The organism is Saccharothrix deserti (assembly GCF_009769385.1).
GTDB lineage: Bacteria > Actinomycetota > Actinomycetes > Mycobacteriales > Pseudonocardiaceae > Actinosynnema > Actinosynnema deserti.
Map to the genome: position 1 here is coordinate 1 of NZ_VKAB01000031.1, position 115,343 is coordinate 115,343.

General features: G+C 71.6%; 105 protein-coding genes and 3 pseudogenes (1 of these 108 running past the window's edge). 46 read left to right on the plus strand and 62 right to left on the minus strand.

Annotation, left to right across the window (positions count from 1 at the left end):
- The 5 genes from FM051_RS36640 to pyrR form a co-directional block, all read right to left on the minus strand.
- Window positions 1-148 (minus strand): carbamoyl-phosphate synthase domain-containing protein (locus FM051_RS36640; RefSeq protein ID WP_274383849.1); only part of this gene is annotated, 148 nt, incomplete at its 3' end.
- Window positions 145-630, minus strand: coding sequence for a PH-like domain-containing protein (locus FM051_RS36645; protein ID WP_158851474.1), 486 nt, complete (start codon window positions 628-630; stop codon window positions 145-147). The genes FM051_RS36645 and FM051_RS36640, both read right to left, overlap by 4 nt.
- A complete protein-coding gene (locus tag FM051_RS36650) occupies window positions 627-1,910 on the minus strand; it encodes a dihydroorotase (protein ID WP_158851476.1) in 1,284 nt (427 codons plus the stop codon). The genes FM051_RS36645 and FM051_RS36650 overlap by 4 nt, the downstream gene beginning before the upstream one ends.
- The gene (locus tag FM051_RS36655) at window positions 1,907-2,839 is read right to left on the minus strand and encodes an aspartate carbamoyltransferase catalytic subunit (protein WP_158851478.1); all 933 of its coding nucleotides are present in this window, start codon (window positions 2,837-2,839) and stop codon (window positions 1,907-1,909) included. The genes FM051_RS36650 and FM051_RS36655 overlap by 4 nt, the downstream gene beginning before the upstream one ends.
- The gene (gene pyrR, locus FM051_RS36660; protein ID WP_158851480.1) at window positions 2,836-3,408 is read right to left on the minus strand and encodes a bifunctional pyr operon transcriptional regulator/uracil phosphoribosyltransferase PyrR; all 573 of its coding nucleotides are present in this window, start codon (window positions 3,406-3,408) and stop codon (window positions 2,836-2,838) included. The genes FM051_RS36655 and pyrR overlap by 4 nt, the downstream gene beginning before the upstream one ends.
- A 258-nt stretch (window positions 3,409-3,666) precedes the next feature.
- Between pyrR and bldD the strand changes: the two genes are divergently transcribed.
- Window positions 3,667-4,155 (plus strand): transcriptional regulator BldD, encoded by a 489-nt coding sequence (gene bldD / locus FM051_RS36665; RefSeq protein ID WP_015103676.1) that lies wholly within the window; start codon window positions 3,667-3,669, stop codon window positions 4,153-4,155.
- A gap of 92 nt (window positions 4,156-4,247) precedes the next feature.
- On the opposite strand, the gene nusB is transcribed toward bldD, so the two are convergent.
- The 3 genes from nusB to FM051_RS36680 form a co-directional block, all read right to left on the minus strand.
- Window positions 4,248-4,667, minus strand: a complete 420-nt coding sequence (gene nusB, locus FM051_RS36670) for a transcription antitermination factor NusB (RefSeq protein WP_158851482.1) — start codon at window positions 4,665-4,667, stop codon at window positions 4,248-4,250.
- A gap of 1 nt (window position 4,668) precedes the next feature.
- On the minus strand, window positions 4,669-5,232 hold the full coding sequence (efp, locus tag FM051_RS36675) for an elongation factor P (protein WP_158851484.1): 564 nt from the start codon (window positions 5,230-5,232) through the stop codon (window positions 4,669-4,671).
- Window positions 5,233-5,308: 76 nt separating this feature from the next.
- Complete coding sequence (locus FM051_RS36680; protein ID WP_158851486.1) at window positions 5,309-6,394, minus strand: M24 family metallopeptidase; 1,086 nt, start codon at window positions 6,392-6,394, stop codon at window positions 5,309-5,311.
- Window positions 6,395-6,494: 100 nt separating this feature from the next.
- Between FM051_RS36680 and FM051_RS36685 the strand changes: the two genes are divergently transcribed.
- Window positions 6,495-6,929 (plus strand): B-4DMT family transporter, encoded by a 435-nt coding sequence (locus FM051_RS36685; RefSeq protein ID WP_158851488.1) that lies wholly within the window; start codon window positions 6,495-6,497, stop codon window positions 6,927-6,929.
- Here the strand turns inward: FM051_RS36685 and FM051_RS36690 are convergent.
- The 9 genes from FM051_RS36690 to FM051_RS36730 form a co-directional block, all read right to left on the minus strand.
- Entirely contained in the window at window positions 6,926-8,482 is a 1,557-nt protein-coding gene (locus FM051_RS36690; RefSeq protein WP_158851490.1) for a glycoside hydrolase family protein, read from the minus strand. The genes FM051_RS36685 and FM051_RS36690 overlap by 4 nt on opposite strands.
- A gap of 99 nt (window positions 8,483-8,581) precedes the next feature.
- A complete protein-coding gene (locus FM051_RS36695) occupies window positions 8,582-8,974 on the minus strand; it encodes a VOC family protein (RefSeq protein ID WP_158851492.1) in 393 nt (130 codons plus the stop codon).
- Window positions 8,975-8,987: 13 nt separating this feature from the next.
- The gene (gene aroB / locus FM051_RS36700; RefSeq protein WP_158851494.1) at window positions 8,988-10,094 is read right to left on the minus strand and encodes a 3-dehydroquinate synthase; all 1,107 of its coding nucleotides are present in this window, start codon (window positions 10,092-10,094) and stop codon (window positions 8,988-8,990) included.
- Between the two features lie 19 nt (window positions 10,095-10,113).
- Window positions 10,114-11,178: a DNA glycosylase AlkZ-like family protein gene (locus tag FM051_RS36705; RefSeq protein ID WP_158851496.1), complete on the minus strand. Its 1,065-nt coding sequence runs from the start codon at window positions 11,176-11,178 to the stop codon at window positions 10,114-10,116.
- An 18-nt stretch (window positions 11,179-11,196) separates the two neighbouring features.
- Window positions 11,197-11,709 carry a shikimate kinase gene (locus FM051_RS36710; protein WP_158851498.1) on the minus strand — a complete coding sequence of 171 codons (513 nt, stop codon included), beginning with the start codon at window positions 11,707-11,709 and terminating at the stop codon, window positions 11,197-11,199.
- Window positions 11,706-12,905, minus strand: a complete 1,200-nt coding sequence (aroC, locus tag FM051_RS36715) for a chorismate synthase (RefSeq protein ID WP_158851500.1) — start codon at window positions 12,903-12,905, stop codon at window positions 11,706-11,708. Before aroC ends, FM051_RS36710 begins: the two co-directional genes overlap by 4 nt.
- A gap of 165 nt (window positions 12,906-13,070) precedes the next feature.
- On the minus strand, window positions 13,071-13,628 hold the full coding sequence (locus tag FM051_RS36720; RefSeq protein ID WP_158851502.1) for a prepilin peptidase: 558 nt from the start codon (window positions 13,626-13,628) through the stop codon (window positions 13,071-13,073).
- Between the two features lie 89 nt (window positions 13,629-13,717).
- Entirely contained in the window at window positions 13,718-14,170 is a 453-nt protein-coding gene (locus tag FM051_RS36725) for a PTS sugar transporter subunit IIA (protein WP_158851504.1), read from the minus strand.
- A complete protein-coding gene (locus FM051_RS36730; RefSeq protein ID WP_053721653.1) occupies window positions 14,167-14,403 on the minus strand; it encodes a PTS sugar transporter subunit IIB in 237 nt (78 codons plus the stop codon). Before FM051_RS36730 ends, FM051_RS36725 begins: the two co-directional genes overlap by 4 nt.
- A 164-nt stretch (window positions 14,404-14,567) precedes the next feature.
- On the opposite strand from FM051_RS36730, the gene FM051_RS36735 reads away from it, so the two are divergent.
- From FM051_RS36735 to FM051_RS36745, 3 genes are read left to right on the plus strand one after another with little or no spacing between them, the layout of a single operon-like run.
- Complete coding sequence (locus FM051_RS36735) at window positions 14,568-15,338, plus strand: GntR family transcriptional regulator (protein ID WP_158851506.1); 771 nt, start codon at window positions 14,568-14,570, stop codon at window positions 15,336-15,338.
- The gene (locus FM051_RS36740) at window positions 15,335-16,636 is read left to right on the plus strand and encodes a PTS transporter subunit EIIC (protein ID WP_158851508.1); all 1,302 of its coding nucleotides are present in this window, start codon (window positions 15,335-15,337) and stop codon (window positions 16,634-16,636) included. Before FM051_RS36735 ends, FM051_RS36740 begins: the two co-directional genes overlap by 4 nt.
- 29 nt (window positions 16,637-16,665) lie before the next feature.
- Window positions 16,666-16,935, plus strand: coding sequence for an HPr family phosphocarrier protein (locus tag FM051_RS36745; RefSeq protein WP_158851510.1), 270 nt, complete (start codon window positions 16,666-16,668; stop codon window positions 16,933-16,935).
- A 232-nt stretch (window positions 16,936-17,167) separates the two neighbouring features.
- On the opposite strand, the gene FM051_RS36750 is transcribed toward FM051_RS36745, so the two are convergent.
- From FM051_RS36750 to FM051_RS36775, 6 genes are read right to left on the minus strand one after another with little or no spacing between them, the layout of a single operon-like run.
- Window positions 17,168-18,019 carry a shikimate dehydrogenase gene (locus FM051_RS36750; RefSeq protein ID WP_158851512.1) on the minus strand — a complete coding sequence of 284 codons (852 nt, stop codon included), beginning with the start codon at window positions 18,017-18,019 and terminating at the stop codon, window positions 17,168-17,170.
- Between the two features lie 2 nt (window positions 18,020-18,021).
- Window positions 18,022-19,251: an endolytic transglycosylase MltG gene (gene mltG / locus FM051_RS36755; RefSeq protein WP_158851514.1), complete on the minus strand. Its 1,230-nt coding sequence runs from the start codon at window positions 19,249-19,251 to the stop codon at window positions 18,022-18,024.
- Entirely contained in the window at window positions 19,248-19,778 is a 531-nt protein-coding gene (gene ruvX, locus FM051_RS36760; RefSeq protein WP_158851516.1) for a Holliday junction resolvase RuvX, read from the minus strand. The genes mltG and ruvX overlap by 4 nt, the downstream gene beginning before the upstream one ends.
- Window positions 19,747-22,419 carry an alanine--tRNA ligase gene (alaS, locus tag FM051_RS36765; protein ID WP_158851518.1) on the minus strand — a complete coding sequence of 891 codons (2,673 nt, stop codon included), beginning with the start codon at window positions 22,417-22,419 and terminating at the stop codon, window positions 19,747-19,749. Before alaS ends, ruvX begins: the two co-directional genes overlap by 32 nt.
- Window positions 22,420-22,475: 56 nt before the next feature.
- Window positions 22,476-22,745, minus strand: a complete 270-nt coding sequence (locus tag FM051_RS36770) for a hypothetical protein (protein ID WP_158851520.1) — start codon at window positions 22,743-22,745, stop codon at window positions 22,476-22,478.
- The gene (locus FM051_RS36775) at window positions 22,742-23,137 is read right to left on the minus strand and encodes a DUF948 domain-containing protein (protein WP_158851522.1); all 396 of its coding nucleotides are present in this window, start codon (window positions 23,135-23,137) and stop codon (window positions 22,742-22,744) included. The genes FM051_RS36770 and FM051_RS36775 overlap by 4 nt, the downstream gene beginning before the upstream one ends.
- A 280-nt stretch (window positions 23,138-23,417) precedes the next feature.
- On the opposite strand from FM051_RS36775, the gene FM051_RS36780 reads away from it, so the two are divergent.
- The 5 genes from FM051_RS36780 to FM051_RS36800 are packed head-to-tail and all read left to right on the plus strand — an operon-like array spanning window position 23,418 to window position 30,087.
- On the plus strand, window positions 23,418-24,800 hold the full coding sequence (locus tag FM051_RS36780) for a pyridoxal phosphate-dependent decarboxylase family protein (RefSeq protein ID WP_238412913.1): 1,383 nt from the start codon (window positions 23,418-23,420) through the stop codon (window positions 24,798-24,800).
- Entirely contained in the window at window positions 24,797-26,452 is a 1,656-nt protein-coding gene (locus FM051_RS36785) for an IucA/IucC family protein (RefSeq protein WP_238412914.1), read from the plus strand. The genes FM051_RS36780 and FM051_RS36785 overlap by 4 nt, the downstream gene beginning before the upstream one ends.
- On the plus strand, window positions 26,440-27,027 hold the full coding sequence (locus FM051_RS36790; protein WP_238412915.1) for a GNAT family N-acetyltransferase: 588 nt from the start codon (window positions 26,440-26,442) through the stop codon (window positions 27,025-27,027). The genes FM051_RS36785 and FM051_RS36790 overlap by 13 nt, the downstream gene beginning before the upstream one ends.
- Window positions 27,024-28,322 carry a lysine N(6)-hydroxylase/L-ornithine N(5)-oxygenase family protein gene (locus FM051_RS36795; RefSeq protein ID WP_158851524.1) on the plus strand — a complete coding sequence of 433 codons (1,299 nt, stop codon included), beginning with the start codon at window positions 27,024-27,026 and terminating at the stop codon, window positions 28,320-28,322. Before FM051_RS36790 ends, FM051_RS36795 begins: the two co-directional genes overlap by 4 nt.
- Complete coding sequence (locus tag FM051_RS36800) at window positions 28,315-30,087, plus strand: IucA/IucC family protein (protein ID WP_202919202.1); 1,773 nt, start codon at window positions 28,315-28,317, stop codon at window positions 30,085-30,087. The genes FM051_RS36795 and FM051_RS36800 overlap by 8 nt, the downstream gene beginning before the upstream one ends.
- Before the next feature lie 52 nt (window positions 30,088-30,139).
- Here FM051_RS36800 and FM051_RS36805 read toward each other — a convergent pair whose 3' ends face one another.
- On the minus strand, window positions 30,140-30,865 hold the full coding sequence (locus FM051_RS36805) for an SAM-dependent methyltransferase (RefSeq protein ID WP_238412916.1): 726 nt from the start codon (window positions 30,863-30,865) through the stop codon (window positions 30,140-30,142).
- Window positions 30,866-30,909: 44 nt separating this feature from the next.
- Window positions 30,910-32,256 carry a replication-associated recombination protein A gene (locus FM051_RS36810; protein WP_158851526.1) on the minus strand — a complete coding sequence of 449 codons (1,347 nt, stop codon included), beginning with the start codon at window positions 32,254-32,256 and terminating at the stop codon, window positions 30,910-30,912.
- A gap of 73 nt (window positions 32,257-32,329) precedes the next feature.
- Here FM051_RS36810 and FM051_RS36815 point away from each other — a divergent pair, with 73 nt between their 5' ends.
- The 4 genes from FM051_RS36815 to FM051_RS36830 all read left to right on the plus strand — a co-directional run bounded on the left by FM051_RS36815 (window position 32,330) and on the right by FM051_RS36830 (window position 36,074).
- The gene (locus FM051_RS36815; RefSeq protein WP_238412917.1) at window positions 32,330-32,935 is read left to right on the plus strand and encodes a uridine kinase family protein; all 606 of its coding nucleotides are present in this window, start codon (window positions 32,330-32,332) and stop codon (window positions 32,933-32,935) included.
- 30 nt (window positions 32,936-32,965) lie between these two features.
- The gene (locus FM051_RS36820) at window positions 32,966-33,385 is read left to right on the plus strand and encodes an SRPBCC family protein (protein ID WP_158851530.1); all 420 of its coding nucleotides are present in this window, start codon (window positions 32,966-32,968) and stop codon (window positions 33,383-33,385) included.
- A 113-nt stretch (window positions 33,386-33,498) separates the two neighbouring features.
- Window positions 33,499-34,809, plus strand: a complete 1,311-nt coding sequence (locus FM051_RS36825) for an MFS transporter (RefSeq protein ID WP_158851532.1) — start codon at window positions 33,499-33,501, stop codon at window positions 34,807-34,809.
- A gap of 137 nt (window positions 34,810-34,946) precedes the next feature.
- Complete coding sequence (locus tag FM051_RS36830; protein WP_238412918.1) at window positions 34,947-36,074, plus strand: lytic polysaccharide monooxygenase; 1,128 nt, start codon at window positions 34,947-34,949, stop codon at window positions 36,072-36,074.
- Window positions 36,075-36,101: 27 nt separating this feature from the next.
- On the opposite strand, the gene FM051_RS50880 is transcribed toward FM051_RS36830, so the two are convergent.
- From FM051_RS50880 to FM051_RS36845, 4 genes and pseudogenes are all read right to left on the minus strand, one after another.
- The gene (locus FM051_RS50880) at window positions 36,102-36,893 is read right to left on the minus strand and encodes an energy-coupling factor ABC transporter ATP-binding protein (RefSeq protein ID WP_202919211.1); all 792 of its coding nucleotides are present in this window, start codon (window positions 36,891-36,893) and stop codon (window positions 36,102-36,104) included.
- Window positions 36,894-36,956: 63 nt separating this feature from the next.
- A pseudogene (locus FM051_RS50885) lies at window positions 36,957-37,550 on the minus strand (energy-coupling factor transporter transmembrane component T family protein); the annotation flags it as partial.
- Window positions 37,547-37,855, minus strand: a complete 309-nt coding sequence (locus FM051_RS36840; RefSeq protein WP_158851536.1) for a PDGLE domain-containing protein — start codon at window positions 37,853-37,855, stop codon at window positions 37,547-37,549. The pseudogene FM051_RS50885 and the gene FM051_RS36840, both read right to left, overlap by 4 nt.
- A complete protein-coding gene (locus tag FM051_RS36845; RefSeq protein WP_158851538.1) occupies window positions 37,852-38,541 on the minus strand; it encodes an energy-coupling factor ABC transporter permease in 690 nt (229 codons plus the stop codon). Before FM051_RS36845 ends, FM051_RS36840 begins: the two co-directional genes overlap by 4 nt.
- A 311-nt stretch (window positions 38,542-38,852) precedes the next feature.
- Between FM051_RS36845 and FM051_RS36850 the strand changes: the two genes are divergently transcribed.
- The 7 genes from FM051_RS36850 to FM051_RS36880 all read left to right on the plus strand — a co-directional run bounded on the left by FM051_RS36850 (window position 38,853) and on the right by FM051_RS36880 (window position 49,010).
- Window positions 38,853-41,336 carry a DEAD/DEAH box helicase gene (locus FM051_RS36850; protein ID WP_158851540.1) on the plus strand — a complete coding sequence of 828 codons (2,484 nt, stop codon included), beginning with the start codon at window positions 38,853-38,855 and terminating at the stop codon, window positions 41,334-41,336.
- A gap of 94 nt (window positions 41,337-41,430) precedes the next feature.
- A complete protein-coding gene (locus FM051_RS53385; RefSeq protein ID WP_158851541.1) occupies window positions 41,431-44,379 on the plus strand; it encodes an AfsR/SARP family transcriptional regulator in 2,949 nt (982 codons plus the stop codon).
- A gap of 176 nt (window positions 44,380-44,555) precedes the next feature.
- Window positions 44,556-44,864 carry a hypothetical protein gene (locus tag FM051_RS36860; protein WP_158851543.1) on the plus strand — a complete coding sequence of 103 codons (309 nt, stop codon included), beginning with the start codon at window positions 44,556-44,558 and terminating at the stop codon, window positions 44,862-44,864.
- Window positions 44,865-44,900: 36 nt separating this feature from the next.
- Window positions 44,901-45,740, plus strand: a complete 840-nt coding sequence (locus FM051_RS36865; RefSeq protein WP_202919203.1) for a LytR/AlgR family response regulator transcription factor — start codon at window positions 44,901-44,903, stop codon at window positions 45,738-45,740.
- Entirely contained in the window at window positions 45,737-46,123 is a 387-nt protein-coding gene (locus tag FM051_RS36870) for a DUF485 domain-containing protein (protein ID WP_158851545.1), read from the plus strand. The genes FM051_RS36865 and FM051_RS36870 overlap by 4 nt, the downstream gene beginning before the upstream one ends.
- Window positions 46,120-47,841 (plus strand): sodium/solute symporter, encoded by a 1,722-nt coding sequence (locus tag FM051_RS36875; RefSeq protein ID WP_158851547.1) that lies wholly within the window; start codon window positions 46,120-46,122, stop codon window positions 47,839-47,841. Before FM051_RS36870 ends, FM051_RS36875 begins: the two co-directional genes overlap by 4 nt.
- Window positions 47,842-47,846: 5 nt before the next feature.
- Window positions 47,847-49,010: a GAF domain-containing sensor histidine kinase gene (locus FM051_RS36880; RefSeq protein ID WP_158851735.1), complete on the plus strand. Its 1,164-nt coding sequence runs from the start codon at window positions 47,847-47,849 to the stop codon at window positions 49,008-49,010.
- Between the two features lie 49 nt (window positions 49,011-49,059).
- On the opposite strand, the gene FM051_RS36885 is transcribed toward FM051_RS36880, so the two are convergent.
- The 3 genes and pseudogenes from FM051_RS36885 to FM051_RS52325 all read right to left on the minus strand — a co-directional run.
- Entirely contained in the window at window positions 49,060-50,097 is a 1,038-nt protein-coding gene (locus FM051_RS36885) for a DUF2332 domain-containing protein (protein WP_202919204.1), read from the minus strand.
- A gap of 114 nt (window positions 50,098-50,211) precedes the next feature.
- Window positions 50,212-50,472: a hypothetical protein gene (locus tag FM051_RS36890; RefSeq protein ID WP_158851551.1), complete on the minus strand. Its 261-nt coding sequence runs from the start codon at window positions 50,470-50,472 to the stop codon at window positions 50,212-50,214.
- A gap of 104 nt (window positions 50,473-50,576) precedes the next feature.
- Window positions 50,577-50,918 (minus strand): annotated as a pseudogene (locus FM051_RS52325) (transposase); the annotation flags it as partial.
- Window positions 50,919-51,345: 427 nt separating this feature from the next.
- Here FM051_RS52325 and FM051_RS36900 point away from each other — a divergent pair.
- From FM051_RS36900 to FM051_RS36910, 3 genes are read left to right on the plus strand one after another with little or no spacing between them, the layout of a single operon-like run.
- Entirely contained in the window at window positions 51,346-52,191 is an 846-nt protein-coding gene (locus tag FM051_RS36900) for a metallophosphoesterase family protein (protein ID WP_158851555.1), read from the plus strand.
- Window positions 52,188-52,847, plus strand: a complete 660-nt coding sequence (locus FM051_RS36905; protein ID WP_158851557.1) for a 4'-phosphopantetheinyl transferase family protein — start codon at window positions 52,188-52,190, stop codon at window positions 52,845-52,847. Before FM051_RS36900 ends, FM051_RS36905 begins: the two co-directional genes overlap by 4 nt.
- 28 nt (window positions 52,848-52,875) lie before the next feature.
- Complete coding sequence (locus FM051_RS36910) at window positions 52,876-54,354, plus strand: glutamate-cysteine ligase family protein (protein ID WP_158851559.1); 1,479 nt, start codon at window positions 52,876-52,878, stop codon at window positions 54,352-54,354.
- A gap of 7 nt (window positions 54,355-54,361) precedes the next feature.
- Here FM051_RS36910 and FM051_RS36915 read toward each other — a convergent pair whose 3' ends face one another.
- The 4 genes from FM051_RS36915 to FM051_RS36930 form a co-directional block, all read right to left on the minus strand.
- A complete protein-coding gene (locus tag FM051_RS36915) occupies window positions 54,362-54,766 on the minus strand; it encodes a hypothetical protein (protein WP_158851561.1) in 405 nt (134 codons plus the stop codon).
- A 35-nt stretch (window positions 54,767-54,801) separates the two neighbouring features.
- Window positions 54,802-55,245 carry a hypothetical protein gene (locus FM051_RS36920; protein WP_158851563.1) on the minus strand — a complete coding sequence of 148 codons (444 nt, stop codon included), beginning with the start codon at window positions 55,243-55,245 and terminating at the stop codon, window positions 54,802-54,804.
- Window positions 55,246-55,510: 265 nt separating this feature from the next.
- Window positions 55,511-55,918 carry a hypothetical protein gene (locus FM051_RS36925; protein WP_158851565.1) on the minus strand — a complete coding sequence of 136 codons (408 nt, stop codon included), beginning with the start codon at window positions 55,916-55,918 and terminating at the stop codon, window positions 55,511-55,513.
- Between the two features lie 4 nt (window positions 55,919-55,922).
- Complete coding sequence (locus FM051_RS36930) at window positions 55,923-56,471, minus strand: TetR/AcrR family transcriptional regulator (protein WP_158851567.1); 549 nt, start codon at window positions 56,469-56,471, stop codon at window positions 55,923-55,925.
- Window positions 56,472-56,518: 47 nt separating this feature from the next.
- Between FM051_RS36930 and FM051_RS36935 the strand changes: the two genes are divergently transcribed.
- Window positions 56,519-58,144, plus strand: coding sequence for an AMP-dependent synthetase/ligase (locus FM051_RS36935; protein WP_158851569.1), 1,626 nt, complete (start codon window positions 56,519-56,521; stop codon window positions 58,142-58,144).
- Here the strand turns inward: FM051_RS36935 and FM051_RS36940 are convergent.
- The 4 genes from FM051_RS36940 to FM051_RS36955 all read right to left on the minus strand — a co-directional run bounded on the left by FM051_RS36940 (window position 58,108) and on the right by FM051_RS36955 (window position 61,520).
- Window positions 58,108-58,875 carry a DUF998 domain-containing protein gene (locus FM051_RS36940; protein ID WP_158851571.1) on the minus strand — a complete coding sequence of 256 codons (768 nt, stop codon included), beginning with the start codon at window positions 58,873-58,875 and terminating at the stop codon, window positions 58,108-58,110. The two genes, FM051_RS36935 and FM051_RS36940, sit on opposite strands and share 37 nt — an antisense overlap.
- 95 nt (window positions 58,876-58,970) lie before the next feature.
- A complete protein-coding gene (gene idi / locus FM051_RS36945) occupies window positions 58,971-59,549 on the minus strand; it encodes an isopentenyl-diphosphate Delta-isomerase (protein WP_158851573.1) in 579 nt (192 codons plus the stop codon).
- 64 nt (window positions 59,550-59,613) lie between these two features.
- The gene (locus tag FM051_RS36950; RefSeq protein WP_158851575.1) at window positions 59,614-60,687 is read right to left on the minus strand and encodes a 3-dehydroquinate synthase II family protein; all 1,074 of its coding nucleotides are present in this window, start codon (window positions 60,685-60,687) and stop codon (window positions 59,614-59,616) included.
- A gap of 35 nt (window positions 60,688-60,722) precedes the next feature.
- On the minus strand, window positions 60,723-61,520 hold the full coding sequence (locus FM051_RS36955; RefSeq protein WP_158851577.1) for a 2-amino-3,7-dideoxy-D-threo-hept-6-ulosonate synthase: 798 nt from the start codon (window positions 61,518-61,520) through the stop codon (window positions 60,723-60,725).
- A 323-nt stretch (window positions 61,521-61,843) separates the two neighbouring features.
- Between FM051_RS36955 and FM051_RS36960 the strand changes: the two genes are divergently transcribed.
- Complete coding sequence (locus tag FM051_RS36960; RefSeq protein ID WP_238412924.1) at window positions 61,844-62,800, plus strand: LysR family transcriptional regulator; 957 nt, start codon at window positions 61,844-61,846, stop codon at window positions 62,798-62,800.
- 122 nt (window positions 62,801-62,922) lie between these two features.
- Here FM051_RS36960 and FM051_RS36965 read toward each other — a convergent pair whose 3' ends face one another.
- The gene (locus FM051_RS36965) at window positions 62,923-63,363 is read right to left on the minus strand and encodes a hypothetical protein (protein ID WP_158851581.1); all 441 of its coding nucleotides are present in this window, start codon (window positions 63,361-63,363) and stop codon (window positions 62,923-62,925) included.
- Window positions 63,360-64,607, minus strand: coding sequence for a hypothetical protein (locus FM051_RS36970; protein WP_158851583.1), 1,248 nt, complete (start codon window positions 64,605-64,607; stop codon window positions 63,360-63,362). Before FM051_RS36970 ends, FM051_RS36965 begins: the two co-directional genes overlap by 4 nt.
- A gap of 76 nt (window positions 64,608-64,683) precedes the next feature.
- Here FM051_RS36970 and FM051_RS36975 point away from each other — a divergent pair, with 76 nt between their 5' ends.
- The 3 genes from FM051_RS36975 to FM051_RS36985 all read left to right on the plus strand — a co-directional run bounded on the left by FM051_RS36975 (window position 64,684) and on the right by FM051_RS36985 (window position 69,479).
- The gene (locus tag FM051_RS36975; RefSeq protein WP_238412919.1) at window positions 64,684-66,084 is read left to right on the plus strand and encodes an SDR family oxidoreductase; all 1,401 of its coding nucleotides are present in this window, start codon (window positions 64,684-64,686) and stop codon (window positions 66,082-66,084) included.
- 157 nt (window positions 66,085-66,241) lie between these two features.
- Window positions 66,242-67,198 carry a P-loop NTPase family protein gene (locus FM051_RS36980; RefSeq protein ID WP_158851588.1) on the plus strand — a complete coding sequence of 319 codons (957 nt, stop codon included), beginning with the start codon at window positions 66,242-66,244 and terminating at the stop codon, window positions 67,196-67,198.
- Window positions 67,188-69,479, plus strand: a complete 2,292-nt coding sequence (locus FM051_RS36985; RefSeq protein WP_158851590.1) for an ATP-binding protein — start codon at window positions 67,188-67,190, stop codon at window positions 69,477-69,479. Before FM051_RS36980 ends, FM051_RS36985 begins: the two co-directional genes overlap by 11 nt.
- Window positions 69,480-69,491: 12 nt before the next feature.
- Here FM051_RS36985 and FM051_RS36990 read toward each other — a convergent pair whose 3' ends face one another.
- Genes FM051_RS36990 through fxsA form a run of 4 tightly spaced genes read right to left on the minus strand, consistent with a single transcriptional unit; the run spans window position 69,492 to window position 75,581 of the window.
- Window positions 69,492-70,652 carry a cation:proton antiporter gene (locus FM051_RS36990; RefSeq protein ID WP_158851592.1) on the minus strand — a complete coding sequence of 387 codons (1,161 nt, stop codon included), beginning with the start codon at window positions 70,650-70,652 and terminating at the stop codon, window positions 69,492-69,494.
- A 31-nt stretch (window positions 70,653-70,683) separates the two neighbouring features.
- The gene (locus tag FM051_RS36995) at window positions 70,684-71,646 is read right to left on the minus strand and encodes a hypothetical protein (protein ID WP_158851594.1); all 963 of its coding nucleotides are present in this window, start codon (window positions 71,644-71,646) and stop codon (window positions 70,684-70,686) included.
- A 19-nt stretch (window positions 71,647-71,665) separates the two neighbouring features.
- Window positions 71,666-75,400: an FxSxx-COOH system tetratricopeptide repeat protein gene (fxsT, locus tag FM051_RS37000; RefSeq protein ID WP_158851596.1), complete on the minus strand. Its 3,735-nt coding sequence runs from the start codon at window positions 75,398-75,400 to the stop codon at window positions 71,666-71,668.
- A gap of 13 nt (window positions 75,401-75,413) precedes the next feature.
- On the minus strand, window positions 75,414-75,581 hold the full coding sequence (gene fxsA, locus FM051_RS37005; protein ID WP_158851598.1) for an FxSxx-COOH cyclophane-containing RiPP peptide: 168 nt from the start codon (window positions 75,579-75,581) through the stop codon (window positions 75,414-75,416).
- 206 nt (window positions 75,582-75,787) lie between these two features.
- Between fxsA and FM051_RS37010 the strand changes: the two genes are divergently transcribed.
- From FM051_RS37010 to FM051_RS37020, 3 genes are all read left to right on the plus strand, one after another.
- Window positions 75,788-76,909, plus strand: coding sequence for an FxsB family cyclophane-forming radical SAM/SPASM peptide maturase (locus FM051_RS37010; RefSeq protein WP_158851600.1), 1,122 nt, complete (start codon window positions 75,788-75,790; stop codon window positions 76,907-76,909).
- A complete protein-coding gene (locus FM051_RS37015) occupies window positions 76,906-78,084 on the plus strand; it encodes an aKG-HExxH-type peptide beta-hydroxylase (protein WP_158851602.1) in 1,179 nt (392 codons plus the stop codon). Before FM051_RS37010 ends, FM051_RS37015 begins: the two co-directional genes overlap by 4 nt.
- An 84-nt stretch (window positions 78,085-78,168) precedes the next feature.
- On the plus strand, window positions 78,169-81,621 hold the full coding sequence (locus FM051_RS37020; protein ID WP_158851604.1) for a TM0106 family RecB-like putative nuclease: 3,453 nt from the start codon (window positions 78,169-78,171) through the stop codon (window positions 81,619-81,621).
- Here FM051_RS37020 and FM051_RS37025 read toward each other — a convergent pair.
- Entirely contained in the window at window positions 81,616-81,819 is a 204-nt protein-coding gene (locus FM051_RS37025) for a hypothetical protein (protein WP_158851606.1), read from the minus strand. The two genes, FM051_RS37020 and FM051_RS37025, sit on opposite strands and share 6 nt — an antisense overlap.
- Window positions 81,816-83,647, minus strand: a pseudogene (locus tag FM051_RS37030) (HD domain-containing protein). The gene FM051_RS37025 and the pseudogene FM051_RS37030 overlap by 4 nt, the downstream one beginning before the upstream one ends.
- A gap of 170 nt (window positions 83,648-83,817) precedes the next feature.
- On the opposite strand from FM051_RS37030, the gene FM051_RS37040 reads away from it, so the two are divergent.
- Both FM051_RS37040 and FM051_RS37045 read left to right on the plus strand, forming a co-directional pair.
- The gene (locus FM051_RS37040; protein ID WP_158851611.1) at window positions 83,818-84,597 is read left to right on the plus strand and encodes an LPXTG cell wall anchor domain-containing protein; all 780 of its coding nucleotides are present in this window, start codon (window positions 83,818-83,820) and stop codon (window positions 84,595-84,597) included.
- A 120-nt stretch (window positions 84,598-84,717) separates the two neighbouring features.
- Window positions 84,718-85,380: a hypothetical protein gene (locus tag FM051_RS37045; RefSeq protein ID WP_158851613.1), complete on the plus strand. Its 663-nt coding sequence runs from the start codon at window positions 84,718-84,720 to the stop codon at window positions 85,378-85,380.
- Between the two features lie 116 nt (window positions 85,381-85,496).
- On the opposite strand, the gene FM051_RS37050 is transcribed toward FM051_RS37045, so the two are convergent.
- From FM051_RS37050 to FM051_RS37075, 6 genes are all read right to left on the minus strand, one after another.
- The gene (locus FM051_RS37050; RefSeq protein ID WP_158851615.1) at window positions 85,497-86,501 is read right to left on the minus strand and encodes a zinc-dependent alcohol dehydrogenase family protein; all 1,005 of its coding nucleotides are present in this window, start codon (window positions 86,499-86,501) and stop codon (window positions 85,497-85,499) included.
- Window positions 86,498-87,298 carry a carbohydrate ABC transporter permease gene (locus tag FM051_RS37055; protein WP_158851617.1) on the minus strand — a complete coding sequence of 267 codons (801 nt, stop codon included), beginning with the start codon at window positions 87,296-87,298 and terminating at the stop codon, window positions 86,498-86,500. Before FM051_RS37055 ends, FM051_RS37050 begins: the two co-directional genes overlap by 4 nt.
- On the minus strand, window positions 87,295-88,242 hold the full coding sequence (locus FM051_RS37060; protein ID WP_158851619.1) for a carbohydrate ABC transporter permease: 948 nt from the start codon (window positions 88,240-88,242) through the stop codon (window positions 87,295-87,297). Before FM051_RS37060 ends, FM051_RS37055 begins: the two co-directional genes overlap by 4 nt.
- Before the next feature lie 31 nt (window positions 88,243-88,273).
- The gene (locus FM051_RS37065; RefSeq protein WP_158851621.1) at window positions 88,274-89,617 is read right to left on the minus strand and encodes an ABC transporter substrate-binding protein; all 1,344 of its coding nucleotides are present in this window, start codon (window positions 89,615-89,617) and stop codon (window positions 88,274-88,276) included.
- Between the two features lie 92 nt (window positions 89,618-89,709).
- Complete coding sequence (locus FM051_RS37070) at window positions 89,710-90,471, minus strand: DeoR/GlpR family DNA-binding transcription regulator (RefSeq protein ID WP_158851623.1); 762 nt, start codon at window positions 90,469-90,471, stop codon at window positions 89,710-89,712.
- A gap of 278 nt (window positions 90,472-90,749) precedes the next feature.
- Complete coding sequence (locus tag FM051_RS37075) at window positions 90,750-91,823, minus strand: alkene reductase (protein WP_158851625.1); 1,074 nt, start codon at window positions 91,821-91,823, stop codon at window positions 90,750-90,752.
- Window positions 91,824-91,936: 113 nt separating this feature from the next.
- Between FM051_RS37075 and FM051_RS37080 the strand changes: the two genes are divergently transcribed.
- Window positions 91,937-92,452: a MarR family winged helix-turn-helix transcriptional regulator gene (locus FM051_RS37080; RefSeq protein ID WP_158851628.1), complete on the plus strand. Its 516-nt coding sequence runs from the start codon at window positions 91,937-91,939 to the stop codon at window positions 92,450-92,452.
- Here FM051_RS37080 and FM051_RS37085 read toward each other — a convergent pair.
- Entirely contained in the window at window positions 92,373-92,945 is a 573-nt protein-coding gene (locus FM051_RS37085) for an enoyl-CoA hydratase/isomerase family protein (protein WP_158851630.1), read from the minus strand. The two genes, FM051_RS37080 and FM051_RS37085, sit on opposite strands and share 80 nt — an antisense overlap.
- Before the next feature lie 81 nt (window positions 92,946-93,026).
- Here FM051_RS37085 and FM051_RS37090 point away from each other — a divergent pair, with 81 nt between their 5' ends.
- Window positions 93,027-93,587, plus strand: coding sequence for a hypothetical protein (locus FM051_RS37090; RefSeq protein ID WP_158851632.1), 561 nt, complete (start codon window positions 93,027-93,029; stop codon window positions 93,585-93,587).
- A gap of 26 nt (window positions 93,588-93,613) precedes the next feature.
- Here the strand turns inward: FM051_RS37090 and FM051_RS37095 are convergent, their stop codons facing one another.
- Window positions 93,614-94,531 carry a DNA-binding response regulator gene (locus FM051_RS37095; RefSeq protein ID WP_158851634.1) on the minus strand — a complete coding sequence of 306 codons (918 nt, stop codon included), beginning with the start codon at window positions 94,529-94,531 and terminating at the stop codon, window positions 93,614-93,616.
- A gap of 219 nt (window positions 94,532-94,750) precedes the next feature.
- Here FM051_RS37095 and FM051_RS37100 point away from each other — a divergent pair, with 219 nt between their 5' ends.
- From FM051_RS37100 to FM051_RS37115, 4 genes are all read left to right on the plus strand, one after another.
- Window positions 94,751-96,604 carry a S8 family serine peptidase gene (locus FM051_RS37100; RefSeq protein ID WP_202919205.1) on the plus strand — a complete coding sequence of 618 codons (1,854 nt, stop codon included), beginning with the start codon at window positions 94,751-94,753 and terminating at the stop codon, window positions 96,602-96,604.
- A gap of 197 nt (window positions 96,605-96,801) precedes the next feature.
- Window positions 96,802-99,708 (plus strand): type 2 lanthipeptide synthetase LanM family protein, encoded by a 2,907-nt coding sequence (locus tag FM051_RS37105; RefSeq protein ID WP_158851636.1) that lies wholly within the window; start codon window positions 96,802-96,804, stop codon window positions 99,706-99,708.
- A complete protein-coding gene (locus FM051_RS37110) occupies window positions 99,705-99,920 on the plus strand; it encodes a hypothetical protein (protein WP_158851638.1) in 216 nt (71 codons plus the stop codon). The genes FM051_RS37105 and FM051_RS37110 overlap by 4 nt, the downstream gene beginning before the upstream one ends.
- A gap of 108 nt (window positions 99,921-100,028) precedes the next feature.
- A complete protein-coding gene (locus FM051_RS37115; RefSeq protein WP_158851640.1) occupies window positions 100,029-102,968 on the plus strand; it encodes a helix-turn-helix transcriptional regulator in 2,940 nt (979 codons plus the stop codon).
- Window positions 102,969-103,010: 42 nt separating this feature from the next.
- On the opposite strand, the gene FM051_RS37120 is transcribed toward FM051_RS37115, so the two are convergent.
- Complete coding sequence (locus FM051_RS37120) at window positions 103,011-103,736, minus strand: SCO4651 family lipoprotein (RefSeq protein ID WP_158851642.1); 726 nt, start codon at window positions 103,734-103,736, stop codon at window positions 103,011-103,013.
- 94 nt (window positions 103,737-103,830) lie between these two features.
- Here FM051_RS37120 and FM051_RS37125 point away from each other — a divergent pair, with 94 nt between their 5' ends.
- The gene (locus FM051_RS37125; protein ID WP_158851644.1) at window positions 103,831-104,481 is read left to right on the plus strand and encodes an MOSC domain-containing protein; all 651 of its coding nucleotides are present in this window, start codon (window positions 103,831-103,833) and stop codon (window positions 104,479-104,481) included.
- Window positions 104,482-104,493: 12 nt separating this feature from the next.
- Here FM051_RS37125 and paaZ read toward each other — a convergent pair whose 3' ends face one another.
- Entirely contained in the window at window positions 104,494-106,518 is a 2,025-nt protein-coding gene (paaZ, locus tag FM051_RS37130; RefSeq protein WP_158851646.1) for a phenylacetic acid degradation bifunctional protein PaaZ, read from the minus strand.
- Between the two features lie 169 nt (window positions 106,519-106,687).
- On the opposite strand from paaZ, the gene FM051_RS37135 reads away from it, so the two are divergent.
- Entirely contained in the window at window positions 106,688-107,656 is a 969-nt protein-coding gene (locus FM051_RS37135) for an LLM class flavin-dependent oxidoreductase (RefSeq protein WP_158851648.1), read from the plus strand.
- Window positions 107,657-107,677: 21 nt separating this feature from the next.
- On the opposite strand, the gene FM051_RS37140 is transcribed toward FM051_RS37135, so the two are convergent.
- Together FM051_RS37140 and FM051_RS37145 are read right to left on the minus strand one after the other, a co-directional pair.
- Window positions 107,678-108,577, minus strand: a complete 900-nt coding sequence (locus tag FM051_RS37140) for a proteasome assembly chaperone family protein (RefSeq protein WP_158851650.1) — start codon at window positions 108,575-108,577, stop codon at window positions 107,678-107,680.
- A 19-nt stretch (window positions 108,578-108,596) separates the two neighbouring features.
- Window positions 108,597-109,541 (minus strand): TetR/AcrR family transcriptional regulator C-terminal domain-containing protein, encoded by a 945-nt coding sequence (locus tag FM051_RS37145; protein ID WP_158851652.1) that lies wholly within the window; start codon window positions 109,539-109,541, stop codon window positions 108,597-108,599.
- Window positions 109,542-109,633: 92 nt separating this feature from the next.
- On the opposite strand from FM051_RS37145, the gene FM051_RS37150 reads away from it, so the two are divergent.
- Genes FM051_RS37150 through FM051_RS37160 form a run of 3 tightly spaced genes read left to right on the plus strand, consistent with a single transcriptional unit; the run spans window position 109,634 to window position 113,436 of the window.
- On the plus strand, window positions 109,634-110,905 hold the full coding sequence (locus FM051_RS37150; protein ID WP_158851654.1) for an FAD-dependent monooxygenase: 1,272 nt from the start codon (window positions 109,634-109,636) through the stop codon (window positions 110,903-110,905).
- Window positions 110,863-112,737, plus strand: a complete 1,875-nt coding sequence (locus FM051_RS37155; RefSeq protein ID WP_158851656.1) for an ABC transporter ATP-binding protein — start codon at window positions 110,863-110,865, stop codon at window positions 112,735-112,737. The genes FM051_RS37150 and FM051_RS37155 overlap by 43 nt, the downstream gene beginning before the upstream one ends.
- A gap of 15 nt (window positions 112,738-112,752) precedes the next feature.
- A complete protein-coding gene (locus FM051_RS37160) occupies window positions 112,753-113,436 on the plus strand; it encodes an aspartate/glutamate racemase family protein (RefSeq protein WP_158851658.1) in 684 nt (227 codons plus the stop codon).
- Window positions 113,437-113,516: 80 nt separating this feature from the next.
- On the opposite strand, the gene FM051_RS37165 is transcribed toward FM051_RS37160, so the two are convergent.
- Together FM051_RS37165 and FM051_RS37170 are read right to left on the minus strand one after the other, a co-directional pair.
- Window positions 113,517-114,185, minus strand: a complete 669-nt coding sequence (locus tag FM051_RS37165; protein ID WP_202919206.1) for a fibronectin type III domain-containing protein — start codon at window positions 114,183-114,185, stop codon at window positions 113,517-113,519.
- Window positions 114,182-114,730: a hypothetical protein gene (locus FM051_RS37170; RefSeq protein ID WP_420803649.1), complete on the minus strand. Its 549-nt coding sequence runs from the start codon at window positions 114,728-114,730 to the stop codon at window positions 114,182-114,184. The genes FM051_RS37165 and FM051_RS37170 overlap by 4 nt, the downstream gene beginning before the upstream one ends.
- Window positions 114,731-114,931: 201 nt before the next feature.
- Between FM051_RS37170 and FM051_RS37175 the strand changes: the two genes are divergently transcribed.
- Window positions 114,932-115,343, plus strand: the 5' portion of a protein-coding gene (locus FM051_RS37175; protein WP_158851662.1) for a hypothetical protein. The gene runs 131 nt beyond the window's last position; only the first 412 of its 543 coding nucleotides appear in the window; its start codon is at window positions 114,932-114,934; its stop codon lies off the right edge, out of view.

The following is a 115,343-nucleotide window of genomic DNA, read 5'->3' on the forward strand; positions in this document are numbered from 1 at the left end:
GGCGGTGGTAGGACGGGTCGGTCAGGGTCTCCTGGTAGCCGGTCATACCGGTGGAGAACACCGCCTCGCCCAGGCTCGCGCCGACCGCGCCGTAGGCCTCACCGCGGAACACGCGGCCGTCCTCCAGCACCAGTGCCGCATTCGTCATGAGTCGCCTCCCAGCGCTTGCACCCACTGCTCGTACACGTCCTTGTCGTCGCCCCGGAACCCGGTGTCGAACACCTGGTCCCCGAGCTGCCAGCGCACGACCAGCAGGCCGTCCGCGGTCATCACCTTGCCCGCGAGGCCGCGCGCCGTGCGGGCGCCGCGGACCTGCTCCGCCGGGATCCACATGGCGCTCGCGCCGCTGCGCTCCACCAGCACGCCGCCCTCGGTGAGCTTGAGGGTGGCCTCGGCGCGGTGGCCGATGTCACCGACCGCGACCCGGTCCTGCCAGTCGTCGCCGATCGTGGTGCCGACGTACACACCGGTCGTCTCCAGCATCGTCGCGCCGGTCTCGGCGGGCGGCTCGGGGAACTCCGGCAGCACCTCGGCCTGTCTGCGGGCGCGCCGCTGCCAGCCGCGCCACATGCCGTACAGGCACAGCAGCAGGATGGCCAGCACGGCCAGGGACAACAACACGCGCGTCATGCCGGAATCCTTCCGCCGACCGCCGTCACGCGCCCGCGCAGCAGGGTGGCGACCACCGCGCCGGGCAGCTCCATGCCTTCGAAGGGGGTGTTGACCGCGATGCTCGCGAACTCCGCGCCGCGCACCGTCCAGGTGGCGTCCGGGTCGACCAGGGTGAGGTTCGCGGGCTCGCCGACCTCGATCGGACGCCCCTGGTCGGGCAGGCCCGCGATCTCGGCGGGCCGCTCGCTCATCACCCGCGCCACGCCGCGCCAGTCCAGCAGGCCGGTCCTCACCATCGTCTCGACCACGATCGACAGCGCGGTCTGCAGGCCGAGCATGCCGGGCCGGGCCGCGGACCACTCGCAGTCCTTGTCCTGCACGGCGTGCGGCGCGTGGTCGGTGGCCACGCAGTCGATGACGCCCTCGGCCAGCGCCTCGCGCAGCTTGTGCACGTCCGCCGCCGTGCGCAGCGGCGGGTTGACCTTGTTGACCGGGTCGTAGGTCTCCAGCCGCTCGTCGGTCAGCAGCAGGTGGTGCGGCGTGACCTCGGCGGACACGTCCGTGCCGCGGGCCTTGGCCCACCTGAGCACGTCGGCGGTGCCGGTGGTGGACACGTGGCAGACGTGCAGCCGGGCGCCCGCGTGCAGCGCCAGCAGGCAGTCCCGCGCCACGATCGACTCCTCGGCGGCGGCCGGCCAGCCCTGCAGACCGAGCCGGGACGCCTGCTCACCCTCGTGCGCCTGCGCGCCGACCGTGAGCCGGGGCTCCTCCGCGTGCTGCGCGACGACCACGTCCAACGCCTTGCTGTACTCCAACGCGCGCCGCATGATCAGCGGGTCGTGCACGCAGTGGCCGTCGTCGGAGAACACCCGCACGCCCGCCCTGGCCATGGTGCCCAGCTCGGCGAGCTTCACACCCTCCAGGCCCACGGTGACCGCGCCGACCGGGTGCACGTCGACCAGGCCGACCTCGCGGCCGCGGCGGGCGACGTGCTGGACGACGACCTCGTTGTCCGCGACCGGGTTCGTGTTGGCCATGGCGAACACCGCCGTGTAGCCGCCCAGCGCGGCGGCGGCCGAGCCGGTGGCGATGGTCTCGGTGTCCTCGCGGCCGGGTTCGCGCAGGTGGGTGTGCAGGTCGACGAAACCGGGCAGCAGCACCGCGCCGTTGCCCTCGACGACTTCCGCGTCCTCTGCCTCTACGGACCCGATCGCGGCGATCACGCCGTCACGGATCAGCACATCGGTCGGGTCACCTTCGCCGTACGGTCGCACTCCCTTGAGGATCAAGGGGTTCACGCGGTTTCCTCCTCGTGGGCAAGCAGGTGGTAGAGCACGGCCATGCGCACGTGCACGCCGTTGCGCACCTGGTCGGTGATGGCGGCGCGGGGCGAGTCGGCGACCGCCGAGGCGATCTCCATGCCTCGCAGCATCGGACCGGGGTGCAGCACGACCGCGTGCTCGGGCAGCAGCTTCAGCCGGTTCTCGCTCAGGCCGTAGGCGATGGAGTACTCGCGGGCCGACGGGAAGAAACCGCCGTGCATCCGCTCGGCCTGCACCCTCAGCAGCATCACGGCGTCGAGGCTGGGCAGCTCGGCGTCCAGCTCGTGCGAGACGGTGACCGGCCAGTTCTCGACGCCGACCGGCAGCAGCGTCGGGGGCGCGACCAGGGTGACGTCCGCGCCCAGCGCGGTGAGCAGGTGCACGTTGGACCGCGCGACCCGGCTGTGCAGCACGTCGCCGACGATCGCGATCCGCCGGTCGCGCAGGTCACCGAGGCGTTCCCGCAGGGTGGCCGCGTCCAGCAGGGCCTGGGTGGGGTGCTCGTGCATGCCGTCGCCCGCGTTGACGACCGACGTGCCCGCTTCGCGCAGCCAGCCCGCGAGCCGGTGCGCCGCGCCGGACGCCGGGTGCCGCACGATGACGCAGTCCGCGCCCGCCGCGGCCAGGGTCAGCGCGGTGTCCCGCAGCGACTCGCCCTTGCTCACGCTGGAGCCGGAGGCCGAGACGTTCACCACGTCCGCGCTCATCCACTTGCCCGCGATCTCGAAGCTCACCCGGGTCCGGGTGGAGTTCTCGAAGAACATCGTGATGACCGTGCGACCGCGCAACGTGGGCAGTTTGCGCACTTCACGGCCTTCGAGGGCCTGCTTGAGGCTCGCCGCCGTGTCCAGGATGGCGGTCGCCTGCGCCGGGTCGATGCCCTCGGTGCTGAGCAGGTGCTTCACCGCAGCACCACCCCGTCCCGCTGGTCGAACTCCTCCAGCAGCACGTGGACCTCCTCGGTGCGGGCCGTGGGCACGTTCTTGCCCACGTAGTCCGCGCGGATCGGCAGCTCCCGGTGACCGCGGTCGACCAGGACGGCCAGCTGCACGGCACGCGGGCGGCCGTGGTCGCGCAGGGCGTCGAGCGCGGCTCGGATCGTGCGGCCGGAGAACAGCACGTCGTCCACCAGGATGACGAGCTTGTCGTCGACGCCGCCCTCGGGCAGCTTCGTCGCCTCCAGCGGGCGGGTGGGGCCGCGGCGCAGGTCGTCCCGGTAGAGGGTCACGTCCAGCGTGCCGGTCGGCACCTCGACACCGGCGAATTCGGCGATCCTGACGGCCAGCCGGCGGGCGAGCGGGGCTCCCCGACTCGGAATCCCCATCAGGACTACTGCGGGTGCGCTCGGTGCACCAAGAGCGGTCTTCTCGATGATCTGATGAGCCATTCGGGCGACAGTGCGCGCGACGTCGCCGGCCGACAGGAGCTCGCGCTCCCCGGCCGGGTCCGTCGCACCACGTTGACGTGGCGCCACGGTTGGACCTCCTTCCCCGCCTCGCTGGACGGGTCCTTAAAGGACGTCGGACACCCGGCTGCGACCGGGCTGACCAGCACCGTATCAGGCTCCGGCGGTCAATCTTCCGGGTGGTGTGCGTGGCCTCGCCCACCTGTCCTATCGAGATCAGCTTGACCTGGTGACCACGGAGAGCAATCATTACTCTGCGTATTGATCTAAGCCTCCCCGCGCCAGTCCCCTACCGGCTGACGGGGCGAATGAACGGAGAACCGCCACATGGGCGACTACGCCAAGGCGCTGGGGGCAAAGCTCCGCGCGATCCGCCAGCAGCAGGGCTTGTCTTTGCACGGCGTCGAGCAGAAGTCCGGCGGTCGCTGGAAGGCCGTGGTCGTCGGCTCGTACGAGCGCGGCGACCGTGCCGTGACCGTGCAGAAGCTCGCCGAGCTGGCCGACTTCTACGGTGTCCCGGTGGCCGAGCTGCTGCCGGAGGGCCGGGTGCCGTCCGGTGCGGAGCCCGCCACCAAGATCGTCATCAACCTGGAGCGGCTGCAACAGCTGCCCGCGGAGAAAGTGGGGCCGCTGGCCCGGTACGCGGCCACCATCCAGAGCCAGCGCGGCGACTACAACGGCAAGGTGCTGTCCATCCGGACCGAGGACCTGCGGTCGCTGGCCATCATCTACGACATGACGCCCGGCGAGCTGACCGAGCAGCTCATCGACTGGGGCGTGCTGCCTCCCGAGGCCCGTCCGGCCAAGGAGGACTGAAGCGCGCGGAAGGGCCACCCGCCAGGTTCGGGACGGGTGGCCCTCCACACCGTGTGCTTTAGCGGACTGTGCGCGTTAGAGGACTGTGCGCGTTAGAGGACGGCCCTGAGCTGGTCCGCGATGACCGCGATCCGGCCGAGCACACCGTTGACGAACCGGGGCGAGTCGTCCGTGGACAGTCCCTTGGCCAGCTCCACCGCCTCGTCGATGGCGACCGCGTCGGGCACGTCCGCCGCCCACAGCAGCTCGTAGAGCCCGATCCGCAGCACCGCCCGGTCCACCGCGGGCATGCGCTGGAGCGTCCAGCCCTCCGCGTGCTCGGAGATCAGGTCGTCGATGCGCGTGCGGTGCGCCGTGACGCCTTCCACGAGGGCGATCGTGTAGTCGTTCACCGGCGGCACGTCCGTCGACCCGACCCGGTCCGCGAGCAGCGTCACCGGGTCGATGCCCCGCTGGTCCGCTTCGTAGAGGACGTCCACCGCGCGTTTGCGGGCCTTGCTCCGTGCGCCCATCTCAGCCGTTCACTCGGCCGAGGTAACGGCCGTCGCGGGTGTCGACCTTGATCTTCTCGCCGGTGGTGACGAACAGCGGGACCTGGATCTCCGCGCCGGTCTCCAGCGTGGCGGGCTTGGTGCCGCCGGTGGAGCGGTCGCCCTGCAGGCCCGGGTCGGTGTGCTGGATGACGAGCTCGACCGAGGTCGGGAGCTCGATGTAGAGCGCGACGCCCTCGTGCATGGCGACGATCGCTTCCTGGTTCTCCAGCATGTAGTTCGCCGCGTCGCCGACGGTCTCGGCCGGGATGCTGATCTGGTCGTAGGTGTCGCCGTCCATGAAGACGAAGTCGGCGCCGTCCTTGTACAGGTAGGTCATGCCGCGCTTGTCGACGGTGGCCGTGTCGACCTTGGTGCCCGCGTTGAAGGTCCGGTCCACGACCTTGCCGGACAGGACGTGCTTCAACGTGGTGCGCACGAAGGCGCCACCCTTGCCCGGCTTGACGTGCTGGAACGCGGTGACGGTCCACAGCTGGCCGTCGAGGTTCAGCACCAGGCCGTTCTTCAGGTCGTTGGTGGTGGCCACGGTGGTGGGCTCTCCTGTTGCGTGAGTGAGGGCGATGTCGGCCAAGCCGACGAATCCGACTTCAGCCGATCCGACTTCAGACGACCACGAGTTCCTTCGTGGTCAGGGTGAGGAGCTCCGGGGCGCCTTCGCGCACCACGAGCGTGTCCTCGATGCGGACACCACCCTTCCCGGCCAGGTACACACCGGGTTCGACGGTGACCGCCATACCGGGGAGAAGTGTACCGTCACCCGCCTTCGACAACGCTGGAGCCTCGTGGATCTGCAGGCCGACGCCGTGCCCGAGACCGTGCAGGAACTGGTCGCCGTACCCGGCCTGCTCGATCACGCCGCGTGCCGCCGCGTCCACGTCCGAGACCCGCGCGCCGACCTCCAGCGCGGTCCGGCCGGCCTTCTGCGACGCCGCGACCAGTTGGTACAGGTCGCGCTGCCAGTCCGCGGCCCGGCCGACGACCAGGGTGCGGGTCATGTCCGAGTGGTAGCCGTCGACCAGCGCGCCGAAGTCGAGCTTCACGAAGTCGCCGTCCCTGACCACCGCGTCCGTCGGCCGGTGGTGCGGCACGGCCGAGTTCGCGCCCGCCGCCACGATCGACTCGAACGACGGGCCCGCCGCGCCGTGGTCGAGCATGCGGTTCTCCAGCTCGCGGGCGATCTCCTTCTCGGTGCGGCCCGGCCGCAGGCCGCCGTGCTCGATGAGGCCCGCCAGCGCCCGGTCGGCCGCCGCGCACGCCATCCGCAGCGCCTCGACCTCGGCGTCGTCCTTGACCAGCCGCAACAGCTCGACCAGGTCGGACGCCCGGATCAGCTCGACGCCGTCGGCCGCCTCGGTCAGCGCGTCGAGGCCGTCCACGGTCACGTGGTGGCTCTCGAAGCCGACCCGGTCCGCGCCCGCCTTGGCAGCCCGGCCAACCAGCGCCACGTCGCACGGCCGGTCGATGACCCGTTCCAGGTCGGGCACCTGCGCCGCGGCCTGGGTGAGGTACCGGCCGTCGGTGCAGAACACCGTGGCGTCGTCCGAGTCGGCGTGCACCAGCAGCGCCGCGTTCGACCCGGTGAACCCGGTCAGGTAACGGACGTTCAGCAGGTTCGTGACCAGCAGGGCGTCCAGTTCCAGGTCCCTGAGCGTGGCGCGCAGGGCGGCTCGGCGAGTGGAGTGCGGCATATCAGCAGCCTAGAGCCCGATGGGCCGCACCACAGTGCCACTCGATGGGGTGAACCGTGCTCAATAGGGCGACACCGTCAGTCACCCTTAGGGTGACGATATGCGCACGTGGCTGGTCCGAGGGTTCTGGATGGGGTTGTTCCACGGCGGGGTGCAGACCGGCACCTCGGCGGTGAGCGTGCACAGCCCCGAGGCCGCTTCGTCGATCCGGTACATCGCGCTCGGGCTGGTCGTCGTCATCGGCGTGCTGTGGGGCGCGTTGGACGCGTGGCGGCAGCTCGACGGGCGCGGCATGGTGTGGTTCTCCGCCGCGCTGTTCGCCGGGCCGCTGGCCGGGATCGCGGGCGTGGTCGGCCGGTCGCTGGTGGACCAGACCGGGGTGGAGTCGCTCGGGCCCGCGCTGACCGGCGGTGCGGCGTTCACCGCGTTGCTGGTCATGGCGACGGCGGCGGTCGGGATCGGCATCGGCAACGCGCTGCCCCAACCCGACGAGTCACAGCCCGATGGGTCACGGCAGCCCGACGGGTCGCGTTAGCGGCGCAGGTCCCCGGCCTTCTCGTACGAGTCCCAGGCCGTCTTCGAGACCTGGGTGAGCTGCGAGGAGTTCAGCGTGACGATCTCGACGGCGGCTTCCGACGTGCCGAGGACCCACAGCTTGTCCTCGCCCAGCAGCAGCCCGATCTGACCGTCGGGTGCGCGCAGCGCCTTCGTGCCCGCCGGGATCTCGGCGACGACGGGCAACTCGTCCACGATCGGCGGACGGCGGTCCAGCACCCTGGCGGCCAGCCGGTCGGTCACCGAGCGGCGCTCGATCCGGACCACCTCGCCGTCCAGCACGAGGTCCGTGGTGTTCGCCGGTGACGGCACGGCGTACCCGTGCAGCACGGCCGCCGACTCCTCGGTCGTGCAGCCGGGCACGCCCGCGAGGTCCAGGCCGAACTGCTGGAGGTCGGTCGGCGCCGCCGCCGCGCCGTCCACGGTCGCGCGGACCACGTCCACCGCGATCCGGCCGCACGGGTCCTCGGCCGACACCGGCGCGTGCCCGAGGGGCGTGCGGACCAGGCCGGGGCCCTCCCGCCACTGGCCGGGGATGTGCACCTGTGGGTGCGGGTTCGCGGTGAACTCCTTGTTCCAGAAGGTCAGGGTCGTGCCGGCCTCGGTCTCGTGCGCGATGACGAACGCGTGCAGCACGTCGGAGTACATCCAGTCGGCGCTGAACGCGTCCACCACCGAGCGGGTGCGCTTCGTGCGCGTGTCCGGCACCTGCTGGAAGCCCTGCGGGCCCAGCGCCTGCACGCCGGAGGCGAACGTCGGGTCCTTGGAGCGCAGCACGAACTGGCCCGCGCCGTTCCACCCGGCGGCCTCGCCGGTGGTGTCGGTGAACATCAGGTGGAACCAGCCGTCCACGACCAGCACCGACGGCTGGCCGGCGCCGTAGGTGTTCTCCCTGGTCTTGTCGTAGGACGGGCTCACGATGGGTTTGCCGCCCGCGGCACGGGTCCACACCACGCCGTCCGGGCTGGTGGCGACGCCGATCGCGTTGCCGTGCGCGTGGTCGCCCGCCGCGCCGGTGTAGTAGAGGTAGTAGGTGGCGCCGAGCTTGATCACCGACGGGTCGCAGGTGTGCACGCCGTCGAAGCCGTTGACGCTGCCGGACAGCACCGGCGTGGCCGGGGTGCCGTTCGGCGCGACGAACGGGCCGGACACCGCGGCGCTCTCCGAGTAGAGCAGGTCGTCGCCGGCGGGCGGTGCGGCGCTGAGCTGGCTGCACCACCACATGCGGTGCCTGCCGCCCTCGAACATGAGCGTGGGGCCGTAGTTGTACGGCGAGTCCCCGCCGCCGTAGGCCACCACGGCGGCGCTCCACCGGCCGCGGTCGGTGGCCAGCGGCACCGGCGTCGGCGGCGGCTTGGGCGTGCTGCTGCTCGGTGCGCTGCTGTCCGACGTGGACGCGCTGGACGTGGGCGGTGCGCTGCTCTCGGCGGGTTCCGACGCCGGGTCGGCGGTGCTCGGGGCACAGGCCGTCAGCAACACGACGGCCAAAGCGGATCCGAGGAGCCTCGCCGCTCCCACATCGGGACTTGCCATGGCGGGGCAGATCTCCACTTCTCCAGACGTCCGGACACCGGGAGCACGGCAGGGCACCCGGTGCGGTTCAGTGTAGAGATCCACTCCGCCGTTCGGGCGTCAACCGGGGGAGGCCACCAACTCCACTTCGATACCGTCGGTGTTCTCCAGATACCCCGCGTAATGATCCGGGCCACCCGCATGGGGGTATCTGTCCGCGAACAACGACGACCAGCCGTGCCCGGTCGCGGCGGTGACCAGCCGGTCCACCTCGGTCCGGCCCGCGACGTGGAACGCCAGGTGGTTGAGACCGGTGCCGAGGCGGTGGTGGGCGTCCATCGCGGGCGAGTGCTCGACCACCAGGTAGGTGGGGCCGAGCCGCCAGCTCACCCCCGCCGACCAGCGCTGGTACTCGACCCAGCCCAGCTCGCCGAGCAGCCAGCCGATGCTGTGCTCGGCGCGGGCCAGGTCGGGCACCCACAGTTCGACGTGGTGCAGGTGCCCCGCCGTCACGTGTCCACCGCCGTCACAGCAGGATGCTCCCGCCCGACTTCGGCTCGGCCGCCACGGCGGAGTAGGCCGCCGCGATCAGCGTCGGGTCCGGGCCCTCCAGCCGGCCGGGCTTGGCCAGGCCGTCGAGCACCACGAACCGCAGCACGCCCGACCTGGTCTTCTTGTCCGTGCGCATCCCCTCCATGAGCTGGCCGAGCGCGTCCGGGTCGTAGCCGGTCGGCAGGCCGAGCGAGGTGAGGATCGAGCGGTGGCGGTCGGCGGTCTCGTCGTCCAGCCTGCCCGCGAGGCGGGCGAGTTCGGCGGCGAACACCAGGCCGACGCTGACCGCCGCGCCGTGCCGCCAGCGGTAGCGCTCGCGGCGCTCGATGGCGTGCGCGAGGGTGTGGCCGTAGTTCAGGATCTCCCGCAGGTCCGATTCGCGCAGGTCGGTCGACACCACGTCGGCCTTGACCTGGATCTTGCGCCGGACCAGCTCCTCGATCACGTCGCCGGACGGGTCCAGCGCGGCCTCCGGGTCGGCCTCGATCAGGTCGAGGATCACCGGGTCGGCGATGAAACCGCCCTTGACCACCTCGGCCATGCCCGCGACCAGTTCGTTGCGCGGCAACGTCTCCAGCGTGGCCAGGTCGACCAGGACGGCGGTCGGCTCGTAGAACGTGCCGACCAGGTTCTTGCCCGCGTCGGTGTTGATGCCGGTCTTGCCGCCGACCGCGGCGTCCACCATGCCCAGCAGGGTGGTGGGCACGTGGACCAGCTTCACCCCGCGCATCCAGGTGGAGGCGACGAACCCGGCCAGGTCGGTCACCGCGCCGCCGCCGAGGCCGATCACCACGTCGGAGCGGCCCAGGCCGATGCGGCCGAACACGTCCCAGCAGTACCCGGCGACCCGCAGGTCCTTGCCGTCCTCGGCGTCGGGCACCTCGACGCGGTGCGCGTCGATCCCGGCCTCGGCCAGCGCCTCGCGGACCGCGTCGGCGGTCTCGGTCAGGGTCGGCGTGTGGACGATCGCCGCCTTGTCCGTGCCCTTCAGGGTCTCGACCAGGTCGCCGAGCAGGCCGCGGCCCACCACCACGTCGTACGGTCGTTCCGCGGCCACGCGGATCCGCACCGGCTCGCCCATCACCACTCCCCTCGTCGGGTCACCATTCGACCACGTCCGCTTCGAGCACGTCGGCGCCCCACACGCCGGCCAGCACGGCGGCCTGGTCCTTGATCGCCTTCCGCGCCGCGCCCCTGACCTTCGACCAGCCCGTGACCTGGAACGTCACCGTGCGACCGCTGAACTCGTGCCGCCACGCGCCGGCCACCCGGCCGTGCAGGACGAGCGCGCCGGGGCTGCCGACCGGCCGCCACACCTGCCTGGCCACGTCCGGGTCGGCGACCAGGTGGCGCGGGCCGAGCAGGTACGGGTCGCGCGGGAACAGCAGCAGCCCGGCGGGCGGGTCCGGCGCTTCACCGCCGGCGGAGCCGGCGATCAGACCGAGGTCGTCCTCGTGCACGAGCAACCGCTTGCCGTCGACCCGGACCGGGCGCAGGTCGGGCCAGTTGTCCTGGGGGCCGGCGCCCAGCCACTTCTCCGCGTCGGCCTTGGCGAACGGTCCGACGAGCCGCGCGTAGTCGCGCAACAGGGTCGGCTCGCCGGGCTCTTCGCGTTCTGGTTTCGCCTTCGGGCGGCGGAAGGTGAGCTTCGCGCCCAACTGCTCCAGCTCGATGCCCGCGAGGAGCGTGCCGAGCCGGAACAGGTTCTCGATGACGTGGTCGGTCTCGCACCCCGGGCAGTAGGGGGTGGCGATCGCGGGCAGCAGCGGGCTGATCGCCGCGGACAGCTCGCCCTTGGTGGCCGTGTCGCCGGGGAACTCGCGGTGCATCAGGTCCACGACCAGGTCGACGTGCTCCAGGTCGGGCGGCGGGTACGTGCCGCACCACGCCGCCAACTGCTTCTCCGTGCGCGGTCGGAGCTGCCGTCGCAACGCGGGCAGGTCCTCACGGCGGTGCAGGTGCGGTGCGCCGCGCAGGCTCAGCACCCGGGCCAGGTCCTCGGTGCCCTCGCGGCGGCCCCGGACACCCAACGCCGCCGCGCCTGTCTTCGGCGGGCTGTCCACCACGCCGAGCGCGAGCACCGCCTGGTCCCGGCCCACCTGGTCGCCGTGCAGGCCCTGCACCGCGGCGCGGTGCGCGAGGACCCGGGCCCCGGTCAGTTCCACGGAGTCATTCTCGCGCCGTCACGCCTGCCGGGTGAGGTGGGCGAGGATGGCGTCGACCACCTGGTCCGGCTTGAGGTCGTCGGTGACCACCTCGATGGTGGCGACCTCCCGGTACAGCGGCAGGCGGGCGTCCAGCAGGGCCTTGAACGTGGCGCGCGGGTTCACGCCGGCCAGCAGCGGTCGGGCGGTGGACAGGCCGGTGCGCTTCACGCCCTCGGCCATGCCGACGTTGAGGAAGACCACGGTGTGGCCGGCCAGGCGGCCTCGGGTGGTCGCGGACAGCACCGCGCCGCCACCCAGTGCGAGCACGCCTTCGTGCGTCTTCAGGGCCTCGGCGACGGCCTGCTCCTCCAGCGCGCGGAACGCGGCCTCGCCGTCGCCGGTGAAGATGTCCGCGATCGAGCGGCCCTCGGCGGCGACGATGTCGTCGTCGGTGTCGCGGAACGGGGCGTCCAGGCGTTCGGCGAGCAGGTGGCCGACCGTCGTCTTGCCCGCGCCGGGCGGTCCGAGGACGACGAGCTTGGGGGTCACAGCCCCTCCCAGCGGGCTTCCAGCGCCTCCAGGTAGGACGCGACGTTGCGCTTGGTCTCGGTGATCGAGTCGCCGCCGAACTTCTCCAGCGCCGTCTCGGCCAGCACCAGCGCCACCACGGACTCCAGCACCACGCCCGCGCGCGGCACCGCGCACACGTCCGAGCGCTGGTGGATCGCCACCGCGGGCTCTCCCGTTCGGACATCCACAGTGGACAGAGCACGGGGAACGGTCGAGATCGGCTTCATGGCCACGCGCACGCGCAGCGGCTCGCCGTTGGTGATGCCGCCCTCCAGGCCGCCGGCCCGGTTGGAGCGCCGCGTGACGCCCTTCGGCCCGGTGCCCCGGTCGATCTCGTCGTGCGCCTGGCTGCCCCACCGCTCGGCGGTGGTGAAGCCGTCGCCGATCTCCACGCCCTTCATCGCCTGCACGCCCATCAGCGCGCCGGCCAGCCGCGCGTCGAGGCGGCGGTCCCAGTGCACGTGCGAGCCGAGGCCCGGCGGCAGGCCGTAGACGATGACCTCGATGACGCCGCCGACCGTGTCGCCCGCCTCCTTGACCGCCTCGACCTCGGCCACCATCGCCTCGGTGCCGCGCGCGTCGAAGGCCCGGACCGGGCTGGCGTCGACGGCGGCCAGGTCACCGGGGCCGGGCACCGGCGCGTCGGCGGGTGTCTTCGCCTTGCCGATGGACACCACGTGGCTGATCACGTCCACGTCGAAGACCTGCTTGAGGAAGTGCCGGGCGACCGTGCCGAGCGCGGTGCGGGACGCCGTCTCCCGGGCGCTGGCGCGTTCCAGCACGGGGCGCGCCTCGGCGAAGCCGAACTTCTGCATGCCGGGCAGGTCGGCGTGGCCGGGGCGGGGCCTGGTCAGCGCCTCGTTGCGGCCGGTCGGCTTGAGCAGGCTCGGGTCGACCGGGTCGGCCGACATCACCGTCTGCCACTTGGGCCACTCGGTGTTGCCGATCCGGACCGCGATCGGGCCGCCCTGGGTGAGCCCGTGGCGGACACCGCCCAGGATCTCGACCTCGTCGGCCTCGAACCCCATGCGGGGGCTGCGACCGAAGCCCAGCCTGCGGCGCTCCAGTTGAGCGGTCAGGTCGGCAGTGGTGACCTCGACCCCGGCGACCATGCCTTCCAGCACGGCGACGAGGGCAGGTCCGTGGGACTCCCCAGCGGTGATCCAGCGCAGCACACGGCAAATCCTTTCACAGTGTTGGATTGCGCCGCCTCCGGCGTCGCGAGGGCTCGGTCGCCTGGAAGTCGACCGCTCGCGCCTGATTTTCCGACGATCGAAAAGCGTGATCGCCGGAAAATGAGTCGCGAACGATCGACGCGACCTCGCGGAGTGGTCGGGCTCTCACCCTGCGGACACGGCCACCAGCCACGTGGCCGCCAGCAGGCCCGGTCCGTGGGGCACGCCGTCCAGCCGCCACCACAGGCCGACAAACAGCGTGATGGTGCTCGCCAGCAGCGCGCCCACCGGTAAGGCGAGCCACGAGACCGTGGCCAGCACCGCGCCCAGTGAGCCGGCCAGCTTGACGTCGCCCCCTCCCATCGCGGACGGCACCAGCAGGCGTACGAGCAGGTGGAAGCCGCCGAAGAGGACGCAACCCGCCAGCGCACGCCACAGGTCTGCGCCGCACAGCCACAGCGTCAGGCCGATCACCGGGTACGCGGGCAGCGTCAGGGCGTCCGGTAGCCGTCGGTGCCGGAGGTCGGTCGCGACCAGCAGCACACCCAGCCACGCCAGCAGCAGCGGCACCGGGAGCCAGTGCGGTGGCGCGAGTGCCCAGGCCACGAACCACAACACGGCTGTCGGCACTGCGCACCACAGCCAGCAAACGTTCGCGCCGCGCGGCAGGTGGCGGAGGAGGCCGGCGCCCAGAGCGCCGGCGAGGAAACCCGAGATGACCATGAACCCAGCGTCGTCGCGGGAACACGGGCAGCGCAACGAGAAGTGCGGGTGAACGGTCCATTCACCCGCACTCGCCCGTCACTGGAAGATCAACGCTGCCAGGAGAACAGCGCGTCACCCGCCGACACCGGACCACCGGCCTGGTCCAGCAACACCTCCGGCGCCGCGTCCAACGCGATCACCGGGCAGATCGGCGCGAAACCCGCCGCCTCCACCTCGGCCGGGTCCCACGTCACCACGGGCTGCCCCGCGCGCACCGCCTCGCCCTTGACCACGTGCAGCGTGAAGCCCTCGCCCTTGCGCTTCACCGTGTCGATCCCGAGGTGCACCAACACCGCCGCACCCTCCGAAGTGGCCACGACGAACGCGTGCGGGTGCAGCGTCACCACCGTCCCGTCCACCGGGGACACCACCTCGGCGCTCACCCGATCAGGTTCGACCGCCACCCCCGGACCCACCATGGCCTGCGCGAACACCGGGTCCGGCACCTCGGTCAACGGCACCACCCGACCACTGACCGGGCTGGCCACGCGCAGCGTCACAGCAGGTCCTCGATGTCGCTGGCGATGGTGTCGGCCTCGGGGCCGACGACCACCTGCACGACGTTGCCCGAGCGCATCACGCCGTGCGCGCCCAGGCCCTTCAAAGCCTTCTCGTCCACCAGGGAACCGTCTTCCAGCTCACAGCGCAGGCGCGTGATGCACGGCTCGATCTCCACGATGTTGTCCGCACCGCCGAGCGCGGCGAGGATCCGCTCCGCCTTGTCGTCCGCCACTTCAAGTCCTCTCTCGACACCTGGCCTGAGGGTGCCACCGCTCGGGCACGGTCCCGTAACGGCGGTTGACACCCGGTCGGCGCGCGGAGCATCCTCCCCGCACCAACTGGTCTAGACCGGAAAGTACCAATCCCGCTTTACTGACGCGAGCACGGGGAGGTGTCATGAACCGCACCGAGATCGTCGACGGGCCCAAGCCCAAGCACGCGCAGCTCCGCGACATCCTGCGGCGCATGGCCGAGCAGGAGCTCCCGCCGGGCTCCCCGATCCCGTCCGAGCGCGACCTCGCCCAGCAGTACGGGGTGTCGCGCATCACAGTCCGCGCCGCGGTCGGGCAACTCGTCGCCGAAGGGCTCCTGACCAGGGCGAAAGGCCGGGGCACGTTCACCGCCCGGCGTCGGATGGACGTCCAGCTCTACCTGGAGTCGTTCACCGAGGACATGCGTCGGCGCGGGCTCACCCCCGCGACCGAGGTGCTGGCCTGCGCCGAGGAGGTGCCGCCACCGGAGGCGGCCGCCGCGCTCGGCCTGCCGCCGCACGAACCGGCGTGCAAGCTCGTCCGCCTGCGCCGCGCGGACGGCGTGCCGCTGGCCGTCGAGCGGGGCTGGTACAACCCCCGGGTCGTGCCCCACCTCGACCGGCACGACCTCACCACCTCGCTCTACACCCTCATCGCCGACACCTACGGGGTGCAGCTCGACCGCGCCGTCCAGACGGTGTGGGCCGAGGGCGCCGATCCCGAAACGGCGAAGTTGCTGGGTGTCCGCACCGGCAGCTCGCTGCTCGTCTTCCACCGGGTCGCCGGCTCGCAGGGCAGACCCGTGGAGGACATGACGTCCTGGTACCGGGGCGATCTCTACCAGGTGACCATGCAATTGGACCGGACCGTCCCGGAATCCGGCCCGCACCACTCCGCCAAGGGAGGTACCCCATGAGCGCCAGCGCCCCTCAGGCGACCGGCGGTCGTGAGATCAAGGGACTGGCCGGTCTCCAGCGCTTCGGTCGCAGCCTGATGCTGCCGATCGCCGCGCTGCCCGTCGCCGCTCTGCTGCTGCGACTCGGCCAGGACGATCTGCTCGGCAAGGACGGCCTCGGCTGGAACGAGGTCGCCGGCGTCATCGGCGGCGCGGGCAACGCGCTGTTCGCGAACCTGCCGCTGCTGTTCGCCGTCGGCGTGGCCATCGGTTTCGCGAGGCGCGGTGACGGTTCCACCGCGTTGGCCGCCGTGGTCGGCTTCGTGGTGACCGAGGCGGTGTTCAAGGCCATGTCGCCGCTCGTGCTGCCGCTGCCGGACGACGCGGCCGCGGACGCCAAGCAGGAGCTGATCAACTACTCGGTGCTGACCGGCATCGTGGTCGGTCTGATCACGGCCGTGCTGTGGCAGAAGTACCACCGCATCAAGCTGCCCGCCTACCTGGCCTTCTTCGGCGGCCGGCGGTTCGTGCCGATCATGGTCGCGGGCGTGATGATCGTGGTCGGCGTGCTCATGGGCCTGGTGTACCCGTGGTTCGACGCGGGTCTGACCTGGGTCGGCGAGACGATCTCCGGCAGCACGATCATCGGCGCGGGCCTCTACGGCACCATCAACCGGCTGCTCATCCCACTGGGCCTGCACCACATCCCGAACACGTTCATGTGGCAGGTCTTCGGCGAGTACGAGGGCAAGACCGGCGACATCCAGCGGTTCTTCGCCGGTGACCCGACCGCGGGCACGTTCATGACCGGCTTCTTCCCGATCTTCATGTTCGCCCTGCCCGCGGCGGCGCTGGCCATCGTGCACACCGCCCGCCCGTCGCAGAAGAAGATCATCGCCGGCATCATGGGCTCGGCGGCGCTGACCTCGTTCATCACGGGTGTGACCGAGCCGCTGGAGTTCGCGTTCATGTTCGTGGCGTGGCCCCTCTACCTGATCCACGCGGTGCTCACCGGCACCTCGCTGGCCATCAGCAACGCGTTGGGCATCCACGACGGGTTCGGGTTCTCCGCCGGCGCCATCGACTACCTGCTCAACTTCAACATCGCGACCAAGCCACTGCTGATCCTGGTGCTGGGCGTGATCTACGCGCTCATCTACTACTTCCTGTTCCGCTTCGTCATCACCAAGTGGAACCTGAAGACGCCGGGCCGCGACGCGGACGAGGACCCGGAGGACGACCCGAGCGTGGTCGAGGGCAGCGGCGACAAGGCAGGCAAGGCCGACGAGGAAGGCCGGCGGGACGCGACGGCGTCCTGACCGCGAACCGAAGGACGAGAGGACGGATCATGCCTGAGCGACGGGTCACCGTGGCGAGCAAGGTCGGACTGCACGCACGCCCTGCCGCACTCCTGGCGAAGGCGGCGGCCGGGCAGTCGGTGAAGGTCACCATCCGCAAGGACGACGGCCAACCGGTCGAGGCGGCGAGCGTGCTGGGTCTGATGACGCTCGGCGCGATGCACGGCGACGAGGTCGTCCTGGCCGCCGACGGCGACGGCGCGGACGCCGCGCTGGAGGCGATCGCGCAGATCATCGCCACCGACCTGGACGCGGGCTGATCTCCCTCAGCACGACGACCGGGCCCTGCTCGCACTCTCGCGCGCGAGCAGGGCCCGGTGACGTGCGAGGAGGTTGCCCGAATCCGCAGGTCGCGTGTTCTGAGTGTTGAACTCACCCACCCTGAACGTTCGACTCTCGCGTTCTGAACGTAGGACTCTCGCGTGAGTCCTACGTTCGCGTGCCGAGAGTCGAACGTTCGGGGTGGGTGAGTTCGACTCTCGGGGGTGGGGGCTAGACCGGTAGGGGGAGCAGGTTGTCCGTGGCGGTGCGGAGGGCTTGGCGCATCGCTTCGCGCGGGGCCGGGTGGCCGGTGAACTGCTCCGCCTGGCCGAACGCCTGGTGCAGCAGCATGTCCAGGCCGGTGGCCAGGGTGCGGCCCTGCTTCTCCACCGCGTACGCCAACGGCGTCGGCCACGGGTGGTAGATGACGTCCAGGACGTTCGGGGCCTCGGCCAGGGCCGCGGCGATCGGCTCGGTGGCGGCCGGCGGCACGGTGCTGACCAGGACGTCCGAAGCAGAAGCGAGAGCGGCGAAGTCCGCGGTGTCCCAGGTGACGACGTCCAGCGCCAGGCCCAGGCGGGACGCGCACGAGTCGGCCTCGGCCGCACGGGACACCGAGCGCACCACCAGCGACACCGAGCGAACGCCGACCGAGGCCAGGGCCACCAGAGCCGCCGTGGCGGTGCCGCCCGCACCCAACAACACGGCGTGGGTGCCCGAGGTGAAGCCGCAGGAAGCGCGGAGCGCGCCCAGCACGCCGTCCACGTCGGTGTTGTCGGCGCGCCAGCCGTCGGGAGTGGGGATGAGGGTGTTCGCGGCGCCCACCTGGACGGCCCGCGAGGTCGCGGTGGCGGCCACGGCCAGGGCCGCGCGCTTGTTCGGCATGGTGACCGACAAGCCCGCCCACGACGGGTCCAGGCCGGCGACCAGGGCCGGGACACCGGACGCCTCGCACTCGATCCGCGTGTACGCCCAGTCGGACAGGCCCAGAGCCGCGAACGCGGCGTTGTGCAGCACAGGGGACAGGGAGTGGGCCACCGGCGAGCCGATGACCGCGGCACGGCGCGGCGCGGTGGGCGTCACGGTCAGAAGACGCCTTCCGCCCGAGCCTTGTCCACCGCGGCACGGTGCTCCGGGAACGTGTTGTTGAAGCACGTCGTGCCGTCCTTCTGGCACTTCACGAAGTACAGCCACGCCCCGGGTTCCGGGTTGATCGCGGCGGTGATCGCTTCACGGCCGGGCGAGCCGATCGGCGTCGGCGGCAGACCCTTCACGCCCGCGCTGTAGGTGTTGTACGGCCCTGACTTCGCCCGGTCCGCGTCGCTGGTGGTGATGTGCGGCCGGTCCAGCTTGTAGTTGACCGTGGAGTCCAGCTCCAGGATCTGCCCCTTCGCCAGCCGGTTGTAGATGACCTGGGAGATCTTGCCGAAGTCCTTGGTCAGGCCTTCCTTCTCGATCAGGGAGGCGATGACCAGCACCTCGTACGGCCGGAAACCGGTCTTGCCCGAACCGTTCGGGATGCTGTAGCCCTGCAGCCTGTTCAAGGACGTGGCGATCACGCTCTTCAGCAGCTCGGCGGCGTTCGCGCCCGGCTTGAGGTGGTACAGGCCCGGCACGATGAGGCCTTCGAGCCGGTTCTCCTTCGGCGCGGCGTTGACGTCCGCCAGCGCCCAGTCCGGGACGCCGAGCGCGGCCGGGTCGGCGTTGTCCGCCGCCTCGCGCAGCTCCTGCGGCGTCACGCACTTCTTGTTGCCGTCCAGCTCGACGCACGAGGCGTCGGACAGCATCGACAGGATGCCCTTGGTGACCTTGCCGTCCAGCCCGGTGATGTCGTGCAGCACGTTGCCGCCCTTGACCTCCAGCGGCACGACCTTCGACGCCGGGTCGATCATCCGCGTCACCGCGGCCTTGCCGGACATCTTGGTCTTCATCAGGTAGAAGCCGGGCTGGATGGCGTTGACCCGCGCGTCCTCCGCGCCCGCCGTGGTGAACGCCCTCGCGCTGGCCACCACGCCCTGGTCGTACAGGGTGTTGGCGATTGCGGAGACCAGGTCGCCGTCCTTGACCTCGACCACCACGTCGGTCTCACCGGAGCCCGCGAAGTCGGGGTACGAGCCGATGCCGCTCAACGTCTTGTACCCGTAGTACGCGCCGACGCCACCGCCTGCCAGCACCAGCGCCACGACGACCCACAGGATCGTCCGCTTGCGTCTGCGCTTGGCCCGACGGGCGGCGACCGCGGCGTCGCGCTTGCCGCGGGCCCGTTCGTCGTGGCGCGCGTCGGGATCGGCGAACAACCCGAGGTCGTCGTTCACGAGCCGTCCTTAGCTCCGGGGGCCCGTTCCTCGGCGGATCGGGCCACGTGTCGCGCCCGTGCGTCCAGCCAGGACTGCAGGATCTCGACCGCGGCAGCCTGGTCAACGACAGCACGTTGCTTCTTGCCTCGCACACCCCGCTCGGCGAGCACCCGGCTCGCCGTGACGGTGGTCAACCGCTCGTCGGTGAGCCGAACCGGCACCGGGGCGACGCGCTCGGCCAACGACGCAGCGTACGCCGCCGCAGACTCCGCCGCCGGCCCGTGTTTCCCGGCCAGTGTCCTGGGCAGGCCGACCACGACCTCCACCACGTCGTGCTCGGTGACGAGACCGGCCAGGTCAGCCAGGTCCCGACCGGTCTTCACGTCACGCGCCAGGGTGACCAGAGGGGTCGCCAGGAACGCTCCCGGATCGCTCAAGGCGACCCCCACCCGCACCGCGCCGACGTCGACGCCCAGTCTCCGACCGAGGCCGGGATCGTCGACGCCGGGGCGATCAGCGCTGCTCAACGGCGCGGTCCACCTCATTGCGCAGGGCGGTGACGGCGTCACCGACACCGCTCGGGTTCGTGCCGCCACCCTGGGCGAGGTCCGGCTTGCCGCCGCCACGACCGCCCACGGCGGGGGCGAAGGCGGGCACCAGCTTGCCGGCGGCCAGGCCGAGGTCGCGGGCGGCGGCGGTGGTGGCCACCACGAAGCTGACCTTGTCGCCGTCCGGGGCGAACAGGCCGACCACGCCCGGCTTGGCGCCGAGCCGGTTGCGCACCTCGCCGGCGATGGTCCGCACGTCGGCGCCCGACGTGCCCTCCGGCAGCACCAGGGCCACCAGGGACACACCGCGCACGTCCAAGGCCTGGTCGGCGAGCGAGCCGGCGTTGGCGACCAGCTGGGCGGCCTTGACCTTCTCCAGCTCCTTCTCGGCCACCCGCAGCCGCTCCACCAGGGCCTCGACCCGGGCGGGCACCTCGGCGTCGGGCACCTTCAGCATGGCGGCGACGTTCTGCACCAGGGCCCGTTCCTGGGCCAGGTACTTGAAGGCCTCGATGCCGACGTAGGCCTCCAGCCGGCGCACGCCGGAGCCGACGGACGACTCGCCGATCACCGTGATCGGGCCGATCTGGGACGAGTGCTCGACGTGCGTGCCACCGCACAGCTCGCGCGACCACGGTCCGCCGATCTCGACCACGCGCACGGTCTCGTCGTAGGTCTCGCCGAACAGGGCGACGGCGCCCATCTCCTGGGCACCGCCCATGTCGGTGTAGACCACGCGCACCGGCAGGTCCTTGCGCACGGCCAGGTTGGAGACCTCTTCGATCTCGCTGCGGGCCTCCTCGGACAGGCCGCCGGTCCAGGCGAAGTCCAGCCGCAGGTAGCCCGGCTTGTTGTACGAACCGCTCTGCAGGGCGGACGGGCCGAGCACCTGGCGCAGGGCGGCGTGCACGACGTGCGTGCCCGAGTGGCCCTGGCGGGCGCCGACGCGCCACTCCGGGTCGACCCTGGCCTCGACGTGCTCGCCCTCGGCGATCTCGCCGCTGACCACGCGCACCTGGTGCACCCACAGCTTGCGGGCCACCTTCTGGACGTCCACGACCTCCAGCTCGGCGCTGCCGGAGACGATCACGCCGGCGTCGCTCTCCTGGCCGCCGGACTCGGCGTACAGCGGCGTGCGGTCGAGCACGACCTCGACGATGTCGCCCTCGCGAGCCGACCTGACCCGCTTGCCGCCGTTGATGATGCCGCGCAGGGTGGCCTCGCTGGCCAGCTCCTGGTAGCCGGTGAACTCGGTGGCGCCGAGTTCCAGCAGCTCCCGGTACACGGTCTGGTCGCCGTGGCCGGTCTTCTTGCCGGCGGCGTCGGCCTTGGCGCGGGCGCGCTGCTCGGCCATCAGCTTGCGGAAGCCGTCCTCGTCCACGGTCAGGCCGGCCTCGGCGGCCATCTCCAGGGTGAGGTCGAGCGGGAAGCCGTACGTGTCGTGCAGCTGGAAGGCCTTGTCACCGGGCAGGGTGGCCCGGCCGTCGGCCTTGACCTGGGAGGCGGCGCTCTCGAAGATCCGCGACCCGGCGTCCAGGGTGCGCAGGAACGTGTCCTCCTCGGCCTTGAGCACCTGGGCGATCCGGTCGAAGCCCTTGACCAGGTCCGGGTAGGCCGGGCCCATGGCGTCCCGGACGACCTCGGCGAACTGCACCAGCACCGGCTCGGTCACGCCGAGCAGGCGGGCCGAGCGGACGATGCGGCGCAGCAGGCGGCGCAGCACGTAGCCGCGGGCCTCGTTGCCCGGCGTGACGCCGTCGCCGACGATCAGCACGCCGCTGCGGGCGTGGTCGGCGATCACGCGGAAGCGGACGTCGTCGGTCTCGTCGGCGCCGTACTTGCGGCCCGACAGCTCCTCGGCCTTCTGGATCACCGGGCGGACCAGGTCGGTCTCGTAGACGTTGTCCACGTCCTGGAGCAGCACGGCCACCCGCTCGACGCCCATGCCGGTGTCGATGTTCTTGGCGGGCAGGTCCCCGACGATCGGGAACTCCTCCTTGCCGCCGCCCTCGCCGCGGACGTTCTGCATGAAGACGAGGTTCCAGATCTCCAGGTACCGGTTCTCGTCGGCGACGGGGCCGCCCTCGGCGCCGTACTGCGGGCCCCGGTCGTAGTAGATCTCCGAGCACGGGCCGCACGGGCCGGGCACGCCCATCGACCAGAAGTTGTCGGCCATGCCGCGCCGCTGGATGCGCTCCAGCGGGAGGCCGGCGACCTTCTGCCACAGCTCGATGGCCTCGTCGTCGTCCAGGTAGACGGTCACCCACAGGCGCTCGGGGTCGAAGCCGTAGCCGCCCTCGTCCTGGGACCTGGTGATCAGCTCCCAGGCGAAGCGGATGGCGTCTTCCTTGAAGTAGTCGCCGAACGAGAAGTTGCCGGCCATCTGGAAGAACGTGTTGTGCCGGGCGGTCTTGCCGACCTCGTCGATGTCGCCGGTGCGCACGACCTTCTGGATGCTCGTGGCGCGCTTGTACGGCGGCGGGGCCTCGCCGAGGAAGTACGGCTTGAACGGCACCATGCCGGCGTTGACGAACAGCAGGTTCGGGTCGTCCAGGATGAGCGAGGCGCTGGGCACGTACTTGTGGCCGGCGTTCTCGAAGTGCTCGCGGAATCGCTTGATGATCTCGTGGGTCTGCACGGGTCTTGTCCTTCTGGGGTGTGGAAGATCAGGGCGCGGTGAGGCGAACGAACGACCTACCTGGCGTCGTTCGCCCTGCGCGCTCGCCGACCCGGCGTGAAGCCCGTCTGACGTTCCACGGTCTCTTGCAACTCCTGTTCGCGCTCCGACATTCCGGCGCGCACCTCGGCGCCGAAGGAGCCGATGGCGCCGGCCAGCTCGCGCAGGCCCTGGCCGACGTTCTCGCCGATGCCCGCGGGCGTGGCGGCGTGCGCGGCCTGGCCCGCCTTGCGGGTGGCGAACACGCCCGCGGCGATGCCGAGTCCGAACCAGAACAGCCGCCTCATCGCCTGCCCCTGCGTCGAGTGTGCTTGCTGGGAGCTTCCTTCGCCGCGCGCCGGGCGCGGATGGCCTTGCTCACGCCGTAGGACAGCGCGGCGGCCTTGACCAGCGGCCCGCCCAGGGTGGCGGTGAACAGCGAGGTGAGCGCGGAGACGTTGCCGGTGACCGCGCGGGCGTTGGCGGTGATCCCGTCCACCCGCTCCAGCTGCGCGTTCACGTGCGTGATCGTCGTGTTCGCGCCGGTGAAGATCGGGTCGCTGTTCTGGTGCGCCTTGCGGATGGCGATCGTGGCCTCGTCGAGCGTTCGGCCCAGCTTGATCAACGGGATCGCCAGCAGGAGCACAAGCAGCACGAACGCGCCGGCGGCGACCAGCGCGGCGATCTGCCCTGGCGACACGGATCCTCCTGGTGGATTTGCGGGCTCGAATGGTGGCCAAGGTTACCGCGAGCCTCTTGGCGGCTCCGAACGAGATCAGGCGTGGACGCGCGCGCACTCGTGCCAAGGGGTGGGACGTCTCGCCCAAGACCCCCCATTTGGCCTCAATGAGATCGCGGTTTCGGCGGCTAGCGTTGGTCTCGCGGTGATCGTCACACCCCGCGGTGATCATCCTGGGCTTGACACACACGACACCGAATAGATGAGGTAAGCCTAACCTTGGTCGATCGTCGGAGGTGCCGTGTTCGCCGTCAGTTCCTCCGGACGACCGATCCCGCCGGGCAGGCCTACGGACGTGCTGGCCGAGGCGCACCGGGTGCTCGGCGACCTGCCGGAGCGGGGCATCGGCGCCGACGCCGCGCTGGCCCGCGTCACGACCGTGCTCGCCGACTGGGGCGTCGACCTGGCGAGCCCGTTCGCCGCCGCCCACCTGCAACCGCCGCCGCTGGCCGTGGCCGTCGCGGCGGACGCGCTGGCCAGCGCGGGCAACGCCTCGCTGGACACCTACGACTCCGGTCCGGCCGCCATCGCGGTGGAACGGTGGGTGGTCGCGGCGCTCGCCCGGCTGGCCGGGTTCGACGCGGACGCCGACGGCGTGTTCACGCCCGGCGGCACGCTGTCCAACCTGACCGCGCTGCTGCTGGCCCGGGACGCGGCGGCGGCCCGGCTGGGCCTGGACGTGCGGTCCGAGGGCGTGGCGGCGCTGCCCGACCCGGTGGTGTTCTGCTCGGAGCTGGCCCACTTCTCGGTGGCGCGGGCGTGCGCGGCGCTGGGCATCGGCGAGCACGCGGTGCGGCCGGTGTCGGTGGACTCGCACCGCCGGATGCGGCCGGACACGCTGGCGTCGATGCTGCGCGCGGGCGGCACGCCGGTGGCCGTGGTGGCGACCGCGGGGACCACGGACTTCGGCTCGGTGGACCCGTTGCCCGAGCTGGCCGCGCTCGCCCGCGAGCACGGCGCGTGGCTGCACGTGGACGCCGCCTACGGTTTCGGCGCGGTGTTCTCGGCGAAGCTCGCCGGCCTGGTGGACGGGCTGGCGCTGGCCGACTCGGTGACCGCGGACCTGCACAAGATCGGCTGGCAGCCGGCGGCGGCGAGCGTGCTGCTGGTGCGCTCGGCGTCGTTGTTCGCGCCGCTGGAGCGGTCGGTGGCGTACCTGAACCCGGAGGACGACCGGGTCGAGGGCTACGACGGCACGCTGGGCCGGTCGTTGCAGACCACGCGCCGGCCGGACGCGGTGAAGGTGGCCGCGACGCTGCTCGCGCTGGGCCGCGAGGGTCTGGGCGCACTGGTGGACCGGTGCCACGAGCTGGCTGGGCACGCCGCCGCGCTGATCGCCGCGGACCCGGCGTTCGAGCTGGTCGGCGGGGTGACGTTGACCACGGTGGTGTTCCGGTACCGGCCCGCCGACGAGTCGCTGGCCGACGAGGTGAACGCGCGGCTGCGCCGGGCGTTGCTGCGCGCGGGCGAGGCGCTGATCGGCCGCACCGAGGTGGACAAGGTGACGTGCCTGAAGCTGACCCTGCTCAACCCGAACGCCCGGGAGGCGGACCTGGTCGCGCTGCTGGCGCTGGTCCGCGAGGCTGGATCGACCGCCGAACGATTGGTGGAGGGAGCGGCGTGAAACCAGATCCGTTGGAGGGCGACCCGCGGTCGACCGCGGAGCACGCGCACCTGGAGGCGTTGTTGCGCTGCTGGGTGCGGGAGCGGAACGTGCCGGTGCCTTCGGGTGGCCGGGTGCGGATCGACGTGCTCGGGCTGCCGCTGGAGGCGGAGGTGCGGTACGCGTCGCCGACCGGGCGGCACCGGTTCGGGCCGGTGACGCTGGCGGGCAGGCCGGCCGACCCGGTGCTGGCGGTGGCGCTGGTGGGCGCGGAGTTGGGCGGTGACACAGCAGACCTGGTGGAGCGCACGGCCGAGTCGGTGCGGCGGGTGACCGGGTTCGTGGCCTACCGCCGTCGTGAGCCGGTGGGTCCGGCGGACCGGTTCCTGGACAGCGAGCAGCGGTTGCTGCTCGGCCACCTGCACCACCCCGCGCCCAAGAGCCGGGACGGCCTGTCGGACGCGGACGACGCCCGGTACGCGCCGGAGCTGCGCGGGTCGTTCCCGCTGTTCTGGTTCTCGGCGGCCGAGGAGGTCGTGTCGCACGGCTCGGTGGCCGGTCCGGACGCGGTGACGCTGATGTCCACGCTGGCCGGGCGCAGCCCGGAGCCGGGTCGGGTGCTGGTGCCCGCGCACCCGTGGCAGGCGCACGACCTGCTGCACCGGCCGCGGATCGCGTCGTTGATCTCGCGCGGGCTGCTGGAGCCGCTGGGCGAGTTCGGACCGGCGTGGTCGCCGACGTCGAGCCTGCGCACGGTGTACCGGACGGACGCGCCGGTGATGCTGAAGCTGTCGCTCGGCCTGCGGATCACCAACTCGCGGCGCGAGTCCACGTCGACCGAGCTGCGCCGGGGTTCGGAGATCCACCTGCTGCTGGAGTCCGGCTACGCGGCGGGCACGGAGAAGGCGCACCCGGAGTTCAGCATCGTGCGCGACCCGTCGTGGATCGCGGTGGACGAGGGCGGCGACGTCACCGGGCTGGACGTGGCCGTGCGCGAGGTGCCCGCGGACATCGGTGACTCGCGGTGCCTGGCCGGGCTGGTCGCGCCGCGTCCCGGCATCGGGCGCACCCTGCTCGGTGAGCTGGTGCTGCGGCTCAACGCCGCCGAGTGGGTCGCGGACTACACCGACCGCGTGCTGGTGCCGATGCTGCGGCTGTACGCGGAGACCGGCATCGGGCTGGAGGCGCACCAGCAGAACACGCTGGTGCGGCTGGACCCGGCGGGCCGGGTGGTCGGCGGGCGGTACCGGGACAACCAGGGCTACTACCTGGCGTCCTCGCACCTGCCGAGGGTGCTGGAGCGGCTGGGCGTCGAGGCGTCGACGCTGGCCGTGGTGGACGACGCGATCGTGGACGACCGGCTCACCTACTACCTGCTGCGCAACCAGGCGTTGGCGGTGATCGGCTGCATCGGCGTGGAAGGGCTGGCCGACGAACGGGACCTGCTGGGCGTGATGGCGTCACGGCTGGAGGCGGCGTTGCCCGCGCTGGCCGAGGCCGGTCCGGACGGCGACCGGTTGGCCCGGCGCTGGCTGGAGGCGGACGTGCTGCCGTGCAAGGCGAACCTGCTGACCAGGCTGGAGGGCATCGACGAGGTGCTGGCGCCGCTGGACGCGCAGTCGGTGTACTTCGACGCGCCGAACCCGTTGCGGGAGGGCCGGTGCGCCCGGTGAGCCACCTCGACGCCTACCGGCCGGCCGACGACCTGTCCGCCGTGCCCGGCCCGCCGCTGCCGGTGCTCGCGGACGGCTGGCACGCCCGCGCGGTCGACCCCGACACCCGCGACCTCGACCTCGTGCACCGCTGGATGCAGGCGCCGCACGTGGCCGCGTTCTGGCACCAGGCGTGGCCGCGCGACCGGTGGGAGGAGGAGCTGCGGCGGCAGCTGTCCGGGGTGCACTCGCTTCCGGTGCTGGTCGACCAGGGCCACGACCCGGTGATCTACCTGGAGGTGTACCGGGCGGCGCGGGACGTCGTGGCGGAGGTCTACCAGGCCCGGCCGCACGACCTCGGGCTGCACGTCGCCGTCGGTGACCTGGGCATGACCGACCGCGGGTTGGTGCGCGGGCTGCTGCCGGTGCTGACCGCGGCCCTGTTCGACGCCGATCCGCGGTGCACGCGGGTGCTGCTGGAGCCGGACGTGCGGAATCGGCGGGCGATCGCCTCGTTCACGGCGGGCGGGTTCGAGCCGGTCGGCGAGGTGCTGCTGCCGGACAAGGTGGCTTTGCTGATGGTGCGCACGCGATGAGCGCCCGGGGGCCGGTCGCGGATGTGGTGGCGATCGGGTGCGGTCCGTTCAACCTGGGCCTGGCCGCGCTGGCGTCCACCGTGGACGACCTGGACGTGGTGGTGCTGGAGGCGCGGCCGGAGCTGCGCTGGCACAGCGGGATGATGTTCCCGGACGCGGTGTTGCAGGTCAGCTTCCTGGCCGACCTGGTGACGCTGGTCGACCCGACGCACCCGCTGTCGTTCCTGGCCTACCTGCGCGACGCGGACCGGCTGTACCCGTTCTACGTGCGGGAGAAGTTCCACCCGACCCGGCGCGAGTACGAGGACTACCTGCGGTGGGCGGCGTCCCGGCTGCCGGTGCGGTTCTCGCACCCGGTGACGTCGGTGCGGTGGGTAGACGACCGGTTCGTGGTGTCGGGGGCGCGGTTCTCGGTGGAGGCGCGGAACCTGGTGCTGGGGGTCGGGACCACGCCGTCCGTGCCGCCGGCGTTGGCGGGGCTGGGCGACCGGCTCGTGCACAGCTCCGACTACCTGCACCGGTCTCCGTCCGCCGATCGGGTGACCGTGGTGGGTTCCGGTCAGTCGGGTGCGGAGATCGTGCTCGACCTGTTGCGGCGCAACACGGCCGGCGGGCCCGCGGTGACGTGGCTGACCCGCACGCCGGTGTTCGCGCCGCTCGACTACACCAAGCTGGTGCTGGAGATGACCACGCCGTCGTACGTGCGGCACTTCCACTCGTTGCCGCAGGAGCAGCGGGACGCGTTGCGGGCCGAGCACTGGCGGCACTACCGGGCGATCTCGTCGGAGACGTTGGAGGAGCTGCACGACCTGCTGTACCGGCGGGAGTGGGAGCACGGGCCGGCGCCGGTCGAGCTGCGGCCGGGCGTGGCCGTGGTGTCCGCCGACGTGGTCGCGGACGAGGTGGTGCTGACGTGCGCGCACCGGGACACCGGTCGGACGTTCCGGCACCACACCGACCTGGTCGTCGCGGCCACCGGGTACGGGCAGGCGCCGACGCCGTTCCTCTCGCCGCTGGAACCGCTGGTGCACCGGGATCCGCAGGGCCGGTACGTCGTCGCGCTGGACCACTCGATCTCGCTGGACCCGTCCGTCACCGGCCGGGTGTTCGTGGCCAACGCCGACCTGCACAGCCACGGCGTGGCCGCGCCCGACCTCGGCATCGGGGCGGTGCGCAACGCGACCATCGTCAACGCGGTGACCGGCCGCGAGGTCTACCCGCTGCCCAAGCACACCGCGTACACCAGCTTCAGCGCCCCTAGGGACGACGGGCAACCGGGAGACGACGTTGACTGACCTGTGGCGCGAGTGCTCGGCGGCGTTGCTGGCGAAGGCGATCGGCGAGTTGTGCTTCGAAGGGCTGCTGACCCCGCTGCCGACCCCGCTGTCGCCCACGTCCGGTCGTGGCTACGAGCTGCGGTTCGACGACGCGGTGTACACGTTCTCGGCGGCGCGCACGGCGTTCGACGGGTGGGCGGTGGAGCCGGGGTCGGTGCGGCGGGCCGCGGCGGGCATCCTCGGTGACGACGTGGTCGAGCCGTGCGACGACGTGCAGCGGTTCGTGGTGGACGCGTTCCGGTTCCTGCGGGTCGACCCCGCCACCACCGCCGGTTTCCTGGCCGAGGTGACCGCGACCCTGGCCGCCGACGTGGCCCTGGCCGCGACCGCGTGGCCCGCGGCGGAGTTGGCGTCGTTGCCGCAGGCCGAGCTGGACGGTCACCTGACCGGGCACCCGTGGCTGATCGCGAACAAGGGCCGGATGGGGTTCTCGGCGGACGACCTGACCCGGCACAGCCCGGAGTCGCGGACGCCCGTGCGGCTGCCGTGGCTGGCCGTGCACCGGGGGTTGGCGGAGTTCCGCGGCACGTCCGAGCTGTCGGAGGAGGGCGTGCGGGCGCGGGAGCTGGACCCGATGACGGTCGAGCGGTTCACCGAGGCGTTGCAGGAGGCCGGGGTCGATCCGGCGGCGTACGTGTGGCTGCCCGTGCACCCGTGGCAGCTGGACCACGTCGTGCGCACGCTGTGGGCGCCGGAGCTCGCCACCGGCCGGATCCTGGAACTCGGTGAGGCCCCGGACTGGTACCTGCCGACCCAGGCGATCCGCACGATGTCCAATGTGGACTCACCGGCGCGGTACCAGGTCAAGCTGCCGCTGCGGGTCCTGAACACGTCGGTGTACCGGGGCATACCGCCGCACTGCACGCTCGCCGCGCCGGTCGTCACGCAGTGGCTCTCGGGGTTGTGGCAGGCGGACAAGACGATCGGCGAGTGGGGCACGCAACTGCTGGGCGAGGTCGCTTCGGTGACCGTCCGGCACCCGCAGCTGTCGCGGGCGGGCGACGTGCCGTACCAGTGGTTGGAGACGATGGGGTGCATCTGGCGCTCGCCGGTGGCGCTGCGCCCCGGTGAACGCTCCTGGTCCCTGGCGGCCCTGCTGCACGTCGACCGCTCCGGCCGGCCCCTGGTCTTGGAGTACATCGGTGACACGGACCCGGCGGTGTGGTTCGCCGCCCTGCTCCGAGCCCTGTTCCGGCCGCTGCTGCACGTGCTCTACACGTACGGGATCACGTTCAACCCGCACGGCGAGAACGTCGTGGTGATCACCGACCCGGACAACGTGCCGGTGCGCGTCGCACTGCTGGACCTGGTGGACGACGTGAACGTGTCCGTGGACCGCGTCCCGGCGCGCGGCCTGGAACCGGACACCCACGACCCCGTGCTGCCGCGCAAACCGTGGCCGGTCCTGCGCCAGTACATCGTGGACGCCCTCCTGGTCGGCGTCTTCCGCCCGCTGTCCACCCTGCTCCCCCTCGACCACGACCGCTTCTGGGGCATGGTGCGGGGCGAGGTCGACGCCTACCGCGACCACCACCCCACCCTGGCCACCCGCATGGAGGAAGGCTCCCTGACCGCCCCGGAATTCCTCCGCTACCCGCTCAACAGCTACCGCATCACCCTGGGGTACCAGGACCTGACCGCCCGTCCCCCGGTCCCGAAAACCGGCACCCTCGCCAACCCGCTGCACGACGTCCACCCCATCGCACCGCTCGACGGCTGGTGAGGGGTCGGCCGCCTCGTCCGGTATCCCCGGCCGGACGAGGCAGCCGGTGTTCCTAGCGGCGGGCCAGGGTCAGGTAGGCGAAGCCCAATCGGCCGCGGTAGCCCTTGAGCCAGCCCTCGCGGTGGTCGTCGACGATCGCGCGGACTTCACCTGCCCGCGGGTGGTCCGGGTGCTCCAGCAGCCACCGTTCCCGGCCCGCGCACCAGCGGGACTCGAAGCTGTCCCACTCGTCCAGGGTAGCGGTGGTGAGGGACAACAGGCGGTAACCGCAGCTCATGGCCAGGTCGACCAGCTCGGCCAGGGTGCCGAACCCCTCACCGACGACCTCGACCGACCGGGGGCTCGGCGGCTGCTCCCAGAACGCGTCGCCCAGCAGGAGCGTGCCGCCGGGCCGGAGGCGGGCGCGCATGGCCTCCAGGGCGTCCTTAGTGCCGCCCCACGCGTGCGACGCGCCGATCGAGATCGCCACGTCCGCCGGCTCGGTTTCCCAGGTGGTGACGTCCGCCAGGTCCAGCCGGACGTGTGACGCCAGGCCGCGGGCCTCGATGTTCCGCCGGCCGCGGGTGATGGCGTGGTCGTCGCTGTCGACGCCCAGCCCCCGCGCGGTCGGCTCGTGCTCCACCGCCCTGAGCAGCAGTTCCGCCCAACCGCAGCCGTAGTCGACCACCGTTGCCCCGGCCAACGGCTGCAAGGTGGTGATCAGGTCGTACGCCTTGCTGTCCGAGAGCGGCGAGTTGAAGTCGAGATAGGTGTGGCCGTTCTGTGGGACGTCTGTCACGGGCGCCACCGTGTCAGACGGGGCCTGGATCGGAAACGGAATTTCTACTCCTCGCCGCGGACCACCCGGCGCAGCTTCGGCAGGCGTTCGGCGATCACGCGTTCGGCGCCGCGGCCGGTCGGCTCGTAGTAGTCGCGGCCGACCAGGTCGTCCGGCGGGTACTGCTGGGTCAGCACGCCCTCCGGCACGTCGTGCGGGTACCGGTAGCCCCGGGCGTTGCCGAGCTTCGCCGCGCCCGCGTAGTGGCCGTCGCGCAGGTGCGCGGGCACGGACCCGATCGCGCCCTTGCGCACGTCCGACATGGCCTCGCTGATCGCGGTCGTCACGGCGTTCGACTTGGGCGCGGTGGCCAGGTGGATGGTGGCCTGGGCCAGGTTCAGCGCGCACTCGGGCAGCCCGATCAGCTGCACGGCCTGTGCGGCGGCCACGCACGTCTGCAACGCGGTCGGATCGGCCATGCCGACGTCCTCGCTGGCGTGGATCACCAGCCGCCGCGCGATGAACCTCGGGTCCTCCCCCGCCTCGATCATCCGGGCCAGGTAGTGCAGCGCGGCGTCCACGTCCGAACCGCGGATCGACTTGATGAACGCGCTGGTCACGTCGTAGTGCTGGTCGCCCTGCCGGTCGTAGCGCACGGCCGCCTTGTCGACCGTCGCCTCCACCGTCGCCAGGTCGAGCACGCCGCCCGCGCCGACCGCGTCCGCCGCCGCCTCCAGCGCCGTCAACGCGCGCCGGGCGTCACCGCCGGCCAGCCGGACCAGGTGGTCCTCGGCCTCCTGCTCGACGGTGATCGAGCCGCCCAGGCCGCGTTCGTCCTCGATCGCCCGTCCGACCAGCACGCGCACCGCGTCGTCGGTCAACGGCCGCAGCTGGAGCACCAGCGAGCGGGACAGCAGCGGCGAGACGACGGAGAAGAACGGGTTCTCCGTGGTCGCCGCGACCAGCAGCACGATCCGGTCCTCGACCGCGCCGAGCAGGGCGTCCTGCTGGGTCTTGGAGAACCGGTGCACCTCGTCGATGAACAGCACGGTCGACTCGCCGGCGCGGACCAGGCGGCGGCGCGCCTCGTCGATGACCGCGCGCACCTCCTTCACGCCCGCCGACAGCGCGGACAGCGCGGCGAACCGGCGGCCGGTGGCGTGCGAGACGAGCGTGGCGAGGGTCGTCTTGCCGGTGCCGGGCGGGCCGTAGAGCATGATCGACGCGGGCGACGAGCCCTCGACCAGCCTGCGCAGCGGCGCACCCGGACCGAGCAGGTGGTCCTGGCCGACGACCTCGTCCAGGGTGCGCGGGCGCATCCGCACGGCCAGCGGCGCGTTGGCGGCGATGCGCGCGGCCTTCTCCTCCTCGTCGACGCCGAACAAGCCCTGGTCGAACAGCCCTTCGTTCACGTGTTCGACTGTAGCGGCCCGGCACGAAGCCGCTGGCCGGCGCCGGTCGAGCGGTGTGCGAAAATCAACACCCGTGCCGTCACCTGCCGTTCACGCGCGCGCCGTGCTGCTCGCCGGTCCCTCCGGTTCGGGCAAGTCCACCCTCGCCGCCCACCTCGGTCTGCCCGTGCTGCGGCTGGACGACTTCTACCGCGAAGGTGACGACCCGCTGCTGCCGCGCGACGAGGCGGGCCGCCCGGACTGGGACGCCGAGAGCTCCTGGAACACCGCCGACGCGCTCGCCGCCGTGGTCGAGTTGGCCACCACGGGCACGGTCGACGCGCCGGTGTACGCGATCGGCGAGGACCGGCGGGTGGGCTGCCACACGGTGACCGCGCCGGGCCTGTTCATCGCCGAGGGCCTGTTCGCCGACCGGCTGGTCGCGGGCTGCCGCGAGGCGGGCGTGCTGGCGGACGCGATCGTGCTCGCGCCGAACGCCGTGGTGACGTTCGCCCGCCGGTTCGCCCGGGACGTGGCCGAGGCGCGCAAGCCGGTGCCGTTCCTGGCCCGCCGGGGCCTGCGGCTGCTGCGCGAGCACTCCGGTGTGGTGCGCCGCTGCGTGGACGCGGGTATGCGGCCGGTGCGACCGCACCGCGTCGAGCTCGCCACGATCGGCGACACGGCGCCCGCGGCGGTGTAGTCGCGGCGTGCCGGGGGTACTGCTGGCGGCATGGTTGAGTTCGAGCACGAGCAGACGATCCCGGTCGACGCTCAGGTCGTGTTCGACCTCGCCCGGGACGTGACCGTGATGGACGCCTGGCTGCCGGACGGGCTGCAGGTCGAGCCGAGCGGTCCGGAGCGGGTCACCGGGCGGGTGTCGATGGGCGACGAGGTCGACGAGGCCGAGGGCTACCTGGCCGAGGACCCCGAGCAGCGCCGGCTGGAGTGGGGCGACCTGGAGGGCGGCGGCTACTCCGGGTGGCTCCAGGTGGACGACGCGGGTCCGGGCCGCAGCCGCGTCGTGCTGCACCTGGACATCACCGGCGACCACCCGGAGGCGGTGGGTGGTGAAGCGCACGAAATAACCGACGAACAACTCACCCAAGCGCTGGAGCGACTCGCAGTGCTGGCCACACAAAGCGTTACGTGACAGTTTTCACTGATCATCAAGTTTAAACGCGGAAAAGCGCCGCCTAGGGTGAACGTCGTTCACATGGGCACGTCTGCACGTCGAGGCCCCGGATCACTTTTCAAGGAGCTTCGATGTTCCGCGCTCTGCGCGGCCGCAACTACCGCCTGTGGGCGTTCGCCGACCTGATTTCGGTGACCGGCTCCTGGATGCAGTTGATCGGCCTGAACTGGGTTGTGCTCGAAAGCACCGGCTCCGCCACCTCCGTCGGTTTTTCGGTACTGCTGGGAACGCTCCCGTCCGTGCTGCTCGGCCCGTGGGCGGGTTCGCTCGCCGACCGGCTGCCGGTGCGCCGGATCATCCTGGTCTGCCAGACCCTGCACGCCTTGCTGGCCGGACTGCTGGCCCTGGTGGTGTGGCAGGGCGCGCCGATCACGGCGGTGTTCGCGCTGACGTTCGCGGCGGGTCTGGTGTCGGTGTTCGACGCGCCCGCGCTGGGCCGGTTCGGCGGGCAGGTGGTGTCCCGCGAGGACCTGGGCAACGCGGTCGCGCTCGGCTCGGTGCTCAGCTCGACCGGCCGCATCCTGGGCATGAGCAGCGCCGCCGTGCTCGCCGCCGCGTTCGGCTCCCCCGTGCTGTTCCTGATCAACGCGGTGAGCTTCCTGGCCGTCATCTGCTCGGTGCTCTCCATCCGCCGCGCCGAACTGCACCCGTTGGCGAGCAGCCCGCCCGAACGGGCCGGTGTCGTCGCCGGTCTCCGGTACGTGGCGGCCAGCGGACGGCTGCTCCTGCTGTTCGCGCTCGGTTTCACGCTGTCCAGCCTGGGCCGCAACTACCAGGTCACGATGGCCGCGATGAGCCCGGACGCGACCGTGTACGGGCTGCTGTCGACGGTGTTCGCGATCGGCACGGTGCTGGGCGGGCTCGCGGCGGCGGCGCGCAAGACGTTGACCGTGCGGCTGCTGCTCGTGGTCGCCTGCGCGACCAGCCTGCTCCAGGTGACCAGCGGGCTGGTGCCGGGGATGCTCGGGTTCGCCGTCGTGCTGCTGCCGATCGCGGCGGGCGCGGTGGTCATCGACACGACCATGAGCACGCGCATCCAGTTGGACACCGCGGACGGTATGCGCGGCCGGTTGCTGGCGGTCAACTCGGCCGTCGGCGCGGCGGCGGGCGCGGTCGGCGCTCCGCTGCTGGGCTGGCTGTGCGAGCGGATCGGCGCGCCGGAGACGTTGGTGCTCGCGGGTGCGCTCACCCTGCTGATGACGATCTTCGCCGCGTCCGTGCTGGCCGCTGCGCCGCACCGCCGGACCGCGTTGGCGCACCGCGTGCTGCGCCGTCCGCACCAGCCGGCGACGCCCTCCGGGCACCCGCACGGACCAGTGCACGCGCACGGACCGGTGCGACCTGGGAATCGTCCCAGGCGGCGTGCCCGCGTCCGGGCGTAGCGCCGCACCCCCATAGGGCCGCTCGCCTGCGGCCACGCAGCCGCAGTGCGTAGCCGACCATTCACAGAACGATATGACCGAAGTTACAGTCGTCCCTCTGGGAGCGTTCCCAGAACCTCAACGAGGAGGTGAACGACGTGACGGCCCGACGATGGATCGCGCTGGCCGCGGCCGGTGTGGCCGGCCTGCTGATCGCGACGCTCGTGAACGTGATCAGCCCCACCACGGCGTCCGCGCACGGCGCCATGATGACGCCGGGCAGCCGGACCTTCCTGTGTTGGCGGGACGGCCTGAGCCCGACCGGCGAGATCAAGCCGCAGAACCCGGCGTGCTCCGCCGCGGTGGCGGCGGGTGGCGCCAACGCGCTCTACAACTGGTTCGGTGTACTGCGCTCCGACGGTGCCGGCCGCACCCGCGGCTTCATCCCCGACGGCAAGCTGTGCAGCGGCGGCAACCCGACGTACTCCGGGTTCGACCTCGCCCGCAACGACTACCCGTTGACCCACCTGACCTCGGGCGCGAACTTCGCCTGGACGTACAACAAGTGGGCCGCCCACCCCGGCACGTTCCACCTGTACATCACCAAGGACAGCTGGAGCCCGACCCGCGCGCTGGCCTGGGACGACCTGGAGAGCACGCCGTTCCACAGCGTCACGGACCCGGCGAACAGCGGGCCGGTGGGCAGCGTCGAGGGCAAGTACTACTGGAACGCGAACCTGCCCTCCGGCAAGTCCGGTCGCCACATCGTCTACTCGGTGTGGACCCGTTCGGACAGCCAGGAGACGTTCTACAACTGCTCGGACGTCGTGTTCGACGGCGGCAACGGCGAGGTGACGGGCATCGGCGGCGGCACCGGCCCGACCACGACCACCACGACCACCACGACCACCACGACCACCAGGCCGAGCACCAGCCCCAGCACCACGACCCCGACCACCACCACGTCGAACCCGCCGGGCGACTCGCACTGCATGGCGATCTACAAGATCACCAGCGCGTGGTCGGGCGGTTTCCAGGGCGAGGTCGAGCTGATGAACCACAGCACCAGCCCGTACAACGGCTGGACCGCGACGTGGAACTACGCCAACGGTCAGACGATCAACAGCCTGTGGAACGGCGTCAAGTCCGGCTCCGGCTCACAGGTGGTCGTCAAGAACGCCGACTGGAACAAGACGGTGGGTGTCGAGCAGTCGGTGACGTTCGGCTTCACGGCGAGCCACACCGGCACCAACTCGCTGCCCACGGTCACCTGCACCAGCCCCTAGCCCCTGCCGGGCTGATCCGGGGACTCCTCACTCCAGGCGGAACCCGAACGGGAGCTCCAGCCGGTGCCGGGCGAGCAGCTCGGTGTCGGCCAGGAGCTCCCGGGTCGGTCCGTCGGCCACCACGACCCCGCCGTCGATCAGCACGCTGCGCGGGCACAACTGCAAGGCGTAGGGCAGGTCGTGGGTGACCATCAGCATGGTGCGGTCCAACCCCAGCAGCACCTCGGCCAGCTCTCGGCGGGCCACCGGTTCCAGGTTCGCCGAGGGCTCGTCGAGCACCAGGATCTCCGGGTCGCAGGCCAGCACGGTGGCCAGCGCGACGCGGCGGCGCTGCCCGCCGGACAGGTGCAGCGGCGACCGGTCGGCGAACTCGGCCATGCCGACCGCGCGCAACGCGCCGTCCACCCGTTCGTCGAGTTCCGCGCCGCGCAGCCCGAAGTTCGCCGGGCCGAACGCCACGTCCTGCCGCGCGGTGGGCAGGAACAGCTGGTCGTCGGCGTCCTGGAAGACCACGCCGACGCGGCGGCGGATCTCCTTGACGTGCTCCTTCTCCACCGGCAGCCCGGCCACCTCGACCCGGCCGGAACCGCCGCCCAGCACGCCGTTGAGGTGCAGCACGAACGTCGTCTTGCCCGCGCCGTTGGGGCCGAGGACGGCGACGCGCTCACCGCGTTCCACCCGGAGGTTCACCCCGAACAGGGCCTGGTGGCCGTCCGGGTACGCGTAGGCCAGCTTCTCCACCACGAGTGCGGGCGCGGACCGCTGCGGCTCGGCAACAGCACTTCTTTCGGCGACGCCCGCCCCGGCGCCGTCGGGCATCCGGCCCGTCCAGCCGCGCGACACCATGGCCAGGTGCACCCTTTCGCCGCGTTCGTACGAGCGGATGAACAGGCTGCCGATACCGCGTGCGGTCGCGCCCAGCTGCCACAGGAACCTCGGGTCGTCACCGCGCGAGATCCTGGCCACCCGCATCCGCTTGGCCTCGCCCACGATCACCTCGGCGTAGCGGAGCATCAGCGTGGCGATGGTGATCAGCACCGACGGCATGCGCAGCCGTTGCAGGCCGAGCAGCAGGTCCTGCGGCGCGGTGGTGGCGGCGAGCGTGAGCGAGGTCAGCAGGCCGAGCGTGCCCTTGGCCAGGATGTTCCACCCGGCCAGCGCGCCCTCTTCGGACACGGACACGCCCAGCACGTCGATCCGGTCGCCCGCGCCGGTGAACGGCAGCACCAGGGCCAGCAGCACGAACGGCAGCTCGATCACCGAACGTGCGGCGAACCAGCGCACCGGGATACGTGCCACGGCCCAGACCGCGCCCAACGCCAGCAGGTAGACGCCGAACGCCCAGAACTGGTCGCGTGGCGTGGCCACCACGCACAGCACCGCCACCACCGTGGCGACGATCTTCGTCTGCGGCGCCAGGCGGTGCACCGGCGAGTCACCGGGCCGGTGCAGGAAGCCGTGCTCCCCGGCGCTCACCTCACGTCGGAATTCGTATCGGACCGCACGCCGGAACGCTTGCGCAGCAACCAGAACAGCCCACCCGCGACGGCCAGCGTGAGCACCACGCCGATCACGCCCGCGAGGCCGGTGAACCGGTCGTCGCCGCCCACCGCGTAGTCCGCCAGCGGCCACCCGGCCAACGGGTGGTCCTGCGCGTGCTCGGCGATGCCCTGCTGCTCGGTGACGTGGTCGAGCCCGTCCGGGTCCGAGTCGGCGAAGTAGGAGACGACGCCCGCCAGCACCAGGCTGACCACCGCGAACCCCAGGAAGAAGCGCTTCACGCCTTCAGCTCCAGCTTCTGCGGCACGCCGCGCAGCAGGTACACGAGGTCCGGCCGGGCCGTCGCGACCGCGGTCACGGTGACCGCGGTGATCACGCCCTCGCCGATGCCGATCAGCACGTGCACGCCGAGCACGGCGGCGGCGACCGTGCCGAACGCGACACCGCCCTGGCCGCCGATCGCGTACTCCAGCACGAAGCCGAACGACGCCAGCACCGTGTTGACCAGCGCGGACACGAACGCGACCGCGGCCAGGCCGCCCTTGTTGCGGGTGGCGAGCCGCCGCAGCGCGACGGCGGTCAGGTAGCCGATCGCGGTGCCGATCAGGGCCATGTTGGTGACGTTCGCGCCGAGCGCGGTGACGCCGCCGTCGGCGAAGAAGAGGGACTGGACGACCAGCACGATCGTCACGCACAGCGCGCCGACCCACGGCCCGACCAGGATCGCGGCGAGCGCGCCGCCGAGCAGGTGGCCGCTGACGCCGGGCAGCACCGGGAAGTTCAGCATCTGGGTGGCGAACACGAACGCCGCCACCAGGCCCGCCATCGGCGCGGTCCGGTCGTCGAGGTCGCCGCGGGCCTTGGCCAGCGCCACGCCCACCCCGACCACCGCGACCGCCACGAACAGCAGCGACGTCGGCGCGTTCAGCAGACCGTCGCTCATGTGCATTGCTACCGGCTCGGACACACACCACACGCTAGTTGCAAGTAGACCGCTATGGCCAGCACTGTGCAACAAACCCGCACAGGCTCAAGGTGAGGTGGGTGGGTGGGTGGGTGACACCCGACCGGCGTACACCGCTGTCGCCCACCGCGGTCCGCTCGTCCAATGGGGCCGCGCCGACCTGTTCCGATCACCACGGCGCACCTGTCCCCGAACAGGTGCCGGCCGGTCCTCGACCCGACCACGGGCCGAGGACCGGCCCAGGCGTTCCGCCCTGACCAGCGCGGATTGTGCGGACGCGGCTCGTGGGGCGCTACCACTATGCTCTGCCTGCGATGACTCTTACCGACCGGTTGCCGGCCTCCCCCGATCCCGACCTCCTCTACGACACCTTCGCCGAGTGGGCGCAGGAGCGGGGGCTGTCGTTGTACCCGGCGCAGCAGGAGGCGTTGATCGAGATCGTCTCCGGCTCGAACGTCATCCTCAGCACACCGACCGGCTCCGGTAAGAGCCTGGTCGCCATCGGTGCCCACTTCGCGGCGCTCGCGGAGGGCAAGCGGACCTTCTACACCGCGCCCATCAAGGCCCTGGTGTCGGAGAAGTTCTTCGCCCTGATCGACACGTTCGGCGCGGAGAACGTCGGCATGATGACCGGCGACGCCAGCGTCAACGAGACCGCGCCGATCATCTGCTGCACCGCCGAGATCCTGGCCAACATCGCGCTGCGCGACGGGACGCAGGCCGACGTCGGCCAGGTCGTGATGGACGAGTTCCACTTCTACTCCGAGCCGGACCGCGGCTGGGCGTGGCAGGTGCCGCTGATCGAACTGCCGCAGGCGCAGTTCCTGCTGATGTCGGCGACGCTGGGCGACGTCGCGTTCTTCGAGAAGGACCTGACCCGCCGCACCGACCGCACGACCACGGTGGTCCGCTCCGCCGAACGCCCGGTCCCGCTGAACTTCCAGTACGTCACCACCCCGCTGCACGAGACGATCGAAGAGCTCCTGCACGGCCGCGAAGCGCCGATCTACGTCGTCCACTTCACCCAGGCGTCCGCGCTGGAACGCGCCCAGTCGCTGATGAGCGTGAACGTCGCCACCCGCGCCGAGAAGGACGCCATCGCGTCCATGATCGGCCGGTTCCGGTTCACCTCGGGCTTCGGCAAGACGCTGTCCCGGCTGGTGCGGCACGGTATCGGCGTGCACCACGCGGGGATGCTGCCGAAGTACCGGCGGCTGGTGGAGCAGTTGGCGCAGGCCGGCCTGCTGAAGGTCATCTGCGGCACGGACACCCTCGGCGTCGGCATCAACGTGCCGATCCGCACGGTCGTGTTCACCGCGCTGTCGAAGTACGACGGCCAGCGCACCCGCCACCTCAAGGCGCGCGAGTTCCACCAGATCGCGGGCCGGGCGGGCCGGGCGGGCTACGACACCGTCGGCACGGTCGTGGTGCAGGCGCCCGACCACGTGGTGGAGAACGAGAAAGCGCTGGCCAAGGCGGGTGACGACCCGAAGAAGCGGCGCAAGGTGGTGCGCAAGAAGGCGCCCGAGGGTTTCGTGTCGTGGAGCGACCAGACGTTCGAGCGGCTGAAGAACGCCGAGCCGGAGGCGCTGACGTCCAGCTTCCAGGTCAGCCACGCCGTGCTGCTCAACGTGATCGGCAGGCCCGGCGACGCGTTCGGCGCGATGCGGCACCTGCTGGAGGACAACCACGAGGACCGGCCCGCGCAGCGCAGGCACATCCTGCGGGCCATCCAGATGTACCGGGGCCTGCTGGCCGCGGGCGTGGTGGAGCGGCAGAACGGCGACATCCGGCTCACCGTGGACCTCCAGGTGAACTTCGCGCTCAACCAGCCGCTGTCGCCGTTCGCGCTGGCCGCGATCGAACTGCTGGACCGGGAGTCGCCGAGCTACCCGCTCGACGTGCTGTCGGTGGTCGAGTCCACTCTGGACGACCCGCGCCAGGTGCTGTCCGCGCAGGAGCACAAGGCGCGCGGCGAGGCCATCGGCGCGATGAAGTCCGAGGGCATCGAGTACGACCAGCGGATGGAGCTGCTGGAGGAGGTGACGTACCCGAAGCCGCTCTCCGAGCTGCTGGAGGCGGCGTTCACCACCTACCGGCGCGGGCACCCGTGGGTCGCCGACCACCACCTGTCGCCGAAGTCCGTGGTGCGGGACATGTTCGAGCGGGCGATGACGTTCGCCGAGTACGTGTCCTACTACCAGCTGGCGCGCTCCGAGGGCCTGGTGCTGCGGTACCTGGCCGACGCGTACAAGGCGCTGCGGCAGACTGTGCCCGAGGACGCCAAGACCGAGGAGCTGAGCGACCTCCAGGAGTGGCTGGGCGAGCTGGTCCGCCAGGTCGACTCCAGTCTCTTGGACGAGTGGGAGAAGCTGCGCAACCCCGCCGAAGAGGCGGCGGAGACGTCGCTGAGCGACACCCCGCCCGCGGTCACCGGCAACGTGCGGGCGTTCCGGGTGCTGGTGCGCAACGCGCTGTTCCGGCGGGTGGAGCTGGCGGCGCGGCGCAACTACTACGAGCTCGGCCAGCTGGACGGCGAGGCGGGCTGGACCGCCGAGGAGTACCAGGACGCGCTGGAGCCGTACTTCGAGGAGCACGACGAGATCGGCATGGGCCCGGACGCGCGCGGCCCGGCGCTGCTGGTGATCACCCAGGAGCCGGGGCTCTGGCGGGTGCGGCAGATCTTCGACGACCCGGCGAAGGACCACGACTGGGGCCTCACCGCCGAGATCGACCTGGCCGAGTCCGACGAGATCGGCACGGCCGCGGTGCGGATCACCGAAGTCGGCAGGCTGTAGGCGCCACCGGGGCCGTCGGGGCGGAGTCCATCCGGTGGTACTCCGGTGCGAACCGGGGTACCAGCATGTCAAGGTCGGGAGAGATCGGAGGCGGTTGACCCTGTCGCAGGACGAGTTCGGCGTGCTGGGGTCCCTCGTGGTCCGCCGGAACGGCCGTTCCGTCCCGGTCACCGCCGCCAAGCACCGCATCGTCCTGGCGACCCTGCTGCTGGGCGCGAACCGCTCGGTGCCCGCGAGCGACCTGATCCGCCGGGTGTGGGGCGAGACGCCGCCGGACCGCGCCGCGCAGACGCTGCCGGTGTACGTGATGCGGTTGCGGCGCACGCTCGGCGAGCCGCAGCTCATCCACACCACGCCGACCGGCTACCGGATCGACCTGCCGCCCGACGCGCTGGACCTGCACCGGTTCGAGGCGTTGGCCGACGAGGGTGCGGCGCTGGCCGCCGCCGAGGACTTCACGGCCGCCGCGGCGGTGTACGAACGGGCGCTGGAGTGCTGGCACGGACCGCCGCTGGCGGACGTGCCGTCGGAGTCGCTGCACGAGACGGAGGCGCCGAACCTCGCCGAGCAGCGGTTGCGGGTGATCTCCGAGCTGGCGGACGTGAAGCTGCGGCTGGGCCGGTGCGACGAGGTGATCGCGGACCTGCGCCGGCTGACCGCGCAGCACCCGTTGCGGGAGCGGTTCTGGTCGCAGCTGATGGTGGCGCTGTACCGGGTGGACCGGCAGGCCGACGCGCTGGACGCGTACCGGCAGGCGTCGACGGCGTTGGCGCGTGAGCTGGGCGTGGACCCGAGCGACTCGCTGCGCGCGGTGCACCACGCGATCCTCACCGGTGACCCGGCGCTGCACCAGCCGGCCGCGAGCAAGTGGGCGCCGGTGTCGCAGCTGCCCGCGCCGGTGGGCAACTTCGTGGGGCGCGGCGCGGAGCTGACCCGGGTGACCGGGCTGCTGACGCGTGCGCCGGCGACCGTGGTGGTGTGCGGGCCGCCTGGGGTGGGCAAGACGGCGTTCGCCATCTCGGTGGGGCACGCGGTGCGCGACCGGTACCCGGACGGTCAGCTGTACGTGAACCTGCGCGGGCACTCCACGTCACCGCCGCTGTCGACGTCGGCCGTGCTGGCGCGGTTCCTGCGGGCGATGGACGTGCGGGCCGACCACATCCCGGTGGACGAGGAGGAGCTGGTCCGCGGCTACCGGGCCCGGCTGCGCGGACGGCGGGTGCTGATCACGCTGGACAACGCGGCGTCGGTCGACCAGGTGCTGCCGCTGCTGCCCGGCGACCCCGGCTGCTCGGTGGTGATCACCAGCCGCAACGAGCTGCGGCTGCCCGCCACGACGGTGCGGCTGGACGTGCTGCGCGGTGACGAGGCGTGGAAGCTGCTGGCCCGGACACTCGGGCCGGAGGCGGCGGTGGCGGAGTTCGACGCGCTCGGCGAGCTGGCCCGGCTGTGCGGGTACCTGCCGCTGGCGCTGCGGATCGCGTTGGGGAACCTGGTCGGATCGCCGCACGCGGACATCGCGTCGTACGTGGAGGAGTTGCGCGGCGGTGACCGGCTGACCGCGCTGGCGGTGGACAACGACGACACGGCGGCGGTGCGGCGGGCGTTCGACCTGTCGTACGCGGCGTTGACGCCGGACGCGGCGCGGCTGTTCCGGCTGGCGGGGCTGATGCCGGGGCCGGATTTCAGCGTGTTCGGCGCGGCGGCGCTGCTGGACGCGCCGGAGGACGTGGCGCGCGGGCTGCTGGAGGACCTGGCGTCGGCGCACCTGGTGCAGCGGGTCGGGGTGGACCGGTTCGCGCTGCACGACCTGCTGCACGACTACGCGGCGGACCGGGCCGCGGCGGCGGACGAGGACGTGGAGTCGGCGCGGCGGCGGCTGTTCGACTGGTACCTGCGCACCGCGATCGAGGTCGGTGACGTGCTGTACCCGGAGCTCGGCGTGTCCGGGCCGCCCCGGATGAGCCCGGACGTGGCCAGGGCGTGGCTGGACGCGGAGCGGGCCAGCGTGCTGGCGGCGACCGAGCACTGCGCGGCGCACGGGCCGTTGCCGATGGCCTGGCAGCTGATCAACGCGGTGAGCGGGTACCTCGGGTCGCACGGGCACCACGTGGAGTTCCTGAGCGCCATCGACGCGGCGCTGGGCGCGGCCAGGACGGCCGGCGACCGCGACGCGGAGACGCGGATGCTGATGTGGCTGGCGACGGAGCACCGGAACCTGGGCAACCTGCGCGCGGCGCAGCGGTACATCCAGTCCAACCGGCCCTCCGAACGGGTGGAGTGGCTGCACGTCGGGCTGGTCGGGATCGTGCACATGGAGCTCGCCGACTTCCCGACCGCGCTCGCGTCGTTCGAGCGGATGATGGAGCTGGGCGAGCGGGAAGGCGCCCTGCCGCACGTGCGGATCTCGGCGCTGGCCGGGCTCGGCGCGGTGCGGCTGATGCGCGGTGAGCTGGAGGCGGCCGAGGCGCTGCTGACGGAAGGGCTCGAACTGGCCCGCGCGGCGGACGGGGTGAACATCGAGGCCGCCTGCGCCGCGATACTCGGGCGGTGCCGCACGGCGGCCGGCGACTACCGGCAGGCGGTCGAGTTCCTGCGCCACGCGTTGGCCGCCTGGTACCGCAGCGGGGCGCGGCACTCACGAGCCGAGAACATGGCCCACCTGGCGGCGGCGCTGTGCCTCGACGGGGAGCACGCGGAGGCACTGCGGGCGGCCCAGCGGGCACTGGCGCTGGTGCAGGAGCTGGGCGGGAGTCCGCGGATCGAGTCGGAGGTGCACAACGCCCTGGGCCTGGTCCTGCGGCACCTCGGCGAACCCTCCCGCGCCGTGGCGGCCCACCTGCGCGCGCTGGAACTGGCCGCGTCGGCGGACTACCGCTACGGCGTGGTCCGGTCGCACGTCCACCTGATCCGCGCCCTGGCCGCCGACGGCCGCCACGCCGAAGCCCTCCACCACGCCCGCACCGGCCACGACCTCGCCTCGAACAGCGGCTTCGGCGAGTTCGAACAGATGGCCGCCACCGCCCTGGCCGACCTGACGTGAACCATCCCCCGCGCGTCGACGTAATTGTGTGAAAATGCGGGCGGTGACCGGGGGGTGTCGTGGGTGTTTCGGTTTCGACTGCCAATTGAGACCACTCCTCCGGGTCGTTGACCTGCTCGTCGTGGAACGAGAGCATCGGGTTTCGATACTTCGACGGCTCACTTGTGGGGGATGTCATGGATTCCGATCCGCACGTCGGCCTGGCGCGGATCGCGGACGTGACGCCCCGCACTTCCGCCGAATTGGTCTCCGCGCTCACCGAGTTGGCCCGCATGGCGAACGAGTGGTCGGACGTGGTGCGCGGGTTGCAGGAACCGACCCGTCGGATGGTCGGCAGCGCGGCGGCGGCGTCCGTGTCGCTGGCCGCCCGCCGGGCCGAGGAGGCGTTCCTCGAACTGGAGATGACGCTCGGTGACGCGCAGGCGGCGCGGCGGTCATTGCCCTTGGCCACCCCGAAGGGTGAGGATAGGCGTCCGGTGGTCTAATCGCCGACGCTGCCGACCACACCGCATTGGAACTCCATGACCTCAGGACTTCCCTGCCCTCTCTGCGAGGGCCCGGAGCGCCGTGGGGCGCTTGAGCGCACGCTGCGGGTGCTCGCCGTGGACGACGAGGCCCCCGCGCTCGAAGACCTCGTCTACCTGCTCCGCTCCGATCCGCGTGTCGCCCACGTCGAGGGGGTCACGGACGCCACCAAGGCGTTGCGGACCCTGCACCGGGCCATGGACGCCGGCCAGCCGGTCGACGCCGTGTTCCTCGACATCCGGATGCCCGGACTGGACGGGCTGGACCTCGCCCGCGTGCTGTCCCGGTTCGCCCAGCCGCCGCGCATTGTTTTCGTCACCGCGCACCAGGAACCGGCGGTCGAGGCTTTCGAACTGAAAGCGCTCGATTACCTGCTCAAGCCCGTTCGGGCGGAGCGGTTGGCCGAGTCGGTGCACCGGATCGTGCACGAAGTGCTCGATTCGAAGACGGTGGAACCGACCACGACCGCGCCGGCCGAGAAAACCCCCGATGTGGGTGACGAGGTCATTCCGGTCGAACTCGGGGGCATCACCCGGTTCATCCGCCTGGCCGACATCCGGTACGTCGAGGCGCACGGTGATTACGCCCGCCTGCACACGGCGACCGGGAGTGGATTGGTACGCGCCGCGCTCAACGGGTTGGAAGAGCGGTGGCGGTCCGCCGGGTTCGTGCGCATCCACCGCAGTCACCTCGTGTCACTCGGGCACATCGACGAACTGCGGCTGGAGGACGGCCACCTGAGCGTCAACATCGGCGGCGCGGTGCTACCGGTCAGCCGGCGGCACGCCCGGCACCTCCGGCAACTGCTGGTGCGCCGCAACCGGCAGCCGTCGTGACCTCCCCGCAGCGCCCCCACACCCAACGGGTGGTGGTGACGAGCCCGCGCACCCGCGCGCCGCGCGCTCCCCGCCCGTACCCCGCGTCGCGGGAGATCGACGAGCAGAGCGAGTTGGGCGCGGTCTACATGCGGTCGCTGATCCGGACGCAGCGGCGGCTCGGGCTGCTGCTGTGCGCGGTGGTGTGCGGGAGCGTCGCGGCCCTGCCGCTGGTGTTCACGCTCGCGCCGTCCGTCGCCGCCGAACGGCTCCTGGGCCTGCCGCTGCCGTGGCTGCTGCTGGGCTTCCTGGTGTTCCCCGTGTTCGTGCTCGCGGGCTGGTTCTACGTGCGCCAGGCCGAGCGCGGCGAGCGGGAGTTCGCGGAACTCGTGGAGCGTTCGTGAGCAGTACGTACGGCATCATCGCGGTGTTGGTGGTCGCGGTCGGCACGATGTTGGTGGGCACGTACGGGCTGCGGATCTCGCGGACGACGTCCGACTTCTTCGTCGCCTCGCGCACCGTGTCGCCGTGGTGGAACGCGTCGGCGATCGGGGGCGAGTACCTGTCGGCGGCGTCGTTCGTCGGCATCGCCGGGCTGATCTTCGCGCACGGACCGGACATGCTGTGGTTCCCGGTCGGCTACACGGCGGGCTACCTGGTGCTGCTCGCGCTGGTCGCCGCTCCCCTGCGGCGCAGCGGCGCGTACACGCTGCCGGACTTCGCCGAGGCGCGGTTCGCGTCGCCGGCGGTGCGGGCGGTGGCGAGCATGTTCGCGCTGGGCATCGGGTGGCTGTACCTGTTGCCGCAGTTGCAGGGCGCCGGGCTGACGTTGAACACGGTGACGGGCGCGCCGAACTGGGTGGGCGCGCTGGTGGTCGCGGTCGTGGTGACGATCAACGTGATCTCCGGCGGGATGCGCAGCATCACGTTCGTGCAGGCGTTCCAGTACTGGCTCAAGCTGACCGCGATCGCGGTGCCGGTGGTGTTCCTGGTGATGGCCTGGCACGCGCACGGCGCGCGTGACCTGAGCGGGCCGCAGCTGCCCGAGTTCCCGGAGCAGACCACGGTCACCTTCGACAGCGACACGAACTTCCAGGTGTCGGAGCCCACGGGCTACACCGGTTCGGGCCTGGTGGACGGGCAGCGGGTCGACGGCGGCGCCGAGTTGACGGCGGGCGACCACACCGTGGCCGCCGGGTCCCGGCTCACGTTCCCCGAGGGCGCGGTCGTGCCGCACGTGGTGTCGATCCCGTCGAACACCAACGACGTGTGGGCGCTGCCCATGCGCGGCGGCGAGCGATTCCCCTTGTACGCGGTGTATTCGCTGATCATCGCCACGTTCCTGGGCACCATGGGCCTGCCCCACGTGATCGTGCGCTTCTACACCAACCCGAACGGCCGCGCGGCGCGGCGGACCACGTTGATCGTGTTGGGGCTGCTGGGCGTCTTCTACCTGATGCCACCGATCTACGGCGCGCTCGGTCGCCTGTACACACCCGAGCTGCTGATGACCGGCGACACGGACGCCGTGGTGCTGGTGCTGCCGAGCCGGATGATCGACGGGCTGGGCGGGCAGTTGCTCGGCGCGCTGGTGGCCGGTGGGGCGTTCGCCGCGTTCCTGTCCACGTCGTCCGGGCTGATGGTGTCGCTGGCGGGTGTGCTGAGCCGGGACGTGCTGCGGTTGCGCGGTGTGCGCGGGTTCCGGGTGTCGACGGTGCTGGCCGTGCTGGTGCCGTTGGGCATGACGTTGCTGGTGGGCAAGGTGCCGGTGGCGGACATGGTGGGCCTGGCGTTCGCGGTGGCCGCGTCGTCGCTGTGCCCGTTGCTGGTGCTGGGCATCTGGAGCACCCGCATCACCACGGTCGGCGCGGTCGCCGGGATGGTCGCCGGCGGTCTGCCCGCGCTGGTGGCCGGTCTGGTGACGATCAGCGCCGGTGGCCGCGGCGAGTGGTACCACGTGTTCCTGGCCCGGCCCGCCGCGTGGACCGTGCCGTTGGGCTTCGTCGTGATGTACGTGGTGTCGCTGCTGACGCCGCGCAAGGTGCCGCCGGGGGTGAACCACGTCATGGTGCGCTTGCACGCGCCGGAGAACCTGGGTCTGCGCAGTCAGGACCGGTTGTGACCGCGATGTGGACGGCGGGCGCGATCCTGCTCGTCGGCCTGGCCGTGGTGATCACCCTGTGGCGGACTTCCCACGCCCGCAACGACTTCCTCACCAACGAGCAGCGGATCACGTTCGAGACGCTGCACACGGCGTGGTCCGCCGCCCCGCCGTTGCGCGCCGGGCTGGTGCCGGAGGCGGCGAAGAAGTCGGCCAAGCACCTGCGGACGTTGTTGGGCACGCCCGCGTTGGCGTTGACCGACGAGACCGAGGTGGTGGCGTGGGAGGGCGACGGCGACCACCACGCGGCCGAGGCGATGGGCCTGGCCGCCGACGTGTTCGACACCGGCCGCACGCGGGCGTTCGACATCACCTGCTCCGCGCCCGACTGCCCCGTGCACACGGCCGTCCTCGCGCCGCTGACCGTGGAGGGACGGGTGGTCGGCGTGCTCGCGGCGTACAGCCGGGAGGCGTCGGCGGGGCTGGTGCGGGCGACGAACGAGGTGGCGCGGTGGGCGTCCGGCCAGTTGGAGCTGGCCGAGCTGGACCGGTCGCGGACCCGGCTGGTGGAGGCGGAGGTGCGGGCGCTGCGGGCGCAGATCTCGCCGCACTTCATCTACAACTCGCTGTCCGCCATCGCGTCGTACGTGCGCACGGACCCGGAGCGCGCTCGCACGCTGTTGCTGGACTTCGCCGACTTCACCCGCTACTCGTTCCGCCGGGCGGGCGACTTCACCACGTTGTCGGAGGAGCTGAAGTCGATCGACCAGTACCTGGCGCTGGAACGGGCCCGGTTCGGCGAACGGCTCAAGGTGACGTTGCAGATCGCGCCCGAGGTGCTGCCGGTGACCGTGCCGTTCCTGTGCCTGCAACCGCTGGTGGAGAACGCGGTGCGGCACGGCATGGAGGGCAAGGTCGGGCCGGGGCACATCTCGATCCTGGCGGCCGACGCGGGCGAGGAAGCGCACATCACCATCGAGGACGACGGCATCGGCATGGACCCGGACGCGCTGCGCCGCACGTTGGCCGGTCAGGTCGGTGAGACGGCCGGGATAGGGCTGGGGAACATCGACGAGCGGCTGCGGCGCTGCTACGGCGACGACTACGGCCTCGTCGTGGAAACGGCGCAGGGCCTCGGGACGAAGATCAGCGTGAGGGTGCCGAAGTACCAGGCGGGCGTGCACGCCTAGCGTCCTGTCAGGTCGGAGCGCTCGACCGGGCACAGCGCTCGACCGGGCACTAGGAGTCCGCCAGCCACGCCAGCAAGCGGCCCTGCGACCAGCAGCGGCCGATGGCCTCGGCGCGCAGAGCCGACCGGTCGGACACCGCCAGGCCGATGATGCTGTGGCCGGAGGCGCGGCGATCGCCGAGTGTCGGTATCGTCGGCGCGACTCCGACCCCCTCCGCCGACACCCACGCCACCGCCCGGCCGGCCGCCGCTTCGTCGAGGCGGTGCAGGAAGCGCTGGCGGCTCTCGAGCGGGAAGCGCGACAGCGCCCACGTCGTGGTGACGACAGGCAGGGCGTCCGCGGGCACACGGGCGAAGGCGTCGGGCAACACCTCGACGGCGTCACCTCGCAGCAGCAGCGGAGGGGCCGTCGCCGCCAACGCCATCTCCGCTTCGAGCCTCGCGATCCGCTCCAGCTGATCCGGCCACAGGCAGGCGCGCAACCACCGGGCGTCATCCGCGTCGGTCACGTCGACCGGATCGAGGTCGACGCCGACCCGGGCGACGACCTCGGGCATCGCCCGCGTCGGGATGGGCCGGTCTCCCACGATCGAAGACGACATCCGCACGGGAGATGACGGGTCGCCCAGCGATTGTCCGTTGCTGTAGGTGATGCCAACGCGATCGACATTGAGATTGAGGCCGGCCGAACAGCCCACGTCGATCAGCCCGACCGCATTCGCGCCCACCCGGCGCGCCGCCTCGGCAATGGCCGGGTACAGCACGGCGCAGCGCCCGGTCTCGTTGGTCCGCGGCTGCCGGCGCACGGCGACGGCCACGACCGAGTCGGTCATTCGCAGCAGCGTGTCGATCGCCGCGCCGGCGGCAGCGTCGCCGTCCGCGGCGGCATAGGCCGCGGCAAGCGCGGGGGCGCGTCCGGCGAGGGCGAGGTCGTGCAGCGCGGCGAGGATCACCGTGGGGCTCCGCTTGCGCGCAGGCGCCGCCTCGATGGCGCGCAGCGCCTCGTCGGACTCACTCAGGGCGACGGCGACGCGCTCGTACAGCGGCGATGTCCCGGCGGCGTCGACCTCACCGAAGTGCCGGTACACCTGAGCGAGTGTGCGGGCCCTACCCACGGGGTACGGCGCTTCCTGCGGTCGGCCACGGCATCCCGACGATTCCAGCCATTGGAACGAGACCCCGCGATCAACCGGTCAGGCGATTCAGGCCGCGACCACGTCGTCCAGGCCGAGGGCCAGGGCCGCCACGCCGGCGTTGGTGAGGCGGGCGGGCGCCCGGTGACCGGGCGCGACAGGGGTTGCCGCTTCGATGAGGCCCGCGTGCACGAGGGCGCGCGCGGTGGTCGGGTCGCAGAACGGCAGACCGTCCACGCGGACGTCGGGCTCGGCGCTGCGGGTCAGGTCGACCCGGTTCGCGGCAGTCGCTCTCAACAGGGCGACTTCGCGTCTGGACAGCTCCTTCATGAGTAACACCTCCATTGGGACGAACGGCGCAGGGAACGTCCCGGTTCACATTTACAGGGACGTCCGAAGACCCACGCCGTTGCCCTGACCGTTCAGCCCGCGGCTCGGGCGCCGCGTCGTTCCGCCGCTTCCAGCACCAGCCGCAGCCACTCCGCGTCGTCCGCCGCGCCTTCCATCGCCACCCGGCGCAGCCGCAGCCACAGCCCGGCCTCGCTCCACTCCTGGAACCGCCGGTGCACGGTCGGCACGGTCACGCCGAACGTCGGCGGCAGGTGCCGCCACGCGCAACCGCTGGTCAGCACGAACACGATCGCGGTGAAGATGGCCCGGTCCGACACCCGGCCGCGTCCGCCGCCCTGGCGGCGCACCTTCGCGGGCGGGATCAGCGGCTCGACCACGGCCCACAGCGACGGCGGCACCAGGCGCACGGCCAGCTGCTCGATCACGTCGGCGTGCGGCGGTCGGGGAGGCGTTTCCGGCGCCCGGCGCACCCACGGCTCCTGGCGCTGGGCGTCACCGCGCTGGCGGGCGCGCAGCAACATGGCCAGGGCGTCGTCGGTGCGCCTGGGCGCGACCGCGGGGTGCGTGTGCTGCTGCACCTGGCGGGCGATCTCCGCGCCCACCGTTCGACCGAACGGCTGCGCAGGTCGTACGTAGTTGGTCATCAGGTCCTCCGCCCAGGACGTCGTGATGCCCATCACGCTAGGAACACGGACGCTCCCTGGTAAGGGAACGCGCGACGAACGGGAGTGGTCCAGCGTCACGCGGACACCCGTGTTCCGCCGAACGGCTCCACAGGAGCGACGAGCGGATGAACGGTCATGTGAGCGCTAACTTTCCCGAGACCGCAATCGCCCGGATACGCTCGGTCGTGTGACGACTCCGCCGCGACTCCTCGCCACCAGCGACCTGCACGTGACTTACCAGCAGAACCGCGACATCGTCGAAGCGATCCGGCCGCACTCCCCCGACGACTGGCTGATCGTCGCGGGCGACGTGGCGGAGAAGTTCGACGACATCGAGTGGGCGCTTGGCGTGCTGCGCGGCCGGTTCGCCAAGGTGGTCTGGTCGCCGGGCAACCACGAGCTGTGGACCACGAAGGACGACCCGGCGCAGGCACGCGGCGAGATGCGCTACAAGCAGCTGGTGGAGCTGTGCCGGAGCATCGACGTGCTCACGCCCGAGGACGAGTTCGCGGTGTTCGAGGGTGCCGGCGGGCCGGTGGCGGTGGCGCCGCTGTTCACACTGTACGACTACACGTTCCGGCCGGCGGGCACGACGGACAAGGCGTCCGCGCTGGCCGTCGCCCAGGAGGCCGGCGTCATCTGCACCGACGAGTACTTCCTGCACCCGGACCCGTACCCGAGCCGTGAGGCGTGGTGCGCGGCGCGGCTCGAGGAGACCGAGCGGCGGTTGCTCTCCGTCGAACCTGCGTTGCGCACGGTGCTGATCAACCACTGGCCCCTCGTGCGCGATCCCACGTTCATCCTGCGGTATCCCGAATTCGCCTTGTGGTGCGGCACCGAGCGGACCGCGGACTGGCACCTGCGGTTCCGCGCGGCGGTGATGGTCTACGGGCACCTGCACATCCCGCGCACGATCCGCAAGGACGGCGTCCGCTTCGACGAGGTGTCGCTCGGCTACCCGCGGGAGTGGCAGCCGCGCGGCTGGACCGCGGCGCCGCTGCTGGACGTGCTGCGTGAGGGGGACGCCCGGTGATCACCGACCTGCTCGCACCCCCGGTGTCGGCGTTCGAGGTCTTCGGCGACCCGGACACCGTGGTCCTGTTCCCCGAAGAGGAGGAACACATCGCGCGATCGGTGGACAAGAGGAAGAAGGAGTTCACCACCGGGCGGCACTGCGCGCGCACGGCGCTGGCGGCCCTCGGGTACCCGCCCGTGCCGCTGCTGCCCGGACCGAAGCGCGAGCCGTCGTGGCCGGCAGGGGTCGTCGGCAGCATCACGCACTGCAAGGGCTACCGCGCGGCGGCCGTGGGCCGGACCTCGGACGTGTGGACCATCGGTATCGACGCCGAGCCGAACGAGCCGACGCCGTCCGGGGTGCTGGAGGCCATCGCGGTGCCCGGCGAACTGGCCCGGATGGGCGAGCTGAGGGCGTCCGGCGACAAGGTGGCGTGGGACCGGCTGCTGTTCAGCGCGAAGGAATCCGTCTACAAAGCGTGGTTCCCGCTGGCGCGGACGTGGCTGGGGTTCGAGGATGCGGAGGTGGCCATCAACCCGGACGACGGCACGTTCACCGCGAGGATCCTCGTCGAGGCGCCGGTGGTGGACGGCGTGGCGTTGGACGGGTTCACCGGTCGCTGGCTCGCGCGGGAGGGGTTTGTGGTGACCGCGATCGCGGTACCCGCGCGCTGATGATCAAGGCTGGAAGGCGGCGGCGGTTATGGGCGACGAGGTCGGGCGACAGGAGTTCACCCGCGACGACCGCACGCGGTACCGCACCAAGGTGCGTCGCTGCCTGGACGTGTTCGCCCGGATGCTGAAGGAGTCGCGGTTCGAGTTCGACCGGCCGACGACCGGGCTGGAGATCGAGCTCAACCTGGTCGACGACGCGGGCGACCCGGCGATGCGCAACGCCGAGGCGTTGGCGGCCATCGCCGACCCGGATTTCGTGACCGAACTCGGCCAGTGGAACCTGGAGATCAACGTCGCGCCCCGGCTGCTGACCGGCGGCGGGGTCACGGCCTTCGAGGAGGTCGTGCGGAGGTCGTTGAACGAGGCCGAGCACAAGGCGCGCGGCGTGGACGCGCACATGGTGATGATCGGGATCCTGCCGACGTTGCAGCCCAAGCACCTGGCCGTGACCGCGCTGTCCGGGAACCCGCGGTACGCGTTGTTGAACGAACAGGTGCTGGCGGCGCGCGGCGAGGACATCCAGATCGCGATCAGCGGGGTCGAGCGGTTGCAGATGACCGCGGACTCGATCGTGCCGGAGGGCGCGTGCACGAGCACGCAGTTCCACCTGCAGGTGTCGCCGGACTCGTTCGCGGCGTACTGGAACGCGGCGCAGGCGATCGCGGGCGTGCAGGTCGCGGTCGGCGCCAACTCGCCGTTTTTACTGGGCAAGGAGCTGTGGCGGGAGACCCGGATCGCGTTGTTCCAGCAGGCCACGGACACGCGCAGCGACGAGCTGAAGGAGCAGGGCGTCCGGCCGCGGGTGTGGTTCGGGGAGCGGTGGATCACGTCGATCTTCGACCTGTTCGAGGAGAACGTGCGGTACTTCCCGGCGTTGCTGCCGATCTGCGACGAGGAAGACCCTTTGCAGGTGCTGGAGCGGGGTGACACGCCGGCGCTGGCCGAGCTGCGGTTGCACAACGGCACCATCTACCGGTGGAACCGGCCGGTGTACGACGTGGTGCGGGACCAGCCGCACCTGCGGGTGGAGAACCGGACGTTGCCGGCGGGGCCGACGGTGGTCGACATGCTGGCGAACGGGGCGTTCTACTACGGGCTGGTGCGGATGCTGGCCGAGGAGGAACGGCCGGTGTGGTCGCAGATGTCGTTCAGCGCGGCGGAGGAGAACTTCACGGCCGGTGCGCGGGCGGGGATCGACGCGCAGGTGTACTGGCCGGGGCTGGGCACCGTGCCGGTGGCGGAGCTGGTGCTGCGCCGCCTGCTGCCGCTGGCGCACGAGGGGCTGGTGCGGCTGAAGGTCGACACGGCCGAGCGGGAGCGGCTGCTCGGGGTGATCGAGCAGCGGTGCCTGACCGGCGTGAACGGCGCGACCTGGCAGGCCCGGTCGTTCCACCACCACTACGACCACACGGCACTGGACCGGCCGGAGGCGTTGCGGCGGATGCTGCGTTCGTACCGGGACCTCATGCACACCAACGAGCCCGTGCACACCTGGCCGGTGTCCTGAGGAGGCTTCAGCGCGTCGACAGCGGGACCCTGCGGAGGTGCGTGCTCGCGTTCCACGCCGACACCAACCCCGGCAGCAGCACGTGCCACGGCAGGCGGGCCAGCACGTCCCGCCGCACGGCGAGCACGATCCGCCCCGACGTGCCGCCGTCGAACCACACCACCCGTAACGGCGCGTCGCCCGGCACGTCCTCCTGCCCGGCACCTCCCAGGGCGGCATCCTCAAGGGCGGTATCGGACTGCGACACCACCCTGCGGACGCAGGACTCGGCCGTGAACCCGTCCGACCGCAGCACCTCGTGCCGCACGAACAGGGACCTCACGGCGGCGACCAACCGTCGCTCACCCAGATCCGCGCGCACCTGCAACGTCATGGACTCGTACCCGGCGATCGGGACAGACCGTGTGGACACGCGGAAGCCTTCCGTCATAGTTAGGTAACCCTAACTTAGCACTCCGGCGTCGGTCCGCGGACGATCTGGGCGAACTCCTGCGGCGATCGGGGTGTGTGGGCGATCACGGGCGACGGAGGCGGGCCTGCTCGCTCTCCGCCGCCGCGCGATCGGTGCCTGAGCCTCGGGGGGCCGAGCCGCCCCGCCGCCGGTCCGTCCAGCGTGTTCAGCTCCGACACCACGGCGTCCTGGGACAGTCGCAGTTCGTACTCGACCGTGTCGTGGGCCAGCGACACGAACGCGGCGCTGCGACCGGTCTCCCGTCCACCGGGGCACGTGGCGATGGAGCGCCAGTCGCTCCAACCCGCACTCGTCCGGACCCGGATCCCGCCGGTGGCGGTGCCCAGGACGCTCAGGTGCGTCGGCGTCACCTCGCCGGCCTCCAAGCGGTGCGTTCCGGAGCCGAGTGCCCTGGCGCGGTGCAGGGTTTCCGGCAGCACCCGTTCTTCGGCGGCGGTCGCGGTTTCCCGCCCGACCGCGACCGCCGCCGACCGCTGCGGCGACCCCGAGCCCGCCCTTGACCGCCATCCGTCGCGACAGCACCGGCATGCGTCTTCCCCGTTCACTCGAATGCGCTCTTGCGCATCGCATGGCGGGTCTGAACGGACCAGTGGCCGCTGGGCTGAACATCCGCATTTTGCGGAAACTTCCCGTGCCGAATCGGCTCCGGTCGACGGCGGTGCGGCCAGTACGACGGCGGTGCGGCTAGTAGTCGTCGCCGCCGAAGAACGTCTCCTCCAACCGGTCCGCCGTGCCCGCGAGCAGCGCCAGCGGTTCGGTGAACTCGTGGATGTCCAGGTCCACCAACGGCAACGAGTGCCGCAGCACGACGTGGTCCCCCATGATCGCCGCGCCGCACGCGATGGTCGAGTTGCCGACCTCGGTGAGGAACGCGTGCAGGTCCACGCTCGTCGCCAGCCCGATCGGCGACGCGATCTGCACCCACTCGTGCAGCTTGTCGAGCACTTCGCGGACCAGGATGACTACCTGGGTCCGCTCGTCGTCCTCGTCGAACTGCTCGAAGTTGAACAGGATCCGGATCTCGTCCTCGTTCTCCGAGATCACGTCATAGGTGTCGTGCACGTATGCGGCGAGGTCGCCCCAAGTGGCCATGCGATCACCCTACGGGCGCGACGGCCGCCCACACCGCATCCCCGACCAGATCCGCCGCCACGTCCAGGTCGAGACCACCCATCAGGTAACGCCGGGCGCACTCGTGCGCGGGACCCATCACCACGGGGTCCAGCGCCCACAACGGAACCTCGCGCAGCTCGCCCGCCGCCATCCGGGCCGCGAACCAGCGCGCGACCGGCTCGAACACCTCCGCCTTCACGGCGGGATCGGCGGTCGACGGCGCGCCGTACAGGAACCGGGCCCGGCCGGGGTGCTCGACGACCCACCCCAGGTACCGCGCCACCACCGCCCGCACGGCCTTCTCCGCGTCGCCGACGTCCAGCGCGGGGATCATCGCGGCGACGCAGTGCGCGAAGCTCTCCCCGTGCAGCACGGCGAACAGCCCGGCCCGGCTGCCGAAGTGGTGGTAGACGCTGCCGTTGGAGACGCCGGAACGGGCGGTCAACGCGCTGATCGTGACCGCGTCCAGCCCTCCCTCGTCGACCAGCGCGAGCGCCGCGTCCAGCACAGCCCGCTGCCCCGTCGATCTCACCGCGTTAGAGTACCGCTCTAGAGCGCCGCTCCCCCCAGGAGGTCACCGTGGCCCGTTCCATTCCCGATCTGCTGCGCGAACGGGTGCGTGCCACCCCGGACGCCGAGGCGCTGCGCTACCGCACCGGTGACTCGTGGACGTCGCTGACGTGGACCGACGTCGGCGAACACGTGCGCAGGCGTGCGTTGGGGTTCCGCGAGCTGGGTGTGCGGGACGAGGCGCGCGTCGCGATCATGGCCACGACGAGCGTGGACTGGATCCTCACCGACCTGGCCGTGCTGGCGGCGGGCGGCGTGACGACGACCATCTACCCCAGCAGCACGCCGGACGTCGTCGCGCACATCGTCCGCGACTCCGAGAGCGTCTTCGTGGTCGCCGACCCGGAGTTGGCCGGCAAGGTCGACGCGAAGGTGATCACGCCGGACTGGGAGCCGAAACCGGTGGCCGATTCGGCGGCGGACGCCGTCTACGACGCCATGGTGGACGAGCTGACGCCGGACCGGCTGGCCACGCTGATCTACACCTCCGGCACCACGGGCACGCCCAAGGGCGTCGAGCTGACCCACGACAACTGGCTGCACACCGCGGAGGCGATCAGCGACCTCGGCATCCTGACGCCGGACGACCTGCACTTCCTGTGGCTGCCGATGTCCCACGCGTTCGGCAAGGTGCTCCAGGTCGCCATGCTCGCGACCGGCGCGCCCACCGCCGTTGACGGCGACGTGGACCGGATCGCGGCCAACCTGCTGGAGCTGCGCCCGACCGTGGTGGCCGCCGCGCCGCGGATCTTCGAGAAGATCCACCAGCGCGTCGTCGCTTCGATGCGCGAGACGGGCGGGGTGAAGGCGAAGCTGTTCGACTGGGCGTTGGCGGTGGCCGAGCACCCGGAGTGGCGGATCCGCCGCCGGATCGCCGACAAGCTCGTGTTCAGCAAGCTGCGGGAACGGGTCGGCGGCCGGATCAAGTACTTCGTGTCCGGCTCCGCGCCGCTGTCCCGGCCGGTCGGCGAGTTCTTCGACCGCGCGGGCATCACGATCCTGGAGGGCTACGGCCTGACCGAGTCGTCGGCGGCGTCGTTCGTGAACCGGCCCGGCGCGAACAAGCTGGGCACGGTCGGCCGTCCGCTGCTCGGCACCGAGGTGCGCATCGCCGAGGACGGCGAGGTGCTGATCGGCGGGCGCGGCATCATGCGCGGCTACCACAACCTGCCGGAGGAGACCGCCGAGACGCTGCGGGACGGCTGGCTGCACACCGGCGACATCGGTGAGCTGGACGAGGCAGGCCGGTTGCGCATCACCGACCGGAAGAAGGAGCTGATCAAGACCTCCGGCGGCAAGTACGTCGCGCCGCAGGCGGTGGAGGGGCTGATCAAGTCCAACAGCCCGTACATCGGGAACGTGCTGGTGCACGGCGACCGGCGCAACTACTGCGTCGCGCTGGTCACCATCGACCCCGACCTCGCGCCCGCCGACCTCGACGCGGACGCCGAGGTCGGACAGGCCGTCAAGGCCGCCAACGACAAGCTGGCCAGGCACGAGACGATCAAGAAGTTCGCCGTGCTCCCGAAGGACTTCACGGTGGCCGACGGCACCCTCACGGCGAGCCTGAAGATGCGCCGCAAGGAGATCGAGAGCCGCTACCGGGAGGTGTTGGACAGCTTGTACTCGGACTGAGCCGGCTCCACCGACCGGTCCGCGGGATCCGCCACGGGCCGGGCCCGGTGGGCAGGTCGGTGGGCGGGCCGGGCCACGGCGATCGCCCACACACTGGCCACGAGCACGGCCACCACCTCGGTGAACACCAGCAGCCGCTCGATGTACCCGAGGGGGAGCACACGCCACCACGACGTGCCGACCACGAGGTTCACCAGGATCCCGTACAGGATCGGCGTGAACGCCAGCGCGGACAGCACGCCGAGCCGGAACGTCCAACGCGCGTGCCCGCCCCACACCGGGTCCCGCCGCCACGGGCGGGCCAGCAGCATCGCCGCGATCGGCAGGGCGATGAACGCCAGCAGGCTGCCGAAGCGGTGGATGCTGCCGCTGATGCTGGGGCCGATGGCCCAGTTGTTCTTGGGGAAGATCACCACCAGGGTGAGCCCGACCGACCACGCGGCGAACGCGATCGCGCCCACCGAGTTCCACTTGGCCATCCCTCTGCGCACCAGCACGGTGAGGGTCGCGGCCGACCCGAGCACCAGCAGCACGACACCCGTGTCGAACACCCAGCGGTACGGCCCGAGGGCGTACTCGCTGATGGTGCGGCGCAGGTGCCTGGTGGACTCGGTGAGGCCGTACAGGTCGAGTCCCCCGATGAGGGCGACGGTCAGCAGGACTGCGACAGCGCCCCCGAGGGCGACGAAGCGGGCCGGGGAACGGGTCGGAGCGAGTTCAGCGGTCAGCACACCCGGCAGAACGGACCGTGACCGGGGTGTTGTTCCGCCGTTCAGGGAACCGACAGCTTCACGACAGCTTGTCGCCAGGGTTCAGTCGCCGGCGTTCAGGTGAGTCGGACGGCGGCGGGGAGGCCGGACGTGGGGCCGGTGGGCCAGGCCAGCGGGTCGGGGCCGAGTTCCCACAGCTCCGCCACCTGCAGCGCGCACCACGGCGACACGGGACGCGCGCCGGCCAGCACGGCGGGCGCGAACTCGGCCCACGGCACCCACTCGAACGAGTCGACCTCGTCCGGGTTCGGCGTCGGATCACCGGAGACCAGGCCCCGGAACACCGGGCACATCTCGTTCTCCGTGACGCCGTTCTCCATCACCGCGCGGTAGCGGAACGAGGGCAGCACCAGGTCGAGGGTGACGTCGGCCAGCCCCAGCTCGTCGGCCAGCCGCCGCGACACCGCCGAGATCATCGACTCGTCGGGCGCGGGGTGGCCGCAGCACGAGTTCGTCCACACGCCCGGCCACGTCTTCTTGTGCAGGGCGCGCCTGGTCAGCAGCAGCCGGCCGGCCGCGTCGAACAGGTACGACGAGAACGCCAGGTGCAGCGGGGTGGACGCGTGGTGCACGGAGGCCTTGTCGGCTACGCCGATACCGGCACCGGACTCGTCCAGGAGTACGACTTGTTCCACGCGCTCACCCTGCCACAAGAACGATCACCGCGCTCTGGCAGGAACCCCTGGGTTTCGCACCGGCTCAGGTCTCCTTGCAGAACTCGCCGATGGGGATGCCCACGTGCCGCTGCTCGGTCGCGACGTAGCCGAGCAGTTCGTCGCCGCGTCGCAGCTCGGTGACGTTGCGGACCTTCCCGCCGGGGCCGAGCACCCGAACGTGCCAGTCGTCCTGCACGGTGAGGCTCACCTCGACGCCCTCGGGCGAGTGCGCGGTGATGGTCAGGATCGGGCGCGATTCGAGCTTGGCCCGGCCGACGGTGAGCTTGCGGGTGCGGCCCTCGGAGTCGACGGCGAGCACCGTGCTGCCCGAGCGCAGCTCGGACAGGTAGTTGGTGCGGTTGTCCGGGCCGAGCACGTAGGAGTGCAGGGCGCCGGCGTTGACCCGGAACGGCCGGGTCGGCATGTAGGGCAGCGGGTGGGTCTCGCTGCAGCACAGGATGAAGCCGGAGGAGAACGAGCCGACGAGGATGCCCTCGTCCTCCCGGAAGTGCGAGGCGGTGTCCACGCACACCCGGTCGCCCAGGCCGTTGTGGGTGATGCCCTCGACGGTGAGCGTGGTGAGATCCAGCGGCGGGGTGGTGGCCTCCAGCAGCCGGGCCAGCTTGAACACGTCGGTGGCGTCGCGCGGCGCCATGAGCACGCCGTCCGAGCCGTGCTCCAGCACGTCCAGCACGATCGCGGCCTCTTCGAGGTCGGCCACGACGGTGACGAGCTTGCCGGGCGCGCCGTCGGCGGCGGCGATGACGATCTCCAGCGGGATCTTCGTCGGGTCGGTGAACGCGACGACGGTGTGCCCCAGCCGCACCGCCGCCGCGCACGCGAGCTTGAGCGTGCGGTCGTCGCGCACCTGCACGAACGCCGCGTCGGTGGTGAGCCGGTCCAGCCGGTCCTGGTCGTCGACGACCACGGTGACCAGGTGCGGGCTGTCGACCGGGGTGTCGGTGACGAGCACGCGGGTGATCGTCGGCGGCAACGTGTCCAGCAGCGCCGGGTCGTCGGAGACGACGCCCGCGATGCGGGCGTGCACGGCGGCGTCCACGACAGCTTCGCGGTGCGCTTCGGGGACGGTTCTGAGGTCGATCCAGGCGAACTTCAACGGTTCTCCAATGGTGAGAAAGCCGGACGACGTGGTCATGACGAGGCGACGACGCCCGTCATCGCGCGGACCAGGTCCGCATCGGTGTCGGCGTGGACGATCGACGCCAGTTCAGCGACCAGCGACATCGGTGCGGGCGCGGTGAACACGCGGCGGCCGACGGCGAGGCCCGCGCAGCCGACCGCCATCGCGGTGCGGGCGTGGTCGACCACGCTGCCGCCGGTCGCCGGACCGCCCGCCACCAGCACCGGGATCGGGCAGTTGGCGATGACCTCGGCCATCCGCTCGGCGGGCAGCGCGAGGTTGGTCTTGACGATGTCGGCGCCGAGGTCGACCGCGATGTTGACCACGTGCGCGAGCAGCGTGGCGTCGTTCGGGTCGGCGACGCGCGGTCCGCGCGGGTAGACCATGGCGATCAGCGGCACGTTCCAGTCGTCGCACGCCTTGGCCACCGCGCCGAAGTCGGCGAGTTGGCGGCCCTCGGTGTCCGAGCCGATGTTGACGTGCACGCTCACCGCGTCGGCGCCCAGCCGCAGCGCCTCGTCGACCTCGCCGACGAGGACCTTGGCGTTGGTGTCGGCGGCGTGCGCGGTGCCCGCGCTGAGGTGGACGACCAGCGCGCAGCCGGCGAGCACGTCCGGGTCGATCGTGTGGACCCGTCCTTTGTGGACGATGATGGCGTCGGCGCCGCCCACGACGACGGAATCGATGAGGTCGTGCCACCGGTCGCGCGGCACCACCGGACCGTCGGAAACGCTGTGGTCCAGCGGGACGAAGAGGTACCTGTCGTCGCGCGGACGGGAAAGGCGTCGCAGCCGCAACGCTTTTCTCATGTCGCTCACACCTCCCCAGAACTCGACGAACACAGAACTCGACGAACACAGAACTCGACGAACACAGAACTCGACGAACACAGAACTCGACGAACACAGAACTCGGCTGACACAGAACTCAGCGGACACGGGACTCGGCGATGGCCATCCAGCAGAGTGGTCGAACCAGTGAGCGCGGCGGTAGGTGTGAGGTGGCGATAACTCCTCAGTTATGCACCTGTTGGAGCAACGGAGCGGGATCTTCTCGACGCAGCGTCATCCCCTACCCACTCTCGCGGTCGGTGTTTGGCGTGTTCGCCTTGCCCTAGGCTGCCGCAGTGAACATGGAGCTCAGGCACCTCCACGTCGTCCTGACCGTGGCGGAAGCGGGCAGCATCAGCCGAGCCGCTTCACTGCTGAAGATCGCGCAGGCCGGTTTGACCGCCCAGTTGCGCCGAATCGAACGCGGATTCGGGGGTCCGTTGTTCCTGCGGCGCACCGACGGCGTCGAGCTGACCGAACTGGGTCGCCACGTCGTGCTGCGATCCCGCGACCTGGTGGAACGCTTCGACGATCTGCTTGTCACCGCACGCAAACTGGCCGCGGAGAACGACGTGACGGGCATCCGGCTCGGCGGCGTCCCCGGTTCCCTGACGCCGTTGCTGGTGGGCGTCGTGCGCGCCTTGTTACCGACGCACCCGCAGACCACCCACATCGAACGCGGTGGTGACACGGTCGTCGAACTGGTTCGCACGGCGAAGTTGGACGTGGCGCTGGTGACCGAGTTCCCGCAGAGTCCACTGCGGATTCCCGAAGAAGTCGCCTGCCGGACCGTCGTTTCGGAACCGATGTTGGTCGGAATCGCCGCCGGACACCGGTTGTCCGGTCGCGGTGAGATTCGGCTGTCCGAACTGGCCGATGAGGAATGGGCGGTGCCGGACGAGAGCCACGGCGGCGGACGGCTGCACCTGCACCTGGCCTGCGAGGCGGCCGGATTCACACCGCGTTGCGCGCATTTCGGCGTCGATCCGGCTTCGGCCGCGGAACTCGTGCGTTCCGGGCACACCGTGGCGTGCTTCTTCCCGACCGGGCACGACTTGCCCGGCGTGCTGTTGAAACCGGTCGTGGGCAATCCGGTCCACCGGCGCGTCACGTTGGTGTGGCGCCGGGACTGCGCGGCGGCGGAGTACGTCGACGAGATCCACACGGCACTGCTGCGCGCTTACCAGGAGCGGATCTGGGGCCACGGTCACCGTCCGGCGAAGCTGGCCGCCACCGGGCTGACCGCGGCGGCGAGCTGACGCCGTGACCGCACATGTCCGGCTCTGTCCGGTTGGGACGGTGACCGCGACGGCGCCGAACCGGCGGAACCCAGCGGTCCAGGTGCGCCACAACCACCGCGCACGAGCACCCGATCACCGGATCACTGGTCCGAGTGCCGGAGCACGCTCTCGACCTCGGTGCGGAACGCGTTGACGCCGTCCTCGCCCTCCGGCGCGCCGTGCGCCTGGAGCAGGTGCAGCAGCGCCACGCCGTTCGCGGACCGGCGGGACAGGGCGCGGAACGAGAACGCGGTCTCGTAGACGGTGACCGCCGTGGCCAGCGCCGCCGCCACCGTGGCCAGGAACGCCCACAGCGCACGCCGGCCACCGTCCGCCACGGCCACCGCGCCCAACGCCGCCGCCGCGGTGAACAGCAGCACCGTGACGGCGGTCGCCCAACGCCGCGCCGACGTGTAGCGGGCCTGGGCCTGCTCGAACCCGGCGAGCCGTTCGCCCACCCGGTGCCTCAGGAAGGCGCGCAGGAACTGCTCGCGGTGGTCGTCGACGACCGTCGGCGGAGCCGACAATCCGGTGGGGGTCATGTGCGGCTCACCGATTCGTGGCGGAACCGCGCCACCGCCGTCGCCAACTCGCGGGAACGCTCTTCGCGCTCGGCGTCGTCGACGGGCGGTGGTGCGGCGAGGTGGTCGAAGTACAAGGCGCGCAACTGCTCGGCGCGAACGCGGGCGTCCGGGTCCTCACCACTCCGGGCCACCACCGCGAGCACCGCCGCCGCCGCGCCGGACACGGCCAGCAGCACACCGGGCCACGGCGAGTCCCGCAGCCACACCTGCAACGCGGCGAACACCGTGGTGCCGAACCCGGCGGCGATGGCGAGCACCACCAGCAGCCGCGCGCGTTCCCTCGCCCTGAGGGCGGCGACCTCGCACTCGTGCAACGCGGGGGCCACCACCTGGTTGGCCTCGTGGATCGCGTCGGCGAGCAGCGGGTAGTCCAGCACGTAGCCGGGGTCGATCACGGGGTGCGGCTCGGGCGCCCGGAACCGCACCCTCGGCCACACGGCGGGCGGCGGCACGGTGGCGTGCAGCTTGGCGCCGGGCCGGCTGCCCAGCACCCGCCGCACCACCGCGACCACCTTGTCCGCGCCCTCGTCCAGGTGCACCACGGCCACCTGACCGCTGCGCACCAACACGGCCAGGTCGTCGTCCGGGGCGGCGTCGGGGGCGGCGTCGGGGGCGGGGGCTGCGATCTCGTCCGCGAGCGCCCCGGTGCCGGCCAGCACGAGCAGCGGCCGGTCCCGACCCAGGTGGTCGACCAGCGCGGCCCGCGCCACCGCATCTCCGCCGATCAGCAGCGCGAGCGCCGGGCGCTTCGACCCGGCGACGGCGTCCACCGCGCGGAACAGCGCGGGCACCTCCTCGCCCCACTGGGAGCCGGGCACGAGCACCGCCGTGTCGTGGTTCACGTTGAGCCGTACCTCACCCTCGGCCGGTTCGGCGTCCTCCGCGGCGACCCGGCCGGACGGCGCGACGCCCACCAACCGGGGCCAGCGGCCCTCCAACGACTCGGCGGCCAGGCCGATCAAGTGCGTGACACCGACGTCGGCACCCGCCGTGACCACGACGGCGTCCGCCCGCGCGGCAGCGGCCAGGACCGCACGCAGCACGGGCAGCACGGTGGCGGCGAGTCCGGTGTCCAGGGCGTCGGCCGAGCCGAACACCGCGAGAACGGGGCGACCGCGCGGCAGGCCGAGGGCACGCGCCCGGATGTCGGCGTCGGGATGGGCCAGCCGGCGCACCCGTGGGCCGGTACCCGCTGTAGGCATGCCGGGCACCCTAGCGGTGGCTCACGCGAATTTCACCTGTCCGGGTGCGAATTTCGGCGCAGGTAGAGTGCCGGTCGTGTCGATTGACCCCGCCGAACTGGAAATCGCCCTACGGGTGCTCGCCCAAGTGGACGAACTGGACACCGAGCACCCCGACGCGGTCGCCGTCCGCCGGGCCACCGCCGGCATCTGGAAGAGCCTCCGCAAGCGCCGCAAGGCCGACCGCCGCGCCTCGGTCACCGCCAACGACCGCGCGGTCATCGAGGCGACCGCGACCGGCTCGCCGTCCCGGATCGACGACGAGACCCGCGGCCTGCTGCTGCGCGAGCCGGAGCCGGGCGCGAAAGCGGGCACGCTGCTGCGCGCCCGGTCCTGCTACACGTGCAAGCGCCGGTACACCGAGGTCGACGCGTTCTACCACCAGCTCTGCCCGGACTGCGCGGCGCTGAACCGGGCCAAGCGCGACCAGGGCGCGGACCTGACCGGCAAGCGCGCCCTGCTCACCGGCGGCCGGGCCAAGATCGGCATGTACATCGCGCTGCGGCTGCTCCGCGACGGCGCGCACACCACCATCACCACCCGGTTCCCGCGCGACGCGGTGCGCCGGTTCGCGTCCATGCCCGACAGCGCCGACTGGCTGCACCGGCTCCGCGTGGTCGGCATCGACCTGCGCGACCCGGCCCAGGTCGTGCAGCTGGCCGACTCGGTGGCCGCCGCCGGTCCGCTGGACATCCTGATCAACAACGCCGCGCAGACCGTGCGCCGGTCGTCCAACGCCTACGCCCCGCTGGTCGCGGCCGAGTCCGAACCCTTGAACTTGGCGCAACTTTCGTCCGGCCCCCTGCCCGAACTGGTGACGTTCGGGCACACCATGTCCGCGCACCCGGTGGCGTTGGCGGGCACGTTGGCCGACACGATCCCCGCCGTGACGGCGCTCGCGCTCACCGCCGGGTCCAAGGAGATCGACGCGGGCGGCCTGGTGCCGGACGAGGCGCCGGTCAACAGCTGGGTGCAGCGGGTCAACGAGGTGGACCCGGTCGAGCTGCTGGAAGTGCAGCTGTGCAACAGCACCGCGCCGTTCATCCTGATCTCCCGGCTGCGCCCGGCGATGGCCGCCTCACCGGCCCGCCGCAAGTACGTGGTGAACGTCTCGGCGATGGAAGGCCAGTTCAGCCGCGCCTACAAGGGGCCGGGCCACCCGCACACGAACATGGCCAAGGCCGCGTTGAACATGCTGACCCGCACCAGCGCCGAGGAGATGCTGACCGACGGCATCCTGATGACCGCCGTCGACACCGGCTGGATCACCGACGAAAGGCCGCACCCGACCAAGATGCGGCTGGCCGCCGAGGGTTTCCACGCGCCGCTGGACCTGGTCGACGGCGCGGCCCGGGTGTACGACCCGATCGTGCGCGGTGAACTGGGTGAGGACCTGTACGGCTGCTTCCTGAAGGACTACGCGCCCTCGCCCTGGTAAGCCCCGGTGAGGTGTTCACCCTTTTCAGGCCGCTCCCGAAAGCAGTAGCGCCGATGCGCCGATCGGGTATGCCGCTCAACGAGTTCGCGCCCGTGTGCGACTCTCCGTCGGTAGGCTGAGGCTTTCGGTAGGCCGCCGCGAGGCGACGGGGGTGTGCATGAACCGCGGGCCGGTCAACCCGTTCCCGCTGCCCGGCTGGGAGAGCACGCCGATGCGGCCGCTGCGCCCGTGGGACCGGCGGGCGCACCGCGGCTACTACGTGCCCGTGGACGGCACCGAGAGCGCCTTCCAGGAGTTCCAGCAGGAGATGGGCGACCTGACCGGACTGCTGGAGTACGGCCGGTCGGTGCTGGTCACCGGCGAGTCCGGGTGCGGTAAGACGGCGCTGGTCAACCGGTGCGCGGACTGGGTCGTCGGCGAGCTCGCCGCGCTGGGGATGCGCGGTGTCGTGCTGGACCTGACCGGGTGCCTGCCGACCGATCGGGAGCTGTCCATCGACGAGCGCATCGTCGAGGTGTGCGACCAGATGTTCGACCTGCTGGTGGACCACGACGCGCTGCGGCCGGAGGCCGCGGACCGGCTGAAGGGCGACCGGGACGTGCCGCGCCGCGTGTTCCCGCGCCTCGGCCGGGCGCTGCGCGAGGACATCGCGCTGGTCGTGCTGCTGCCGAGTCCGAACGAACTGGTGGACGAGGTGATCCGCTACGCGCGGATGTTCAGCAGCGCGAAAGTGCTGTTCCTGGCGGAATCCGCGTACCTGGACCCGGACGACGTGGCCGATGTCGTGCGGCAACTGGAAACTTGGGTTCCGCCGATCACGCTGTACCTGGGTCCGCTCGATTCCGGTGACGCGGAGCGATTCACCGAAGACCGGCTGTCGCGTCACGCGGAAGTGGGAAGTTATCCACGGATGAGTGACGACGCGATGGAATTGGTGGCGAAACTCTGCCAAACGGTCGCAATGTTGCAGAGGTATCTACACGGCACCTACGAGCACCGACTCGATTCGGGGCTAAGCTACACCGAAGCCGATCTGGTGTCCGTCGAGGACATCCGAGCGTTCTTGAACAAGAAGTCCACCGGAATGGACTGGGGAATGGGCCATGAGCGTTAGCAGCGATCCCCCGCCCCCGCGGAAGAACCCCTTCTCGCCGATGGCGGTCGCCCGGATCACGGACTTCGACGCGGACCCGGACGCGGTCGACGTGGCGATCACCACGGACGCGACGCGGCAGGCGCTCGCCCACCTCACCACCTACCTGGACGCGCCGCCCGCGCGCGGCGGGCGTGACCGCACCGGCACGGTCGTGGCCGTGCTGGGCGACTACGGCACCGGCAAGACGCACCTCGCGGTGCGGCTGGTCCGGCACGCCCGGCAGGTGCTGGCGGACCCGACGCACGCGCTGTACCTCGACGCGACCGCGGAGAGCTTCATCGAGCTGTACCGCCGGTTCATGCAGAAGCTCGGCCGCGAGGGCGTGCGCGCCCAGGTCAGCGAGTACTACGCGGACATCGTCGCCGACTCGCTCCAGAGCAGCGGCCTGACCAGCGACATGCTGGAGTGGCTCGGCAGCAGGCAGTTGGAGCCGCAGGAGGTCGTGGAACGGCTGGGCCTGATGGAGAGCGCGTTGCTGCGCAAGGTCCAGGACACGTTGCGCGAGGTCACCAACAACAAGGACTTCGGCACCGCGCTCACCCTGCTGCTGCGGCCGGGGTTCGAGCACTCGGTGTGGTCGTGGCTGCTCGGCGGCACGCCGGACCAGGTGCTGGTGGAACGGGGCATCGCCACGCCGATCGACACCGAGGTGGCCGCGCTGGAGGCCATGGGCGTGTTCGCCCTGCTGTTCGGCGGCAGGCAGCGGCGGTTCGTGCTGGCGGTGGACGAGCTGGACAAGATCTTCTCCGCGGACAGCCGCCCGCAGGCCCGGACGATGGCGGCGTTCCAGACGTTGCTCCAGGTGTTCGCGAAGGCCGGTGCGTGCCTGGTGCTGTGCGGGTTGCCGGACTTCAAGTCCGTGCTGCCGCCCGCCGTGCGGCAGCGCATCCCCTACACGGTGGTGATGTCCGGGCTCAGCCAGGGCGAGGTGCGCGAGTTCATCACGCTGGCGCAGGAGCAGGTGTTCGGCACCCGGCAGCTCGCGCCGTTCACCGTGGACACCACGCGGTACCTGCGGGACATCGCGCGCGGCAACGCGCGGAACGTGATCCGGTTGTGCCACCGGGTGTTCCGGATGGCCGACGACAACGCCCGCACGTCCGGCGGCGGTGACTTCGCGGTCACCGAGGACATGGTGCGGCAGGCGGCGCGCGACCTGTTCGGGTCGCTCAGCTCGGACGACATCGACGGCGTGGTGCGCCGGCTGCTCGACGCGAACGGCCTGGACTACCTGCACCGGCACCTGCTCGGCGTGGCCGAGGACTCGTTGGTGGACTTCTGGGTCACGTTCCCCGACCGCACCGGCGGGTGCGCCGTGCTGCTCAGCCGGTCGCTGCTGGACAACTCGGACGTCGGCGCGGTGATGCGGCGGATCTCGGCGGTGCGGGAAGCCGACCCGGACGCCGAGCTGATCCTGCTGGTCAACGGGGTGGTGGCGGACGGCGTGGCGATCCAGCTGCGGGAGCTGCTGGGCCGGGAGCCGCTGGTGTACGTCGAGCGGACGTTCGCGGACGACTTCAAGGCGCTGGTCGGCGCGACGAGCCGGCGGCTGGGCGGCGACACGGACCCGTTGTCCGCGCTGCGGTCGCAGATGGACCGGTTGACCAGGCAGCAGTCGAGCATCTACGGGTTCATCGAGCAGCTGACGGAGCACGTGGACGGTGTGCGTGCGTCGTCGGACCGGCAGCTCGGTGCGATCCAGCGGCAGCTGACCGCGTTGGCGGGCGGTGGTGCGCCGGGACGTGCGGCGCCGGAGGCGTCGGGCAGGCTGCCCGGCGAGGTGGAGCGGCTGTTCCGGGACGCGGTGGACGCGTTGGAGGAGCTGACGCAGGTCGACGTGATGTTCGAGGAGGCGTTCGACCACGCGCCGACCGCGACCCAGGAGGCGGTGCACCGGCGGCTGCGGACCCCGGAGTTCACCCAGGCCGCGGCGCAGGCGGTGTTCATGCAGAAGGCCGTGCAGGCGTTCCGCGCCGCCGTGTCGCAGTGGTACCAGTCGGCCGGCGAGCCGGACGCGGAGGACCAGCTGGACGAGCTGTGCGGGATCTACGACGGGATCGTGGAGTTCCTGCCGCTGTTCCTGCTGGACCCGCTGTTCAAGCTGCCGCCGTGGTCGGGACGGGCCGGCGGCCTGGTGGCCGAGGTCAACCAGGGCTCACGCCGCAGCCGCGTCCACGAGGCCCTGCGCAACCTCAGCCCGCGCGTCCGCCGCGCCGTCTTCCGCTCCTCCCCCGCCTGACCTACCACCCGGTCAAGGGGTGCGCTTGATCCGCTGGAGGGCGGCCACCGACGGCACGGTGGCGGGCTGTTGCCGGACCTTCGGCGCGCGCACCGGTTGTCGCACGGGCTTCCGCACCGCCTCCTGCAGGCGGTCGTAGGCGCCGTTCGTCACGGCGTTGAGCAGGTTCACCACGACGACGGCGGGCGCGACCACGGCGATGGAGCCCGGGAACGTCGGCTCCAGCAGCAACGCCAGGATGATCGCGGTCAGCCCGTTCTGCTGTCCCAACGCGAGCCGCACCCGGTCACCGCGCCACCGCTTCGGCACCGTCAGCACGACCGCCACCACGGCCTGCGCGCCGAACGCCGCCACACCGAGCACCACACCGACCCCGGCCAGCGCCCAGCTGAACTCGGCGGCCAGCACCAGCCCGACGGCGGCGATCGCGGCGAACATGCCCGCCTCCGCCAGCCTGTCCACCCACCGACCCAGGTTCGGCCGGAAGAACAACCCCAGCAGCGCCAACGCCAGCAGCAACGCGTACTGCACGGCGACGAACCCGATGGCCAGCACCGCGACCACCATCACCGCGCGCACCGCGTACCGGACCGACCGGCCGCCCTCCTCGGCCTTGCGCACCCGCCCGCGCACCAGCGTCCACAACATGTACGCCATCCCGGCCAACGCCAGGTTGAGCACCAGGTTGACCGCGAACGACCCCACGCCGCCGACCGCGCCGCCGTTGAGCGCGAACGCGGTGATGTAGACCGTGAGCAGCACGGTGATCGGGTCGTCGAACGACGCCCACGCCGACAGCAGCGCCTTCGCCGAGTCCGACATCTTCGACTTGGCCCGCATCGCGGCGACCGACAGCGGGTCGATCTGCGCCACCGCCACCGCGAGGATCAGGTGGTTCGGGTCGCGGAACACGAAGAACATCACGCCGAAGACCAGCGCGACTTTGGCGAGCACACCGAGCGTGACCGCGATGACGACGGTGCGGAACTGCTTCCGGAATTCCGCGATCACGATCCCGCTGGTGCTGGCGTACAAACCGAAACCCAGCAGCGCCGTGATGAAGAACCCGTAGGCCGGTGACTGGTCGACTTCACGAAGTCCGAGTTGCCACGCGGCGAGCCAACCCGCGCCAAGGGCCGATAACAGGGCGGCCGAGCGGATCACGGGCGTCACCATTACACGGTAGGCAGCGATGGGTGGGCGTTCAAGGACCGATCGGAGTGAGTTCGACGGCCAGCGCGGACATTCGATCATCCGCCGCGCGGACTCGCGCCTGGTCGATCGTCACGCCCACCAGGTATTCCCCGGCACGGATCCGGTAGTAGTAGATCGCGCCCATCTCGACGTCCAGCACGAGCCGTTCCATCAGCCCGCCGACGACGGGGCTCACCGCCCGGTTCAGCTTGGTGGTCAACGCGCCCAGCTCCTGCACGAAGCCGTGGTAGAACCGCCGGCGCGCGTCCACGGTGATCTGCTTGAAGAACGGGGCCAGCGACGGGTCGCCGAGGCAGTCGACCATCGCCAGCACCTCGCCGTCCACGACGTGCGCGACCAGGTGCAGGTCCTGCGCCCGCACCGCGTGCAGGCACGCGGCCAGCGGCCCGTCCCCCGCCGTCACGTGCGGCTGCGCCTCCTCGTCCACGGACAGCGGCGCGACGGCCTCCGCGCTCTCCCACCCGCCGGGGTTGAGCGAGCCGAGGCTGAGCTGGGCGCGGAGCCGGGTGGCGAGTTCGGCCACCGCCCGGTCCGCCTCGTCCACCGCCGGGTGCCCGAACAGCGGGCCGGTGCCCGCGTGGTCCAGCACCAGCCCGACGACGTGCTCGGTCGGCACGACGGAATCGCAGAACAGCGCGCCCTCCTCGGTGTGCAGGACGGTGCGGATGAGCCGACCGGTGCGCACCTCCTGCAGGGTCCGGTCGAGCGTGGCGACCTGGAACGTCAGGTGCCTGCCGAGCCGCTTCAGCTCCTCGCGGCGGGTGCCGCCGGGCAACGCGTCGGGTTCGGGCGCGGGATCACCGAGGGCGTCGACGCCGAAGTCGAAGACACCGCTGCTGTAGTGCGCGAGGTAGTGCAGCGCGGGGCTCTGCTCGATCGCCGCGCGGCACGACAGCCTGGCCAGGTCGAACTCGGGGCCGACGTGCTCGGCCTGCTCCTCGTGCAGCTCCACGCCGGTCCCTCCTGCGCGCTCAGGTGTGCGGGATGTCGACATCGCACTCCCGCCAGTCCTGGTCGGTCGGGTGCGCCGCGAGCCGCACGTTGTGCGCCGCCACGGCGGTGTGCGGGTGATCGTGCCCCAGGAACTCCACGCAGTCGCTGTGCGTTTCGGCGATCAGTTCGGCGGCCATGTCCGCCTCGCCCGCCGCGGCGAGCACCCGCGCCTGGTCCACGGCCGACGCCAGCGTCCACGGGTGCGTGTCGCCTAGGCGCGAGCGCAGGGTCTCCGTCGCGTCCTCCACCTGGCTCACCGCGCCCGCCGGATCGCCCGCCGCGCGCAGCGCCAGGCCGAGCCCGAGCTTGCACAGCGCGACGAACGGGTGGTGGTCGCGCAGGCCGACGTGCCGCTGGAAGCCGTTCAACGCGGTGCGGGCGAGTTCCACGGCCAGCTCCGGGTCGCCGCCGACCCGGCGGTGGTCGGCGGCGAAGCTCAGCGCGCAGCCCAGGGTGTAGGGGTGGTGCGGGCCGATGACCTCGCGGTAGTCGCGCAACGCCTTGCCGGTGCGTTCCTTGGCCGCCTTGGGCCTGCCCGCCAGGCGCAACGCGATCGCGTAGTTCCAGTGCACGCCGATCTGGGTCTGGTTCAGCTCCGGCCGCAGCGCCTGCAACTGCTGCGACGCGAACAGCAGCGAGTCCAGCGCTTCGGGGTAGCGCCCCAGTTCCCGCTGGTACAGCCCGATCTGGGCGAGCGTCGCCCAGGTCCGCGCGTCGCCGGTGCCGAACAGGCGGCGGCGCCTGCGGTAGTTGTCCTCCTCCAGGACGAGCGCGCCCGCCGCGTCACCGGACAGGAACATCGAGGACGCCAGGTTGTTCGCGGCACGGCGGGTGTCCGGGTGGTCGTCGCCGAGCACCGACCGCAGGCCCTCCCAGGTCGCCTGGTCCTCGGCCAGCGCCTCGGCGAACAGGCCGAGCCCGCGCAGGTCCCCGCCACGGCCGCGGGCGGTGATCAGCGGACGCGGGTGGGTCAGGTCCAGCGCGCGGCGCTGCTGGGCCAACGCCAGGTCGTCCAGCCGCAGCGCCTCGGTCGGGTCGCCGAGCACGCGGTGCACGTTGGCCAGTTCGGTGGCCAGCCGGTTGCGCAGCGGGTCAGCCGGGCCGAACAGCCGGGTCCACGCGTCCAGCAGGGCGCGGCCGGGTCCGACGGCCGCCCGGCGCACGCCCGCGCCGCCGTCGGTGAACAGGAACCGCACCTGGTTGACCAGCCAGCGGCGCACCTTCGGGTCGGTGCTGCCCATCGCCCCGGACGGGATGACGTGCTTCTGCAGCTCGGCGAACCGGGCGTGCCGGGTCGGCGACTTGTCCTCGACCTCGGTCGGCGCCAACGCGGCCAGCGCGCTCAGCACGCCCGCCTGCCGCGCCTCCAGTTCGGCCGGGCTCATCCGGTCGCGCAGCGCGCTCTGCACGACGCGGTGCAGGCGCAGCGAGTACTGGTCGCCCCAGTCGACGCGGAACAGCCCGTACCGCGCGCCGTACCAGAGCACCCGGTCGATCTCGGCGGCGTCCAGCTCCAACGGCTCCGCGTCCACCCCGCCCGACTCGACCAGCCGGCCGAGGAACGCGGGTGAGCGCACCAGCCCCAGGTCCGCGCCCTCCGGCGACAGGAACGCGCACAGCTGCGCGACCAGCACCGCCAGCCGACCGGTCGCGTTGGCCCGCAACGCGTCCACCGCGACGTCGACGATCCGCGCCACACCGTCCATTTCGGACCGGCCGAGGCGTTCGAACAGGGTGCGCGTGGCCCAGGTCGCGGCGTCCGCGTCACGGGAGCCCGCGCCCACCTCGGCCCGTGCGGTCTCGCCCAGCCAGGACGACGCCAGGTCCAGCGCCAACGGCAGGTGGTCGACCGCGTCCGCGACCCTCCCCGCGTCGTCCGCGGTCAACCCCGGCACGCGGTCGAGCAGCAGCCGCACGCTGTCGTCCGGGCGCATCCGCACCAGCTCGACGGCCTGCCCGGCGGCCGGCCCCGAGGTGATCAGCACGTGCCCGGTGGTGCCCGTCGGCAGCAGGTCCGCGATCAGGTCCGGGTCGTCGGCGTTGTCGTAGACCAGCAGGAACCGCGCGTACGCCGGGTCGTTCGCCAGTCGTTCCAGCGCGGACAGCGTGCCGTAGTCGGTCGAGCCCGGCTGGTGCAGCCGGGCGGCCAGCTCCGCGAGACCGCTCAGCACGGACTGCCGGTCGTGCGCGGACAGCCACCACACCGCCGTGTAGTCCGACGAGAACCGGTACGCGTACTCCAGCGCCAGCTCGCTCTTGCCGACACCGGGCACGCCGTTGACCGTCACCACGGCCCGCTCGCCACCCGCCTCGGCGAACTGGTCGCGCAACGCCTCCAGGTCCTCGTCACGGCCGACGAAACCGGGGTGCCGCGGCGGCAGGTCGAACACCTGCGGGTCGCTGCCGGGCACCCGCATACCCGGTTCGTGCACCGTGCCGGGCCGGTCGATCAGGCCGAAGTGGCTGAGCAGCCGGGCGCTCAACGTCTCCGGGGTGTGCTCGTGCACGGACAGCGCGCCGTTCGCGGGCCCGTCCTCGGACAGCTGGAGCCGCAGCACGGTCAGCTGCCGTTCGGGCAGCTCCACCGGGCCCAGGTGCGGCGAGGACAGCACCACCACGCCGGGCGGGACGTCGGCCTCGAACCACTCCCCCGCATCGGACAGGCGGCGGACCTGCGCGCCCGCCCGTTCCAACTGGCCGCGCACCCAGTCCGCCCACGGCCGGTCACGCGGGGAGTGCACGACGACCACCCGGTCCGGCTCGGCGGCCGACGTCAGCCCGAACACCCGCCGGTAGCGGGCGCGCAGCACCGGCGACACCGGCGACACCTCGGTCACCGCGCCGTCGGTCACCGCCGCCGCGAGCCTGCCGTACTGGGCCTCCAGCACGCCGCCGCTCGTCGGCTCCTCGACCAGTATCGCGAGCAGCGGGTCGAACGCGTCGAACGGGCGGTAGGGGATCTCGATCGTGCCGCCGTCCGGCACCCGCTTCGCCTGCCCGGCCAGCAGTTCGGCGAACGCGGCGTGGATCGCGGAGCGGATGCGCTGGGCGCGGGACAGCTCGTCCGCGTCGTCGAACAGCGTCGCCACCGGCACCACGTCGATCCGGATCGGCGCGCGCTTGCGCAGCCGTGCGGCCAGGTCCGCCGCGTCGGCGATGGCCCGGGGACGCGGCCGGAAGCACACCACGGCCAGCTCGCACAGCGTCGCGATCAACGTCAGCGACTCGTCGCCCGCGCCCGTCGGCGCGTCGATCAGCACCTGGTCGTAGTCGGACTCGGTCAGCCGCGCGCGCAGTTCGGCCATCGCGCCCGCGTCACCGTGCCTGGTCTCCGGCTGCGGGCGGCCCGCCGCGTCGGTCGGCATCGGCGACACCACGTCGATGTGGCCGGGCTCGGCGACGTCACCGGCGGGCGGCGCGAACCGCTCGACCGCGGGCACCGGGTCCTCGTCGTGCAACGGGTCCGCCCGGTACGCGGCGAGCAGGCCGCGCCCCAACGGGTCCGGCAGTCCCAGGCGGCCCACCAGGAACGGCTCCAGGTACTCGCGCACCCGCGGCACCTCCGAGCCCCAGTCCACCACCAGGACCCGCTGCCCGGCCGCGGCCAGCGCCCACGCCAGGTTCGCCACCGCGCTCGTACGACCGGTGCCGCCGGTCGCCGACAGGAAAGCGGTGACCCCGGTGTGGGCCGGGGTGGTGCGCGGGGTGCTCATCCGCCCGCCGGGATCACAGGGAACTCTCGAACGCGGCGAACCGGTTGGGCAACTCGGCGTTCTCCGCGAGGATCCGGTGCAGCGCGGCGCGCAGCGCGGTGTCCGGCAGATCGGCCAATCGGGCCAGGTCCACGCCCGTGACGTCCAGGAGTTCGGACTCCAGGACGGGTTCGGAAGCCATGTCCGGCGCACCCCCTCACCGCAATGCTGCGGGTTTCTCAGCTCCACGCCTGATTGCCGGCTCCGCCGACGGCGCACTTCCCATCGTAGTGAACGACAACCGCCACTGTCGGGAATCCTCCGATTGGCGGAGGTAGCGGACGGCGTGCTGTGTTTGATTGCCTGTGGGGTGGCCGGAAAATCGGGGGGTTGATGACGGTGGGTGGAATGGATGGACATCCGTTCCGCCAGTTCGTGCTGAAGCTGCACAGCCGGTGCAACCTGGCGTGCGACTACTGCTACGTCTACGAACTGGCCGACCAGCGGTGGCGTTCCCGGCCGCGGGTGATGTCGCCCGAGACCGTCGCGCACACCGCCGAACGGGTGGCCGAACACGTGCGCGGGCACGGGTTGTCGGACGTGGAAGTGGTGCTGCACGGCGGGGAACCGCTGCTCGCGGGCCGTGCGGCGATCTCGTCGCTGGTCTCGCGGTTCCGTTCGGTGGTGCCGGCGGAAGTGCGGTTCACCGTTCAGACGAACGCGACTTTGCTCGACCGTGAATTCCTGGAGCTGTTCTCCTCGCTCGGTGTGCGGGTGGGCGTGAGCGTGGACGGCACACCGGAAGCGCACGACCGGCACCGCGTTCGGCCGGACGGCACCGGGAGTTGGGCCGCGGTGCGTGTGGCGTTGGAGTCGTTGCGCGCGTTCCCGGCGGTGTACGGCGGTCTGCTGTGCGTGGTGGATGTGCGCAACGACCCGGTGCGCACCTACCAGTCGTTGCTGGAATTCTCACCGCCCGCGGTGGATTTCCTGCTGCCGCACGGTAACTGGTCCGCGCCGCCGCCGGGACGGGTCGCGGACGCGCTCTCGACGCCGTATGCGGATTGGCTGATCGCGGTGTTCGACGTCTGGTACGGGAAGCCGCACACACGCGTGCGGGTGTTCGAGGAGTTGTTGGCGGTGTTGTTGGGCGGGCGTTCCGGGGTGGAGGGGATCGGGTTGAGCCCGTCCGGTCAGGTGGTGGTCGAGACCGACGGCACGATCGAGGCTTCGGACATCCTCGCGTCCTCCTCCCCCGCCGCCTCCGCGACCGGGCTGCACGTGGCGCGCGACCCGTTCGACGCGGCGTTGGACCTGCCGGACGTGCGCGCCGGGCGTTCGGGGTTGGCGGGGTTGTCGGACGAGTGCAGGCGGTGCCCGGTGGTGCGGGTGTGCGGTGGCGGGCTGCGGGCGCACCGGTTCCTGGAGGGCGCCGGGTTCGACCGGCCGTCGGTGTACTGCCCGGACCTGGTGCGGCTGATCGGGCACGTGCGGTCGCGGGTGGCGGCGGACCTGGCGGCGTTGGCGTGACCGTGCCGCCTGAGCCGTCTGAGCCGACCGTGCCGCCGTTCCGGGTTTCCGCTGCGGACTTCGCCGCTCTCGCGCGTGGCGGGGGCGGGGTGTCGGCGGTGCGGACGTTGCGGCGGGCGCGGCGCAGCCGGACGTTGCTGATGATCCGGTCCATCGCGGCCGATCCGGCGGCGCGGCCGGCGTTCTCGCTGTTGTGCGAGGTGGCGCGGGTGGCGCCGGAGGCGGTGGACCGGGTGCTGGACCACCCGTCGGTCGGGGCGTGGGCGACGCGGACGGCGTTGGCGGTGCGGCGGGGTGCTACGGCCCGACGGAGTACGGCCCAGCCCGCGGAGTTGGCGTTCACGGCGGCTGCCGCGGCGGTGCGGGCGGGGGTGGCGGTGGACCTGGTGTTCCCGCCGGTGGAGGTGTTCTCGCTGCCGTCGTTGGGTGTGGTGGTGGGGCCGGGGTTGGCTTACGAGCCGTTGCCGGAGATCGATCTGGGCGGGTTCTCGCTCCAGGTGGACCTGTGGGCGGGTGGTGGGGTGCCGCCCGAGCTGCCGGTCGCGGCGTCCGTCGACCTGCCTTGGTGGCGTGACGCCCTGCGGTCGGCATGGGACCTGTTGAACCGTGACCACCCGGCGTCGGCCTCGGAGTTCACCGAGGTCGTCTCGGTGCTCACGCCGATGCCGTCGTCACCTTCGGGGACCAGCAGCGCGACGTTGGCCGACGCGTTCGGGTGCGTGTTCCTGTCCCCGATGCCGGACGCGGAGACGTTGGCCGTGACGCTCGTGCACGAGGCGCAGCACAGCAAGCTGGTGGCGTTGATGGACCTGTTCGCGCTGGTCGAGCCGAACCAGGACGCGCTGTTCTACGCGCCGTGGCGCGAGGACCCCCGTCCCGCGGCCGGTCTCCTCCACGGCACCTACGCGCACATGGGCGTGGCCGGCTTCTGGCGCTCCCGCCCCGGCCCCGCCGCGCAGGTCGAGTACGCGCGCTGGCGTTCAGCCGCCCTGATCACCGCCGACACCCTCCTGACCAGCGGCAGGCTGACCCCGACGGGCACCCGCTTCGTCGAGGAGATGGCAGAGGTCCTGCGCGCCTGGTGCGCCGAACCCCTCCCGCCTGCCGCCGTGGCCGTGGCCGCCGCCGAAGCCGCCGCCCACCGGGCCCGCTGGCGATCCGCCCACGGCACCTGACCACCGAGTGGCGCAGGACGCAGTCCGGCGACGCGCCGCGCTTGGTCCGAAAGGTTGACGGGTCGGCCCGCGATACTGCCCGCCATGCTCACCGCCGACGGCCATCTGGTGCACTCCCCGGCGGACCTGGTCGACCTGTTGGAGTGCGAGCACCGCAGCCGGCTCACGCTGGCACTGGCCGCCGGGCTGCCCGACGCGCCCGTGCCGGACGCCCAGCCGAACACACTGGCCGCACGGCACGGCCTCGCGCACGAGCAAGCCGTCCTGGCACGCTTCCGCGCCGAGCACGACGTGGTCGAGATCCCGCAGCCCGCACCGACGCACGAAGCGCTCACCCAAGCCGCCGCCCAGACCGCGGCTGCCATCGCCGCGCGGGCACCGGTGATCTACCAGGCCGTCTTCTACGCCGACGGCTTCCAGGGCCGCGCCGACTTCCTCGTCGCCACCGACCGCGGCTACGAGCCGCACGACGCCAAGCTCGCCCGGCACGCCACCCCGGCCGCCGTCGTCCAGCTCACCGCCTACGCCAACGCGCTGGCACACCACGCCGGCCCCGCCATGCACCTCCTGCTCGGCGACGGCACCACCAAGACGTTCCAGGTCGCCGACTTCCTCCCCCTGGTCCGCGACCTCCAGGCCCGCCTGCACGACCGTCTCGCCGCACCCGCGTCCCTCCCCGAACGGCTCTGGGACGACGAACGCCCGGCCTGCGCCACCTGCCGGTTCGGCAGGCACTGCGCGACGGGCCGGGAAGCGGACCGCGACCTGTCCCTGGTCGCCGGCATCCGCACCGACCAGCGGCGCAAGCTCGTCGCCGCCGGCCTCGGCACGATCGACGCCCTCGCCAACGCCACCCGCACCGACCGTCCCGCAACGATGTCCGCGGCAACGTTCACCGGCCTGCGCGCCCAGGCCGCGCTCCAGGTCATCCAGGACGACTCGCGCACCCAGGACGACCCGACCGGCAAGGTCGCCTACGAGGTCGTCGCACCGGAAGCACTGGCCACGCTGCCCGTGCCCAGCCCCGGTGACCTGTTCTTCGACATGGAAGGCGACCCGTTCGCCCTCAACGGCGAGGGCCTGGAGTACCTGTTCGGCGTGGTCGACGCCGACGAGAGGTTCACGCCGTTCTGGGCGCACACCCGTCCACAGGAGAAGGCGGCGTTCGAGCGGTTCGTCGACTTCGCCACGCAGGCGCTGGAGGCGCACCCGGAAGCGCACGTCTACCACTACGCGCCGTACGAGGTGAACGCGCTCAAGAAGCTCGCCGCCCTGCACGGCACACGTGAGGACGCCGTCGACCACCTGCTGCGCTCCGGCGCGCTGGTCGACCTCTACGCCGTCGTGCGCAAGGCGCTGCGCGTGTCCCAGCGGTCGTACTCGATCAAGTACCTCGAACCGCTCTACATGCCCGCCGCACGCGCGGGCGAGGTGACGAACGCCGTCTCCAGCATCGAGGCGTACGAGGAGTTCCTGGCGCTGCGCAACGTCGACCCGGCGCGGGCGGAGGACGTGCTCGCCGGCATCGCCGACTACAACACCTACGACTGCGTGTCCACGCTCGGGCTGTACCGGTTCCTGCTGGAGGTGCGGGCGGAGGCGGGCATCGAGCCGCACGTGGCCGAGCCGTCGTTCACCGAGGAGATCGAGGACGAGCTCGCCGCCCAACGCCGCGCCGAACGTGCCGAACGGCTGGCCGCCGTGGTCGACCCGCTGCTGGAGGGCCTGCCGGACAACCCGGCGGACGCGACCGACGACGAGCGGGCGCGGGCGTTGCTGGCCGCCGCCGTCGGCTACCACCGGCGGGAGACGAACCCGGCCTGGTGGGACTTCTTCCGGCAGATGGCGGCGCCGCTGTCGGAACTGGAGTCGGACAGCGCGTGCGCGGTGCCGGTGTCGGTGCGGGCGCAGGACTGGGCGATGCCGTCCGGGCGGGTCCGCAAGGCCAAGCGCGAGGTGCGGGTGTGGTGCGATCCCGACCGGCCGCACCCGTTCGTGACCAACGACCAGGTCCGGCTGCTGTACAAGGGCTCGCCCGCCAACGTGACGCGTGACGCGGTGGTGCTCGGCGAGTCGGCCGAGGACATGGTGCTGCTGGAGAGCGTCGCGCCGGACGACGTGCACGGTGAGCAGCCCATCGCGGTGCTGCCGGGCAGCCCGGTCCGGCCGACGCCCAAGGACGAGGCCGTGTACGACCTGGCGCGGTCCGTCGTGGACGTGTTGCCCTCGCTGCCTCCGCACCCCGGCATCGACCTGATCCGCCGCACGCCGCCGCGCCTGAAGACCGGGTCGCTGCCGCGCGGTGAGGACCTGATCGCGGACGTGATCGCGGCGGTGGACGCGTTGGACGGCTCCGCGCTGGCCGTGCAGGGGCCGCCGGGCGCGGGCAAGACGTACCTGGCCGGACGGCTGATCGCACACCTGATCCGCGGCGGGCGCAGCGTCGGCGTGACGTCCACCAGCCACAAGGCGGTGGAGAACGTGCTCGGCGCCGCGTTGGCGGCCGGTCGTGAACTGGGCGTGCCGATCCCGACCGCGAAGCGCGCGAAGGGCGCGCCCGCGAAGGACTGCGCGTGGGAGCAGCCGCGCGACAACCCGGCGCTGGTGCGCTGGCGCAACGACCAGGGCGGCGGGCACCTGGTCGGCGGCACGGCGTGGACGTTCGCCAACACGGCGCTGCGCGAGCAGCCGTTCGACGTGCTGATCGTGGACGAGGCCGGGCAGTTCGCGCTGGCCGACGCGCTCGCCGTGTCGACGTGCGCGCGGAACCTCGTGCTGCTCGGCGACCCGCAGCAGTTGCCACAGGTCGTGCAGGGGACGCACCCGGCGGGCGCGGAGGCGTCGGCGTTGGGCCACCTGATCGGTGACGCGGACGTCATCCCGCCTTCGCTGGGCTACTTCCTCGACCAGACGCGCCGCATGCACCCGGCGGTGTGCGAGCCGGTGTCGAACCTGTCGTACGCGGGATTGCTGCACGCCCACCCCAGTGCCGCCTCACGCGGGATCGACGGCGTGCCTTCAGGTGTGTACGTGCATTCGGTGGCCCACTCGCACAACACCACGTCGTCGATCGAGGAGGCGTCGGCGGTGGTGGGCGTGGTGCGGTCGCTGATGGGTCGCATGTGGACGGACGGGCCGAACGCGCGGGCGTTGGACGACTCGGACATCCTGGTCGTGGCACCGTACAACCTGCAGGTGCGACTGGTCCGACGTGAACTGGAGAAGCACGGCTACGAGCACGTGCGCGTCGGCACCGTCGACCGTTTCCAGGGCCAGGAAGCGCCCGTGGTGATCACCACGATGACCTCGTCAGCGGCCGTCGACCTACCGCGCGGCCTGGACTTCCTCCTGTCCCGCAACAGGTTGAACGTCGCGTTGTCACGCGCGCAGGCCGTAGCGGTCGTCGTGTGCTCACCACGGTTGGTGGAGGCCGACATCCGCGACGTCGACCAGCTGCGTCTCGTCTCGGGCATGATCGGCCTGATGGCCGACGCCGACCGGTGGGACATCGACGTCGACCACACTCAAGCCCTATGACACCTTGCGCGGCACCTTTTTAACGAGCTTGGGCAACTCCTGTTCGAGATCGTCCACTTCCAAGCCGATCTCGGTCATCCTGCGGGCGATCTCGACAACCGGCACGTTTCTCGCCAGTGCATGCCCCAGGACCTGCCTGATCGGCACTCGGGGTCCGAAATCGGACCGGAGGGCACTATCCTCGAAGTTTTTGATCATGTACTCGTGCCCTTCCAACGCCAACCCATCTCGCGCCGACGCGTTCGCCAGTGCCCACCTCGGCAACCACGCCACATGACGCTCAAGCTGAACACGAAGTAGCGGCGATGCAGCGTGTCCCTGTCCCTGGATTCCGACTGAAGGAGCTGCGGGTCGAGAGGGAAGCAGCCGGTGACAGCCGCGTTCACTCTCTCCTCGTCGGTGCGGAGTCGCGCCGCCTTCTCGATCGCGGCCGATGTCACGATGTCGGCCACTCCCGGGCTGGTCACGGCCACACCGCAGATCCAGTCGAAGTCGAGGTACTCCGGGTCCGACTCGATCAGCGCGGGCGCCGCGTCCACGAGCAGGCTCTCGACGTGGTCGGAGACGTCGTCCAGCACCGCCGTCCGGTCGACCGTGAGGCGCGGCATCCAGTGGCGCGTCAGGTTCACGACCGCGCCACGCAGGTCGGCCGAGTCGTCCAAGGTCTTCAGCAGTCCGTGCTGCTCGGCGGGACGGACGTACAGGCCATCGACGAGCAGCGCACCGCCTTTCTCACACCAGACCACCTGTCCCGTCGTGACGCGCGGAGCGGGCACCAGCGGTCCCGTCGCGTTGATGCCGTCCGTTTCGCCAGGCAACCGCAATCGGCCCCGGAACACGAACGGGTCCCACTGGAAGAACAAACCGTCGTGCTCGGCAATGGTCGGAAACTCGGCGATGCCCAACAACCGCTGGAGAACCTCGACGCACGACGGCGCGTCGTCACCATCACGGAGGTACAGCTCGACACCCTGGTCGAATTCGATCCGCCCCACCCAGCCCTGCGGAAGGCCGCGCGCCGTCCCGTAGTCCTGTCGCGTCTGGCGGTAGCGGCACGCGTCCAGGGCGTTCTGGTACAGCTCGCGGATCGCCAGCGACCTGTCACCGTAAAGGGGTTGCCCCATGAGCAGCTCCCGGATGCGGGTCTGCTCCAAGCGGAAGCGGGTGACGGGGACGGTGAAGACCGGTCGGCCGTCGCGCACGGCCGGTTCGACCCGGTCGGCCGACGCACGGGCCGGTAGGCCGAGCAGCGGCTGGAGGTGGGCGTCGTCCTCCGCCACCGCGTGGACCGCGCCGAGCACCGCGTCCACGCGGACGACGTGCTCCCGCAGTGCCTCCAGCACGGCCTCGTGCCGGCACTCGGCCACCAACCCCAGGCCGATGCGGACGGGTTCCCAGCTCAGCTCCTCCACTGTGGTCCGCAGCTCCGAGAGGTCCACCGGCTCCGGGATGCCGAGGTGCTCGACCAGGACCGTGGACAACGTGATCGGTTCGACGGCGAGCACGTGCCCGAGCGCCAGCAGGAGGCCCACCAGGCGCTCGCGCACCACGATCCCGCCGAGGTGGGTCGTCTTGGACGCCAACCCCAGGCGTTGCGGGTTGCTCAGGTCCCCCGGCGGGAGCCGGAACAGACGTGTCAGGCGATCGAGCACGTCGATGACGACCCTGCGGAGCGGAGGGTTCTCGACAGGGATCGCGTCCAGTGCCGTGGGCCGCCTTGTCGGCTCTCGATCCAGCGGTGGAACAGCCACCAGGCGATGTCGTCGGAAGCGGTGGCCCGGTCGGCGAGACCTCGCTGCGCCGCCCGCGTGACCAGTCGACGCTCCTGCTGACCCGACAGGTACCGCTCGTAAGACCGACGGTCCTCGTCGCCGCCGATGGGGTCGAGGTTCACCGGGTCGACGTGCGCCAGCCCCGCCGCTGCCTGTGCCGTGTGGGCTTGGTGGACCAGCGGCGCCAGTGCCGGCAGCGTCGCCTCCAACGGCGAGAACTCCAGCGACTCCCGCGCGCGGACCACGCGGATCATCGCCGCTGTGCGAACAGGCCGCCCACGCGCTGAGACCACCGTGAGTAGGCGCTTGACAAGCGGCGATGTCACCCGAATTGACCAACATCAGGTGTGAACATCTCACCGGGCGGGTCCGTATAGGGGTTTGCGTCACCTCCGCCGCGTCACCGCCGTACACAGGAGCAACCATGCAGTTCGCACGGGTCGTTCGGGCATCGTTCTGCGTCGCGGCGGCCGTCGCGACCGCGAGCCTGCTGACCGCCTCCCCCGCCTCCGCGCACATCCCGACGATCAAGGCCGAGTGCGTCGGCGACGAGGCGAGACTCGCCGTCAGCCTGAGCCGTTACGACGGCAGGAGGTCCAACTGGCTCAAGGTCGACGACAACGGTGAGGCCATTGCGAACCACGAATTCCGCGAGTCGTACTCGAAGACCTACCGCAGGCCCGGAACCGCGCGGCACGTGTTCACGGTGACCGTCTTCGCGTGGGACGACGCCTACCCGTACGCCTATCCGCAGCACCCGTACGCCTATCCGTACGGCGGGTACCAGTACGGCTCCCCGTACGGCTACCCGCCGGGCGGCTACGCGCCGCGCGGCTGGTCGTTCACCAAGAAGTTCACCGTCGAACCGTGCGTGGTGCCCCCCACGACGACAACGACGGTCCCGGCCACGACGAAGCCCCCAAAGCCCTCGAAGCCGGAGAAGACCACCACGACGCCGGTTCCCGTCACCACCACACCCGTGACGACCACGACCACCGTGGAGACCACGACGACAACGACCACGACGCCGTTGACGTTCGACTGGCCCACCACGCGACCGAAGGCGGTCGTGATCCCCGCCGCCAACGACAGCGAACTGCCCGACACGGGCGCGGACGTGACCGCCCCGTTGGTGCTCGGCGTGCTGCTCCTCACCGGCGGCGTCATCGTGCTCGTCCTGCTGCGCCGCCGAATCCAGGGGTAGATAACGGAAAGCGACCGTCCCACCTTACGCGAAGTAATTACGGCTACCCCATTCGGGTAGTTAATTGCACCCCGCTAGGGTGACGTCGTTTCTCCTCAGCCCTTCCCTCAGGAGCCCCTCATGCAGCTCGCACGAGTAGTCGGTGCGGCCATCGGTGTCGTCGCGACCATCGCGACCACCACTCTGGTCATGGCACTGCCGGCCTCGGCGCACACCCCGACGCTGACCCCGAAGTGCGAAAACGGCACGGCCAGCCTCACGGTGAAGCTCAGGGCCTACGCCCAGAGCACCGATCAGAAGTCGAACCACATCAAGGTCACCGTCGACGGCAAGGAGGTGGAGAACAAGGACTTCAGCGCGAGCTTCGACGGGGCCTACTCCGCCACCGGCGACGTGAAGCGCGAGTTCGTCGTCGAAGTGACCGCGTACGACGGCAACCAGTTCTCCTTCAAGAAGACGGAGACCGTCGAGCCGTGCGTGGCGGTCACCTCGACGTCCAGCACCACCACGACGACCACGACGACCAGCACCACGGTTGAGACGACCACGACGACGACCGAGGCGACCACCACCACCACGGAGCCGACCACGTCGGAGTCCTCGCCGGCCGGCACCACGACGACCACGACGACCACGCCCGCGATCGTGGCGGTGGCCGACACGGGCGGTCTGGCCGACACGGGCGCGAGCATCGCGATCCCGCTGGTGATCGGCGTCGTCCTGCTCGGCGGTGGCGCGGCCCTGCTGATCGTCCTGCGTCGGCGGGCAGCCGGTAACCAGTAGCCGGTAGCCGGTAGCCGGTAGCCGGTAGCCGGTAGCCGGTAGAGCAACGAACACGACTCGGCCCCGGTCCTTCCACAGTGGAGTGACCGGGGCCGAGTGCTGTGCGGGGCCAGGGGCTAGGGGCTAGGGGCTAGGGGCAGCACCTGGATCTTGCGCCCCTGCCCCGCCTGGAACCGGGACAGCGCCGAGGCGTAGTCGGCCAGCGGCAGGCGGTCGCTGATGAACACCTCCGGGTCGAGCACACCGGTGGCGAACAGGTCGGCCGCCCGTTCGAACGAGTGCAGCACCGCCATCGAGCCGGTGATGGTGATCTCCTGGTTGTAGATGCGGTACGGGTCGATGGTCACCCGCGCCGCGTAGTCGGAGACGCCGAACTGGAGGAACGTGCCGCCCTTCGCGACCCGGCCCAGCCCGTCCTGGATCGCCTTCTCGTTGCCGGTGGCGTCGATGACGACGTCCCAGCCCTCCGGCCGGTCCAGCTCGTCGGCCGACGTCGCGGTGCCGCTGACGCCCAGCAGCTCGGCGGTGGCCAGGCGCTCCGGGTTGAGGTCGACGATCTCGATGGACGACGCACCCGTGAGCTTGCCGAGTTGCAGCATCATCAGGCCCATCGTGCCCGAGCCGTAGATCAGCACCCGACTGGCCAACCGCGACCGCAGCACGTCGTAACCGCGCACCGCGCACGACAGCGGCTCGATCAGCGCGGCGTCCTCGGTGCGCACGTGGTCGGGCAGCTTCACGCAGTTCGCCACCGGCGCCAGCGCGTACTCGGCCGCGCCGCCGCCCGTCGTGACGCCGATCGCGGCCCACCGCTCGCACAGGTTGTTGCGCCCCGACCGGCACATGCGGCACTCGTGGCAGTACAGCGACGGGTCCACCGCGACCCGGTCGCCGACCTCGACCTCGGTGACGTCCGACCCGATCTCCGCGACCACGCCCGCGAACTCGTGACCGGGCACCACCGGCAGCGTCGGCGCGAACTCGCCCTGCAGGATGTGCAGGTCGGTGCCGCACAGCCCGCACGCCGCGACGTCCACGACGACCTGGCGCGGGCCGGGCGTCGGGTCCGGCACCTCGGCGACCTCCACCGCGCCGACCCCGGTGATCACGGCTGCTTTCACTTCACGGCTCCCAGAGAAAGGCCCTGGACCAGCTTGTCCTGGGCGGCGAACCCGGCGACGAGCACCGGCAGCGACACCACCACGGCGGCGGCGCACACCTTGGCCAGGAACAAACCCTGGCTGGTGACGAACCCGGTGAGGTAGACCGGCGCGGTGCCCGCGACCACGCCGGTCAGCACGCGGGCGAACAGCAACTCGTTCCAGCTGAAGATGAAGCAGATCAACGAGGTCGCCGCGATACCGGGCATGGCGACCGGCGCGACCACCCGGCGCAGCGTGGTGACCAGGCCCGCGCCGTCCAGCGCGGCGGCCTCCAGGATCTCCCCCGGCACCTCGGCCAGGAACGACCGCATCAGCCACACCGCGATCGGCAGGTTCATCGACGTGTAGAGCACGACCAGGAACGAGATGTTGTCCAGCATCCCGGTGTACTGCGCGACCAGGTAGATCGGCAGCAGACCGGCGACGACCGGCAGCATCTTGGTGGACAGGAAGAAGAACAGCACGTCCGACCACTTCTCGACCTTCTTGATCGAGAGCGCGTACGCCGCCGGGATCGCCAGCAGCAGCACCAGCACCGTGGAGCCGATCGACGCGCTGAGCGAGTTGATCAGCGGCGGCCACGGGTCGGAGTCGAAGAACGCGGCGTAGCTGTCGAACGTGACGGGCGCGGCCAACGACGGCGGGTTCGTCGCCGCGTCGGGCTCGCTGTGCAGCGAGGTGAGCACCATCCACGCCACCGGCGCGAAGAACAGCAGGCCGGCGAACCACGCGGCCAAACCCAGGATCCGGCTCATCCCCGCACCTCCTCGCGCAGCAACGACGACACCACGCGCAACGCGAACGTGGCGATGACGATCGACCCGACCACCACGACCACACCGGCGGCGGACGCCTGGCCGTAGTCGTGCGCCTGGTAGAACGTCTGGTAGATCGTGTACGGCAGGTTCGCCGTGCCCAGACCGCCGGACGTGATGGTGAAGACGGCGTCGAAGTTCTGCACGATGTAGATCGACCCGAGCAGCGCGCCCAACTCCAGGTACTGCCGCAGGTGCGGCAGCGTCAGGTAGCGGAACACCTGCCACGGCGTGGCGCCGTCGATGCGCGCGGCCTCGACCGCGTCCTGCGGGCGGCTCTGCAGGCCCGCCAACAGGATCAGCATCATGAACGGCGTCCACTGCCACACCAGCGACGCCTCGACCGCGAGCAACGGCATCCCGCTGATCCACTCCGGCTGCGGCGCGTCGGCGCCGAACAGCCACGTCAGCACACCGTTGAGCAGGCCGTACTCCGGGTTGTAGAGCGCGTGCTTCCACAGCAGCGCGGCGGCGACCGGCACCACCAGGAACGGTGCGATGAGCATCGTGCGCACCAGGCCGCGCCCGGCGAACTTGCGGTCCAGCAGCAGGGCCAACCCCAGCCCGAGGACGAGGCTGACCAGCACCACGGTCGCGGTCAGCACGGCCGTGACCCCGATGGCCGACCGCAGGTCCGGGTCGGTGAACACGGCGGTGTAGTTGTCGATGCCCGCGAAGCCGCGGTTCGTCGGATCGAGGGAATTCCACCGCATCAGCGAGATCACCAGCGTGGCCACGAACGGCAGCTGGGTAACCACGATCGTGAAGACCAGGGCGGGCAGGAGCGGGGCGCGCCGTACCCAGCGCGCCGCCGCCTTCACCTGCCCCGTCCGCGCCGGGGGCCTGGGCTCGGCCCGCGCCACGGCCTCCCGCACGGCGGTCACCGGGTCCTCCCGATGGGGGTGGGGTTGCTCATCAGTTCCCCCGGTACTTCTTCGCGACGGTTTCGGCCAACGCCTGGCTCTCGTCCAGCGCGGCGTCCACTGTGGTCGAACCGGCGATGGCGGCGCTGATCTTCTGCGACACCTGCGTGCCCAGGTCGGTGAACTCGGGGATGCCGACGAACTGGATGCCGCTCACCGGCCGTTCCTGCACGCCGGGGTCGGTCGGCTTGGCGCCCGCGATGGCCGCCTCCGCCTGCTTGGCGAACGAACTGCCCGCCGCCAGGTACTCGGGGCGCTGGTAGGTGGACGAGCGCTTGCCGTCCGGGACCTTGGACCAGCCCAGGTTCTTGCCGACCAGCTCCTCGTAGCCCTTGCCGGACGCCCAGGACACGAACTTCCACGCGTTGTCGGCCTTCTTGCTGGCCTTCTGGATGCCGAACGCCCAGGTGTAGAGCCACGCGGAGCTCTCGGTCTCCACCACGGGAGCCTGGGCGAAGCCGAGCTTGCCCTTCACCGGCGAGTCGTCGGCCTCCAGCAGACCGGCGGCGACCGTGGCGTCGTACCACATGGCGACCTTGCCCTGGGTCATGTTGTTCAGGCACTCGGCGAACCCGGCCTGCGGCGCGCCCGCCTCACCGTGCGCGCGGACCAGGTCGACGTAGAACTTCGTGGCTTCCTTGAACTCCGGCGCGTTGACCTGCGCCTGCCAGTCCTTGGTGAACCACGTGCCGCCGAACGTGTTGACCACGGTGGTCAGCGGCGCCATCAGCTGGCCCCAGCCGGGCTGGCCGCGCAGGCAGATGCCCTTCATGCCGGGCTGCGCGCCGTCGACCTGGGCGGCGATGTCGGCGACCTGCTGCCACGTCGGCTTCTCCGGCATGGTGAGGCCCTTGGCGTCCAGCACGTCCTTGCGGTACATGAGGAACGACGACTCGCCGTAGAACGGCTCGGCGTACACCTTGCCGTCGGCGGCGGTCAGCGACTGGCGGATCGGTTCCAGGATGTCGTCCTGGTCGAAGCCGGTGTCCTTGGCGAAGTAGTCGTCCAGCGGGGTGAGCCAGCCGTTCTTCGCGTAGATCGGCGTCTCGTAGTTGCTGATCGTGGCCACGTCGTACTGGCCGGCCTGGCTGGAGAAGTCCTGGCTGATCTTGTCGCGGACGTCGTTCTCGGGCAGGACGGTGAAGTTGACCGTGATGCCGGTGTCCTTGGTGAAGTTCTCCGCGGCGAGCTTCTGCAGGTCCTGCATCTGCGGGTTGTTCACCATGAGGACGTTGATCGAGTTGTCGGATCCGCCGCCACCGCCGCCCGCGCCGGCGCACGCGGTCGTGGCCAGGAGTACCGCGGCGGCCAAGCCGCCATACCGGAATGACTTCATCGTCCTGCCTTCCTCGGGGCGAGCGGAACCAGACCCCTGGTGCGTCGGGGTCTCGGGCTGGGGATCGGGGTGGTGACTCGGCTGTGCGGTTTTCAGGCCCGGACGACTTTGGGTCCGAGCAGCGAGTAGCGGTGCGCCTCGCCTGCGGGCAGCACGGAGTCGGTGACGACCGCCTCCAGGTCGGCGACGCCACCGAACCGGTGGAAGCTGGCGACGCCGAACTTCGTGTGCACGCCGACGAAGATCCGCCGGCGGGCCGACGCCAAGGCCTGCGCCTTGACCGCGCCCACCGCGGGGTCGGGGGTGGTGAGGCCGTGCTCACGGGAGATGCCGTTCGCCCCGATGTAGGCGAGGTCGATCACCATCTCCGACAGCATGCGGGTGGCCCAGTGGTCCACGGTCGCGAGCGTGCGGCCGCGGACCCGTCCGCCGAGCAGGAGCACGGTCGCGGAAGGGACTTCGGACAGCACCGCGGCGGTGGGCAGCGACGCGGTGATCACGGTCAACGGCCTGCCGGTCGGCAGGGACTCGGCCACGAGCTGGGGTGTGTAGCCCTCGTCGATGAACACCGTCTCCGCGTCACCGAGCCGGTCCGCGGCGGCACGGGCGATCCGCCGCTTCTCCGGCACCATCGACGCGGACCTGAACTTCAGCCCGGTCTCGTACCCGGCGCTCTCCACCGGGAACGCGCCGCCGTGCGTGCGGCGGACCAGGCCGTGCTCGTCCAGCAGGCGCAGGTCGCGCCGCACGGTCTCCTGCGCGACCTCGAGTTCGGCCGCGATCTCGGCGACGTCGACGCGGCCGTCCGCCCGTGCGCGGGCCAGGATGCGGCGCTTGCGTTCGTCCGCCCGCATCTATCGCCTCCTGCCCGCTCGGACCGTCGCTGCCCGTTCGGGCCGCGCATAAGGTGTAACACCGGGGAAACAGTGTGGCTAGCGCCACACCCAGGTGAACGATGCCCGGGTTTCGCCCGTTTCGCCTGACCGAACGCACACCAACGGCCCGGATCCGTGCCCGAATCGACATGACCGGGTGCCCGTTCCCACTCGTATGGACAAAACGAGCAGGCCCCCGAGTTCACGCGACTCGGGGGCCTGCTCGTGCGACTCGCGCCCGGATCGGGCACCGGGGGTCAGGCCGAGGCGGTGGCCAGGGCCGGGTAGTCGATGTAGCCCTTCTCGGTGCCGCCGAAGAAGGTCGACGGGTCCGGGGTGTTGAAGGGGGCGCCGGTGGCCAGGCGGGCGGGCAGGTCCGGGTTGGCCAGGAACAGGGCGCCGAAGCTCAACGCGTCCGCGGTGCCGTCGTCGAGCAGTTCCAGGTGGTCCGGGCCGGTGACGCCGTCGGGCGTGAACGGGTTGAGGATCAGGGTGCCGGAGAAGCGCTCGCGCAGCTTCAGCGTCAACGCCCGCGCGTCCGCCTCGGCGATGTGCAGGTAGGCCAGGCCGATCGGGTTGATGGCGTCGACCAACGCCGGGTAGAGCTCGTGGTGGGATTCCTCGGCGATGTCGTTGTACTGGTTGGCCGGGGAGATCCGCAGGCCGACGCGGTGCGCGCCGATCGCCTCGGACACCGCGCGGACGACCTCGACCACGAACCGGGTGCGGTTCTCGACCGAGCCGCCCCACTCGTCGTCACGCAGGTTGGTGTTGTCGGCCAGGAACTGGTGCAGCAGGTAGCCGTTGGCCCCGTGCAGCTCGATCCCGTCGAACCCGGCCTCGACCGCGTTGCGCGCGGCGGCGGCGAAGTCGGCGATGGTGGCCTCGATGTCCGCGTGGCTCAGCTCGAACGGCGTGACGAGGTCGAGCATCTCGGAGCCGGTGAACACCTTGCCCTCCGCGCGCACCGCGGACGCGCTCACCGGGTGCAGGTCACCGGGCAGCAGGCTCGGGTGGCCGATCCGGCCGGCGTGCATGAGCTGCGCGAAGATCCGCCCGCCCGCCGCGTGCACCGCGTCCGTGACACCGCGCCAGGCCTCGATCTGCTCCTCGGTGTGCAGACCGGGCGTGTGCGTGTACCCCTGGCCGACCGCGGACGGCTGGATGCCCTCGGTGATGATCAGCCCGGCACTGGCGCGCTGGGCGTAGTACTCGGCCATGACCGGCGTCGGCACGGTGTCGTAGGCCCGGCTCCGGGTCATCGGCGACATGACGATCCGGTTCGGCAACTTGGTGCCGGCCAGGTCCAACGGCTGGAACGCGGTGCTCATCGCTGTTTCCTCCAGGGTGTGCTGTTACCTGTCCGAACAGCTATCCCCCGAAGTCTATTCCGAAATCCACTGTTGTGACGGCACTCACGATCCAGCGCGACTAGAATCGAAGCATGGCCCCGACCGGAGAAACGCGCACGTCACTGCCCATTCCCCAGGTCGCCGAGAACGGCAGGGTCAGCCATGCCATCTTCCGCGTCGCCCGATTGCACCGCATGCTCGCCGGTCAGCTGCTCAGGCAGGCAGGTCTGCACCCGGGCCAGGAGCAGGTGATGATGCACCTCTGGGACTGCGGCCCGCAGCGGCAGGCCGCGCTGTGCGGCGTGCTGGACTCGGACTCCCCGACCATGACCAGGACCGTGCAGCGCCTGGAACGCGCGGGCTTCGTGCGCCGCTCCCCCGACCCGACCGACGGCCGCGCGACGATCATCGAGGCGACCGCCGCCAGCCAGGCCCTGCGCCGCGAGGTCGAACGCGTCTGGCGGGAGCTGGAGGAGGCCACGCTCGGGGACATGGACGACGACCAGCAGGCCGAGACCCTGCGGGTGCTCAGCCTGGTGGAGTGCAACCTGGCGACCCGGACGCACCGGCCCGTACCCGGTCAGGACGGGTCTGCCGGGCCTGCCTGATCCAGGCTGACCCGCACTCGTCCGCAAGCTCGACCGCGACGCGCAACACGGCGGACGACGGCACGACCCGGTCCACCAGCCCGGTGCGCAACGCCTCGTCGGCGGTCACCCGGCGTGCCACCACCACCTGACCGCCGGTCACCCGGACGAAGCCGCCGTCGGAGGCCAGCACCCGCAGGTCGCACACGCTCACCAGCTCCGCCGCCTCACCGCACACACTGCCGCCGATCGCCGCGACCACCGGCACGGGCAGGTTCGCCAACGCGTCCCGCACACCGCGCAACGACGCCGATAACGCCTCGCGCTGCGCCGCCGAACTCCGGACCAGCCGCTTGATGTCGGTCACGCACAGCCCGCGTCCGACGAGGAGCACGACGGCACGGGCGTCGACCACCGCGGGCAGCAGCGTGCGCAGGTCGTGCGGGACGGTGTCCGAGGGCTCGTCGACCCGGATGACCGCGATCCCGCCGGTGACATCGAGTGAGACGGCCATGAGGCGGCAATCGTGGCCGAGGTTTCCCCCGGTTGTCATGTTCTGCCCCACTATCGAGTGATCGCGGGGTACAAATCCCCTGTGAAGCGGTGGGTGGTGGCGGCGGTGGCGCTGGTCGGGCTGACCGGGCTGACCGGCTGCGCGGTTCCGGTCGCGGGCAAGCCGACGCCTGGCCCGACGTCGTCGGCCGCCGGGGCGAAGCCCGAGGTCGTGCGCTGGATGAACAACTTCTGCGGGGTGGCCCAGTACATGGTCGCCTCGGGCGGGGTGACGTTCGACCAGAACCAGACCGATCCGGCGGCGGCGAAGAAGTCCATCAGCGACAACCTCGGCCGCGTGGTCGACGTGCTCGACGTCGTCCTGCACGACCTGGACGAGCTGACGCCCGCGCCGACCCCCGCCGCCGACACCGCGGTCGAGATCATCAGCGAGCCGCTGACCAGGGCGCGGGACAAGTTCGTCTCGGCCAAGTCGACCGTGGACGGCGCGCCGGAGCTGACCGCCGACGTGTTCTCCACCGTCATCCAGGACATGACCGAAGCCGTCACCGTGATGAACGAGGCCGTGGAGAAGATGGGCGTCGTGTCGCTGCCCGACGAATTCCGTGACGCCGCCGCACAAGCCGAAAACTGCGAGAGCTAGCCGCCGTCTGCGGAGCAGCGGCCATGTCACAGCCAGCCTCGCCGCACGGCCTGCACGCCGGCCTGGAACCTGGTCTGCGCGCCGGACCGGTCCATCAGCTGACGCACCCGCCGCTGCACGGTGCGCGGACCCAGACGGAGCTGCCGGGCGATGCTCTCGTCGGTCAACCCCGCCGCGAGCAGCGCCACCAGCTGGGTGTCCACCTCGCCGCCGGAACCGCGCGGGCTGAACGGGATCGCGTTGTCCCAGTACAGGTCGAACATCGACACCAGCACGTCCAGCAGCGGTGACGGCCGGATCAGCAGCACCTGGTCGACCACGCCGCGCACGGCCACCGGCAGCACGGCCACCCGCGCGTCCACCACGGCCAGCTTGAACGGCAGCGTCGGCGTCACCCTGGCCCGTTCCCCGAACGCGACCAGTTCCGCGATCTCGGCCAGCCGACCGGGCAGCTCCACGCTCGACCGGTCGTAGATCACGCGCCACTGCACGTGCCGCCGCCGGGTGTCGACCTCCATCGCGGTGTGCTCCTCCACCGGCGTGATGTACGGCGGCTGGTCGAGCACGCACACCTCGGTCCGCGCGCCCGCCAGCAGCGCCTGCCACACGTCCCGCACCTGCCCGGCGCCGTTGACCAGCTCGACCATCGACGTGTCGTGGTGCTGCTCGGCGCGGTTGCGCAGGTAGACCTCCATCAACGACGCCGCACCGGCCCGCGCCCGCCGGTGCCCGTCCTCGCGGGCGGCGATCAGCATCTCCACCGCCAGATCCGGCGGCACGGCCTGCCACACGTCGTCGGCGAGGCGCTGCACCACACCCAGGCGCACCAACTCCTCGAGCACCTCGGGCGGCGCCCCGGCCTCCTCCGCCGTGCACGAGCCCGTGCGGACCAACCTCTCGTACACACGCGCCTGCTCGGCGGAGACACCCAGGTGTTCGAACACGCCCGCATTCTCCCCGATGCTCCGGACATCCCAACCGCCGTGAGCCGTCCGGCCCAACGCGGTGACGGGAACACGTCAGTGACGCGAAACTGCCGCGTTCCGCCTCTGGGCCGGCGCCCGACCTCGTGCCTACCTTGCACGCACTTCGCCGCCGTTCTCAGATCCCTGACTCCCTCGACGGCAGGCGAAGTCCCTGTAGTCGGAAGGAACAAAACCCCCGTGAACGGATTGCGACGCACCGCGCTGTGCGCGGCTGCCGTCTCGGCCACGCTGCTGTCCGGCGTGACGACGACGGCGACCGCCGCGCCCGTGGCGCATCCCGCCGCCGACCCGTTGGCGCAAGCCGCACAGTCCGAGTCGATGTCTTCTGGCACAGCCCGTCCGTACGAGCGGCTGATCGTGGGCTACAAGTCCACCGCCACCGAGGCGAGCTCGGACACCGCCGCCGCGCAGGACGCGAAGGCCAAGGGCGACAAGGTGGGCCGGGACCTCAACCTCCGGCGCCGCCTCGGCACCGGCGCCGCCGTGGTCGACCTCGGCGGCACGGTCGACGGCACCGCCGCGTCCCGGGCCATCGAGGAGTTCAAGGCCGACCCCGACGTGGCCTACGTCGAGCCGGACCTGATGATGCAGCCGCTGGCGGACCCGAACGACACCGACTACGCCAAGCAGTGGGACCTGTTCGAGGCCACCGCGGGCATGAACGTGCCGGGCGCGTGGGACAAGGCCACCGGCCAGGGCGTCACGGTCGCGGTCATCGACACCGGCTACGTCGCGCACTCCGACCTGGCGAGCAAGGTCGTGGCGGGCTACGACTTCGTCTCCGACGCGGCGCGGGCGCGTGACGGCAACGGCCGCGACTCGAACCCGGCCGACAACGGCGACTGGACGAAGACCGGCGACTGCGGCACGGACTCGCAGGGCAACCCGGTGCCGGCGCGCGACCAGAACTCCAGCTGGCACGGCACGCACGTGGCGGGCACCATCGGCGCGGCCACGAACAACACCAAGGGCATCGCGGGCATCGCCTACGACGCGAGGATCCAGCCGATCCGCGTGCTCGCCCAGTGCGGCGGCAGCACCTCCGACATCGCCGACGCCATCGTGTGGGCCTCCGGCGGCACGGTGTCCGGCGTGCCGGCCAACGCCACCCCGGCCAAGGTCGTCAACATGAGCCTGGGCGGCCAGTCCGCCTGCTCCGCGACCTACCAGAACGCGATCGACTCGGCGGTCGGCCGGGGCACGGCGGTCGTCGTCGCGGCGGGCAACTCCAACGCCGACATCTCCGGCTTCACCCCGGCGAGCTGCAACAACGTCATCGCGGTCGCGGCGAGCAGCCGTGAGGGCAACCGGGCGTTCTACTCGAACTACGGCAGCAAGGTCGACATCGCCGCACCCGGCGGCGAGACCCGGCGCGGCACCGACACTCCGGGCACGATCACCACGCCGCAGAACGGCATCCTCTCCACGGTCAACGGCGGCGCCACCACGCCGGGCACCGAGAGCTACGCGCCGTACCAGGGCACCAGCATGGCCGCGCCGCACGTCGCCGGTCTGGTCGCGCTGGTGGCGCAGGCGAACACGAGCCTGACCCCGGCGCAGATCGAGACGCTGATCAAGAACAACGCCCGCCCGCTCGCCGGCACCTGCACCGGTGGCTGCGGCGCGGGTCTGGCCGACGCGGCGAAGACGGTCGCGGCGGCGGGTGGCGGCACCACCCCGCCTCCCAACGGCACGTTCCAGAACGCGACAGACGTGCAGATCGTCGACCTGGGCACGGTGACGTCCTCGATCGCCGTGACGGGCCGGACGGGCAACGCGCCGTCGGCGCTCAAGGTCGGCGTCGACATCAAGCACACCTACCGCGGTGACCTGGTCCTCGACCTGATCGCCCCGGACGGGTCGGCGTACCGGCTGAAGAACTCGTCGTCCGGTGACTCCGCGGACAACGTGGTCGCCACCTACACCGTGAACGCCTCCACCGAGGTCGCGAACGGCACGTGGAAGCTGCGGGTCCAGGACGCGTACTCGGGCGACACCGGCTACATCGACGTGTGGAACCTGACCTTCTGACCGCCCCGACCCCATCGACCTGACCGAGGGGTGTGCCCGGTCCCGTGCGCGGGGCCGGGCACTTCGGCGTCAGGCGCGTGCTGGTGACCTGCGACGGAGCCCGTTTCCGCAGATGTGCGGTCCCACGTCCGGTCGTCCGCAAATCTGGGGGCACGGCCCCCATGTGCGCCACGGCGTGCCCATGACACTTTGAGCGCGTGTTCCCGTCCGCCGTAGACCGGCCCCCGACCACGTGGTGGCTCAGCGGTGTGCGCGGGGACCACCGAGAGCTGGTCGTCCCCCGTGGACGGCCCTCATGGGCCGCGTTCGTGGAACGCGCCGCCGCGACCGCGGCCCGTGCAGACTTCACCGACGGCGGCTGGGACACCGTCGGCGCAGCCGACAATCCGATCGAGGCGTTCGCCGCCGTCCTGAGCCCCTTGGTGCGCGCGGCGGTGGCCCGAGACCCCCGGCTGGACGCCGACTTCGCCCGCGCGCTGGGCAAGCGGCTGGCCCGGATCGCGGCACGCACCCTCGTGCTGGAGCTGAACCTCGAACGGGTCGCCGGGCGGCTCGCCGGCGACACACCGCGCGAGCGGTTCGCCGATTTCGTCCGCAACGTCGACCTGACCGCGCTGTTCGCCCGCTACCCGGTGCTGGCCCGGCTGCTCGGCCAGACGTGCCTGCACGCGGTCGAGGCGCAGGGTGAGCTGCTGGACCGGTTCGCGCGGGACCGGCCGGAGATCGTGCGGACCCTGCTCGACGGCCGCGACCCCGGCCCCCTCGCGCACGTGGAGTCCGCCAAGGGCGACTTGCACGCACGCGGCCGTTCGGTGGCCGTGCTGACCTTCGCCGACGGCCGCCGGATCGTCCACAAGCCGCGGCCGGTGGCGCTGCACCGGGCGTTCGCCGACCTGCTGACGTGGTTCGACGGGCACACCGGCCTGGGGCTGCGGCTGCCGCGTGCCGTCACCCGGCCGACCCACGGGTGGCTGGAGTTCGTGGAGCACCGGCCGTGCGCGGACGTCACCGAGGTCGGCCGGTTCTACCACCGGCTCGGCGGGCTGATCGCGCTGCTGTACGCGGTGGACGGCACGGACATGCACTACGAGAACCTGATCGCGGCGGGCGACCAGCCGGTGCTGGTGGACGTGGAGACGTTGTTCCACCCCACGGTCGGCATCCCGGCGGACCCGGCGGCCGGTGCGCTGGCCCGGTCCGTGCACCGCACCGCCGTGCTGCCGCGCGTGCTGCTGGGCGAGCACGGCGCGCTGGACGTCGGCGGCATGGGCGGCGACCACGGCGACCGGTTGCCTGCCGACGGCGTGGCGTGGCTGCACCCCGGCACCGACCGGATGCGGCTGGTGCGCAGGCCCGCGCCGATGCCGCCGGCGCACAACCGCCCGGTGGTGGACGGTCGGGAAGCCGAGCCCGCCGACTACCAGGGCGCGCTGCTGGCCGGGTTCCGCATCGGCTACGACGCGCTGTACGACCACCGCGCCGAACTTCACGCGCGGCTGGGCGTGTTCGCCGACCTGCCGGTGCGGTTCGTGCCCCGGATGACCCAGCTGTACGCGACGTTGCTGGACGAGTCGACGCACCCGGACGCGCTGCGCGGCGCGGCGGCCCGCCAGGACGCGCTCGACCTGCTGTGGGACCAGTCGTCGGACGACGACGTGGTGCGCGCCCTGGTGCCGCACGAGATGAGCGACCTGTGGGCGGGCGACGTGCCGCTGTTCACCACCCGGCCCGGCAGCCGGGACGTGTGGACCTCCACCGGTGAACGGGTGCCCGACCTGCTGCCGGTGTCCGGTCTGGACGCGGTCGCGGCCAAGGTCGCCGCGCTGGACGAGGTGGACCGCCACGACCAGCAGTGGCTGATCAGCGCCGGGCTGGCGAGCCGGCCCCGCCCGGTGGACCACCGCAGCGGCCTGGCCGTGGCCGCGCCGCTGGAGGCGTCCGTCCCGGACCCGCAACGCCTGCTGGTGGCCGCGTGCGGTGTCGCCGACGAGGTGCTGGCGCACGCCACCGCCGCCGCCGGCCGGGTCAACTGGGTCGGACTGGAGCTGGTGGACGACCGGTACTGGGCGGTCGCCGCGATGGGCGCGGGACTGTCCAACGGCTACACCGGCGTCGCGTTGTTCCTGGCGCAGCTGGGCAGGCTCACCGGCGCCGCCCGCTACACCGAGCACGCCCGCGACGCGCTCGCCCCGATCCCGGGCCTGCTGGCGGCGTTCGCCGAGGACGCCGAGATGGCGGTCGCCGTGGGCAGCGGCGCGTTCCACGGCCTGGGCGGGATCTGCTACGCCTTGGCGCGCCTGGCGAACCTGCTGGACGACGCGGAGATCGCGGGCTGGCTGCGCACCGCCGTCGACATCGCCGCGGCCGTGGAGACGATCGGCGAGGACCCGGCCAACCTGGTCGAGGGCTGGGCGGGCGGACTGGCCGCGATGGCGGCCGTGCGGGCGGAAAGCGGCCTGCCCGCCGCCGGTGCGCTGGCCCGTGCCTACGCCGACCGGCTGCTGGCCGCGTCACCCGGCGGTGACGGTTTCGCCCGCGGCCGGGCGGGTGTCGGCTGGGCGTTGCTGCGCTACGCGCGGACCGGCGGCGACGACCGCCACGGCGTGGTGGGTCGGGCGAACCTGCGCGCCGACCACGCGTTGCGGCAACGCCTGCTCGACGTGGCCGAAGCGGACCACAGCTGGTGCTCCGGGCTGTCCGGCGCGGTGCTCGCGCACACCGCCCACCCGGACCAACCGGTCGACGCCTGCACGCCGCACCTCGACCGGTGCCTGAACGCCCTGGCGGTGCACGAGCCCCTGCGAGACCTGAGCCTGTGCCACGGTGAGCTGGGCGTGATCGAGTCCCTGACCGTCCTCGCGGAACGCGGGCACGGTCTGGCGTCGGCCATGCAGACCCGGCGTGCCGGACTCGTCCTCGGCGCGCTCGACCAGTACGGAGCGCGCTGCGGCACGCCGGGAGGCGTGCCGTCGGCCGGCCTGCTCACCGGGCTCTCGGGAATCGGGTACGGCTTGCTCCGCCTCGGTTTCCCCGAGCAGGTGCCGTCCGTGCTCCTGCTCGAATCCCTGCACGACACCTACCCCCGCGAGGAGAACCACCGATGAGCGACGCCAACCACGACGAGGTCACCACCTGGAGCGAGGACCAGGACGGCGACCACCCCGCCGGGGAGATGGCGCTGTCCCGCAAGACCAAGACCGGCGCCCGCGCCCGCGCGTTGGCCGGCCTGACCCTGGCCGTCGGCGCGTACGCGGTGGTGGCCGTGAGCGAATCCACCATGACCACGGTGAGCGCCCCCGGTCTGACCATGGGCTGACCACGTCATGACCGGGTAACGAGCCGCGCCGGACCGCCGAACTGCCCGCCCGCACTGGGGGTGCGGGCAGTTTGGCGTGCGGTCGTTCGGCTTGACTAAGGTCGGCCCATGCACACCCGCGCGCCGGTCGTGGTCGGCCGCGACGAAGAACTCCACGTGCTCGAGCGAGTGCTGGCCGACGCCGGCGACCACCGCGGCCGCGCCGTGTTCCTCGTCGGGGAGCCGGGCATCGGGAAGACCCGGCTGGCGCGCTTCGCCGCCGGCGCCGCGTTCGACCGCGGTATGCGGGTGCTGCGCGGGCGCGGCAGCACGATCGGGCCGATCGTGCCGTTCCGGCCGCTGGCCGAGGCCCTGATGTCGTTGCTCCGCGCGGGAGACGGCCCGAACCTGCGCGAACTCGGCCCCTACCAGCCGGTGCTGGGCAGGTTGGTGCCCGAGTGGAGCCCGAAGACGGGTGGCTCGGAGGAGCAGTGGCAGGCGCACTCCGTGCTGGTGCTCGCCGAGGCGGTGCTGCGGCTGCTGGCCGTGGTCGGCCGGACCCAGCCGTGCCTGGTGGTGCTGGAGGACCTGCACGACGCGGACGCGGAGACGCTGGCCGTCGTCGACTACCTGGTGGACAACCTCGACCAGGCGCCCGCCGCGCTGCTGGTGACCACCCGCGCCGACCCCGGCCCGACGCTGGACGTGGTGCGCCTGGCGGCCCAGCGCGAGGCGGGCGTGCTGCTGGAACTGCGCCGGCTGGACGAACGCCAGGTGCGCCGGATGGTGGAACTGTGCCTGGAGGCCGAGAGCCACCAGGTGCCCGCCGAGGTCGTCGAACGGCTGTGGGCGGACAGCGCGGGCAACCCGTTCGTGGTCGAGGAGATGCTGCACGGCCTGGTCAACGGCGGTCTGCTGGTGCGCGGGCCGGGCGGCTGGCAGGTGCTCGGCGAACTGCGCATCAACGTGCCGTCGGCCCTCGTGCGGTCGATCGCGCACCGCACCGACCGGCTCGGGCCGCAGGGCCGCGAGGTGCTGTCGGTGGCCGCCGTGCTGGGACACCGGTTCCCCCTGTCGGTGCTGCGGCGGGTGACCGGAATGGACGATCGCGGCCTGCTGTCGCACCTGCACGCGGGGGTGGCCGCGCAACTCGTGACACCGGACGAGCCGGTGCCCGACTGGTACGCGTTCCGGCACCCGCTGACCGCCGAGGCCCTGCTGGCGCAGCTGCCGCCGCCGCACCGGGCCGAGTTGGCGCGGCGCACGGCGGACGCCGTGCGGCAGCTGCACCCCGACCTGCCCGGCGAGTGGTGCGCGCTGGTGGCGTCGTTACGGCTGGACGCCGGGCAGACCGCCGAGGCGGGCGCGCTGCTGGCCGAGGCCGGGCGGCGGGCGCTGGCCGACGGCGCGGCCGGGTCGGCGGTGCGGCTGCTCGACCACGCGCACCGGCTGCTGGCCAGCGAGGTGGACGTGTCGATCCGCGCCGACGTGCTGGACTCGCTGCTGCCCGCGCTGGCCGAGGCGGGCCAGTTCGAGCGGGCGTTCGCGCTGGTCGACGCGGTGACCGAGTTGAGCGCCGCCGGGTTGGGCCGGGTGCGGCGGGCCGAGCTGCACACCAAGCTGGCGCAGGTGGCCAACACCGCGGGCCGGTGGACCGACGGCATGGCGCACGTGGAGACGGCGCGCGCGCTGCTCGGCGCGGACGCGGGCGACGAGCACAACGCGCGGCTCGACGCGGTGGCGGCCTTCCTGGTGCTGAACCTGGACGAGCCGGACCGGATCGAGTCCGCCGAGTTCCTCGCCAGGCGCGCGGCGGACGCGGCCAAGCGGGTGCCGCTGCCCGAGGTGGGCTGCGAGACGTGGCAACTGCTGGGCGTGCTGGCACGGGAGCGCGACCTGGATGAGGCGACCGAGTGCTTCAGCCGGGCGCGGGCGCTGGCCGAGGAGCACGGGCTGCCCATCCAGCGGGCGTACGCGGTGATCCGGCAGGCGGGCTTGGACTGGCTGGCCGAGGGGAAGTCGGCCGAGCTGGCCGAGGCCCGCGAGGAGGCGCTGCTGATCGGCGCGATCAGCGTGGCGTACAACGTGGACTCGATCCTCGGGCTGGACGCCGTGCTGCGCGGGCGGTACGGCGACGCGGCGGAGAAACTGGCGAGGACCGTCGCGGACACCCGGCGGATGCAGCTCAAGCACCTGACCCTGTACGGGCTGATGGCGCAGGCCACCGCGGCGGCGCACCAGGGCAGGCGGACCGAGATGGACGCCGCGATCGAGGCGTTCGACGACCTCGGCGGGGTCGGCTCACAGGAGCGACCGCTGTGCTACGGGTTGGCGCGGGTGTTCTGCGCGCTGCTGGAGGAGGACCGCGCGGCGGCCGGGCACGACCTGGCGCGGGCGGTCGCGTACGAGGCGGAAGCGCCGACGGTGTACCACCTGTCCGGCAAGCACGGGTTGCGGCTGCTGCTGGACGCGCTGAACGGGGTGTCGGACCTGGAGGCGTACCGCGCGGTGACGCGGTCGGCGGCGGCCCGGATGCGCTGGAACCGGGTCTTCGCGCAGTTCGCGCTGGCCGTGCTGCTGGGCCGGGAGGGTCGGGAGGCCGAGGCGGCGCAGGCGGTGCGCGCGGCCCGCGAGGCGGCGGCCATCTACCCGCTGGCCAAGAACCTGGGGTTGCGGCTGGTGGCCGAGGCGGCGGTGGCCGACGGGTGGGGCGAGCCGGTGGGGTGGCTGCGCGGCGCCGAGGAGTACTTCCACCAGGCCGGTCAACCGGCCGTGGCCAGCGCGTGCCGGGGGTTGCTGCGGCAGGTGGGCGCGTCCGTGCCGCAGCGGCGGACCGGGTCCGACCAGGTGCCGAGGGAGCTGCGAGCGCTGGGCGTGACCGTGCGCGAGTTCGAGGTGTTCCGGCTGTTGGCGGGCCGGTTGGGGAACAAGGCGATCGCCACCCGGCTGCACATCTCGCCGCGGACCGTGGAGAAGCACGTGGCCAGCCTGATCATGAAGACCGCGCAGCCGGACCGGGAGTCGCTGAGCTCGTTCGCCGCGTCGCTCGGCTCCGCCGACCGGCCCTAGTGCGTCAGGCGGGCCCTAGTGCGTCAGGCCGGCCCTGGTGCGTCAGGACACCGGCGCCGTCACGCGGATGTCGGAGTTCCAGTCCGTGAAGCGGTGCAGGGTGCGTTGGAAGACGTTGTCCTCCAACGTCTTCAGCACCTGTTCCACCCGCACCGGCAGGTCGCCCGGCCCGACCCACACGGTGGCGGACGCGGTGAAGCCCGACTCGTAAGCCGCCAGCAGTTGGGTGCGACGGGTGGTGTCGGTGGTGCGTTCGGCTTGCAGCCTCAGGTCGACGAGCATGGTGTACCGGTGCGTCGGCACGCCGTCGACCTCCTCGTCGCCCTTCGCCACGATCAGGCTGCCGGCGAGGGACTTCACCACCGCCGACGGGTCCACCTGGTCCGGCAGGCCGGCCACCGTGGTGTCGGCCCGCACGGGCGCGCGGTCCGCCAGGTCGAGCCTGGTCCACGAACCGCCCGACGTCCGGGAGTAACCGGCGTCCGCCAGCACCACGACGTCGGTGGACGAGTCCTGCCGCAACGACACCAGCCGGCCCTCACGGGCGCGCAGCAGGCCGCCGTCGAACGTCACGCGCAGCCCGGACATGGTGGTCTCGGTGTCGAACCGGACGGATCTCTGCTCGTCGGCACGGGCGGCGACGGCGGTGATCAGCGTCGCGCTGTCGTCCACGACCGGCCCGAGGGTCGGTTCCGGCAGGCCTGTCCGCTGCGCGCAACCGGCCAGGCCCACGGCGGCCAGCACCAACGCGACGACGGACCTGCGCATGACTCCCCCCACGGACGGTGAACACCGCCATCCTCCCTCACCCGTGCGCGACGACGAGTGCGAACCCCCAAAGTGCCCGGGTTACCGTCTGACCATGTCCTACGTGCTCTCCGTCAACATCGGCTCACGCGTCGAGTTCGACCAGGCCTCCGTCGGCCACACCGGTATCGGCAAGCGCCCCGTGCACGGCCCCGTGGAGGTCCGCTCGCCGGGTCGGCACGGCAGCGGGGTCGCCGGCGACCACATCTCCGACGCGCGCCACCACGGCGGCGAGGACCAGGCCGTCTACGCCTACGCACGAGAAGACCTGGACGAGTGGTCGGTGGAACTGGGCCGCGATCTCCGGCCCGGACTGTTCGGGGAGAACCTGACCACTGTGGGCATCGACGTGTCCGGCGCGCGCATCGGCGAACGCTGGCGGATCGGCGGGGTGCTGCTCCAGGCGACGAACCCGCGCGTCCCGTGCCGGACGTTCGCCGGCGTGTTGGAAGAACGCGGGTGGGTGAAGACGTTCACCCGGCGCGGGCTGCCGGGCACGTACTTCCGGGTCCTGGAGCCGGGAACCATCACGGCGGGTGACGAGATCGTCATCGAGCACCGGCCGGACCACGACGTCACGGTGGCGATGGCCTTCCGGGCCGTCACCTCGCAGCCCGAGCTGCTGCCGGGCCTGACCGCGGCGGGCGAGGACCTGCCCGAGGACCTTCGGCGCCGGGTCGAACGGCGGACGTCCGACCCGGCGTAGCCCGCTTCGTCCCTACTGCTTGGCCACCAGCGTGAGCACGTCGTACCTGGCCACCGACTCGCCCTTCTGGTTGACCAGGTCGGCGTCCCACCGGACCTCGCCGTAGTCCTGGTCCTCGCGCGGCGTGATCTGCTTCGCGGTCAACGTCACGGTCAGCTCGTCGCCGGGGAACGTCGGCGTGAGGAACCGCAGGTTGTCCAGGCCGTAGTTGGCCAGCACCGGCCCCGGCTCGGGCGAGACGAACAGGCCCGCCGCGAACGACACGACCAGGTACCCGTGCGCGACCCGACCGCCGAAGAACGGGTTCGCCGCCGCGGCCTCCTCGTCCATGTGCGCGTAGAACGTGTCGCCGGTGAACTCGGCGAAGTGCTCGATGTCCTCCAGCGTCACGGTCCGCGGCCCGGCGACGACCGTGTCGCCGATCCTCAGCTCCCGCAACGACTTGCGGAACGGGTGCACGTCCGACTCGGTGCGCGGCGCGCCCGCGACCCACCGCCCGGTGACCGCGCTCAACATCCTCGGGCTCGCCTGGACCGCCGTGCGCTGCATGTGGTGCAGCACGCCGCGGATGCCGCCCATCTCCTCGCCACCGCCCGCGCGGCCCGGTCCACCGTGGACCAGCGCCGGGAGCGGCGAGCCGTGGCCGGTGGACTCCTTGGCGTCGTCGCGGTCGAGCACCAGCACCCGGCCGTGCCACGGGGACACGCCCAGCACGACGTCGCGCGCGAAGTCCGCGTCGTGCGTGACGACCGAGCCGACCAGGCTGCCCGCGCCCCGTGCGGCCAACTCGACCGCGTGCCCGACGTCGTTGTAGGCCATCAGCGTGGACACCGGCCCGAACGCCTCGACCTGGTGCGGCTGGGCGTGGTCCGGGTCGGCCTTGAGCAGCACGGGCGACAGGAACGCGCCGCGCTCGGCGTCGGCGTCCACCACGTCGACGTGGTCGAGCGAGCCGTAGACGACCTCGCCGACCTCCAGCAGCGCCTTCAGCGACCGCCGGACCTCCTCGCGCTGCTCCAGCCCGGCCAGCGCCCCCATCCGCACGCTCTCGTTGGCGGGGTTGCCGATCACGACCTTCGCCAGGCGCGCGTTCGCGGCGTCCGCGACGGCGTCCACAAGGGACGCGGGGACCAGGGCGCGCCGGATCGCGGTGCACTTCTGGCCCGCCTTGACCGTCATCTCGCTGACGAGCTGCTTGACGAACAGGTCGAACTCGGGCGTGCCCTCGACCGCGTCCGGGCCGAGGATCGAGCAGTTCAGCGAGTCGGCCTCGGCGTTGAAGCGCACGCTGTTGCGCACCACGGTCGGGTGGGTGCGCAGCACCTGGGCGGTGGAGGCGGACCCGGTGAAGCCGACCAGGTCCTGCCCGGTCAGGTGGTCCAGCAGGTCGCCCGCGCCGCCGGTGACCAGTTGCAGCGAGCCTTCCGGCAGCAGGTCCGCGGCGAGCATCAGCTCGACCAGCTTCTCGGTGATGTAGGCGGTCTGGGAGGCGGGCTTGATCAGGGACGGCACGCCCGCGATGAACGCGGGGGCGAACTTCTCCAGCGGGCCCCACATGGGGAAGTTGAAGGCGTTGATCTGCACCGCGACGCCCAGCAGCGGTGTGGCGATGTGCTGGCCGACGAACGTGCCGCCGCGGCTGAGCGGCTCGACCGCGCCGTCCACGTAGACGGTGTCGTTGGGCAGTTCGCGCTTGGCCTTGCTCGCGTAGCCGAACAGCACGCCGATGCCGCCGTCCACGTCGATCAGGGAGTCCGTCCTGGTGGCGCCCGACCGGGCGGACAGGGCGTACAGCTCCTCGCGGTGTTCCCGCAGGTGTGAGGCCATGGCCTTGAGCAGGGCCGCCCGCTGGTGGAACGTCAGCTCCCGCAGCGCCGGTCCGCCGACCCGCCTGCCGTGGTCCAGGGCCGCCGCCATGTCGATCCCCTGCGACGAGATCCGGGCGATCTCCTCACCGGTCACCGCGTCGTGCAGCGGCGCGCCCTCGGCGGACGAGGCGTGCCAGCGACCGGACACGTAGCTGCGCAGCATGGACATCGCGTGTCGACCTCCTTGTCGGGCCGGTGGGTGTCCCGGCATGACCCGACAGTAGAGCCTCCCGACTTTCATCGTGGCTTGATTGAAGCGGTGCGGCACTTCGGCCCGGCAACCCGCCCGCCGGCGGCCCAGCCGGAATGCCGCGCCCCCGGACGTCGTTGACCTTGTCGTGAGGCTTTCCGTGCTGGACCGGTCGCGGGTGCGCGCCGGTCACAGCCATCCCGAGGCACTGCGCGACACGGTGGCGTTCGCCCGCCAGGCGGAACAGCTCGGCTACCACCGCTTCTGGGTGTCCGAGCACCACGGCGTGCCGGGCGTGGCCGGCTCCGCGCCGACCGTGCTGGCCGCCGCCGTGGCCGCCGCGACCTCCCGGATCAGGGTCGGCACCGGCGGCGTGATGCTGCCCAACCACCAGCCACTGGTCGTGGCCGAGCAGTTCGGGGTGCTGGAATCGTTGTTCCCCGGCCGCATCGACATGGGTCTGGGCCGTTCGGTCGGCTTCATCGAGGCCGTCCGCAAGGCGCTGGGGCACGACAAGGAGGACGCCGCCGAGTTCGGCCCGAGGCTCGCCGAACTGCTGGGCTACTTCACCGGCGACCAGGCGGTGCGCGGCTACCCGGCGCACGGCCTGCGCGTGTCACCGTTCGTCCTGGCCACCGGCGCCGGAGCCCGGGTGGCCGCGGCCCACGGCGTCCCGCTCGTCATCGGCGCGTTCCGGGGCGAGGACGCCATGATCGACGCCATCACCGCCTACCGCGACCGGTTCCGCCCCTCGACCTGGGCGGCGGACCCGTACGTGGTGATCTCCTCGACCGTCGCCGTCGCGGACACCACCGAGGACGCCTGGCGACTCCTGGTACCGGAGGCGTGGTCGATGGCCTACTCGCGCACGAGAGGCGAGTTCCCGCCGCTCCGCTCGCCCGACGACATCCTCGCCCAGCCCATGACCGACCGTGAGCGCACGCTGTTCGAGCAGTCGTTGCAGGGCCACGTCTTCGGCACACCGCCGGAAGTCGCCAAGGCCCTCGACGCCCTGGTCGACCGCACCGGCGCGGACGAGGTCCTGGTCACGACGAGCACCCACGACCGGGCCGCGATGCTCGACTCGTACCGCCTACTGGCCGGGCTGTACCTGTAGCGGCTCAGTACCTGTAGCGGCTCAGTGATCGCGTTGCTGCTCGGCCAGGAAGCGCTCGAACTCCGCGCCGAGCTCGTCCGCGCTGGGCAACGGCTGGTCCTCGGCCACCAGCAGGTTCTCCGAGGCCTCGGTGAACGCGTCGTACTGCCGCTCCAGTGCCTCGACCACCTGCGCGACCTCCGACGACTCCGCCACCTGACGGGCGATCTCGGCGTCCGTCCGCCGCGAGGCCTCGTTCAGGGCGGCGGCCTGGATCACCAGACCCGTCGACTTCGTCAACGCCTGGAGCAGACCCAACGCGGCGGCCGGGTAGGTGCCCTGCGCGAGGTAGTGCGGGACGTACGCGGCGAGACCCATGGCGTCGTGACCGGCCTCCCCGAGCCGCAGCTCCAGCAGCGCCGACAGGTTGCCCGGCACCTGCACCCGGCTGAACGGCGAGCCCTCCATGACCAGCTCGGGCCTGGTGGCGTGCGAGATCACCGACAGCTTCCGGGTGTGCGGCACGCCCATCGGGATGCCGTGGAAGCTGATGGCGAGCCGAAGCTGCCACCGCTCGACCAGCGACCGCACCGCCTGGGTCACCGCCTCCCACCGGCGATCCGGCTCGGGGCCGGTCATCAGCAGGAACGGGGTGCCCACCGCGTCGTGCAGCAGGTGGACGACCAGCTCGGGCGCGTCGTAGTGCTCCCACCGGTCCGTGGCGTAGGTCATGGTCGGCCGCCGGGCGCGGTAGTCGATCAGCTCGTCGATGTCGAACCGCGCGATCACCCGATGCTCGTGCACCTCCAGCAGGTGCGCGACCAGCACCGATCCCGCCGCACCGGCGTCCATGAAGCCGTCGAAGTGGTGCAACAGCACCGCTCCGCTCAGGTCCGGGACGTCGGAGTCGACCTCGTACAGATCCTCCGGGTCCAGCGCCACCTCGTGCCTCCCCAAGTGCTCACATGCCAGTCCTCCTTTCCGTCAACGTCGACCGACCGCTGATCCATTCCCCGATCCCGTCGAGCATCCTGGCCAGGCCGAATTCGAAGAGCGTGTCCAGCCTCAGGTCCAGGTCGGCGCCCACCGCCCGGCTGAACATCGGGAACCTGCCGGTGGCGGCGATGTCCAGCAGGGCCGGCGCCTGCTGGTCCACCCACTCGTCCCCGGTGATCCCGGTGTGCTGCCGCTGTTCGGCTTCCGGCTCGATGTTGACCGCGACACCTCGCACGAAGCCGAACATGGTCACCGCGGCGTGCATCCTCTCCTCCAGGCTCAGCCCCTTCCCGTCGAGTGCGCTCAACACCCACTCGGTGTGCGCAACCGCGCTGGGCAGCAGTTGCGGCCTGGTCATCGACATCGCCGGCGCGAGCCACGGGTGCTCCTGGAACAGCCTCCACTGCAACCTCGCGGAAACCTCCAGTCGCTCCCGCCAGGCCTGTGGCGAATTCCGCGGCGCCGGGTCCGGCAACTCCTCCTCCCTCAACACGTGGTCGATCATCCGCAGGACCAGTTCGTCCTTGTTCTCGACGTGCCGGTACAACGACATGGTCGCCACGCCCAGCTGTGACGCCACCCGCCGCATCGACAACCCGTCGAGCCCTTCCGCGTCGGCGACGCGGACCGCCGCGAGGACCAGCCGCTCGCCGGTCAGGTCGGTCTCCTGCGCGCGCGGTCGCGCAGCTTCCCCACCCTCCGACGACACGACCGTGCCCACCCCGGCCACGGAGCGCACGAAGCCCTCGGTCCGCAAGGTGACCAGCACCTTGGTCGCCGTGGCCATCGCGACGCCCCAGTTGACGGTGATCTCGCGCGTCGAGGGCACCCGATCACCGGGGCGCAGTTCGCCCGACTCGATCCGATCACGGATTTCGCGCGCTATCCGCTGGTAGATCGCGTCAGTCATGCCCGCCTCCTCGAATGTAGTGCACCGGAGTCTAGCGCACTAGTGCACCATCGAGTGATTGACCAGGTAGTACAGACATGTACGTTGTACACATGAACACCGTATTGATCTCCGGCGCCAGCATCGCCGGCCCCGCCCTGGCCTACTGGCTGCACCACCACGGGTTCACCCCGACCGTCGTCGAGCGGGCGCCCGCGCCCCGGCCCGGCGGCCAAGCGGTCGACCTGCGCGGCACGGCCCGCGAAGTCGCCGAGCGGATGGGCATACTCGCCGAAGTGCGCGCCGCTCACACGGGCGCGCGGGGCATGGCGTTCGTGAACGCTGAAGGCAAGCGCACCTCGACCATGGCGTCCGACACGATGGGCGACTCGGGCGGCGTGATCGCCGAGCTGGAGATCCTGCGGGGCCATCTGGTCCGCATCCTCCACGAGGCGACCGCGACCGGGGTCGAGTACGTCTTCGACGACGGCATCACCTCGCTCACCGAGACCGAGCACGGTGTGGAGGCGACCTTCGAGCGCGGCGAGCCCCGCACCTTCGACCTCGTGATCGGCGCGGACGGGCTGCACTCCAAGGTGCGGTCGCCGGCGTTCGGCCCGGAGTCGGAGTTCGCGCACGACCTCGGCGCCTACATCTCCACCTTCGGCACCACCCAGCGCGAAGACCTCGACGGCCGGCAGCTGATGCACACCGCGCCCGGTCGCACCACCGGCATCTACCCCACGCCGGGAGGCCGGGCCAAGGCGATGTTCGTGTTCGCCTCGCCCCCGGTGGAGCACGACCGGCGTGACACCGCGCGGCAGCGCGAGCTGATCGCCACCACGTTCGCGGGCGACGGCTGGGAGGTGCCCCGGCTGCTCGACGGCATGCGTGACGCGCCCGATTTCTACTTCGACCGGCTCCGCCAGATCCGGATGGACACGTGGTCGTCCGGTCGGATCGCCCTGCTGGGCGACGCGGCCTTCTGCGCGTCACCGATGGCGGGCAACGGCACCAGCATGGCGCTGGTCGGCGCGTACGTCCTCGCGGGCGAGCTGGCCACCGCGCCGGACCACCGGACCGCGTTCAGACGTTACGAGGAGGAGATGCGCGAGTACGTGGCGCGGTGCCAGAAGTTCGCGCTGAGCGGGGTCGACAGCCATGATGCCGAAGTCGCGGATGTTCACCCGCATGCGCGATTTCAGCCTGCGCGTCCTGCCGCACATCCCGGGCGCGATGAAGTTGTTCGGCGATCTCCAGAAGATCTCGAACACGGTGACGCTGAAGGACTACGCTCCCCGGAGCTTGACCTCCAGCTGACTCCAGGTCTTACGTTCCGGGCATGGACATGGAAACCACCGCCTGGATGTCGCTGTACCACGTGACGAACGCGCAGAACGACAAGCGGCCGTTCTCGGTCGCCACCCTCCGCCGCATCTGGGCGTTCGCGAACCCGCACCGGGCGCGGCTCTTCCAGTACCTCGCGCTGAGCGTGGTGGTGGCGGTGCTGGCGGTGGTGACGCCGGTCCTCGCGGGCCGGATCGTGGACGCGATCGTCAACGGCTCGACGTACGAGGTGGTACTCGGTCTGGCGGGCGTCATCGCGGGCATCGCGATCGTCGAGGCGGCGTTGGGCCTGGTGACGCGGTGGCTGTCGGCGAGAATCGGCGAAGACCTGATCCTGGACCTGCGGACCACGGTCTTCGACCACGTGCAGCGGATGCCGATCGCGTTCTTCACCCGCACCCGGACCGGGGCGCTGGTGAGCCGGCTCAACAACGACGTGATCGGCGCGCAGCGGGCGTTCAGCGACACCCTGTCCAGCGTGGCGGGCAACCTGGTCACGCTGGTGCTGACGCTGGTGGTGATGATCGGCCTGTCGTGGCAGATCACGCTGCTCGCGCTGGTGCTGCTGCCGGTGTTCGTGGTGCCGGCGCGGCGGATGGGTTCCCGTCTGGCGAGGCTGGAGCGCGAGGCGGCCAACCACAACGCGACGATGAGCACGCAGATGACCGAGCGGTTCTCGGCGCCGGGCGCGACGCTGGTGAAGCTGTTCGGCCGGCCCGCGCACGAGTCGTCCGAGTTCGCGGAGCGGGCGCGGCGGGTGCGGGACATCGGGGTGCGCACGGCGATGGTGCAGACCGTGTTCCTCACCGCGCTGACGCTGGTGTCGGCGCTGGCGTTGGCCGTGGTGTACGGGCTGGGCGGGTTCTACGCGCTGCGCGGTGAGCTGGACCCGGGTTCGGTGGTGGCGCTGGCGTTGCTGTTGACCAGGCTGTACGCCCCGCTCACGGCGCTGGCCAGCGCGCGGGTCGAGGTGATGAGCGCGCTGGTGAGCTTCGAGCGGGTCTTCGAGGTGCTCGACCTGAAGCCGTTGATCACCGAGAGGCCCGGTGCGCGGTCGGTGCCGGACGGCCCGGTGTCGGTGGAGTTCGAGAACGTCCGGTTCGCCTACCCGTCCGCGGACAAGGTGTCCCTGGCGTCGTTGGAAGAGGTCGCGGTGCTCGACAGCCGCGGTGGAGTGGAGGTGTTGCACGACATTTCGTTCCGGGCCGAACCGGGCCAGGTGGTGGCGCTGGTCGGCTCGTCGGGCGCGGGGAAGTCCACGATCGCCTCACTGCTGCCCCGGCTGTACGACGTGGACTCGGGCACCGTGCGCCTGTCCGGCGTGGACGTCCGCGACCTGTCGGCCGACTCGGTCCGCGAGGTGCTGGGCATGGTGACGCAGGACGGCCACCTGTTCCACGAGTCGATCCGGTCGAACCTGCTGCTCGCGCAGCCGTCGGCGACCGAGGAGGAGCTGTGGGAGGTGCTGGGCCGGGCACGGCTGGCGGACCTGGTCGAGTCGCTGCCGGACGGGCTGGACACGGTGGTGGGCGAGCGCGGCTACCGGTTGTCCGGTGGTGAGCGGCAGCGGTTGACGATCGCCCGGCTGCTGCTGGCGAAGCCGCGCGTGGTGATCCTGGACGAGGCCACCGCGCACCTGGACTCCACGTCGGAGGCCGCGGTGCAGGCCGCGTTGGGTGAGGCGCTGGCCGGGCGGACGGCGGTGGTCATCGCGCACCGGCTGTCGACGATCCGGGCGGCCGACCTGATCCTGGTGGTGGAGGCCGGCCGGGTGGTGGAACGCGGCACCCACACCGACCTGCTCGCCGCGGGCGGGCGTTACGAGGAGCTGTACCGGACCCAATTCGCGGAGGAGGCGCGAACGTCATAGAGCACAATCGTGGTCATGCGAACCATCGGGTTGATCGGCGGCATGAGCTGGGAATCGTCCGCCGAGTACTACCGGCTGCTCAACGAGGAGACGAGGCGCAGGCTCGGCGGTCACCACTGCGCGCCCAGCCTGCTGCTGACGGTCGACTTCGCCGAGATCGAGCGGTTGCAGCGGACCGGGCAGTGGGAACGGTCGGGCGAGCTGCTGGCGGAGGCCGCGCGGAAGCTGGAAGGCGCGGGCGCGGAGTTGGTGCTCTTGTGCACCAACACCATGCACAAGGTGGCCGACGCGATCACGGACGCCATCAAGGTGCCGTTCGTGCACATCGTGGACGCCACGGCACGCAGGTTGACCGACTACCGCAAGGTCGGGTTGCTGGGCACCCGGTTCACCATGGAACAGGACTTCTACCGCGATCGGATGCGTCAGCACGGCATCGAGCTGGTCGTCCCCGAGGAGCCGGACCGCACGCTCGTGCACGACGTCATCTACCAGGAGCTGACGAAGAACCGGGTGGAGCCGGCCTCCCGCGCCGCGTACCGGGACGTGATGGCACGCCTGGTGGACCGCGGCGCGGAGGCGGTGGTCCTGGGGTGCACCGAGATCACGCTGCTGGTCGACCAGTCCGACAGCACCGTGCCGCTGATCGACTCGACCCGCATCCACGTGGAGACGGGAGTCGACCTGGCCCTGGCCTGAAGCCGAGCGGCCGGCTCCCGCACCGCCTTCTTCCCCATACCGCGCGATTGCGGCATCGACCTCCGACAATCGGGTCCGGTTCAGACATTCCCGCCGGTCTTCTGATGCGCCACATTGGACGCCGCCCCGTAGTAGTAGGCACGCACGCGGTAGGTGGCGGATTTCTCCGTGGGCAATGTGATCAGCCCGAACGACCGCACGTCCGGGTCGAGCTGCGCGGCCACCGAGAAGTCCGCCGCCCCGGCGGGCCGCACCTCCAGCAGGTACCCCTCCTCCCCCTCCGCGTGATCGGTCCACGTGAACAGGATTCCGTTGGCGTGCTTGACCTCGGCGCGGAAATCGGTGGGACCGGCATAGGCGGAACGCACCGGACGGGCCCCGCTCGGGCCGTTGATCGGCGCGGCCCACGCGTGGCCGTCGGACTCGGGCACCTCGTCGCCGGGCGGCAGCGTGACGTCCGCGGTCGCCGAGGTCGGCCCGTGGTACGACCGCACCCGGTAGTAGAACGGGGTCTGCGGGATCAGGTCCGGGTGCTCGTAGGCGGTCCGGTCGGGCGGCGCGAACTCCAGGACCGTGTAGGCGCCGTCGGGAACGTTCGCGTACTCGACGACCTGCCCCGCCGCGCCCGGTTCCGCCTCCCACACCAGGGAGACGTCGGTCGGCGAGGTCAACGTGGCGGTGAGCCGTCGGTGCTGCTCCTGGCCGCAGGCAGCCAGGAGCAGCACCACCAGCGGGACGAGACGCCTCACTTGCGCCAGAACCGGACGCCGCTCCACACGACCGTCGCCGGCCCTTGACCGCTGTTCGTGCGGTAGGCGCCGAACTTGTCGTAGAAACTGCCGCCGGGGCTGGCGTAGGTGTGCCGTTGCGACCCGTTGATGTAGGTGCGGTGCTGACTGCCCACCGCGTGCACCGTGTTCACCCGCACGGTCGTGCCGACGGTCGCACCGGTGGCGACCGTCGCGCCGCCGTGCACCGCGTACAGCCGTCCGCCGCGTTCCACGGCCAGCATGAAGTACGGCCCGGCGTCCGAACCGTCCCGGAACGTCTGCTTCAGGCTGATGCGGGTGCCGCCGAGGCTGGTGATGCGGAAGGAACCCTCGAACTGGCGGGTGCCCCCGGTGTACGTGGCGTACCGGCGCTCGGCGCGCTGGTCGCCACTGGCGGTGGAGCAGGTGAGGCGGAAGGTCAGGTCCGCGACATCGCCGCAACCCCGTTCCTGCACGGTGAACGAGGGTGAGTACGAGGTCCACGGTCTCGACTCGACCTGGGCGTGCGCGACCGGCGAGGCCATCAGCAGCCCTCCGGTCAGCACCGCTCCGACCAGGGCTCGGAGCGTTCCGGACATGCTCGCCTCCTTCGACTCCCCTGGCAGCGGGGAGCGTCAAGGCGGTGGCGCAAGTCACTGTAATTGGTCTGGACGACTTGGACAAGGAGCACCCCGTCGGGGATCTCCCCGAGGCCGCGGACATCCGCGTGCGGCAGAGTGGACGGCATGGAGCTGACCCCGCGCGCCCTGTTCGGTCTGGCGAGGAACACCGTCGAGACCGCCGTGTCCGTGCCCGGCCGGGTGCTCGACCTGCTCGGCGCGGCCGAGGCCGTCGTCCGCCGGGCCGACGAACTCGTCACCCGCACCGAACGGGTGCTGGACGAGACCGAGGCGCTGGTCGGCCGGGCCAAGGCGGTCACCGCCACGGCCGAGGACGTGACGACCGACGTCGGCCGCACCGCCCGCACGTCACGCGAGCTGCTCGACAGCTACGCGCCGATCGCGCAGAAGGCGCAGCCGTTGGCGCAGCGGTTCGTGGACGACCTGTCGCCGCACGAGGTGGACGCCGCCGTGCAGCTGGTGGACCAGCTGCCGGTGCTGACCAAGCACCTGATCGACGACGTGCTGCCGATCCTGG

Coding starts and splice junctions, on each gene's coding strand:
- FM051_RS37155 (WP_158851656.1), top strand. CDS start 110,863: ATGGACATGGAAACCACCGCCTGGATGTCGCTGTACCACGTGACGAAC.
- FM051_RS37080 (WP_158851628.1), top strand. CDS start 91,937: ATGGCCCCGACCGGAGAAACGCGCACGTCACTGCCCATTCCCCAGGTC.
- nusB (WP_158851482.1), bottom strand. CDS start 4,667: ATGGGCGCACGGAGCAAGGCCCGCAAACGCGCGGTGGACGTCCTCTAC.
- FM051_RS37145 (WP_158851652.1), bottom strand. CDS start 109,541: ATGACTGACGCGATCTACCAGCGGATAGCGCGCGAAATCCGTGATCGG.
- FM051_RS36825 (WP_158851532.1), top strand. CDS start 33,499: ATGTTCCGCGCTCTGCGCGGCCGCAACTACCGCCTGTGGGCGTTCGCC.
- fxsA (WP_158851598.1), bottom strand. CDS start 75,581: ATGGCTTCCGAACCCGTCCTGGAGTCCGAACTCCTGGACGTCACGGGC.
- FM051_RS36740 (WP_158851508.1), top strand. CDS start 15,335: ATGAGCGCCAGCGCCCCTCAGGCGACCGGCGGTCGTGAGATCAAGGGA.
- FM051_RS36925 (WP_158851565.1), bottom strand. CDS start 55,918: ATGGCCACTTGGGGCGACCTCGCCGCATACGTGCACGACACCTATGAC.
- FM051_RS36985 (WP_158851590.1), top strand. CDS start 67,188: ATGAGCGTTAGCAGCGATCCCCCGCCCCCGCGGAAGAACCCCTTCTCG.
- FM051_RS37120 (WP_158851642.1), bottom strand. CDS start 103,736: ATGCGCAGGTCCGTCGTCGCGTTGGTGCTGGCCGCCGTGGGCCTGGCC.
- FM051_RS37045 (WP_158851613.1), top strand. CDS start 84,718: ATGCAGCTCGCACGAGTAGTCGGTGCGGCCATCGGTGTCGTCGCGACC.
- FM051_RS37065 (WP_158851621.1), bottom strand. CDS start 89,617: ATGAAGTCATTCCGGTATGGCGGCTTGGCCGCCGCGGTACTCCTGGCC.
- FM051_RS36820 (WP_158851530.1), top strand. CDS start 32,966: ATGGTTGAGTTCGAGCACGAGCAGACGATCCCGGTCGACGCTCAGGTC.
- paaZ (WP_158851646.1), bottom strand. CDS start 106,518: ATGTCCATGCTGCGCAGCTACGTGTCCGGTCGCTGGCACGCCTCGTCC.
- FM051_RS36685 (WP_158851488.1), top strand. CDS start 6,495: ATGCGCACGTGGCTGGTCCGAGGGTTCTGGATGGGGTTGTTCCACGGC.
- FM051_RS36955 (WP_158851577.1), bottom strand. CDS start 61,520: ATGAGAAAAGCGTTGCGGCTGCGACGCCTTTCCCGTCCGCGCGACGAC.
- FM051_RS36890 (WP_158851551.1), bottom strand. CDS start 50,472: ATGAAGGAGCTGTCCAGACGCGAAGTCGCCCTGTTGAGAGCGACTGCC.
- FM051_RS36645 (WP_158851474.1), bottom strand. CDS start 630: ATGACGCGCGTGTTGTTGTCCCTGGCCGTGCTGGCCATCCTGCTGCTG.
- fxsT (WP_158851596.1), bottom strand. CDS start 75,400: ATGAGCACCCCGCGCACCACCCCGGCCCACACCGGGGTCACCGCTTTC.
- FM051_RS36865 (WP_202919203.1), top strand. CDS start 44,901: ATGACCTCAGGACTTCCCTGCCCTCTCTGCGAGGGCCCGGAGCGCCGT.
- FM051_RS36910 (WP_158851559.1), top strand. CDS start 52,876: ATGGGCGACGAGGTCGGGCGACAGGAGTTCACCCGCGACGACCGCACG.
- aroB (WP_158851494.1), bottom strand. CDS start 10,094: ATGGGCGAGCCGGTGCGGATCCGCGTGGCCGCGGAACGACCGTACGAC.
- FM051_RS37055 (WP_158851617.1), bottom strand. CDS start 87,298: ATGAGCCGGATCCTGGGTTTGGCCGCGTGGTTCGCCGGCCTGCTGTTC.
- FM051_RS37010 (WP_158851600.1), top strand. CDS start 75,788: ATGGATGGACATCCGTTCCGCCAGTTCGTGCTGAAGCTGCACAGCCGG.
- FM051_RS37160 (WP_158851658.1), top strand. CDS start 112,753: ATGCGAACCATCGGGTTGATCGGCGGCATGAGCTGGGAATCGTCCGCC.
- FM051_RS36795 (WP_158851524.1), top strand. CDS start 27,024: ATGAGCGCCCGGGGGCCGGTCGCGGATGTGGTGGCGATCGGGTGCGGT.
- FM051_RS36720 (WP_158851502.1), bottom strand. CDS start 13,628: ATGGTCATCTCGGGTTTCCTCGCCGGCGCTCTGGGCGCCGGCCTCCTC.
- FM051_RS37075 (WP_158851625.1), bottom strand. CDS start 91,823: ATGAGCACCGCGTTCCAGCCGTTGGACCTGGCCGGCACCAAGTTGCCG.
- FM051_RS37020 (WP_158851604.1), top strand. CDS start 78,169: ATGCTCACCGCCGACGGCCATCTGGTGCACTCCCCGGCGGACCTGGTC.
- FM051_RS37150 (WP_158851654.1), top strand. CDS start 109,634: ATGAACACCGTATTGATCTCCGGCGCCAGCATCGCCGGCCCCGCCCTG.
- FM051_RS37085 (WP_158851630.1), bottom strand. CDS start 92,945: ATGGCCGTCTCACTCGATGTCACCGGCGGGATCGCGGTCATCCGGGTC.
- FM051_RS36960 (WP_238412924.1), top strand. CDS start 61,844: ATGGAGCTCAGGCACCTCCACGTCGTCCTGACCGTGGCGGAAGCGGGC.
- FM051_RS36860 (WP_158851543.1), top strand. CDS start 44,556: ATGGATTCCGATCCGCACGTCGGCCTGGCGCGGATCGCGGACGTGACG.
- FM051_RS36690 (WP_158851490.1), bottom strand. CDS start 8,482: ATGGCAAGTCCCGATGTGGGAGCGGCGAGGCTCCTCGGATCCGCTTTG.
- FM051_RS36770 (WP_158851520.1), bottom strand. CDS start 22,745: ATGAGGCGGCTGTTCTGGTTCGGACTCGGCATCGCCGCGGGCGTGTTC.
- ruvX (WP_158851516.1), bottom strand. CDS start 19,778: ATGAGGTGGACCGCGCCGTTGAGCAGCGCTGATCGCCCCGGCGTCGAC.
- FM051_RS36850 (WP_158851540.1), top strand. CDS start 38,853: ATGACTCTTACCGACCGGTTGCCGGCCTCCCCCGATCCCGACCTCCTC.
- FM051_RS37070 (WP_158851623.1), bottom strand. CDS start 90,471: ATGCGGGCGGACGAACGCAAGCGCCGCATCCTGGCCCGCGCACGGGCG.
- FM051_RS37125 (WP_158851644.1), top strand. CDS start 103,831: ATGTCCTACGTGCTCTCCGTCAACATCGGCTCACGCGTCGAGTTCGAC.
- FM051_RS37170 (WP_420803649.1), bottom strand. CDS start 114,730: ATGGCCTCGCCGGTCGCGCACGCCCAGGTCGAGTCGAGACCGTGGACC.
- FM051_RS36735 (WP_158851506.1), top strand. CDS start 14,568: ATGAACCGCACCGAGATCGTCGACGGGCCCAAGCCCAAGCACGCGCAG.
- FM051_RS37115 (WP_158851640.1), top strand. CDS start 100,029: ATGCACACCCGCGCGCCGGTCGTGGTCGGCCGCGACGAAGAACTCCAC.
- FM051_RS36880 (WP_158851735.1), top strand. CDS start 47,847: ATGTGGACGGCGGGCGCGATCCTGCTCGTCGGCCTGGCCGTGGTGATC.
- FM051_RS36745 (WP_158851510.1), top strand. CDS start 16,666: ATGCCTGAGCGACGGGTCACCGTGGCGAGCAAGGTCGGACTGCACGCA.
- bldD (WP_015103676.1), top strand. CDS start 3,667: ATGGGCGACTACGCCAAGGCGCTGGGGGCAAAGCTCCGCGCGATCCGC.
- FM051_RS37040 (WP_158851611.1), top strand. CDS start 83,818: ATGCAGTTCGCACGGGTCGTTCGGGCATCGTTCTGCGTCGCGGCGGCC.
- FM051_RS50880 (WP_202919211.1), bottom strand. CDS start 36,893: ATGCCCGACGGCGCCGGGGCGGGCGTCGCCGAAAGAAGTGCTGTTGCC.
- FM051_RS36965 (WP_158851581.1), bottom strand. CDS start 63,363: ATGACCCCCACCGGATTGTCGGCTCCGCCGACGGTCGTCGACGACCAC.
- FM051_RS36970 (WP_158851583.1), bottom strand. CDS start 64,607: ATGCCTACAGCGGGTACCGGCCCACGGGTGCGCCGGCTGGCCCATCCC.
- FM051_RS37110 (WP_158851638.1), top strand. CDS start 99,705: ATGAGCGACGCCAACCACGACGAGGTCACCACCTGGAGCGAGGACCAG.
- FM051_RS36980 (WP_158851588.1), top strand. CDS start 66,242: ATGAACCGCGGGCCGGTCAACCCGTTCCCGCTGCCCGGCTGGGAGAGC.
- FM051_RS37025 (WP_158851606.1), bottom strand. CDS start 81,819: ATGATCAAAAACTTCGAGGATAGTGCCCTCCGGTCCGATTTCGGACCC.
- FM051_RS36680 (WP_158851486.1), bottom strand. CDS start 6,394: ATGCCGCACTCCACTCGCCGAGCCGCCCTGCGCGCCACGCTCAGGGAC.